We start from the raw sequence: 93,668 nt of genomic DNA on the forward strand, positions 1-93,668 counted from the left end.
TCCAAATTCTTCCCACACCCCACACCCTTTCTTGCGTCACAAAACGGCTATTTTGGCGTAACGGATAACTCACCCCACGGCTTACGTCAAGATTTGAAAAAATTGTTGCAACGAGATTTCCCTTTTAGTACTACAATGCAGCGAAAGTTAATTTTTTTCCTAGTTTACAAATCCATTTCCGAGGCTAAGAGCAGTTGGCGATCGCCAATTGTCAAAGCCCGATTGCAATCGAGTCATAAAAATGTATTTCATCAGGATTGATTGTCATGGGTAAAGAAGGGCGCGTATCGGTAGGAATTGTTGGCGCGTCAGGCTATGGCGGGGTGCAATTAGTCAGATTGTTGATGGATCATCCTGAAGTAGAACTCGTCTACTTGGGTGGCGATAGCAGTGCTGGCAAATCGTTTGCTGATATCTACCCCCACTTAGCTCATCGGGTAGCGCAGCCAATCGAATCTGTCGATCCAGAAGCGATCGCGGCAAGGTGTGAGGTAGTCTTTCTCTCACTCCCCAATGGTTTTGCTTGCGATATGGCTCCTCAGTTGGTCGATAAAGGTTGTAAAGTTCTCGATTTATCTGCCGATTATAGATTTAGCGATTTAGAAACTTATCAAATCTGGTACGGCAAACAGCGGCAAGACATAGCTGTGGCAACAAAAGCAGTTTATGGCTTACCAGAACTGTATCGCGATCGCATTGCCGAAAGCCAACTGATCGGTTGTCCTGGCTGCTATCCCACCGCTAGTTTGTTAGCACTTGCACCCCTACTAAAACAAGGCTTAATCGTTCCTGAAACTGCGATCGTCGATGCAAAATCCGGCACGTCTGGGGGTGGTAGACAGGCAAAAACTGGACTGTTGCTTGCAGAAGCAGATAACTCCTTTGCTGCTTATGGCGTTGCCCGTCACCGTCATACGCCAGAAATCGAGCAAGTTTGCAGCGATTTGGCTGGACATCAAGTGTTAGTGCAATTTACTCCTCACTTAGTCCCGATGGTACGCGGTATCCTCGCCACCGTCTACGCCACTCTACGCGATCCTGGATTAGTCAGAGAAGATTTAATTACCATCTACAGAGCTTTTTATCGCAATTGTCCTTGGGTAACAATTTGCGACAGCGGCATCTATCCCCAAACTAAGTGGGCGTGCGGCAGCAATCTCTGCTACATCGGCATCGAAACCGATCCCCGTACTGGCAGAGTCATCGTCTTGTCAGCGATCGATAACTTGATCAAAGGACAAGCCGGACAAGCAATTCAATGCCTCAACATCATGATGGGTTGGGATGAGAGTTTAGGACTACCTAAGCTAGGGTTTTATCCCTAATTTTGGTAATGGGTAATGGGTAACAGTCAGCAATTGGTAGTAATTACCAACTACCAATTACCAACTACCAATTACCAATCCCTACTTCGGTCCCATCTTCACAGTTCCAGCATAAACAGCGCGATCGCCAAGTTCGTCTTCAATGCGCAATAGGCGGTTGTATTTTGCTACCCGTTCGCTGCGACAGAGAGAACCAGTTTTAATCTGACCTGCGCGTGTTGCTACAGCTAAGTCAGCGATTGTCGTGTCTTCTGTTTCTCCCGAACGATGGCTGATAATCGAGCGAAAACCGTTACGGGTAGCTAGATCGATGGTTTCTAAAGTTTCTGTCAGCGAACCAATTTGATTCAGCTTGATCAAGATGGCATTTCCTGCTTTGGTTTCGATCCCTTTTTGCAGGCGGGTGGCATTAGTCACAAATAGATCGTCGCCTACCAGTTGAACGCGATCGCCAATTTTTTCAGTTAACAGCTGCCAGTGCTGCCAATCTTCCTCATGTAACCCATCTTCAATTGAGACAATTGGGTATTCACCGACTAGTTTAGCCAAATACTCGATAAACTCAGTGGGTGCATGAGCTGCACCGTCATAGACATACTGCCCATCTTTATAAAACTCGCTGGCGGCTACGTCCAAGGCTAATGCAACTTCCTCCCCAGGTTTATATCCAGCTTTGGCGATCGCGCTCATCAGTATTTCTAGGGCTACCTGATTTGACTCTAAATTGGGCGCAAAACCGCCTTCATCGCCCACACCAGTGAGCAATCCTTTGTCGTCCAATACCTTACTCAAAGCTGCAAAAACTTCCGCCCCCCAACGTAGCGCTTCTCGAAATGAAGGCGCACCAACGGGAACGATCATGAATTCTTGAAAATCGATATTATTTGCCGCATGAGCGCCACCATTGATCACGTTCATCAACGGTACGGGTAGCACGTTGGCTAAAGGACCCCCGAGATAGCGATATAAGGGGATTCCGAGTAACTCCGCTCCTGCCTTCGCCGCCGCCAAAGACACCGATAAAATCGCATTTGCTCCCAGCTTGGCTTTATTTGGAGAGCCATCTAGAGCGATCATGGCGCGATCGAGGGCTTCTTGGTTCAAAACATCCATTTGGGATAGTTGTGGGGCGATCGCTGAATTGACATTTTCCACCGCCTTGAGTACCCCTTTACCCCCATAACGGCTCTTGTCGTCATCTCGAAGTTCGTGCGCCTCAAAAGTGCCTGTAGAAGCCCCACTGGGAACCTGGGCGAGTCCCACCACTCCCCCAATTAAATGTACTTCCGCCTCAACAGTAGGACGACCCCGCGAATCGAGAATTTCTCTAGCAATAATGTTGTCTATAGCGCTGTCTATTGTATCGATCATGCTGCGTAGCTCCTTTTTCAGTTATCAGTTATCAGTGGCTAGTGGCTGGTGGCTAGTGGCTGGACTCAATTCTTGTCACTAGTCGCTCCTCACTGGTTCTACTTACTACTCACTACTCACTTCATTTGAGTCAGGATAGGAATTTTACAGGCTGATGGGTACGATGTTAAGGATCATTTGACACGAAATTGGTTGTCATTCGTCATTTATCATTTGTCATTAGTTGTTGGTTGACGGTTGACAGTTGATAGTTGTTGGTTGTTGGTTAACTGGTTACCGATCGCTGGTCACTGGTCACTGATAACTGCTCCCGACTCCTCATTCCCTAGAATAGAGATCGATGCTGAAATTTGGAGTCACTTAATGCGATTACTACACACAATGCTTCGCGTCGGTAACTTGGAAGCATCTCTCAAGTTTTACTGCGAACTTTTGGGCATGAAGTTGCTGCGCCAGAAAGACTATCCAGGTGGTAAGTTTACCCTGGCTTTTGTAGGTTATGGTGACGAGGCAGACCACACCGTTCTCGAACTCACCCACAATTGGGACACAGAGAAGTACAACTTAGGTGATGCTTACGGTCATATCGCGATCGGCGTTGATGACATTTACGGCACTTGTGAAGAAATTAAAGCCCGTGGCGGTAAAGTAGTACGAGAACCAGGACCAATGAAGCACGGTTCTACAGTTATCGCTTTTGTTGAAGACCCCGACGGCTATAAAGTAGAGCTGATCCAACTCAGTTCTAGAGAATCTGCTACTCCCCACAAGGAGTTAGTGTCACACTAGGCTGATTCAAAACTCAAAATTGAGACAAAGGGGACAAGGGGGACAAGGGGGAAAGTTGCAAGTCGCAATTAATTCCGAATTCCGAATTCCGAATTCCGAATTCTCACCACACCCGACTCCCGACTCCCGACTCCCAAAATAGGATAGGCTAATAGCGATCGCACCATCAGCACTAGATGGTATTTTCTTTCTAAATCTAAAATCGCCAATCTAAAATCTAAAATCGTTAAGATGCAGCCCACCGACCCTAACAAGTTCACCGAAGAAGCCTGGGAAGCGATCGTCAATTCTCAGGATTTGATGGTTCAACGTTTTCAGCAACAACAACTGGAGGTCGAACACCTCGCGATCGCACTTTTAGAACAACCAAAAGGGCTGGCTAATCGGATTCTGACTAAAGCTGGTGTCGATCCCGCAGCAATGAATCAGCAGCTTGAAGCTTTTGCCAAGCGACAGCCGAAAGTGGGTAAAAGCAGTCAGCTTTATTTAGGTCGAAATTTGGATCTGATGCTCGACCGGACAGATGCGATTAGAACGAACTGGCAAGACCAACACGTTTCAGTCGAACACCTGCTGATAGCGTTTGGGGAGGACGAACGGATCGGGCGTAGGGTATGTAAAGGCTTCAATCTCGATACGGCAAAGCTAGAAGCGGCAATTAAGGCGATTCGTGGCAATCAAAAGGTCATAGACCGAACCCCTGAAGCACGTTACGAAGCTTTAGAAAAATTTGGGCGCGACCTGACGGAACAGGCAAAGGTTGGTAAACTCGATCCCGTCATTGGTAGAGACGATGAGGTGCGGCGCGTGATTCAGGTATTATCTCGCCGCACGAAGAATAATCCTGTTTTAATTGGCGAACCTGGTGTGGGGAAAACTGCGATCGCGGAAGGGTTAGCGCAAAGAATTATCAAAGGCGATGTCCCCGAATCTCTCAAAAACAGGCAGCTCATTACTCTCGACATGGGTAGCTTGATCGCTGGGGCAAAATATCGCGGTGAATTTGAAGACCGTTTGCGGGCTGTATTACGGGAAGTTACCGAATCTAACGGACAAATTGTCCTATTTATTGACGAATTACACACTGTTGTCGGTGCGGGTGGCACGACTCAAGGCGCAATGGATGCGGGAAACTTACTCAAACCAATGCTGGCGCGGGGAGAGTTACGCTGTATTGGCGCGACGACTTTAGATGAGTACCGCAAGTATATTGAAAAAGACGCAGCCTTAGAACGCCGCTTCCAACAAGTCTTTGTCGATCAACCCTCGGTAGAAACGACAATTTCGATTCTCCGAGGCTTGAAAGAACGATACGAAGCACATCACAGCGTCAAAATTACTGATTCTGCTTTGGTTGCAGCAGCGACTCTTTCCCACCGCTACATCACCGATCGCTTTTTACCCGATAAGGCGATCGATCTCGTCGATGAAGCTGCTGCCCAACTGAAAATGGAGATCACTTCTAAGCCCACAGAACTAGAAATCATCGATCGCCGTTTAATGCAGCTAGAGATGGAAAAACTCTCGATCGCAGGTGAAGACCAACGCGCCGCCATTACCAAAGAACGCTTGGAACGGATCGAGCAAGAAATTTCTACATTAACGCAAAAACAACAGGAATTAAACTCTCAGTGGCAGGGTGAAAAACAGATCCTCGACGCGATCGGGGCTTTGAAAAAAGAAGAAGAATCTTTGCGGGTACAGATCGAACAGGCAGAACGCGCCTACGATCTCAACACGGCAGCGCGGCTGAAATACGGGCAGCTAGAAGGAGTACAGCGCGATCGCGAAGCGAAAGAAACTCTACTAATAGAAATTCAAAGCCAGGGTTCTACACTGTTGCGAGAAGAAGTCTCCGAAGCTGATATTGCTGAGATCGTTGCTAAGTGGACGGGTATTCCAATCAATCGCCTGTTAGAGTCAGAACGCCAGAAATTACTCCAACTCGAAAGCCACCTCCACGCTAGGGTAGTCGGTCAATCTGAGGCTGTATCGGCTGTAGCAGCAGCTATTCGCCGCGCTCGGGCAGGGATGAAAGATCCCGGTCGTCCCATCGGTTCTTTCTTGTTCATGGGTCCGACGGGAGTAGGTAAAACAGAATTAGCGCGAGCATTAGCACAGTTTTTATTTGATGCCGACGATGCTTTAGTCCGCTTGGACATGTCCGAATACATGGAAAAACATTCGGTTTCCCGCCTAGTGGGTGCGCCTCCTGGTTACGTTGGTTACGAAGAAGGAGGGCAACTCTCAGAAGCGATCCGTCGTCGTCCCTATTCTGTGGTGTTGCTAGATGAGGTGGAAAAAGCCCACCCAGATGTATTTAATATTCTGCTTCAAGTGTTGGATGACGGACGAATTACGGATTCTCAGGGTAGAGTCATTGACTGCCGCAACACGGTGATCGTCATGACGAGTAATATTGGTAGCGATCGCATTCTCGATTTATCTGGAGATGATACCGACTACGAACAGGTACAACGGCAAGTTTTAGAGGCACTGCGATCGCACTTCCGCCCCGAATTTCTCAACCGCGTTGATGACCTGATTATTTTCCACCCCCTCGATCGCAGTCAGTTACGGCAAATTGTCAGCATTCAGCTCAAACGAGTCCAAAGACTGCTCGACGAGCAAAAAATTGGCATCGTGCTATCGCCAGCAGCTCAAGATTACTTGGTAGATATCGGCTATGACCCTGTATATGGTGCTCGTCCGCTCAAACGAGCCATCCAACGCTACCTAGAAAATCCTCTGGCAACTAAATTATTAGAGGGGACTTTTACCGAAGGCGACACCATTCAAGTCGATTGTCAGGATGGCGCTCTTTCTTTCCAGCGTCAACGCTCAGTTGTTACCTATGCGCCAGCTCTTTCTAAGCCTGATACAAATTAAGTCATAAACAACACTGAAATTTTCTCGTTGTTTTTAGTTAGCAATTTAGTGGCGATCGCCTCAGTGAATGCTTTTTAAATCGGGTATTCACTAAAAATTTGCTAATTGAGAACGACTTTTTATTACAATCTATGTTGTTAAATATACTCCGTATCGCTTGACTTTTCACAGGAGAGATCTATACTCCTGTCCTCCTAACTTACTTCAAATAGGATAAAGAAACCACTAAAACCGGGGAAAATTTAGATGATTTTCGCTCTTTTAGTCACAAAAACATATTTCAGGGTAAATTAAGATTTGTAACTGTCAGAGAAATTAGGAGTTAGTCTATAATCTGAGGCAACACTTGGCTGGCTGGCAGATCTGTACTAACTATTTAGTATTAGTTCACATTCATACCCAGGACTGAGAAATTATGTTTTTAGAGTAGGTGTAATGAAATACAGGCGAGAGGTTGAGACGGAGTAATTTTTTATAGTTAAAGTTTGCGTAGCAGCTAGTTATTTTTGTAAAAAATGTATCATTTGAAACATCTGCTAGGAGGATTGCTGAATGACTGAATCCGTGACAATTTCTCGCCCGTTTCCCAAGTCAAGACTACAGCAAGTCCATTGGTCTCCCTATTTACTGATTGGTATATTGGCTAATGCTGCCATTTGGTGTTCGGCTTTAGCGTATTTAAAGCTTAAAGCTCCAACCTACACGAGTGGATGGGCTGTTAACGTGCCAGGAACTGCTGCTCAAGCTAGAGTATCCCTCCCAGAGATCGGACAGACTTCTTTAGATAGTTCCTCTCCCTACAGCATTAGTACTCAAGATCCCAGACAGAATTATAAATTTCTTGCGGAAAGCGATGCCGTAATTCAGATTGCTGCTACTCAAATGGATATATCTCCTCAAGAGTTTGGCAAACCTAAAGTCAAGATTGGCGACAGTACTAGCATTATCGAATTTCAAATGACAGGAGACAATCCTGAAGAGGCACGGGACAAATCTTACGCTCTTTACAGAGCAATCCAGGCAAGAGTCAACGAACTCAGAGTCCAAGAATTCATTCAACGCGATGCCAGTTTCCAATCTGCTTTAAGTTCTTCCCAGCGCAAGCTAGAAATGGCTCAAAAGCGGCTTTCCGACTACAAAGCAATCTCTGGCTTGAACTCTAGCGATCAGCTCAAAGCTCTCTCTGACAATATTGAAGCTTTACGCAAACAACGAGCTGAAATTGTCGCTCAACAACAACAATCGAGTTCTCGCTTACAACAACTGGCAGCTAATTTAAACCTCTCGGAACAGGATGCTGCTAATGCCTTCGTGTTGCAAACAGATCAAATATTTCAGCAAAACTTAAAAAACTACAGTGAAACTAGCGCCAATTTGGTGACGCTGAGCGCCAGATTTTTACCCGATCATCCTACGATTGTTGCAGAGCAAAATAAGCGCGACGCAGCAGCTAAAGCCATGCTTGTCCGTAGCGAGTCGTTACTCGGACGACCAGTCAGCCAAGATCTCATTCAACAACTCAACCTTAATACCAGTAACGGTTCGGCGCGAGAAAACCTCTTCCAAGCGCTCGTCGATGCTCAAGCAGAGAATCGCGGCTTGCAATCTCAAGCCAAAGAAACCGAACAGCAGATCGTGCAACTAGAAAATCGCCTCCGCACTTTATCGCAAAAAGAAACGACTTTAGAAGCTCTCAGGCGTGAACTACAGGTATCTGAAGCAGTGTTCTCTTCTACTCTTGCCAACTTAGATATCATTAGGTCAAACGCCTTTGGTTCTTATCCCTTACTACAAATTGTGGCAGAACCGAACTTACCAAAATCTCCGAGTTCGCCGAAAAAGATGTTTATTTTACTTGGCGCAACGGGTGGTTCTTTATTTGTCAGCGCAGGTATACTCGCGTTCTGGCTGCGACAAAGACGGATGACGATGCTAGAACTAGAACGCAAGACCCATCATCGGATTGTGGAGGGTTAAAGGGGAATTCGGAATTCGGAATTCGGAATTTGGAATTCGCAAGTTGCAATTAATATCGCTCGCTCCCTACTCCCTGCTCTCTGCTCCCTTAAGGAAAATCCCATGAGCGTTAAACCTCAAAACTTTGAGGAAAAATTGGTCTGGTATACCATAATTCTGACGTATCCCATTTATTTTTTGGGTGCGCAACTCGTTTGGATTCCAGCACTAGGATTTATCTTGGCGGGGTGTGTCTTTAAAAGATGGTGGTTCCAAACAAAAGACACACCAGAGTCAGAAAAAATTAGCATTCCGCTATCTGTATGGATATGGATTGTTGGCATGTTATTCATAGAGCTAACAATCTTTATGTCCCATATGGAATTCGATCTAGGGATACCAAAGTTTGTTTTTACCACAGTCAACAACTGGGCGCGAACTTGGGCTTTAATGGCATTATTTCCTCTAGCAGGATGCCTAAAAATTCGTCCGCAAGTCATTTATAGAGCTGCTTGTATTCTTTGCTTGCAGAGCTTAATTTTAGCGACGATCTGTTATTTCATGTATTTATTACGCATACCGAGCTTTTCTTATGTTTCTCCTCTAGTTGCATTTCGCGGTTCTGCTAGTTTTTATACTGTTAATTTATTTGATGTTGGTGGAGACTTTGGTGAAGCTCGACAATTTCGTTTGCGTTTGTTTGCTAACTTTGCGAATAATTTAGGTATTATTGGGAATATTTATTTCTTTTTATCCAGTCAAGAAGCCAATAAAAAGTGGCGCTGGATTGGCACGATTGGAGGTGCGGCAATGGTTGTAGGTTCTGGCTCTCGCTCGACAATTGTTTGTCTGGTTGCCGTGCCGATCGCCTCTTGGTTGTTGACTAATTTTGGTTGGTACATTCAACTGATCGTAGGTCTACTCAGCGTTGTGATAGGCATGATTGCGCCTCAACTGATCGAGCTAATGCAAACGGCTTGGGATCGGGTAATTAGTGGCGTTCGTCGGAGTTCTGAAGTTGTCAGAAAACGCCTAGCTGAAGTGACGATGAATCGTTGGATGGAAGCACCAATTTGGGGTCATGGAGTTGTCGAAGAGAAAGGACCAAAATATACAGAACATATGCCGATCGGGACTCACAATCATTGGCCCGATTTATTTTATTTGCATGGAGTTGTAGGTTTTCTTGCCTTTACATTTGCGATCGTCTGGGGTTTTGTCGAGTTAACTCTGAAAGCTAGGAAAAGCGCGATCGCTAAAACTGCGTTAAATATTTATTTGGTCTTACTAATTGCCACAGCTGCTGTAGATATTCAGTTGGCATCCTATCTTTATTGGCAAGGGTTAATTCTAACGGGAATAGCTTTTAAGGAAGACGTACCAATTTTTGCCGATCGCCAAACAAGAACCCTCTCATTTAAGAGTTAAAACATGCCTACAATCTCAGTTATTGTACCTGCATACAATTCCCAAAATACTATTCTGGAAACAATTGCTTCGATTCAAAAGCAAACTTTTATAGATTTTGAGTTAATAGTTATTGACGATGGGTCTAGCGATCGCACGCTCGAATTAATCCAAACCGTTCGAGACCCTCGGATTCAAGTAGCTTCCTATGAAAACGGTGGCGTATCAGTTGCCCGCAATCGTGGTATTTCTCTGTCTACTGGCGAATACATCACCTTTATCGATGCTGACGATCTGTGGACACCAGATAAATTAGAACTTCAATTAGCAGCATTACAGCAACATCCAGCCGCAGGAGTTGCCTATAGTTGGACATGCTTCATGGATCGGCAAGGCAAGTTTTTTCATGACGATCGCCCCATATATTTTGAGGGTAATGTCTATGCAGAATTATTGAAAACTAATTTTCTCTTAAGCGGATCAAATCCTTTGATTCGCCGAACTGCTTTAGCAGATGTTGGTGAATTCGATTCAACTCTAACTCATGCAGAAGAATGGGATTTGTATCTCCGTTTAGCAGCTAAGTATAATTTTGTAGTCGTTCCTAAAACTCAAATTTTTTACCGTCAAACCGCTGGTTCGGCTTCTGCCAAAATTGAGGTGATGGAGAAAGATACAATTCGAGTTATCGACCGAGCATTTCAATTGGCTCCCGCTCAGTTACAATTTTTAAAAAATCAAAGCTTGGCTCATCTTTATCGATATTTAGCCCACTTATACCTAACTAAAATTCCTGGTGCAACAGCAGCGAGAGTGGCTTGGCACAAGTTGCAAATGGCTATTCAGTTACAACCTCGAATATTATTCAATAGAAAAGTCCAAACACTACTCGTAAAATTACTGCTGATTCAACTACTATCGCCTAAACTTGCTAATTATTTACTGCTGAAAATTACTCGAATTCGCGCTAGCTACCTTCAAGATAACACCGCCGCATAATTATATATTTAAATATATTTAAATAATTATATGCTTACATAACTGCGCCGTTCAGTAACTGCGATCGCATAGTGGCGTTGTAGCAACGTAAGTATAATTTGTAAATTCCGCTTTTGTCTACAATTAAACTTCTAGCTATAGCTGAGTAATAAATTACTAGCTTTCTTTAAGATTAATGATGTTAGTGTAGGAAATAATAGCTACATCAACTATATATTGAATAGGAGACTATCCAGCGATCGCCTGCACTGAATCTCATTCGAGCTGGAATAACGAAGAACAATTTATATACTCAATGCCTATCCTATCAGCTATTCTATCTAGGCTGCCTCAAAAACTTTCCAATCGGTTCGTTCGCAATCTCAGCTGGTTAGGTTTGGCAGAAATTATTTCTCGGATTTTTCGCCTCGGATTGACAGTAATTTTAGCTCGTTTTTTAACTCCTTATGACTACGGCTTAGCGGCAATTGTTTCTACAGTCAATGAGTTTATGCGAGTTTTTATGGAGATCGGGGTAAGTGCCAAAATAATTCAATGCGATCGCCAAGAATTAGATACTATTTGTAACTCCGGTTATTGGTTAAACTGGAGTATCTTTACAGGCTTATTTTTTGCTCAATGCCTACTTGCTTTTCCTATTGCTTGGTTTTATCGCGATCGCCTGACTCGCGAAATCGATTTAATTCTACCCATTTGTATTGCTGGTATACCCTATTTAATGTGGCCTTTTGCCGCGATCCAATCTGCTTTAATCGTTCGCGAAAATCGACTTAAAGTATGCGCGATCGCTGCTGTTGTGAGAAATCTCGCTAGTTATATATTATCTGCCCTATTTGCTATTCGTGGTTGGGGAATCTGGGCGTTCGTTTTACCTTGGATTTTGGTGACTCCGCTGGAAATTATTATTTATCGTAAAAGTTACGCTTGGCATCCTACTGCTAAATTTACGACAAAAGCTTGGCGATCGATTTTAGATTTTGGTAAAAATATCTGTGGCGTGCAATTTCTCAAGGCGCTAAGAAATAACTTGGATTATTTAATAATTGGTAGGTTCTTAGGTATTAAAGAATTAGGAATTTATTTTTTTGGGTTCAATGCTGGATTGGGAATTAGCCTGAGTATAGTCACAGCAATCAATACAGCGATTTTACCACATCTATGTAAAGCTAAAGCTAGCATGTTGGAATTAAGTAAATCTTATTACAGCGCACTTAAAATTATTAGCCTAATTATTTTTCCCTTAGTTATTCTTCAATCTAGCCTAGCTTATTGGTACGTACCAATTGTTTTTGGTCGTCAGTGGATCGTTGCTATTCCCGTGCTGGTATTAATTTGCTTGTCAGCAATTCCCAGACCCTTCGCCGATGCTGCTTCGCAATTATTAGTAGCTGTAGGCAAACCCAATTTAGATTTATATTGGAATCTAGCTTTTACGACTGTGTTCGCTCTCTCTTTATTAATTGGAGTCCATTGGCAGGTTATCGGTGTTGCAGCAGCAGTTTTAATCGTTCACATGCTCTTTCTTCCCGTATTTACAATTTGGACAAACCGCCATGTATTGCGTCAATCTTAATGGTTGATAGTTGATGGCTTCCAGAAATTACCAATTACCAATTACTAATTACCAATTACCAAGCTCTGAAATATGAAATTAGTTACTGTCATCATTCCGGTTTATCAAGTCGAAAAATATATTGCAAAGACAATAAACTCTGTATTGGCACAAACATACAAAAATTTTGAATTATTAATTGTTGACGATGGTTCCACCGATCGCAGTTACGAAATTTGCCAACAGTTTACCGATCCCCGGATTAAAATTATTCGCCAGCAAAATCAAGGAGTTGCAGCAGCTCGAAACACGGGAATTCATCAGGCTAAGGGGGAATACATAGCATTTTTAGATGGAGACGATCTTTGGGTTCCTCACAAGCTGGAAAAACACGTCGAACACCTAGATAGTTCGCCAAAAGTGGGAGTCAGTTTTAGTCGTTCGGCTTTTATCGACGAAGCAGATAAACCTTTGGGGATTTATCAAATGTCTAAATTAACAGATATTACGCCTCTCGATCTGTTGTGTCGCACGCCAATTGGGAACGGTTCAGTTCCCGTGATTCGTAAAGAATTATTAGCAGCAATTCAGTTTGTCGAGCCTGAGTCAGGAGAAGTCTCTTATTTCGATCGCGATCGCAGCTTACACCCGTCAGAAGATGTAGAATGTTGGCTGCGAATGATGCTAAAAACAGATTGGCAAATTGAAGGATTAGCAGAAGCTTTAACTTTGTACCGCGTGAATCCCAAAGGATTTTCTGCCCAATTGTATAAGAAACTAAGCTCTTGGGAAACTATGTTAGAGAAAGCACGTGCCTACACCTCACCAGAGATGATGGCTGAGTGGGAAAAACCAGCTATGGCTTATCAACTCCGACATCTAGCACGTCGAGCTGTCACTTTATCCGCAGGCTCCACCGCCGTCGAATTTTCTCACAAAGCTCTGTCTATATATAGGTCAATTTTGTCTGAGGAACCACGGCGAACGGTAATGACTTTAGCAGCCGCGTATTTGCTGTGGCTATTGCCTAAGTCTACTTATCACCAGCTCCAATCTTTAGCACTTCAGATCACAGGCTCGAATCAAAAACGAAGAATTCTTCAAGAATTAAGAGAATAGTAGCTAGTAGTTCGTGGCTATTGGCTAGTGAATTAATTTTTCATGTCTAGTGACTACTCACCAGTCACTAGTCACTGATAACCGAAAGGAGTCATATGAAACAAGTTTCTGTGGTAATTGCAGTTTTCCGTTGTGAGAAATATATCAGTGCCACAGTTCAGTCAGTGTTAGACCAGACTTACAAAAATTTAGAGATCTTGATTGTTGATGACGAGTCTCCAGATCGATGTGTAGCAATTTGTCAGCAATTTACTGACCCCAGAATTCAGATTATTCGCCAACGCAACCGAGGCTTGGCGGGAGCGAGAAACACAGGTATTCGTCACGCTCAAGGAGAGTATATTGCTTTTTTAGACGGAGACGATTTATGGTTGCCTTCTAAACTAGAAAAACATGTGGAGCATTTAAACAACTCTCCTCATGTGGGAGTGAGTTTCAGTCGTTCGGCTTTAATTGATGAAATGGGAAATCGCTTGGGGACTTATCTCATGCCGCAGCTAGAAAATATTTCCCCAGAGTGCTTGCTGTGCGATAATCCTGTAGGTAATGGTTCGGCGGCGGTGTTGCGTCGAGAAACTCTCGATGCGATCGCCTTTACCGATAATCTTCACGGAACTTCAGAAAAATTCCCAGAAACATATTATTTCGACGAGCGCTTTCGCCAAGCAGAAGATGTTGAATGCTGGCTGCGGATTGCGAGCCAAACTCAGTGGCAATTTGCTGGCATTCCCGAAGCTCTCACTTTGTATCGAGTCAACTCTGGCGGACTCTCAGCCAATCTGCTCAAGCAACTAGAATACCTAGAGCAAGTTATCGAAACAACCCGCTCCTACGCACCGGAATTTATCTCTGAGTGGGAGAAACCTGCTAAGGCATATCACATGCGTTATTTGGCTCGTAGTGCCGTCCGCCTCAAAGCGGGTGCGATCGCTGTTAAGCTCATGCACCGCGCTCTAGCAACTCATTGGCGTATTCTCTTGACAGATCCCCGTCGCACGCTGATGACACTGGCTGCTGCTTATCTGCTGTGGTTGCTCCCCACCTCGATTTATCGTCAGATTGAGGCTTTGGCAGCTCAATCGATGGGAACTTGGCAAAAAAACCGCATCCACCGCGATCGCGAAATAGAAGTTGGAAGCTAATCAGTTACCAGTGTAGAGACGTTACATGTAACGTCTCTACAAAGTTATACACCACTTATCTTATGTTGTTACAAAGAACGTCACTAGAACGCATTAGATCCTCTAATTTTAAGTACTATCTAATTATTGGCTTAACTCTTGCAATCGGCATTTTCCTGCGATTTTTCCTTTTGCCAGATAAGAGTTTATGGCTGGATGAGGGTGCTAGTTTATATTATTCTGACGGCACGAGCATTCAAGATATTGTTGCCACAATTGTTACTACAGATACTGGCGATCGCTTTCAGCCGTTTTATTATTTAGTATTACATTTCTGGCGACAATTATTCGGTAGTAGCGAATTTGCCGTTCGCTCCCTTTCTGCTTTACTAGGAATTGGCACAATCGTTGTTTTGTGTACTACTGCATGGCAACTTTACGGGAGGAAACACGCTCTATGGTTAACGCTCTTTTTATCGTTTAGTGCTTACGGAGTTTATTACAGCCAGCAAACGAGAGCGTATACTTTACTCTTATTTTTAGCATCTCTACAATTATATTTTCTCAGTCAAATCTTACCGCAAAAAAATGTTAGAGGTACGGCGATCGCGCAGGTACTATTTTGTCTAACTACAGCAGTCGGTCTTTTCTGTAGCATTTTTATTGGAATTTATACTCTCGCTCTGTGTATCGCTCACCTGCTAGTTTCTAAAAATATTAAGCGGTGGTTGCAATGGTGGCTACCTGTAGCAATTGCCTGTGTACCTGCGGCAATATTTTATTTAGCTTCCCCTGTTGCTACCGATCCGACAAAAGTTCACGTCACGCCATCGAATCAATCAGTTATTCAGAATATAGCTTTTGTTTTCTACGGCTTATTAGTTGGAGAAACTTACGGTCCACCAATCGAACAGATGCGTGGTGGCGATCGCCTACAACTCGTTTTTAACTATTTGCCTATTTTATTACTATTTGTGTTAGTTGCTGGTATTATTGTTATCGGACTTGTCAGAGGCTTAAAAGCGCGATCGCCAGAATATAAACAATATCGTCCAATCGACAGATTTTTTCTAATTACCTTTTCAGCAGCTTTTATCATTGCACTTGCTTTTGCAATTGTGACGAAATTTAATTGGCTTCCTCGCCATTCTTTTTATATCTACATTCCTCTAGCATTTCTATTACCAATTGCGCTTAGATCTGGCTCCTCTAGTAAAAAAACAAACTGGCAGCATTTATATCGACTGGCGTTTATTGTGTTACTATTACTCAATTTATATGCCAACTACAACTACTATTTTGAACCCAGATATCAGCGGGAAAACTACCGGGAAATTGCCCAATATCTAAGCAAGAATAATAGCCAAGATACCAAATCCGTACTGCTGTACGGCGTGCCTTATTTACTACCTTATTATGGCGATACTTTAACAATAGATGGCTTAGGACTCGATACAACTAAGTTAGCAGCAGAAGTCAGTCGCGTTACTAAAAATGCAAACACAGCAATTATTGCAATTAGCGACCAAGCTTTTTGGGAAAAGAAAAGAAATTTTGATTTAGAAAGCTCAATGGCTAAGTCTTACAAACTAGAATCTCATCTGCAACTGACTAATTTTGATATCTATCATTACGTGAAGAAGTAGTTTTTGGTCAAAGGGAACGGAGGCGAGAGGTGAGAGGCTTTTAAATTGTGACTTGCGACTTCTCCCTTGTTCCCTTGAAAGCCACAGATGCGATCGAAATTTCAAGATATTCAAAATATTTAATCAATTTATATCAATTCTACGTGTTTTTGCATAGCTCCGATCCCCTCTAGCCCCCCTTAATAAGGGGGGTTGGGGGGATCTTCTGTGGCGTAGTCAAAAAAAACTGGTATTAATAAGAAAAAGTTCATAAAACAATAAATCGGTATTTTGCTATTCAGTAATATTTACCTTATTCAGAAATTGATGAACTTTTATAAATATCAATACATCACAAATTGGCTATTTTGTAATTTAGATATTTATGGTTATATTTTCGACTCGTTTCGTAAACCAAGCGATCGATACAACCACTATAACGAAAGGGTTGCAAGCTAAATCACCTACTTAGTATTTTCGTTTGCCAGAAATAAAACTTCGCTTTAGCTGCATAAATACTGCACAAAAAAAATTTTTTTCTTGACTCTACACCGATCGAAATGGTTTATTAATACGGTGCGTCAAGAGATAGCTTTTTGTTTTTTCGGCAATCAATAGCTCATCAACAACTGCTATCTCCTCTTGAAATTGAATCAAAAGGAAATATTTACATGCAACAAAACCTTCGGTTGCGTAACTGGAAGGACAAAGTTTTGCTGGCTTTTAGTGCCTTGATGATAGTATGTTGCCCCACAGCAGCACTAGCCGATCCTCCTGCTGGTAACTGGCAGCTCAAGTTTAGCGACGACTTCAACGGTTCTGGATTAGATACTGGTAAGTGGACTCCCTGTTTTTATTGGGCTCCCAATGGGTGTACGAATGGCGGCGCTGGCGATTTGCAATGGTTTAGCCCGAATAATGTATCAGTAGGAGGTGGAATCTTACGTTTGCGTGCAGAGCGAAAGCCGTCTAACGGTTTAAACTACACTTCTGGAATGATTGCATCTCACGATAAGTTTGCTTTTCAGTACGGTTACGTGGAGTTTCGCGCTAAAGTGCCTAAAGGCAATGGTTTCTGGCCCACACTATGGTTATTGTCACAAAACAAAAACTGGCCCCCAGAAATAGATGTTGCCGAATTTGTGGGTTCTAATACAAACAATGTCCACATGACGATCCACTATAAAAACGGTAGTGGCGCTCACGAATCATCATCTGGCTGGTGGGGTGGAATTGATTTTTCTGGCGGCTATCATACATATGGCTTGTTATGGGAAGCAGATAAACTTGTTTGGTACGTGGATGGTGTCGAACGGCGGCGTTACACCAATAGTGGCAATATTCCCGACGAAGCAATGTACGTTACAGCAACTCTTGCTCTCGGCAAAGCGTGGACGAATAGCCCTCCCGACAACTCTACGCCTTTACCAAACAATCTAGAAATCGACCATATCAAGGTTTGGCAACGTAATTAAATGGTAATTGGTAATTGGTAATTGGTAATTGATAACTGGTCACTGGTCACTGGTCACTGGTCACTGGTCACTGGTCACTGATAACTGCTCCCTGCTCCCTGATAACTGACTTCCCATTCCCACTACAATAGAAAACGCAGAGCTTTGATTTTCCTTGTGTGGACAAGCCTTCAAATTTGTTACTTAAGCTCAGTCGGCGTTTGTTTGACGATTCAACAGCACAAGAGCAATTTATTCAAGCCTTAACTCAGCCGCAATCTTTTCCTACCTGCATTATCTGGTGTCGGCAAAAGCCTGAATCTTTACCATTTGCAGTAACAACTGCAATTACATGGCAACCTGCTTTTGTAGATTGCGTATCACCTGGTGAAAAACCAGGAAAGTTTCCTTTACATGAGGACGGTTATTACTATTGCTTAGATTTTTCCTCAGTATTTGCTGCTTCAACCTTGCTAGCTATCTCTGAACCAATTTCCACTATTTTAGATATGTGTGCTGCACCAGGAGGAAAAGGAATTTTTGCCTGGAAAGCATTGCAGCCAGAGTTACTGATAAGTAATGAAGTGATTGGTAAGCGTCTGGGAATGCTAGTTTCTAACTTAAAACGTTGTCAAATTAGCCCTGCTGCTGTCACCAATATCGATCCACAGATTTGGAGTCAGCGCTTACCTCATACTTGCAATCTGGCGATCGTTGATGCTCCTTGTACCGGGCAATCTTTACTAGCTAAAGGAGATAAAGCATTAGGATGTTTTCATCCGACTTTAATTCATAAAAATGCTAGCAGACAAAAAAGAATTCTTGCTAACTCTGCTCAAGTTGTTGCTCCTCAAGGCTATCTCGCATACATGACTTGCACTTATTCAATCGAAGAAAACGAGCAAGTGTGCGAGTGGTTTTTAGCTAGATTTCCACAATTTCAACCTGTGAGTATTTCTCATTTAGAGCGCTACCAATCTCATTTAACCACTATTCCTTGTTATCGTCTATTCCCTCAAGATGGTATGGGTGCTGGGGCTTTCACTGCCTTGTTTCAAAATCAGGAAAACATGAGTCAATCAGAATTAAATAAACAACTATTAAGTTTAGAGATGCTGCAACAACAGCAGATCGTACCTAAATTTATTAGCTAAATTTTTCTGTAATGATGGTTTGCATTGATTTTCCCGCTGCTGACCAGTTAAGACGAGTTTCATATTCGTGAAATGAACTATATGCTAGTTGTTTATATTGGGCATAGTTACTAAATAAATGGGCTATGTACTCGCAATAGTCTTTAACGTCAGCGTCTAAGGCAAATAGTTTTCCATTAACATTATCTCGAATGATACTGGGGATACCACCAACGTTAGTTGTCAGGCAAGGAACTCCAAATGAATTAGCTTCGCAAAGCACATTTCCATAAGTCTCAGCTCTGGATGGTAAAATGAGAAAGTGAGACTCGGAAATTAATTGATTTAAGCGATCGCTACCTTCTGGATCGGATTTTTTGATAAACCCAACATTAACCACGTAATCTGGTAACGGTTCGTCGGTTATAGGTTGACAACCAACAACTGTTAACTCGACATCGATACCTAGTTGTTTGAGTTTTTTAGCAACTTTTAAAGCTATATCTCCTCCTTTACGATACCAACTGACTCCGAGAAACAATAACTTACATCGCTCTGCTGTTCTTGCTTCTACTAGATTTTGAATGTTGTCAATCGTGCGATCGCATTTTATGTTAGCTCCATATGGTACGATTTCAACCTTACTGCGATCGATTTGATAGCTATTCATTGCCGCTTCCGCCGCCCAAGTGGAGGGGAAAACCGCCAGTTGCACTTTACTGAGGGCAAGTCGATCGAGCGTTACGAGATTATCGATCGTTTCTTGACAAAGATTGCTAAAATCATCGTAAAAGTCAATGCAAGCTCCATAAGTATTTGTCGTCCATAAAACAATCGGTTGCTGGCATTCTACATAGGCGATCGTAGAAATATCTGGACAAACAACTAATTGAGAGTTACTGTTAGATAACTTGGTATTAATTTGTCGAGCGTAATTCTTTTGTAAATCGAGCGCAGCCCAATCGTAATACGCTTTGGTAGACAAATATTTATACAAACGTCTTTTGAATTTAGTCCTTAGAGAATGCCGTTCTGTTAACGGACCAATATATTCAAAATTAGTAAACCGCTCTTTGAGTGCTTCAGCTTTGTAATAACTCGTGCCACTAAACCCGATTGCTTTTGGATGCCACTTATTGCTGTTAAAAATATCATAATGAGTCACAAAAGCTATGTTCATATTCAGTGAAGCTCAGCAAAATCTAGCAAATTATAACAGAACTTGCTCAAAAAACTAAGCTTACTAGATTAAATCCATAATTAACTTTTTTGCTTCCTTGGCTGCCACAGTCCAGTTGAGCCGAATTTCATACTCATAAAAAGAAGAATTGGCTAATGCTTTATACCGCTCGTAATGCTCGAATAAATGAGTTATGTAAGTGCAGTACTCGGATATATCTGTGTCTAGCTCGAAGACTTTTCCATTCACATCATCTTTAACAATTGTTTTGATTCCACCTACATTTGTAGTTAAACAGGGAACGCCAAAAGAGTTAGCTTCAATTAAAACATGAGGAGCGCAATCAGCGCGGGTAGGTAGGATCAGAAAATGCGAATCAGCTAAAATTCGATCGAGTGCAGTTCGACCATCTGCTGTTGATTTGTTAATATAGCCAATAACTGTAACGTAATCCGGTAAGATTTCCGACTCAGGCGGATGACATCCTACTACAGTTAATTCTGTTGGTAAACCAGCCTCATTTAATGCTTTGGTTACTGCTAAAGCTACATCTCCACCCTTACGCAACCATTCCACAGCAAAAAATAACAGCTTGCAAGTTTTGTTATTCCTCCCTTCCACGATATTATTCACATCATTAAGGCTGCGATCGCATTCTATATTTGCACCCCAAGGAATGACTCTGACCTTTGATGGTTCGACACCGTAAGCGTCAATTGCAGTTTGAGCCGCCCAGTCAGATGTATAGATAATCATCTCACAGCGATCGAGTGCTGCTTTTTCCATTGCCGTAATATTATGAAAGTTTTCTCGACAGAGATTACTGAGATAAGGATAAAAGTTTATCAGGGAATAAAGAGTCGCATCAGACCACAAAATTATCGGCAGATGAGAGTCAAGACAGGAAATAGGCAGAGAATTTTCTGGACATAAGATGGCATCTGACTTGAATTGCGACATTTTCTGTAGGGCTTGATTGGCATAATTGCGCAAAACAGCAGGATCGGTCCAGTGATAGTATTGCTTTTTCAGCACAGAAGTATATATTCGCCGTTTTATTCTAGTCGATAGGGTATTTTTTGCCTCTAAAGGTCCCACCAAATCGAGTTTTACGTTTTGTTCTTCCAAAGTCCGTGCTAGGAAATAGCCTGCTGCACATAAACCTGATTGGTACTTCGGCCACTTTGCCTGGTTCAGGACATCATATGTAGTGAGGTAAGCTATTTTCATGACTTCAGGTATAAGTGGCTATGAGGTTTGAATTATTATGTATTGAATTTGACGATTCTTCGCGAAAAAGCTACTCTCCGAATTGTCCCATGCTAGCATTATCAGTCATTCAAACTACTTAGTGATGAAGCAGACACGATCTATTGACGGTTGTTGACTTTTTCGGTTAAAAAAAGTTCCCTTATCGTTGCTACCTCAGTTTTTATCCATAAGACCATATTATGTATTTCAATATTTGGCAATGCGAATGTTTACGCAAAATACCTCAATCTAGGTATGTCGAGAGGAAGACGATATTATGTGCTATCTGTAGCTAGCATGAGAGCGAAATATAGTTTGAGGACACTTAAGTAATATAAGACCCAGCCACGATACTTGCTGCGGAGCTTTTTTCACTGTAAGTTCAGTCCTATTCTCTGTCAGCAATCTCTACGTGAGAGCGAACACGTAACTTGTCATTCTGATACACGAAACAAACAACGCGCTCTGTTTTGACGGTAACCCTGCATTACAAATTTGTACCTGAAGTATCTCGGGTCGAGAAGGAATAAATTGTTCGTTTTGATACTTGTTTTTTGTCGGTACAACAAGAACGGCGCTGACAACTTTCACAAATACCACCAACTTACATATAAACTACTGAATTACGACATATTTCTATGAAATTGTTATCCCTTGAGGTGTTATTAAATAAACAAATATAAAGTTTTCCCAAGGGTTGACAACTAGATTGCACACCTAATAGTATACTATGGCAATTTCATGGCATGATTATCGGAATGATAGGAGAAATAAACTGGCTACTCAATATGTTTTGGATTGCAATGTCGGTAGATACAGCTATAACTAGTTGGTGTAAATGGTCAGTAGATCGTCAAGTGATAGTCTCAGTCTAAGGCTCGATTGAGGAGCTAATAAATCAATGCGCAAAGTTAACCTATTAAACTTGGATTTTGACAATTTAAGTATCAAAGAACTACTGAGGCAGCTAAAGTCAGGGGTTGTGTTTACGCCTAATGTAGATCATCTGATGAAATTACAATGCGATCGCGAGTTTTTGCGAGCTTACGAAATAGCTGACTACAAACTATGTGATAGTCAAATATTGGTCTATGCCTCGCGATTTTTGGGTACGCCAATTAAAGAAAAAATTTCTGGTTCAGATTTTTTTCCTGCCTTCTGTACCTATCACAGAAACAATGAAAAAATCAAGATTTTCTTACTAGGTGGACAAAAAGAGACTGCGGCTAAGGCACAAGAAAAGCTCAATAAAAAAATAGGTAGAAATATAGTAGTTGCTGCTCATTCTCCCTCTTTGGGGTTTGACCGTAATGAACTAGAATGCGCAGAAATAGTTGAAATGATTAATCGTTCGGGAGCTACAGTATTAGCAATCGGGGTGGGAGCGCCAAAACAAGAAAAATGGATTTATCAGTATCGAAACAAGCTACCTAAGATTGATTTTTTTTTGGCTGTAGGTGCAACAATTGATTTTGAAGCAGGAAATGTCAAGCGAGCGCCGAAATGGATGAGCGAAGTAGGCTTTGAATGGTTGTATAGACTTTTGTTAGAACCTCATAGATTGTGGAAAAGATATTTAGTAGAAGATTTACCCTTCTTCTGGTTAATTATCAAGCAAAAGTTTAACATATATACAATTCCCCATAGAGAGAAGCGGGTCTATAAGTCAGGTAATTAATAGGATGAGATAATCTGTCTGATGACTTTGGTTGAATTTGGTTGAAAGCTTTGTAGAGACACGATATTTCGCGCCTCTACGATGAGCTAGCAACCTCACTGAAGAGAGATTTTCCTACTTCTCACTCATCACTTCTGCGGTCATTTTGGAGTCAATTTGATATAGTCAAATGCTAGCTTATAACTGCTGCTTTGAGCATTTTTATCCACTACGGTAAATTTAAAAGATTTGTTACCAGAGGCATCAAAGGTAATGTTGCCTAAATCTAGCTCCACGTAATCAGAAGATGAAGCATAGAGATCTTGAGGATTACCGCAGTTAGTACCACCAATCGACAGTTGAAATTTGCCTCTATTGTGATATCGTTTGACTCCAACCCTGACATTAAAAGTTCTGGCTTCTGGTACGTTGACTGTATAAGTGACAGAATCACCTACTTTATTCGAGTCAAGCATCGTTCCCATGTGATTGCTTAACTTAGCGTCTGCTTTGGCGTTCCCTAAAAATATTACATGAGCCACGTTAGATTTAGCTGCTACTTTCAACCCTTCAGTTTCAGAAATTATCGGTGTGACTGCGCGTGTTGAGGGACTATCTTTGTGTCGCCACACCTTAATGTAATCGACGTTGGAGTAACTGGGAAACGGAGTTGTCTCATCTGGTGGGGTATTAATCCAAGCCTTACCAAGGGCAAATGTTGCCATCACATACATTGCTTCCGCAGAAATGTGTTCTGTAGCCGTGTAGCGCCGCCGTTCTATACCATCGATATACCAAATGATTTCTTTAGGATTCCATTCCACTGCATATGTGTGGTAGTCGGCAGAAAAATCAGCCCCGGTATATGCCCAAGGAGAGCTTAGGTGCTTGCTAGTCGGAGTGGAATAGTGGTAGGTCATATGCATGTTGTTGGGTTGGCTACCTAAATACTCAGCGATATCAATTTCTGGAGGCCACGCTCTACGTTGAGAAGCTAGCCAAAAGGTTGTCCAAAAACCCCGACCGTTAGGCATTTTTGCTCGCATTTCGGCATAACCATACTGAAAAGCAAACTTATCATGCGAGGAAATCATTCCAGAGGTATATTCATAGCCATTCATTTTGCGTTTTTGGGCTCTCAAACGAAGAATGCCATTGTTCACAAATACATCATCTGGTTGATACCACTGCACGTCTCCACTACCACCATTCGTACAGCCAGTGTTGCCCCACCAATAACAAGTACTCCATTTCTTTTTGTCGAGTTGCGTACCATTAAAATCATCGCTGAACACAAGCGCCCAACCATCGCCAACAGGGTCAGCTAAGACAGTAGTAGGACTGCACAGTACAGCTATGAGGCTCAATCCTTGCAGAATTTTTTTAGTATATTTAAGAAGATGAGGATATCGCTTCACAATATTTTTCCTATGAATAATTAGGGCGATGGTGGAATCTCAAGTGAATTCCTGATAGGTAAGTTATTTGCTGAAAAAAATTTGCACGAGCCAACCTATACTTCAAGCGAAATAGCTGAAGTTAGATAGTTGAAAGCTGGCATGTCAAATTTATGAAGATACTTGCGTAGCTATGGCTATTCGCTCAAGCACATAAATTAGAATAATAAATGTACAGTTAGCTATTAATAAAAGGCTGTTTATTGCCACATAATCTATCTATAAATTGATAGACCTGTTTGAATATTTTCTGTTTGTTTGAGCTAGACGTTTTAATGACTTAAACGCTATTAGCGTTAGCTGTCTATATATAAATTTAATATTTTTTTTATTATGGCTCAATCGAGATTTCACGGAAAATTGTTAATAGAGGGTTTTTACTGAGAGGTGACATGAAATTTTATTGATTCTTTAAAAAATTTTGATAAAGATGTATTTTGCAATACAAAATTTACGTAACTTCTTAAAAAAACTAGATAGCAAAAAAGATTTACTGACATACTTGTAGTAGCAAAAATAAATAACTTAATAAAAAATAAACGTTTAATAGTAACAATAGATCTGCGATCGCACCTAAAAATACGCACGACGTTCTTACTATGTAGTAATATTACTTACACAGATTAATAAATAATTAGTGAGTAGCTAACGGTTAGTAGCTCAACTGACAACTGACAAATTTGTACAGACGTTACATGTAACGTCTCTACCCTGACAACCGAACAACCAACCCTAGCCCCTCTCGCTCAATCTTCATTCCTTAACTGCCATGCTGCGCCAAACGCTGCACCTGCACCCGCAATTAAACCCGTACTCATGCCTTGTAAAGTTTTCATGACAGAATTTTGAGTCAAACAGTCGCTAGTGACATTATTAGCTTGCAAACACTGTTTGCTTTCCGCCCAACTTGACGTACCCCCCAAAATTACACCAGCTGCGCTACAGGAAACAATCAGAAGTGTAAGACGCTTTATTTTTCTATCCATAGATAGATGCTAATTTTTTCTAGTAGATGATTTTTCTCCACTATCTTACTTGCTTGGCGGCTAGATGCAACAGCGAATTTACAGAAAACTGGCAGATGGAGGAAAATGCCCAGAAAAGATTCATCCTACTGGCGATCGCCAGTAGAGCGATTTTCAATTGGGTAAACCAGATCTGTAGGGGCGCACGGCTGTGCGCCCCTACAAATGTCACGTACGCAATCGAGAATTGCTATGAGGTTAAATAACAAGTCGATTTTTCCTGAATAAGGTAATATTGAATTATTTAATGTAAAACAATTAATGGGTACAAAACACCTCGGCACACAGCAGGAGGTTCTCGCCTTAGATACGCTAGTCAGGTTAGTTCGAGCAGCAGAATCGGTATCGAATCGGATTCATCGTCATTTGCTCGATGTAGATTTGACCGTAAGTCAGTTTGGGGTGCTAGAAACACTTTATCACCTGGGACCTCTCCATCAGCGAGATTTAGCAGAGAAACTGCTCAAAAGCGGTGGTAACATGACTTTAGTGATCGATAATTTAGAAAAGCGGCAGCTGGTAAGACGGGAACGAGAAGTCGGCGATCGTCGTTGCATTAAAGTACATTTAACAGAAAAAGGCAAGCACCTAATTAGTGAAATCTTTCCGACGCACGTTGCTGCTGTCGTGGAAGAGATGAGCGTTCTCACCCCAACAGAGCAAACAGAGATGGGACGCATGTGCAAACGGCTAGGATTAGGAGCGAGAGATATTCCTGCGAGTAGGAGTATCCCCAGCCCCTAATTCCTTGTTTTGAGATTGTTGAATAGCAAACAGTCTTTCTGGGCAGAGCAGTTAGAATAGAAATAGATAGAGCATAAGTTTGCCCTAATCGACGTATAAAGTTCTTTGAACTCTCCCAAAGCTAGGTTTTGAACATTTTTTATGGAATCAAGTAGTAGTAATTCTGTCAGCCCTGGTGAGAAATCACCCCCCAGGTTGGCAGAAATTGTAGGAACGGCGATCGCGGTATTGACGCTCATCGTACCTCTACTGGCGATCGCTCACTACTCGTCAAATGACGTGCAGCTAGAGCAGCCCCTTTCCTATTCGCTACAAAGGACAGATAAATAAGAGTGGCTAGTGGCTAGTGGCTAGAGAATTTTAAATTTCTTACTACACCTCACATTTTTTATTTACTGGTCACTGGTAACAGGTCACTGGTCACTGTTCCAAGCCGTCCATATTAGCCTAAAATGCTACAGGTAAAGCGATCGCGCATCGATCGCTATTAGCTGTCATCTTGGAGAATTATTGTGGACTTATCCCGCATTCCGGCTCAACCAAAGCCAGGTTTAATTAACGTTTTGATTGAAATTGCTGCTGGCAGCAAAAATAAGTACGAATACGACAAGGATCTGCAAGCTTTTGCTTTAGACAGAGTGTTATATTCCTCAGTGCAGTATCCCTACGATTACGGTTTTGTGCCGAATACCTTGGCTGATGATGGCGATCCGTTGGATGGGATGGTATTGATGGACGAACCAACTTTTCCAGGCTGCGTCATCGCCGCCAGACCAATTGGGATGTTAGAAATGATTGATGGTGGCGATCGCGATGAAAAAATTCTCTGCGTCCCCGATAAAGACCCGCGTTACGCAAACGTCAAATCTCTCAACGATATTGCGCCTCACCGTTTAGACGAAATTGCCGAATTCTTCCGCAGCTATAAAAATTTAGAAAAGAAGGTCACGGAAATTCGCGGCTGGCAAGATGTCGATCGCGTTATGCCTTTAGTAGAACAGTGTGTCAAAGCTGGTAGCGAAAAAGGTCGCGATTCAGACTCAGAAACTGTTTAAATGCCTAAATGTAGAGACGTTCGTGTAACGTCTCTATACTTAACCCAATTCCCGCCCATGCAACGCACATTTCTCCTCGCAAAAATCCACAATTGCACCCTAACGGGGGCAAATCTTAACTACGTGGGTAGTATTAGTATCGATCGCACTTTATTAGATGCTGTTGGGATATTACCCTACGAACAAGTACAAGTCGTAAATGTGAATAATGGTGAGAGATTAATTACATATGCGATCGCCGCACCGCCAAACTCTGGAAAAATTGAGTTAAACGGTGCTGCGGCAAGATTAGGGATAAGTGGCGATCGGGTGATTATTATGACCTACGCTCAATTAACTCCAGCAGAACTAGAAACTTTCTGTCCTACAGTTGTTTTAGTAGATAGTAAAAATCGATTGTTAGAAGTACGCCGCTACGACGATCTATTATTAGCTCAAGTTTAGTTTTAGCAAAATTATTTTACTGAGCGATCGCGCTAAGTTGTGAAAAAGATACTTTGTTGCTTCGCACCTCAGTATAAAATTTCTTGATGTATACCTATTTAAAACTGCATTGATATTTTGTGATTTATGTATAAGATGACTTTCTTTCCGATCGCGCTTTAGGTAGACTCATAAAGTCAGAAGTTCTACACCAATTAGAGCGATCGCAGTTCTGGTGCAGTGAGGCGATCGCGCCAGCGCAATAGCAAGGGCATGGAATTATGAAGAGACTAATTAAAGGGCTACGGGAGTTCAAGACCAACTACTTTTCAACTCATACGGAACTATTTGAACAGCTTGCTCACGGACAGAAACCAAGGGTTTTGTTTATCAGCTGTTCCGATTCTCGCGTCGATCCTAACTTGATTACCCAAACAGACATAGGGGAATTATTTGTTATTCGCAACGCTGGGAATATTATCCCACCCTATGGGGCAGCCAATGGTGGCGAAGGCGCAGCGGTAGAATATGCAATTCATGCCTTGGGAATTGAGCAAATTGTCGTTTGCGGACACTCCCATTGTGGCGCGATGAAAGGGTTACTGCAATTGGATAAACTCCAGGAAGATATGCCCTTAGTTCACGATTGGCTGAAGCACGCTGAAGCTACTAGACGACTGATAAAGGAAAACTATAAAACTTATCAGACAGAAGAATTATTAGAAATTGCGATCGCGGAAAATGTCTTAACTCAGATCGAAAACCTCAGAACTTATCCTGTGGTTCACTCTAGAATGTATCAAGGCAAGCTGAAAATCTACGGTTGGATCTATCACATCGAAACTGGGGAAGTCTTAGCTTACGACCCTGAAAGCCACTCCTACGTCCATCCTCAATCCCAGCTTGGCGAGTACGATCCTTTAGATGGACCAGTTGCAGGTGAGTTTACAGTTAGTCACGCTCCTCCTCCTCCCATCGCCTGCGATTTTCCCCATCGCCAGCACTATGAAGTTGTTAATAGCGCCGACAATGGAGGTTTACAAGGTTCTTCATCAATATCGTGGCTACCACCGGAACAAGCAGAGCGGATTTATCGGGGATCTAATGGTAGGAAATAACGTAGAGTGGGCAATGCCCACCCTACTGCTCAAAAGAAATTTTTATAGTTGGCTGTAGGAGCGATCGCGAACTTGAATTGACTCAATTGCTTGAATAATTCGCATCAATTGTTGTGCCACTTCTCCACTGGCAAACATCGCCTCTGCTTGAGTAATTCCCGCACTAATATCTGCACAAATACCAGCACGCCATAAATAAAACCCGCCATTCCAAATCGCAGATTGCATCATTTCTGAGGGTTTCCCTTGCAAAACCGATCGCATATCTGCTACTAAATGTTCGGTCGGATCGCAAGGGACATTGTGACTGCTAAAACCATAATCGCGGGATGAAAGGTGCAGGCGATCGATCGCAATTAACCCCGATTCATCGGTTGTGTCGGGTGTAGATAAACCAATAATATTCGTCCGTTCGCGGGGTAGATCGCAACTTCCCTCTAATCCTTTGACTGTCGTAAAGTTGTTTGTACCGCGTAAAGACAAGGCAACTTGAAACATATGTTCCGTGGGAGGATGGACGTATCCCGCCACAATCTGCGCCGCTCCTGCATAGGGACACCACATCAATTCCATCGTGGCAAAAGGCGGACGCTTGCCAATTTGATCGCGGTATTCAAATATTTTTTGAGCTAAAGGAAAATGTTGGGGTAAATAGACAAATCCCAAACCTGTATTCTCAAAAACTTGCTGAGTTTGGTCTAGAGATAACTCAGTCCAATCAACTCCTAACCCTTGCCAGATCTCTACCAGTGGCACGCCGTATTTAGTCGGCATTCGATCGCTACCGTGCATAATCATCGGTTGCCCCGCAGCCGTCAGCAATAGGGCAGTGAGAGGACTTATCGGCGCAGTGCGATCGCGTCCATCGTAGGGAATGCCCAAAACCATCACCGGAGTAGAGCTACCAATAGGTTGTAGTTTTGGTCCCAGTTCGTCGTAAACATCCAACATGCCTGCTAATTCTGCCCCTGTAGGACGTTTAATCCGGTGAGCAATCAGAAACGCACCAATCTGAGCAGGGGTTGCTTCCCCCAACAAAATCATTCGGGTTGCTGCGGCTGCTTCCGTGCGAGTTAAATCCTCTTTTGTATGATTACCGCTTCCCACTTTCCGCAGTAAATCCCTAAATGCGTTGCTCATGATGTAATTGCTCGATCGAAATTCTCAAATTTCTAGTACTTTTGCATTACTAAATTCTAAGGAACGCTGCCAAGAGAGTGAGTAGTAGGTAGAAGTGGCTAGTGGCTAGTGGCTAGTGGCTAGAATTACTTGCTCTGCCGCTCTACCCCTCTGTCCCTCTGCTTCCTTGTCTCCCTTGTCTCCCTTGTCTCCCTTGTCTCCTTCGTTCCCCCACGTCTCTTCTTCTACACTCAGTTTAGGTGGTACGAGTTCTCGCACCAGTTGCCAAAAATATTGAATCGGTGGAATGTTGAGTCGATCTTGACTTGTCACCATCACGACTTGGCGCGATAAACTAGACCCTGGTGCAAGTGAACCATTGCTGTCAGTGTTAGCAATGGGACGAACGGCAAGGGTAGGATCGAGACGAGATTCTACTAGGGCAGACTGCGGCAATAAGGCGATCAGTTCTCCTTGTCGCGCCACTCCCCGAAAGGCATCGAGAGTATTCACTTCTAGCACGGCTTGAAGCGTAGCACCCAGGCGATCGAAACGCTCTTGAACTAAACGCTGCATCCCATAACCGTCTTTAAATACAACTTGAGGATAGCGGATGAGTTCCAACCAGGGAATCTGCTCGTATTGTGCCAATGGATGATTTGCTCCCACCAAAACCTCAATGGGTTCATCGTATAGCACTTCCGTCACCATTTCTGGGCTGGTAGTTAAAAAACGATTATTCATGACGATCGCCAGATCTACCAGTCCATCTTTCAGGACTTTTAAAGCGCGATCGCTCCCCAACGCTGTAACGCGCAGTTGGACATCAGGATAATTGTGACAGAATTTTTGCAGTACCGGAGGCAAATAATGGGCGCATAAAGAATGAATTGCCGCAACGCACAACTCCGGTTGTTTTCCCGCCATCAAATCTGCTAACTCCTCCGTAACGTAGCGCCATTCCTGGCAGATTTTACGGGCACGGGGCAACAGCCGCTCTCCTGCCAACGTCAGCTTAGCCTGTGCTGTCCGATGAAATAGCTGCACTTCTAAGTCGGCTTCCAAGGCTTGAATTTGTCGGCTAATTGTCGATTGGGTAACTCCGCATTTGCGTGCTGCTTGCTGAAAGCTACCTGATTCCGCGATCGCCAAAAAGGCTTGCAACTGTTCTAGCCGCATGATGATGTAGCCTGAATTACAATTTAAGGCATCAATCTAAATTAACCGATCTCGGCTCCAGGTTTAGTAGAACTTGATACAGCTCAACAGCGATCGGTGAGTGGTGGGTTCAGCTTTCTGTTTGGGCGATGCTGTTGGTTTGAGAATGGCAGTTGGTGGCTAACTGTGTGTTAGCGGGCGATCGCGCTGACTTTGATGCAGAAGTATGCCAATGTAAATATTGCATAAAGCTGCAACCAAAATAATAAGTGGTATTTCTATTCATTTTCTAAAAGCTAAAGTATCAAGTAAGATGTCTAGTTTTTATACTTTCTACCTTCACTATTAGGAGGGCAAGTTTTTTTAACTAACCTCAGTATTAATACGAAAAAATTCATTAATTTTTTTGTGAGTTCTTCTCATGACTCACTTTTTACCGATCGCTGTCAACTGTTTGCCATTTCCATCAACTGTGCTTCGCTTAGTATTGAAATTCCCAGTTTTTGTGCCTTGTCTAATTTAGAGCCAGCTTCTTCACCGACGACAAGGAAATCTGTTTTCTTACTGACTGAATCTGTAACCTTACCTCCAGCCTTTTGAATCAATTCTTTTGCCTCATCCCGCTTCAGTGTGGGTAAAGTTCCAGTAATAACGAAAGTTTTACCCCCTAGTGGTAAGGATGCATCGTTTTGTCGAGCCGTTTCTTCAACTGCTTCCCCAGCTAACTTCAAACCAGCTGCTTGCAGTCGAGCAATTAAAGACTGATTTGCTGGAATGCGGAACCAATCGTAGACCGAATGAGCAATTTCTGCGCCAATTCCGTAAACTGATTCAATATCTGTGGTTTTTGCTGCTGCTAACTGCTCGACTGTAAAAAACTTTTGGGTCAATACCTGAGCGTTGACGCTACCTACGTGACGAATACCCAAACCATATAATACCCGCGACCAAGGTTTAGTTTTAGAAGCGGCGATCGCCTGCACCAATTTTTCCGCTGACTTCTGCCCCATGCGTTCTAACTGCATTAGTTTTTCAGCATCCAGATTGTAGAGATCGGCAACAGAATGAACCACACCGCGATCGACTAATTGATGTACTAGCTTTTCCCCCATGCCATTAATATCTAAAGCATCTCGACTCACCCAGTGTTCCAAGGCTCCCTTGAGAATTGACGGACAGGAAGCATTGACGCAGCGCGTAACTGCCCCTTCTTTGATAACGGGTTGGCTACATGTCGGACAGTGGGTAGGCATTTGAAAAGGTTGGGTTCCGGCGGGGCGTAGTTCTGGCAATACCCGCACGACTTCAGGTATTATTTCCCCAGCCTTACGGACAATTGCCGTATCGCCGACGCGGATATCCAATTGAGCCACGCGATCGCTATTATGTAAAGTCGCGCGAGAAACCGTCGTTCCTGCCAACTGCACTGGACGCATAATTGCCATCGGAGTCAACGCCCCCGTTCTCCCTACATTCACCGCAATTTCTTCGACGCGGGTGGGAGCTTCCTCGGCTGCATATTTTAAGGCGATCGCCCAACGGGGAAACTTTTGCGTAAATCCCAATTGCTCTTGGAGGGGTAGAGAATTTATCTTCACCACTACCCCATCGGTCATGTATGGTAAATTTAACCGTTCGGTATCCCAATATTGGTAATATTCCGCAACTTCCTGCACTGTAGGGCATAACTTGCGATGGGGATTCACCTTAAACCCCATCTGCTGTAATAACTCTAAAGCTTCCCATTGAGTTTGGTAGACACTCGCATCATCTCTACCAGCAACGTGTAACGTATAAGCAAAAAAATCCAATCGCCGTTTATCGACAATGCGAGGATCGAGTTGGCGCAACGTCCCCGCCGCCGCATTACGAGGGTTAGCAAATGGTGGTTCGCCCTTTTGCGATCGCTCTTGATTGATTTGCTCGAATACATCTAGGGGTAAAAATGCCTCTCCTCTCACTTCTACCTTTGTAGGAGGATTTTCCACCTGCAACCGCAAAGGAATCGCACGAATTGTCTTGACATTCTGGGTAATATCTTCACCCATCACGCCATCACCCCTAGTTACCCCCCGCACGAGTAAACCATTTTCATAAGTTAAGGCGATCGCCGAGCCGTCAATTTTGAGTTCGCAGACGTATTCTTGTAGAGGTGTTGCGTGCAACGTCTCTACAGGCGCAGTGCGCCGCCACCGTTGTTCCCAAGCCTTCAATTCGTCAATGTTAAAGGCATTTTCCAGACTGTAAAGCGGGATGTTATGACGCACTGAGAAGAATTGGGTAGCGGGTTTTTCTCCCACCCGTTGTGTTGGACTATCAGGGGTGATTAAGTGCGGATATTGGGTTTCAAGTTCTTGTAATTCTCGATAAAGGCGATCGTAGACCGAATCTTCCATTATCGGGTTGTCTAGGACGTAGTAAGCATAGCTAGCGTTCTGTAATAACTGCTGCAATTCCCGTACTCGCTGTTCCACCAACATCTCCTTCTACATCGCACTTAGCATTCTTTTCTAGGTTACTGAGTTTAATCAATATCGTCGCCTCTATGGAGAACCGATCTTAGTTTTTTTGTACTATTCTACGCAATAAACTGTAGAAAATCTCACTAAATCTTGATTGTTTTTCCTGACAAGTTTAATAGCGGTTTTCAATTGGATGCAATACACGTCTGGTAGGGGCGCACAGCTGTGCGCCCCTACAAATGTCATCCATACAATCGAGAATTACTATAAATCAAGCAAATTTAATTACGTAAATTGAATTCTATAAACACATAACCTAAAGATTGACTCGATCTGTGTATTTGATATTTATAGCAATTCCAGATCGTTCGCAAACAATAAGTGGTTTGTTCAAAGGGCATTGCCCACTATACATTGATATTTCACGCATTCAATAGAACTACTATATTTCAGAATATTAATTATTGGAACTAATAAAAATGATTTTAATTTTTAGTTAAACAGGTCTTAATTATAAAACCGTATATTCACTGAGGTATAGCTAATTTAATGATTGGTTGAATTACCAACCAGTCCTCCTGAGAATTAATCGCCAATTACCAATTACCAATTACCAATTACCACTTTGTCATGAGGAGTGAAAATATGTTGCGTCTTTCTCGCTTAATCGTGCTAGCATCAGCAGTTGTAGCGCTAGTTGGTGCAGATAGAGTGGATGCGCAGCGATCGCCAGCAGATACTTTAACAGGAAAACCGCCAATTGTTATCGGACACAGAGGTGCAAGCGGCTATCGTCCAGAGCATACTTTAGCAGCATATGAGTTAGCGATCGCAATGGGTGCAGACTATATCGAGCCGGATTTGGTTTCTACTAAAGATGGGGTGCTAATTGCACGACATGAAAATGATATTACCGGAACAACAGATGTTAGCGATCGCCCTGAATTTGCCAAGCGCAAAACGACTAAAACCATTGACGGTATAGAATATACAGGATGGTTTACCGAAGATTTTACCTTAGCAGAAATTAAAACTCTTAGAGCTAAAGAACGCATACCCGAATTGCGTCCAGGTTCGGCACAATTTGACGGACTTTATGAAGTACCAACTTTGCAAGAAGTTATCGATCTAGCTAAGCGCAAAAGTATTGAAACTGGAAGAGTCATCGGAATTTATCCTGAAACAAAACATCCTACTTACTTTGATTCTATCGATTTATCTTTGGAAGAGCCTTTAGCCAAAGTATTGCGAAAAAATAATTTGAATGATGCTGACGATCCAGTATTTATTCAATCTTTTGAAACTGCCAATCTAAAGCAATTAAACAAATTGGTCGATGTTCCACTGGTACAATTATTCGATGAAGTTGATGCCAAACCCTACGATTTTGTCGTCAGCGGCGATTCGCGTACCTATGGCGATCTAACATCTCCTGAAGAATTAGAAAAGATTGCCGAATATGCAGATGGAATTGGACCTTTTAAAAGATTAATTATTCCCAGCGAACCTGTGGATGAAAATGGAGATGGCAAGCCAGATGATGTCAACGGCGACGGACAACTTAGCGAAGCTGATAGACGTTTAGCAGCAGAACCAACATCTTTAGTCGATGACGCACACGCCGCAGGTTTACTTGTCCATCCGTATACTTTCCGCAACGAATCCTTCTTTTTAGCGATCGACTACGACAATAACCCAGAAGCCGAATACGAGCAATTTTATCGCTTGGGTGTAGATGGCTTATTTAGCGACAACCCAGATACAGCTTTTATCGTCCGCAACCGTGTTGCTTGTGGAACGCAAAATCCAAAGTACAGCCAACAAAGTAGAAATCGCCGGGTTTGGAATCCTGGGGGTACGGGAAATCCTTGTTTGTAAAATGTCACGCAAAGGCGCAAAGGCGCTAAGTATGCTTAGCGTCTTCGCGTCTTTGCGCGATCTTTAAAGCGTGAAATAGAAAGTTGCACCCTCTCCCACCTTACCTTCCGCCCAAATTTGTCCTCCATGACGGTGAACGATCCGTTCGACGGTGGCTAATCCAATTCCAATACCAGGAAATTCAGCGGGTGAATGCAAGCGCCCAAACGCTACAAAGAGTTTGTCAGCATAATTTTGATTGAAGCCTGCACCGTTGTCGCGAATAAAATACACGACGCGATCGTTTTCTGGCTGTAAATTAAATTCAATCCGAGGATGGTTTTGATTTGCTGTATATTTCCAGGCATTACTGAGCAAATTCTCTAGCAGCACGCGCAACAGTCTAGTATCTCCAGTGACAATTATTTCTGAGGCGATCGCCCATGTAATTTGTCTTTCTGGTTGTGTTTCCTGAAGCTTGGCGGCGATTTCGGTGGCTAATTCACTTAAATTGACTTCCGTGCGTTGCAACTCGCTACGGTTCACCCGCGATAAAGCTAACAAGCCTTCTATGAGTTCGCCCATCTGCTGAGTGTTACCGCGAATGCGCTGGAGATAGTCTTTACCGCGATCGTCTAGCTTGTCTGTGTAACGGCTGAGTAATATCTGACTAAAGCCATCAATTTGTCTTAATGGCGCTCTCAGGTCGTGGGAGACTGAATAAGAAAATGCCTCTAACTCTTTGTTAACGGCTTCAAGTTCGGCTGTGCGATCGCTAACGCGGCGTTCTAAGCTTTGATTTAATTCTCTGATTTCTTGCTCGGCTCGTCGGCGATCGCTAATATCAGTAAAGGCAACGATAGCATAGACAATATTGCCACAATCCTCTCGAATTGGCGTAGCGCGGACTTCAAGGTGAAGAACGTTATCATCTCGATGCAGCGATAAATCGTCAACAATAACGGTTTCGCCTTTTAATGCCCGCATCATTGGTAATTCTTCAGTCGGGTAGGGGCGATCGCCGCGATAGACCTGATAAAATTTCACTAATTCCTCTGATGTCGCATCTGAGATAATGTTGCCGAGTAGATGTTGTGCTGTTTGATTGGCGTAAGAAATTTTACTACTTGAATCGTGAACGATTACGCCCACGGGTACGGCTTCTAAAAATTGATGCAATTGCCTTTCGCTAGCTGATAGCGCTACATTCAAGTCTTGCATCTCGGCAAAAGACTTTTGCAATTCTACTGCCATACTGTTGAAGGATTTAGCCAGTTCGCCAATTTCATCCGAACGTCCGAGTTCTTCTACGGTTTTATCCCATTCTCCATTGGCAATATGTTTAGCACTAGTATTTAGGCGTTGAATTGGTTTGGCAATCCATCGAGTTGTGAAAATTCCAATTATGACTGCTACGAGTAAAGCCACGACACAGAGTAGAACTGTTGTCCGAGTCGTGGCGTAGATATCTTCCATGAAATCGGCTTCTGGTATGACTGCGACTATCAGCCAGTCAATCCCCCAACTATCTTGAAAAGGATGTATATCTACAAAATATCGCTGACGATCTTGGCTAAATTCTAGCCGTTGTGGGCGATCGGTATTTATAAATTTGTGCGAGTTTGTCGTTAGATATCGTGCCGTAGATCGAACCAAGGGATTTTTACTTTCTGATGCTTTGAGGCGTTGCAATTTGCCTCCTTGCACAATTGAGAATGGCTGATAACTATCTGAAGATGCTACTAGTAAACCTGAGCGATCGAGGATAAAAATTTGTCCCGATTTACTAATTGGAATATGATGTAGGTAATTGCTAATTCTTGAGAGTTTTAAAGGAGTATCTAGGACTCCAAGTAAATTTCTGTTTTGGTCGTAAACTGGTAAGACTGCATCGATCGCCATTTCTTTCTGGTTAAACCAAATATAAACAGGACTCCAGGCAGCTTTACCCTTTTGAACTGCTTCTTGATACCAGGGGCGAGTTCTTGGATCGTAATATGGAGTGACTTGAACGAGTTTTCCTCGCTGTCCTTGACTGTTGACTGTATATGTATAATATTTGGGATTAGATGGATCGTTGACAACTTCAATATGCAGCCTGCCATCTGTGAGGCGATCGATCCCGACATACTCTCCTTTCTGATTTCCCCAAGCTGTATAGGGAACGATCTCAAACGACTGCATTTGGTTTAATAATAAGCTTTCAAATTCAGCTAAAGGTGCTGTTACTAGATTCTCTTCAATGACATTTTGATTAACTTGATTGAGGAGATGTGGTGTTTGTAAATAAGTTTTTAGTTGTAGGTAAAGGCGTTCGGCAATCTGAGTTTGCAATCGTTCGGAAAGATCGTTGACTGCCCTTTGTCCATTTTGAAACGAAAGATTTCCTACTAATCCTACTATTGCAATAACTTGCAACACAAAAGCAGTTAGAAGGAGATTTTGTAAAGAAGTCTTACCTAAGACTTGGGTAAGGAATTTATACAGAAAGCGCATAGAGTTCTAAGCTTGTTGCCCGATCGAAGCCGCGATCGCGCTGTGGCGATCGTCATTCACAATTGCATTGTTGACTTACTCTTCTTAGATTTACAATTAGTAACTAAAAGCTATTTACAGAAAATTAACTATTAATAATTATAGAAATAGAGATTTTCTTAACATATATTTTATTACACTAATTAATATTAAATTAAGCAACCGCCTCTGTTGCCAGACAATGAGTATAGTCTTCATGATGTCAAGCTTTTGCAATATTTTGTATACTAGGCAATGTCACGCAAAGACGCAGAGGCGCAAAGGACACTTAGCGTCTTTGCGTCTTGGCGCGATCGCAAATAAAAGATGTCATTTAGGGAAGAAATCGATTATCCTCTATCTAGCTACAATTTTGAGGAGATGGAGATGAGGATCTGGATAGCCTGCTTTTTCATCCTATTTGCGATCGCTCAGTTGTTCGATTGGATGAAACAGTTGTCCCTACCCTTGCCTATTTATATATTAGGCGGATTGTTTTTAGCGATCGGTTCAAATTCTAACAAAAGCATTTTTGGTAAAGTTATTGACGATCTACTAGCTGGTGCTGGCTATCCTGGCGATCGATCTGGATCGGATAGTGGCGATCGTTTTTTGGATGAAACAAAATCGTAATCAGTTGTTAGTGACTAGTGGCTGGTGACTAGATACTAAGAATTTAGCTACGCACCACACATCACTCTCTGGCTCGTTACTTGTTGTCTCTATCAGTTTAAAAAACTCATAAAAATAGAAATATTTGTCATAAATGTAACTACAGTACCAATAATGACTCCTTTCATTCTGCCCCACTGTTGCGTGCGTTTTAACCACAAAATAATAGGAATTGCATAAAATAATTGCCATATTCCTAAATAGAATCCTACTAAAATTGTATTTGCAGCTAACAGAGGATTAAACATGCTAATGAAAAATGCTGCAACTTTTAATACCGTTAAAATAGCTAGATGAATTCCTAGTAGAAAAAATAATCCAGAAAGGATTTTTTGAAATTCTTGCTGATTGAATCTTTTTTTTGTTTTCATTTTTTAATAATACTCTTTAGCTATATTTTCATCTTTACTTGTAACCAACCGCTGACAGCTTAAATTAATAAGATAAAATTCCCGACTTTGATGATAAAACACCTGTTAATTACCAAATTGCACTATTTTACCATCAATCTGAACGATCTTAAGACAAGATAGTTTTGCGATCGCGCGTTAAAAATATCACCTCAAAATTTGTTGATTGGGCAACAGACATTAACTCTCGCCATATCAGCAACAGCATTTAGCAAGAAAATCTGAAAAATCTCGTTTTCAGAATTTTGACTTTTACCTTTTAACTTTTGACTTCCTTATTTCCCCATGTTCCGTTTTAGCTTTTCCAACTCATCGTCAGTTTCCCAACGGCGAAAAGCTGCATCCAAATCGTCTGCACCGCTGGAGAAGCTGCGACTTTGATTCCAGCCAGCCGTATCAAAGCGTTGAGAAGACTGAGTAGCACGATTAGCCTGCACTTGTGCGGCTTTTGCTTGTACCTCCTGACGGCGTTGCTGCACTTTTTTGAGTAATTCTTTAGCTTGACTAATCCGTTCCTTAATTCCTTGCATTTGTCCCCAGCGTTGATTTCCTTCGCGCAATAACGCTGCTTCTCGCTGCTGTGCTGGTTCTGCTAAGTCAAGCCGATTAGCCGCTTTTGCCTTCTCAATCCGAATGTGCCATTTTTGAATTTCTTGTGCTGTAGTGAGAATTTCATCCTGCGATCGCTTTTCTTGTAACTGGAGTTCTGCAATTAACTTTAAAGTATCTTCCTCTTGTTGCCGCAACTGTTCCGATAGCGCTTCTATTTCTAAATGAGGATTGTTCCGCAAGAATTCTTCTAAACGGCTTTCTAAAAAACGGCTGAAATCGTCAAATAAACCCACTGTGAGAACTCCAATTAATAAATGTAGGGTGGGCATTGCCCACCCTACTGTCTATGCTAATACTGTCGATTCAGTAGAGGTACGACGAGAACGCACCTCCAAGTAAACCAGCAGTGCGTTGACATCCGCTGGATTTACGCCACCAATTCGCGCTGCTTGTCCGATCGTCAGCGGTTTAACTTTAGCAAGTTTTTCCCGCGCTTCTTTCGAGAGGGTGTCAATTGCCCCATAATCTAAATCTGGAGGTAAGGGGCGATTTGCTTGACGGGTGATTTGGTCGATTTGATTTTGCTGGCGTTGTAAATAGCCAGAATACTTAATTTCAATCTCCGCTGCTGTTTTTTCTACCAGACTCAGATCGCTATTGCCCAATCCGTGAGTTTCTAAATTAGTGTAATGGAAACCAGGACGACGCAACAGATCGGCTAAAGTAATCGAACCTTTAATTGCTTGTTGAGTCGCAGAGGCGATCGCAATGCCGATCTCATCGTGTTCTTTCAGCCGTGTCGTATGCAACCGTTCTTTTTCAGCGGCAATATTTGTCTGCTTGCATGTAAACAATTCCCAACGGCGATCGTCAATTAAGCCGATCTCCCTCCCTACGGGAGTCAAACGGCGATCGGCATTATCCGATCGCAACAATAACCGATATTCCGAACGACTGGTCAGCATCCGATACGGTTCGCGTAAGTCTTTGGTACACAAGTCATCAACTAACGTGCCGATATAACTCTGTTCGCGGGGAAATACGATAAATTCTTGGTGACGGACAAATCGCGCTGCATTCACCCCAGCCACAAAACCTTGGGCGGCGGCTTCTTCATAACCCGTCGTACCGTTAATCTGTCCTGCACAGAATAAGCCTTCAATTTTCTTCGTCATCAGCGTGGGATAGCACTGCGTTGCGGGTAGATAATCGTATTCCACCGCATAAGCAGGACGCAGCATAGCACAGTTTTCTAATCCAGGTAGCGATCGCAGCATTTGCAACTGAATTGCTTCTGGTAGCCCTGTGGAAAATCCTTGAATATAAAGTTCGGGAATATCTCGTCCTTCCGGTTCGATAAAAATTTGGTGGCTTTCTTTGTCGGCAAACCGGACGATCTTATCTTCAATACTAGGACAATAGCGCGGTCCCTTCGCATCCACCCAGCCGCCATACACGGGCGACATGTGTAAGTTTTCTCGAATAATTCTATGGGTTTCTGCTGTCGTGCGAGTAAGGTAGCAAGGCACTTGTTCCCGTTCCACCCACACTTGAGGATCGAAACTAAACCAGCCGACTCGATCGTCTCCTGGCTGAATTTCTAAATTACTGTAATCTACCGATCGCTTGTCTACTCTAGCGGGAGTTCCCGTCTTCAGCCGTCCGGTTTCAAAACCCAACTTATTTAAAGTATCCGTCAATCCTTCTGCGGCAAATTCTCCAGCGCGTCCGGCGGGCATGGATTTATTTCCTACCCAGATCCGTCCGCCGAGGAACGTTCCTGTTGTCAGTACAACAGCTTTGCACTCAAACGCCACGCCGAAGTAAGTTTCTACCCCGACAACTTCATCGTTTGCACCCAGGACTAAATCTGTCACCATCCCTTCGCGGATCGTCAGATTCTCTTGGTTCTCTACGATGCGCTTCATCACAGCCGCATATTCCCGCTTATCTGTCTGCGCCCGCAACGCCCACACAGCAGGTCCTCTAGAGGCGTTCAGTACCCGCTTTTGCAGATACGTGCGGTCTGCCATTTTGCCAATTTCTCCACCCAAAGCATCCACTTCATGAACGAGTTGGGATTTAGCGGGACCTCCTACTGCTGGATTGCAAGGTTGCCAAGCAATTTTATCGAGATTCAACGTCAGCAGCAAAGTTTTACAACCCAAGCGTGCCGCAGCTAGGGCAGCTTCACAACCAGAATGTCCTGCACCGACGACAACGACATCATAGGCATCGAGAAATTGAACGGAAGTAGGCGATCGCATGGTCTTGCTTGACTTGAAAGCAGTAGTTACCAATCTCGATTGTAACTGTTTCGACCGTCTCCGAAATTTTGGCGATCGCTTCACATTCTATTTGTAGACTATCCAGCAGTTTTACTGAGGAGGTTTGCCGCAAGCATACTCTAATTTAGATGTGAATAGCTCGGAATCTGAGAAAAATTCTTTTATGTCTGGTGTTTTCAGTCTTCTCTATCGCAAATGGTTGGGTAAATTAGAATACTTACTCATAGCAGTTTCTATTCTTAGCTTTATTGCTTCTTTCTCAGGCAATAATATTTTTACTATTTCAACTCCTATTTTTTTATTTCTATCTCTGCACGCTAATATATCTAAACAAAAATATCTGCATGAAAGTCGCCAGCCACAAGATCGATTTTTTCAACTAGAACAGCTTGTCCTATCTCGGGATGTCAATCTTGCTGACATTCAAGCTACATTATCTGAAATTGATAAGCTATATTTAGATTTTTCTCAAATTCAACAACGATTTGTTATTATCGAAGACTTTTTAAAACCATACAGACTTGATACTCAAAACTTAAATTTACAACAACTTTTGAACGGGTTGGAAGCAAATATTAAAAGAACAGAACGACAATACAATCAGGGTCAAATACTAGAATCACAGCTAATTTTACAAGAACAAATTACTCATATAGAAGAACAATTATTATACAATCTCGAAAACCATACGCCAGCCCCCGACAACCTTCAGACGTTGACTCAGCAAATTCAAGATTTAAGCGATCGGGTAGTAAGTTACTCAAATGTTCAAGCCGAAGATCGAGTTCAACAGTCGCAAGTTAATGAAAAAGTTCAAAAGTTAGAGCGGCAATTTAATGGTTTACCATTCATTGAATTCTTAAATCGGATAGCACAATTAGAAGAACTGAACGAACAAGTTAAAAATAGCTTGACAGAATCTAAGCGCGTCACAAAATCTCTGAAAGGAGAGGTTGAATCGGTCAGTCAAAAACTCCAATGTATAATTACGACAGCCTCAACCGCACAAACTGAAAATTGCGATCGCCAGCCATCTTCAGAACTACAAGCAAGCTACGAGCAAAATGCAGAAATGACTCAGCGTCTTGCTAAAGAAGTTAGCTCTTTACGCAAACAAACGCAAGCAATTTTGAGTAGTTTATCAGCTAGAATTACCCAGCTACGCATAGAGGTCGATAAGCAACACCATTCTGAGATATCTCCAGCTAAAATCCCAGTAAATACAGACGAACTAGCAACCTGGGCTGGAGAAATTGGCGATCGCCTTCCAAAGTAAGTATACGTTGTAGGGGCGCACAGCCGTGCGCCCCACAATCTCGTGCGCCCCACAATTTCGTGCGCCCCACAATTTGTAGTAGTGCGAGATTCCATTGTAACCAGAGATTGTAGATTGTTGACAATCTACAATTAGCAATTTATCATTCTTCCTAGTGTTAACTCTCTGAGGTACGAAGTGGTGGAACTCAGACACTCTAACCTAGCAATCGTCGCGAAAAGTTTGGACATTCAAGCAGCCGAGGCGATTCGAGAACAAATTCTTAGTGGTGGATTTCCGCCTGGTTCGCGCCTGCTAGAAATTCCGCTATCAGAACAACTCAATCTCAGTCGAGGAACGATCCGTTCTGCACTACAACAACTGACTTACGAGGGTTTGGTGGTACAAATTCCCTACAAGGGTTGTGCTGTGTTGGAACTGAGTTCTCAAGATGCTTGGGAACTGTATACGTTACGCAGTGCATTAGAAGGTTTAGCCGCCAAATTAGCCGCTGCTGCAATGACAGCCGATAAAGCTGAAATTTTAAATAGTAGTTTAAAACAACTGATCGAGGCAACAAAAAGCGATCGCCGTGGTAAAGTTGCAGATGCAGACTTTGCCTTACATCAAGCGATCGTCCAGCTATCAGAACATCAGAGATTGCAACAACAATATCAAATTGTCGGGCAACAAATTCGCTTGTATATTGCCTCTTGTAATACTCTGATTCCCGATGTCGAAGAAATTATCGAGCAACATAGGTTATTAATTGAAGCAATTTGTTCTGGAAACACAGCTATTGCCGAACGAATTGCTAAGGAACATAATGTCGATGGGGAAGAATTGATTAAACATTTAGAAAAAATAGAAATCAAAAACTTTTAAAACATAAAAATTGTGTATAGTTTTGTTCTGGCACAATGCAAAGATTAGATATGAGGAGACAACATAATGCTCGATTTAAACAACTATGAAGTCTTAACCTTTGACTGTTACGGTACGATGATTGATTGGGAAACTGGTGTTTCAACAGCGATCGCCCCTATTCTTTCTAACCATAATATCCAACTAACCAACGAACAGATCTTTGATGCTTTTGGTGAAATCGAAAATGAAATAGAAGCAGGCGAGTATATTAAATATCGGCAAGTGCTGAGAAATGTTGTCGAAAAAATGGGCGATCGCTTCGACTTTACACCAAATCCTACAGAAGTAGATGCACTAGCTAATTCTTTAACTAGTTGGCAACCCTTTTCTGATAGTGTAGAGGCGCTAAAAGTCTTAAAACAGAAATTTAAACTAGCTGTAATTTCTAACGTGGATAACGATTTTTTTGCTGAAACAGTCAAACATTTACAAGTTGATTTTGATTATGTTATTACAGCAGAACAGCTAAAAAGTTATAAGCCCTCTCATAATAATTTCTACGCAGCATTTGATAGAATTGGTTTACCTAAAGAGAAAATCTTACACGTCGCAGCTAGCGTGTATCACGATATTGTACCCGCTAAAACTTTGGGTATGACTGCGGTGTGGGTAAATCGGCGCGGAGTTAAGCAAGATTCTGGTGCAGATTTAGAAATACCTGATTTAAAAACTTTAGCCGCTCTGGTTGGTCAAAAGTAGCGATCGCTTTTCAGTTAGATGACGTAAATTTCATCTATACGGCACTATCAATGTTAGAAAAAAGTGTGGAAGATCCGACTAACTTCTGCTAACAACGAGCGCCGCAAACACATGTAGGTCAATTTTTAGCGCTTCCTTGCCAAGAAAGAACGTTTAACACTAATACTTAATAAAACCGAGATAAAAAGAGTAAATAAGCAAAAAAGGTTGTTTTAAGAGCATTTTTAAACAATTCGACATAATAAATCCCCATCACGCTCACTTGACTTAAACAACAAGTATGTTGCTAAACTAGTCAACAGCTTAAACAACAGATATGTTGCTTAAGTGAATAACAGACGCTCTGACAATTATCTGATGCACGCATTCGCTGAGCTATACACAGTTAGCCGGGTAAAGTTTTGAAACAGCGTAGCTTGTGGTTAGCACGGCACTGAGTTATTGTCAAGAGGAGCAAGATAGTCAAAGCACCAGCTTGTAGTGTGGAAAGGAGTTTTGCGATCGAGACAAAAGCGGATTGCGTTTTTGTTGAGATTCGGATTAACCGTAACGCGATCGAAGGGTTGGCAAGCTTTAAAGTAAAGCAGCCAGGGCAAGTGGAAGTGAGTAAGGCAGAAAAGGTGCTGCTGAACCTGTGAACTTACGATCCAGTTAGATATAGGAAAGATATGAATGCCATCTGGAACAACGTTAAAGAGGGTGCGATCGACTTCTGCCACAACTTTGGCTGGGCATGGTGGCTAGAAATTGACACCCAGAATCCACTCTGTACGTATTACTTCGGTCCCTTCCTTACTGCTAGAGAAGCTCAAGCTGCGAAGACTGGCTATGTAGAAGATTTAGAGCAAGAAGGAGCTACAGAAATTACGGCAATAATCAAACGCTGCAAACCAGAAAAATTGACGGTTTCAGCAGATTTGGCATAAAAGAGCGTCCCAGTAAAATCAGCATTCAGCACTCAAATGTGGCATTTCTTCGGGAGAAAACTGAGTTTTCAAAGGTTTCCATAATCATGATTCAAGTACTCAATCGCGCTGCAACAAATCAAAGTAGCGTTCTGTGCTGCTATACCAATGCTACTAACAGCCTTCAAATTGCCCGCATTACCAATATTCCTCACTGGTGGTTTGAGCGAGTTGTGTTTCCAGGGCAAAGATTATTATTTGAAGCCGTACCAGATGCCCGGTTAGAAATTCATACAGGTGCGGCAAGCGGCTCGATTCTGTCGGATAAAATTCCTTGCGATCGCCTTCGCGTCGGTGAATCGTCAGTTCATTCCGAGGACGACGAGTTCAGCTCGCGCAACTATTAGCACTTGTGCGAGTGCAACTGATGTTTAGTAGACTAAGGCAGGAAAACCAGGACTATGGAAAACATCAAACCAGATTGGAGTTAAGCATAACCTGAATTCGAGAGCATTTCATGTCTCAACTAGAGCAACAAAACTTGGAATGGTGGGCAGAAATCGTGACCGATCGCCCCCTTTGTACCTACTACTTTGGACCTTTTGCCACAGCCAAGACTGCCAAACTCGCTCAGCTAGCGCATATAGAAGATTTCGAGCAGGAAGGAAGCAAGATCGTCTTTGTAGCCGTCAGGCGATGCCAATCGCAATTACTAACAAGCTTTGAGGATGAATAAATTTACATGTATCATTTCGCTTGAATCGAGTAGCCGCAGCAGCGATCGCCGCTATTCATCCATTGGGTGCGCTCGATAATACACTCTGGCAAAACCGCCGCAAAAATTTCTAACTCATGACCGCAAACAAAGGAACATGACTTGGCAATTTTGGCGATCGCGCAGTTATGTTCGGTGAGGACAAATTTATCCTTGGAATTACTAGGATCGCCACTTACTACTAAATGCCATTCTGCCATATACCCTTCTCGTTGACGAAGTTCTACTAGTTTTGCCACTCGCTCTTGCAGCGAACCGTTTCCCAAGTATTGGCGATATTTGACAACTTTACGTTCCCACTGCTGGCGGAGAATTGCTCTTACTTGTTCTTCCCCCACCATGTCCGTTAAAGTATCTAAAAATGAAATGGCAAACTCATCGTAACTATGGGGAAAGCTAGCTCTTCCTTGACGGCTAAGCTGATAGACATGATGCGGTCGCCCCATGCCAACTGGCATCGGTTGATACTCAATCAGCTGCTCATTCTGCAAATTTTTCAGATGCCGCTGTGTTGCTTGCCGACTAATTGATAAAGCTTTCGCCAACTGCTGTGCCGTTGCTTGTCCTTGTTTCAGTAAATAAGCCAAAATCTCCTGTTTGGTAGAATAAGACTCAGTGGTCGTCATAGTTCTATCTCCTAACCTATTCAGTAATAGGTCAAGGGCAGTTGGAACTGTTTGCCAATCCTTCTCTCAATAATCTGCATTATTGAGCAAAGCAATTGTTCGGCTTTAGTAGCGCTTTTGTTGTTGAGCTAGCCTTATCAAAATTATGCAACAAAATTAGGCAACAAAGTAGTTGTTTAACTCCAGAGGGTAGCCAATTACAAGCAATCCTAGCTATGGTGGGAAAAGTCAGATTTTATATGCAGACTATATAAAGAACGATCGAATTGATACTCTTCGCGAGAGATAGCATAATACAGCACGTCTAATCCTTCTTTATTAGCGCGCTGGACAAATCTCATACCAATTCTTTCCATTACTCGCACCGAAGCAATATTTTCAACATCAGTATTAGTAATAATCTGCTGAAATTTATGTTCTGTAAATCCATATTGAATCATGGCTGTTGCAGCTTCTGTTGCTAGTCCTTGACCCCAATATTGCGGTGATAAACCATAGATTAGTTGTAATTCTGGTGGCTTTTCGTAAAAGAATCGGAAACCACAGAAGCCAATTAATTCTGAATTTTCTTTAAAAAAAATACTCCACTGACCAAAACCGTGTTGTTCAAAACACTTGGTATTGTTTTCAATTTCTGTGGCAACCCACTCTCGCGGCATAATTTTATCGTCGCATAAGTATCTTCTGACTTGAGGATCGATGAAAATGCGGTGCAGATCGTCTAAATCTGCTACTGCATAGGGACGGAATTTGAGGCGAGATGTATGAATTTCTATAAAAGGAAACATACTTTCTATTAGTCCGCGCAGGCAGACTTGGTTTGTGTAGTCGCGAATTTTATTCACCCAATACTCAATTACTTACTACACTTATGTCGAACAAACTTCGGCAATAGTTTAAGATATGTATCGCCAAACGAAAATTCAAACCTCAGTATCTTGCCTCAACCACTTTTCAACGGTTATCGGTTGATAGCTAGCTAATAAATCAAGTAAATCTTCAGATGACGACGATTCTAATACCAAAGAACGTAATTCCGATCTTAAAAAATCTTCTGTAACGGCGCGATCGAATAACTGTAATAGCGGATCGTAATAACCCTCAACATTTAATAAACCTTGGGGTTTTTGATGCAATCCCAACTGCGCCCAGGTGAGAATCTCGCAAAATTCTTCCAACGTGCCATATCCCCCAGGTAAGGCAATAAATGCGTCGGCTAATTCTGTCATTAAAGCTTTGCGATCGTGCATGGAATCGACAACATGTAGTTGTGTCAGTCCATTGTGGGCAATTTCCTTGTCAACTAAAAACTTGGGAATAACCCCAATTGCCTCACCACCTGCGGCTAAAGCGGCATCGGCTACCATACCCATCAAACCTACATTACCACCACCGTAAATTAAGCTTAATCCCCGACGCGCGATCGCCTCGCCCATTGCTTGGGCAGCTTCTTGGTAGATAGAACGATTACCCGTACTGGAACCGCAGAATATGCAAATAGATTCCATAAAAGTTCCTCAAATTCATCAAACGTAATCCAGAGGCGCGAACTTCTTCATTGCTTATTAAACCAGAGATGTTAAGATCCAGCGTTAGGGTTCTGGGGTAAATACCATGCCAGGAATTGGCAATAAAATCAAGTTTGGTACGGATGGTTGGCGCGGTATCATTGCTGATGAGTTTACATTTGAACGCTTAGCGTTAGTTGCACCGATCGCCGCTCAAGTTTTAGCACGAACGTACGGTAATACTACAGGTAGCAATACGATTATTGTGGGCTACGATCGCCGCTTCATGTCAGAGGATTTTGCCCGTGCAACAGCCCAAGCCGTCACAGATGTAGGGTTTGACGTACTTTTATCAGAAACTTATGCACCAACTCCAGCTTTTAGTCTAGCGGCAAAACAGCACAACGCTCTGGGAGCTTTAGTCATTACTGCTAGCCACAACCCAGGTAGCTATTCAGGATTGAAAGTTAAAGGCGCTTTTGGCGGTTCTGTTCCGCCGGAGGTGACAAAGAATATTGAATCTTTATTAGATTATCCACCCCCTGCCAGTGCCAATCCTGGGAAAATGACAACATTCAATCCTTGGTTTAGCTACTGCGACACTCTACGGGCAAAAGTCGATCTCGATCGCATTCGCTCGTATATTACTCAAGGTAAACTAACAGTCTTTGCTGATGTGATGCACGGTGCAGCCGCAGGAGGACTAGCACAGATATTAGAAGTCCCAGTCAACGAACTTAACAGCGATCGCGATCCGTTATTTGGTGGCGGCGCGCCAGAACCATTACCAAAATACCTTTCCCGTTTATTTGAAACCATCCGTACCCATAGTGCTGAAAAAGGCAATTTGGCTGTAGGTTTAGTATTTGATGGCGATAGCGATCGGATTGCAGCTGTAGACGGACAAGGTAATTTTCTCAGTTCCCAAGTCTTGATTCCCATTTTGATCGAACACTTAGCCGTAAATCGCGGTATGAAAGGCGAACTCGTCAAAACTGTCAGCGGTTCTGACTTAATGCCCCGCGTTGCAGCTTTACACCAAATCCCAGTTTCCGAAACTCCGGTGGGATACAAATATATTGCCGATCGCATGTTGGAAACCCAAGTTTTGCTTGGGGGTGAAGAGTCAGGCGGGATCGGTTATGGAACGCATATTCCCGAACGAGATGCTTTACTTTCTGCTCTTTATGTGCTAGAAGCCGTCGTGCAATCTGGACTAGATTTAAGCGCCCTCTACCAGCAACTCCAGTCAAAAACTAACTTTCACTCTGCCTACGATCGCATCGATCTACCCTTAGCAAGCATGGAAGTGCGATCGCGTCTCTTGGATCAGTTGCAAACTCAGCCCCTCAAAGAAATTGCTGGAAAAGCTGTAGTCAATTGTCAAACTATTGACGGCTACAAATTCCGCTTAGATGATGATAGCTGGCTGATGATTCGCTTTAGCGGCACTGAACCTGTTTTAAGACTATACTGCGAAGCATCAACAATTGAACAGGTGCATCAAACCCTCAATTGGGCAAAGGATTGGGCGGAAAGCTAGGGGACAAGGGAGACAAGGGGGACAAGGGGGATTTTAGATTGAATTTGAAATCTAAAATCCAAAATTGATTCACAGGACACTCTTGACTCTTGATTCTTCAATTTAAAATTCCTTGGCTGGTCTTCGTTACTTTTCCATGAAAGCGATCGCAGGATATCTCCGCAGTTTGTTCAAGCGAGAATTTGTCTTTCCAGGTTTGAAAACCGCTCTATTTGTAGGCACGATCTTGTTTACGATTAATCATGGTGGAGCATTGCTACGTGGAGAAATGGATCGAGAACGCTGGATATCTGGACTGCTGACTTACATAATGCCTTATTGCGTCAACGTCCACGGTCAATATATAGCTCGCCGTAGACTATAGACGGATACAAGTAAATGAACTCAAAATCCGAAATCCAAAATTTAAAATCCCTGGTTGTTGCGACTGGCAATCCAGGTAAGTTAAAGGAAATGCAAGCCTACCTGACCGATTTAGACTGGGAATTGACCCTCAAACCGCCAGAATTGGAAGTTGAAGAAACAGGCGATACTTTTGTCGCCAACGCTTGCTTAAAAGCTGCTCAGGTAGCAAAAGCAACTGGAAAATGGGCGATCGCTGACGATTCTGGTTTACAAGTCGATGCTTTAGGTGGCGCTCCTGGGATCTATTCTGCCCGTTATGCTAAAACCGATGCAGAGCGGATCGAACGGGTTTTGCAGGAACTAGGAGACGCGGCAAATAGACAGGCGCAATTTGTCTGCGCGATCGCGATCGCCCGTCCCGATGGTGCGATCGTCCTGCAAGCCGAAGGCATTTGTCGCGGTGAAATTTTGACTGCACCACGGGGCATAGGAGGCTTTGGCTACGATCCGATTTTCTACGTTCCCGATCGGCAAATGTCATTTGCCGAAATGCCACCCCAACTGAAACACGAAATTAGCCATCGCGGACGAGCCTTTCAAGCCCTGATTCCCCAGTTGCAAGTGATGCATGGATAGTGACTAGCGGCTAGACTCAATTCTTGTCACTAGCCACTAGTTACTAGTCACTGATAACTGATAACTAGCCTAAACTGCCTCCAGATTCTTTTCACCCGTCCGAATGCGGACAACTTCTTCTACAGGGCTGATAAAGATCTTGCCATCGCCAATCTCTCCAGTACGGGCGGCGGCGATGATTTTGTCTACTACCATGTCTACCTGTGCGTCTTCGATGACGATCTCTACTTTGAGTTTTTGCAGAAACTCTACCGTATACTCGGAACCGCGATAGCGTTCTGTTTGTCCTTTTTGTCGTCCAAAGCCTCGGACTTCTGAAACTGTCATGCCCACAATGCCAGCGTTGACGAGGGCAATTTTCACTTCATCGAGTTTAAAGGGTCGGATAATTGCTTCTACCTTTTTCAATTTTCTCACTCCCGTTTGTTTATCGTTTTATATTGGTGTGTTTTACTGCTGTGATTCACCAAAGGAAAATTATCTCTTAGTTTGAGTGCGATCGCACTGTTTGAATTGCTGCGTAGATTGCCTCCATCCTGTTTTTCTACACTCGATCGATCCCAAATGCAATAGCTGGAACTTATTTGTAGTATCATCCCCTAGGGTGAAGTATCGTATTAATTAATACATTTTTTAGAAGAAGGCAGTCAGTGCGATCGCTCAACGATTGGATGTTAGAGGGCGAACCAGGAGAAATCCAGTACTAAATGCTGTCACGACTACGATTGAAACTGCGATCGCCAATCCCCAGCCATTCATTCGAGTAGCGTCCGATTGGGAACGGTGATGGTGATTATCTGCTTCCACTTCTTCAACTGCTACAAATTCTGAAGCATGTCCGCCGCCAGTTTTCATTGTCACACCACCTTGGTGTCCGGCACGACCAGACAGCGGGCGCTTTGGTTTAACTCGATCCTCTCGTTCGGGGCGATCGTTTTCTATTTGGTTCGCCACAGTCGTATCAACCACTTGTTGTAGATAGGAAACGTGCTGTACGACTTTTTCAATTTCTTGGCGGAGGTGTTGATTTTGTCTGGCTAGCTGCTGATTTTGCGACTTGAGAGCGTCAATTATCTCCTGGGTAGCTTGCAACTCCAATGCCAATTCCCGATAGACCGAAAGTGGCACAGAGGGCATATAGTTAGGAGAATTTGTTGGATGATGATGAGCAGAGCTGGAGCTAGATCGCATGGTTAGCGCCGTCAAAAGAAATATTCGCCACCAGTTTAGCCAGATTTTGCTACTTTCACAGCTAATTTGTAATATTTATCAGTTATTAGGAGTCAGGAGCTAGAAGTCAGGAGGGGAAAGAAATGCCCTACTGGTCCTTGTCCCTTGCCAATGTTGAGGGCGTGTTTCAAGGCTGCGGTAACGTATTCTTTTGCTTGTCGTACAGCTATCAATGGCTCTTTCCCCAAAGCGAGATTGGCTGCGATCGCGGCGGCTAGGGTACAACCCGTACCGTGAGTGTTCTTTGTATCGACTTGGATTGTCGTTATTATCTCCAAGCGATCGCCATCAAACCAAACATCAACGCCGCGCGCCTCTCCTAACATTCCTCCACCCTTGACTAACACAGCCTTTGCTCCCGTCCGGCGAAAAATGTCCTCAGCCGCAGCTTTCATGTCATCTAAGCTATGAATTTCTTTCCCACTTAAGATCTGCGCTTCGTAGCGGTTAGGGGTGACTATAGTTGCTAGAGGGATGAGCTGCGATCGCAAGCTTGTTACTGCTGCATCGTCAATTAACTGCGCTCCCGTGCGCGACACCATCACGGGATCGACAACCAATTTATCTATACTTAAGCTCTCAACTTGCTGGGATACGGCTGTAATAATTTCCCGGTTGAGCAACATCCCAGTTTTTACACCTTGAACCCCGATATCCTCAACCACCGCTTGAATTTGAGCAACAACAGCAGCAGCAGGTAAAGCATCAACTCGCGTAACACCCAAAGTATTTTGAGCCGTGATACAAGTAATCGCACTCGTACCGTGTACGCAATGGAAGGCGAAAGTTTTCAGATCTGCTTGAATTCCAGCCCCGCCGCCGCTATCCGATCCCGCAATTGTCATTGCGACTGGTACTGTCGCTGGTAGCGAGTTATGAGTATTGTGTAATTGGTCACTGGTCACTGGTCACTGATAACTGATTCTTCTCTTTTCATCCTATAGACTTCTGGTAATTTCCACCAAGGAACTTGGGGATATTCGTGATGTTCTTCGTGATATCCAAAGTGGTAGCAAGCAAGAAACGACCAGAAAGACACTATATGAGTTGATTGGGCGCGATGAATATTTTCGTAGCCTGCTCTTGGTTCTCTGTGAGTTAAGAACGTACCAAAGTAAAACAACTGTACCGAACTGAGAATTGCTGGTAACGCCCAAAATAGAATGAGGTGGGCTCTAGATATATTTAATAATACATTTGCGCTATGAAAAAGGAGTGTTAATCCAATGATTTGTCGCCAACTCCAATAGTTTCCAATAAAATATAAGTACCAGGCAAAAAAGTTTTTCTGCTTGCCGTTGTGAAAATCGGGATCGAGTTGACTGGCTGGATGTCGGTGATGCGCCCAGTGCTTTTGCAGCAATCGATTGTAAGGAAATAAAGCATATAAACTTACAGCGACTCTACCAAACCAGCGATTTATTTGGAGATGATTTGGAGCGACTAGTCCATGCATGGCATCATGGGCTGTAATAAATAAGCCTGTATACAAAAATGTTTGCCAAACTATTGCTAATAGAATTCCCCATATTCCCAGTTTTTCTAGTTGACTTGAGAGGAGAAAGCATAAACTAGCTATCCAAGTCACAATAATCGTTAAGGCAATTATAATCCCCTTATATGTATATGAATAACCAATATTCAACCGCGTTTCACTTTGGTTTAAAGCACTTTGTTGTAAAGGGTTCGGAATCGATGCAACCATGTCAGAGTAGAATCCTTAGCAAACGTAGAAGTAGACAAGCCAAACTTGAAGGCATTTGATGCAAGCCTTCCTTATCATATACGAATTTGTTAATTTTTGTTAATCTACTAAAGATAGATATGTTTTTAGTAGATATAAAATAGCTCTAGAGTTAGATTTGAAATAGTTATTCATGCAGCAAGATTTGTCTGAGATTAGCTTTAATTCAGACAACAAAAGGCTTTTACTATTGCAATTTAAATAAGAAGGGGAAAAATTCTCATCTAACTCGCGACAGATTGCTTGTTGGTAAAAAGCTTTACGATCGAAGACTTAGGGAGTAGAGAGCAGAGCCAAACAAATTTACGAAAAACTTTATTTGTTGTCGGAGTGAAACTTTAAAGATATTTGTTGCGATCGCGTCGAGAAAAATAAAATTAGTTGATTAATTATTAACTTTATTTCTAGTTATAAATATTTTCTATAGTAGGGAGCGTTACTAACGCCCCCCTACGTTGTTCTAACTTGCTATCAATCCCACCGGACAGGCTACATTCGTACCCCCTAAACCACAATACCCGCCAGGATTCTTTGCCAGATATTGCTGATGATATTCCTCTGCCCAATAAAATTCGGGAGCATCAATAATTTCAGTGATTATCTTGCCATATCCTGCCTGAGTCAAGGCTTGCTGATAGGTATCTCGCGTTGCTATTGCTAATTGTTTCTGTTCTTCAGAGTAGACGTAGATTCCCGAACGGTATTGGGTTCCGACATCGTTTCCTTGCCGCATACCCTGAGTTGGGTCGTGGTTTTCCCAGAAAACTTTCAGCAATTGTTCGTAACTAATGACTTTGGGATCGTAGACGACAAACACAACTTCATTGTGACCCGTCATCCCCGAACAAACTTCTTTATAAGTGGGGTTGGGCGTAAAACCAGCCGCGTAGCCAACAGCAGTGATAAAAACGCCATCTAACTGCCAAAACTTGCGTTCTGCACCCCAGAAACAGCCCATACCAAACATAGCTGTCTCCATATCGGTAGGATATGGCGGCTTGAGAGGATTTCCATTTGTGTAGTGAGTCTGAGGTACGGGCATTGCTTGCGATCGTCCGGGTAAAGCCTCCTGGGGAGAAGGCATAGCGATTTTTTTACCAAATCCGAATATCATTATTGTTTTCCTAACTCTCAATCTCTAAACAACAGCTTTACCTTACTTAACATTGTAGAGATTTTAGTGAGTAACAACACGATCGCCGAGAAAAGCAAACAGCAAAAAAGCAAGAAGAATGAAACAACAAAGTGGTTTAGGTAAATCGACTTTGTTGCAATAGTCTTGATAAGATCGTTCCAATCCGGTTGGTCGAAAACAATCACAGGTAATGCAGCAAGAACAAAGCGATCGCGTATTAACAGCCTTGCAAGAGTTTTTCACTACACCTCTAGCAACGAAACTAAGCAAGCATCAACAAGTTTCTCCTCAAGCTGCTGCCTTAGAGTTATTTCGCGATGTGGCTGCAACTGTACCAGCATACAAAACTTTTTTGACGGCACGGGGAATCGAGCCAACAGCAATTCAAACTGTGGCAGACTTTCAACAACTGCCGCTACTGACAAAAGACAACTACCTACGTTGTCATTCCCTGCCAAATTTTTGTCGGCACGGACAACTAGAAAGATGCGATATGGTAGCAGCATCATCGGGTTCTACGGGGAAACCAACGTATTGGTTGCGCTACCTGACCGACGAACTGCAAATTGCCACCCGCTTTGAACAAATATTTCACGATAGCTTTTCTGCTGACACCCGCCCCACTCTAGCAGTTGTCTGTTTTACGTTGGGAACTTGGGTAGGTGGAATGTTTACAACTGATTGCTGTCGCCACTTGGCAAGTAAGGGTTATCCCATCACTGTTGTAACTCCAGGGAATAACAAAACAGAAATCTGCCGTGTCGTGCAAGAACTGGGTAGTTTATTCGAGCAAGTAGTATTGCTGGGATATCCGCCCTTTCTCAAAGATGTCATTGACACTGGTAGAGCTAACGGCATAGAGTGGCAGCGCTACCAAATCAAATTAGTCCTAGCAGGAGAAGTCTTCAGCGAAGAGTGGCGGAGTTTAGTAGGGGAACGAGTGGGAGCAAACAATCCCTACTATGATTCTGCCTCACTCTACGGTACGGCTGATGCTGGCGTGTTAGGCAATGAAACACCTTTGAGTATCTGCATCCGACGTTTTTTAGCAGAGAATCCAGAAGTAGCCCGTAGCTTATTTGGGGAATCGCGCTTACCCACCTTAGTACAATACGATCCGCTCAGCCGCTTTTTTGAGGTGCAAGACGGCACGCTACTATTTTCGGGCGATAATGGCATTCCCCTCGTGCGATATCACATTGCCGATACAGGTGGAATCATTGCTTACGATGCCATGCTGGAAGTTTTGCGATCGCACGGATTCGACCCGATCGCCACTTTACAGCAACAAGGAACGAGAGGCATCCATGCTCTACCTTTCGTCTACGTGTTTGGGCGTGCTAACTTTATTCTTTCTTACTTTGGCGCAAATATCTATCCCGAAAATGTCATCGTTGGCTTAGAACAACCGCAGATTCGAGAATGGGTGACGGGTAAATTTGTAATGGAAGTTAAGGAAGATGCCGATCGAAACCGTTTCTTCTCTATAGTGGTAGAGTTAGCACCAGGGGTAGAGGGAAATGAAGCAAAAAGAAATGCGATCGCCACCTCAATTCACGCGCAATTGCTCCGACTCAATAGCGAATTTGCCAATTACGTCCCCCCCGAATATCAAATTCCTCACGTATCCCTCGCCCCCACCGGAGATCCAGAGTACTTCCCCGTAGGAGTCAAGCATCGATATACAAGATGAAGTCGCAAGTAGAGACGTTACATGTAACGTCTCTACATTGATAACTGACAACTGACAACTGACCTTACAATGAGTGTAGAGAGAAAACCCTCATATATGCCTAACAACCGTTCAGGAGTCTTTATCGGCGGTTTTTTTTTAGGTGCTGCCGTCGGCACTTTAACTGGAATGTTAATCGCCCCACGTAGCGGACGAGAAGCGCGACAGTTGTTGAAAAAATCTGCTAATGCTATCCCAGAACTAGCAGAAGATTTATCGACTAGCGTGCAACTCCAGGCAGACCGTCTTTCAGGATCGGCATTACGTAGTTGGGATGATACATTAGAACGATTGCGAGAGGCGATCGCGGCTGGGGTTGAAGCCAGTCAGCAAGAGCGTCAAGCCATCAAACGGCAAAATAATGAGATTACTTCCGATTCCCGTACTGCTTATACAGATCGCCCGTAGTGCCACTGCGATCGATCCGCTGTTTTGGCTCGGACTGTCACTACTGCTAGTTGCTATTAGCCTCACAGCAGTTTTAGTGGCAGCCGTGCCAGCTTTTCACGAATTAGCACGGGCATCTCGCAGTGCCGAAAAACTCTTCGATACGCTCAAACGAGATTTGCCTCCAACGTTAGAAGCAATTCGCTTGACAGGGTTAGAAATTAGCGATTTGACCGATGATGTGAGCGATGGGGTAAAAAGTGCGGCACAAATTGCCAAACAAGTCGATCGCAGTTTAGATCGAGCCAAGGAACAAGCAAGAAGCGTCGAGGTGAATACTCGCAGCGTCTTCACAGGTGTAAAAGCAGCCTGGAAAACTTTCACCCGTAGCACCCCTAACCGCCATAGTCGCGATCGCCTTCCAGCAGAATCAAGGCAACCCTTACCCACATACTTCAATAAAAATTCAGATAGTGACTTCGACAAGGATACAGTCATCCCAGAAGAAAATCGTCTCAAATCGCCTCCTTTCTACTTTGATGACGAAGAGGAATGATTTGTCATTTGTCATTTGTCATTTGTCATTTGGATTTTCACGACTCACGACTCACTCTCAAGAGGGTAATAATGTATCTGGAGAGTTTGTGAATTGAAGCAAAATAATTAACTATGGCGAAAGCAATTTGGAATGGAGCTGTCTTAGCTGAAAGCTCCAAAACAGAGATCGTTGAGGGCAACCACTACTTCCCTCCCGATGCGATCGACAAGCAGTATTTTCAAGAATCTTCCACTCATACGACTTGCCCTTGGAAAGGAACTGCCAGCTACTACAATGTTGTCGTTGATGGACAAGTCAACAAAGATGCTGCTTGGTACTATCCCACAGCCAAAGAGAAGGCAAAAAATATTGAGGGTTACATTGCCTTCTGGCGTGGAGTAAAAGTCGAATCATAGTCAGTCATTGGTCACTGGACATCAGAGGTGAAAGGTGAGAGGTGAGAGGTGAGAAAAATTAGTTATCAATTACTAAGTTCTTTTACTCTTACCTTCTGTCTCCTATCTGCGGACGATCGCCGATCCTATCAGGATTTCTCGATCGTCCAGTAGCACCAGTTCTCTATCAGTACAAATGACCAATGACGTAGGGCGTAGACACCCGAAGGGTGGCTTCTCGAAGAATAGCCCTTCCCGAAGGGTATGACAAATGACTACCTAGCCCGAGCTTTTTTTGCCTGCTTAACCAGTACGGGTCTGGGTTTTTTCTTTTTGTATTTCGGGTCTTCCAGCATACGAGACATGGGAGGACGGCAAGTTTCACAATACAGAGGTCTAGGACCATAACTCTCCCGTTCCGTGGGTTGACTGCATTGCTGGCAGATGAATTTATATAACCGAGTATGGATTGTACGTTCGTGGGCGCGGACTGTGTACTCTCGAACAAAAACCTTTTTGGATGGCATGACAAACAAAACCTAGCTATGGTGTATCCAATATGCTAACTAGAAAGGAGTTTAATACTGAAAAAAATGCCTCTTCATAGACAACTTCAACACTTAATCGAAAACTTAATTGCTCTGAAAGAGCTTTACCACACCCAGCTCGTAGAGTCTGAGAAACAGGTAGCTCGCTTCAAAGAGCAATTGTCGCATGTCAACGGGTTACTAGTAGCACAGTTGGTAGAAAATCAACAGTTTGTACAAAGCCTAGTCGATATGCGATCGCAATGTCATGCTCAACTAGAAGCGAACCAACGCCAAGCAGCCCATGCTAGAGAACAAATAACTCACGTTAATGCTCTCCTCGCAGACCAAGTGAGCTTACCTCCAATGCAACATGCATTTGAGCTGCCAACGACTGCTTTTGAAGAACAGCCACGGCAAACCCTATCTGGTATAACTGCACCCGAACCCGAATCATTCTCTCAGCCTCTATCCGACCTTACCCAACCACAGCTCCAAGCAGAAGCTGAACTTACCCAACCACAGCCCCAAGCAGAAGCTGAACTTACCCAACCACAACTCCAAGCAGAAGCTGAACTTACCCAACCACAGCCCCAAACAGAAGCTGAACTTACCCAACCACAGCCCCAAACAGAAGCTGAACTTACCCAACCACAACTCCAAACAGAAGTTGCCGAAACACCTCTGGAGGTAGGAGAGACGAGCGGGGACACTGCCAGATCTCCTTCGGCTATTAAAACTCCAATGAAGGCAGAATATCAGAATCTGACGAAAATTCAAGCAGTGGAAAAGCTATTGCAGGAAAACCAGGGCAAGATTTTAACTGTGGAGTATATCATCTGGTCATTGTATGGTGACATGGATGCAGAAGCGGTCAAAGCAGAAAAACCCAGGATCTATGATACCCTCGGACAAGGTACGGATAAAGGGATTTGGGAAAAAGTCCCAGATCAACCAGCTTGCTATACTTACAAGTTGAGCCTAGTGGAACCTACAGCAGATTCGGAATCTGCCACGGCTAACATCTCCCGCTTACCCGTAAGTTCTCGTCGGCGACCGTCGCGGCGTGGTAAAAGCGATGATATGCTGCCTCGCTACAATCATCTCAGTCTGACTGCGGCTGTGGAAGTGGTGGTGAACGAGCATCCTGGTGAAGTGATTACCACTGAGAAAGTTGCCAAAGTGCTATACGGCGATGACATTGACGGACGCGCCTTAGTCAAAGCTAAAGACCGGATTGGAAAAACCCTCTGGGGAGGAGCAACCCAAGGACGATGGCAGCGCATTCCAGGTAGACTGGGCTGTTATACGCTGAATTTGAAAACTTTGAAAAAGGGTTAGTTGTTGATTGACGGTTAATAGTTGATGGCTATTGGTTGCTATTCTCCCTTGTCCCCCTTCCTGGCTCTTGTAGGGGCGCACTGCTGTGCGCCCCTACCGACTCTCGAAAAATTCTGGGTTAAGATGTATTGTCCATCTGCGATCGCCTAGCAATTGACTCTATCCTCACCTATGAAAACTCAACTCATCGTCATCACTACTGTTTTGACTGCTTTGCACTTCGCACCTCCAGCTCGTGCGGGAGATCTGGAACATACTAGACAACTTCTGGCAACAAAACAGTGCGAAGGATGCGATCTTAGTGGTGAGGGTCTGGTCTTAGCTAATTTAAGTCAGGCGAATCTGCGGGGGGCGAATTTAAGTGGTGCTAATTTGAGTCGGGCGAATTTGAGCGAGGCTGACTTAAGCGGTGCAAACCTTAGTGGTGCTTCTCTGTATGGCGCAAATCTGAGTGGTGCTAAATTGGAGCAAACAGATTTGAGTGGAGCCGATCTGCGCGATGCCTATTTAGCTAATGTAGACTTGAAGACAGCTAATCTTAGCGGTACTAGTTTGCAGGGGGCGATCGCCATTCCTACCCAAGCAGCAAAGCCTGAAGAATTTTATCGTTGGGGCATTGCTCAAGGACAAAAAGGCGACCCTAAAGGCGCAATTGGCTATTTCAATCAAGCTCTTAGCTTAAACGACAAATACGCCCCAGCTTACATGGCGCGAGGTATTGCCCGCTACCAACTGCTAGACCGACCGGGAGCGATACAGGATGCTCAACGCGCCAAATGGTTATTTTTACGGCAGAGAAATAATGAAGGCTATGACACTGCCCAAGCCTTTGTAAACCAACTGCAAGCACCGCAAACAGAAACACCTAAGAGCAAACCCAATTTCTTTAACTTCCTTGGTGGCGTAACTTCAGTTTTATTAAGGTTTTTGTTGTAACCTAACTAGTGACCAGTGACCAGTGACCATCACCGCTGACTTACGACTTACTTATATGTCTCTATCCAGCGAATTATGGCAAACTAACCAAGATTTAGCTCAAGCTTGTCTAAATCATCCATTTGTTCGGGGTATAGCCGATGGAACCTTGGAGCGAGAGAAGTTTGCTTACTATGTCGGGCAAGATGCATTTTTCCTTGAAGCCTTTGCCCGTGCCTACAGTATTGCCGCTGCTAAAGCACCTGATTGGGAAGGATTTAATTTGTTTCATGGCTTAGCTGGGGGCGTACTGCAAGAACTTCAGCTTCATGCCGGGTATGCAGCCACATGGGGAGTCAATATTAGTTCTGTCGAACCAGGTACAGCCACTCGTCGCTATATCGATTTTTTGTCGGCTACTGCTTGGAGTCAAGATGTGGGTTTAACTGCTGTGGCAATGTCACCTTGTATGAGACTTTATGCTTATTTGGGACAGAAGTTGGCAACTAAGGGTATTCTCACACATCAGTACAGCGATTGGATTCGTACCTACAACAGCCCAGAATTCGAGCAGCTAGCGCAACAACTCGAAAAATTGAGCGATCGCTACACTAGCAACTCCGATACCGTACAAAAAACTTATCGCTATGCTATGTTGTGCGAACGAGATTTCTTTCAAGCGGCTTGGGAATCGGGCGATCGACCATAACAATCGTTTGTTGGGTTTTCTTGCCACTGCTAGAGTGATATGCTGTGCGATGAAGTTCTTACTTTGACTGAATGAGTAAGTTCAACCTGCGTCCGTGGCATAGTATTCGAGCTGTTATCCAATGGCAACGCAGATGTAGGAAAGCAGGAAAACAGAGTGCGGCAAAGATTTTTATTTTGTCAGCACTAGCTTTAATAGTAGTGTTGGGTACTGTATTCAGCTTCATACTAGGTGAACCAAACGCTCAAGGCAACCCCACACGAGCAGAGCAATCGCCCAGTCTTGCAATTGCCGATGCGACTAGCACAAAATTAGTGAGAGAACCAGCACGATCGCAAGTGTTGTATCGCGATATTTATCTACGCCAGCAACCCAACCGAATTATTTTCGGTAATGACAAGCTCAAACTAGAATTCGATCGCGCCACTGGACAATGGCTGATCTTGGCTGCCGATGGAATCGTAGGTAATCTGATTGCGGCAGCAGACATTGCTCAGAACATTGATTTTCAGATCGAAGGCAATTGGGCGATCGCGCAACATGGTGCTAAGTTACTGCATTATGAGACGGCGATCGATCGCTTCAGAAAGGGCGTGACGCTGAATTTATCTTTTGGTGTTGTGCCGCGTCCGCATCAAACAGATTCTCCTTATGAATTTGAATTAACTGCTGCTTACACGCTTTTTCCTGACCGAGGAAGTTTAGCGCGATCGGCAACACTACGCCGAAATTTTAGCAGCGATCGCGCTTTGGCAAAACAGGTCAGAAAGCTAGAAGGTTTTCGCTTTGGACTCCCTGGAGTAGGAATTGAAAATCCCGATCTCTGTGTCGTGGATGTTCCCGGTCCCTTTTTGCCTCAAACTTATGTCGCACCCCAAACTCCATACAAAAATCTAGTTAACCAATCCATTCAGTTTCATCGCGCCCCTGATGCTGGACTGGGAATTCTGACGATGACCAACAAACAAAGACAGATGACCTTAGCAAGTTGGATGGAGACATCGGGCGAAGTGGCGTATAACTCAACTATTCGCAGCGACGGACGCAAATTGAGTTTCTGGCATGAAAACTTACGTGCCTATCGCTTACCAGAACAGTATACTGTCACATCTGACATTCACCATGTCGAATTAACGACTCAAGCGTTACCTGCGGCACTAACTCAATATCGACAAATGCTTGCCCGCACGCTACCGTTAGCTACCAATACTCCACAATGGGCGCGGGAAATGGTGCTGTTAGAAGTCTATCCTCCCTACTTTCCAGAGGGTTTCAAAGGCATTACTAAAAAATTATCCTTTTATCGTAATATCGGCTTTAACACCATCTACCTCATGCCGCACTGGGTTGGCGGCTACGCACCAATCGATCTTTACCAAGTCGAGCCGTCTTATGGCACATCAGACGATCTGCGGGAGTTGGTACGCACGGCTCATTCTCTTGGCATGAAAGTACTATTTGACATGGTAATTCACGGCTTCGATCCAAAATCGTCAGTACCGCAGGATCGTCCAGATCTGTTCGTGCGTGACGAGCAAGGAAACCTGGCGCGCCATCGCGAGTGGGGAAGTATTTCAACGGATTGGGCAAGTCCTGCATACCAGCAATATATGGTCGATTTAGCGCTACACGATCTCAAAACTTATAACATTGATGGTTATCGGGTCGATGCCGCAGGCTATAAAGGAGCGAGCTGGGATGCAAAAATTCCTTATCCAGCTTATCGCAGTGGTTCGGCTTCGCCGGAGTTAATGCAGCGAATGTTGTCTGCTATGCAGGCAGTTAAGCCCGAAACAGTCTTGTTGAGCGAAATATTTGGTCCAGTCTTTTATTCTGTCTCTAACTTAGTTCACGACAATCAAACTGAAGCCGGACAATTTTTGCTCGATCGCATGGCAGCAGGCAAGGTTAATGCTCAACATTACAAGGCACATATCGCCAATGTATTGAGCGCTTTGCCAGCAGGAGCCAACCGCGTTTATTTCACGCGCAATCACGATACTTCCTGGTTCTATCACTTCAATGGCTACACGCCACGGTTGATGGCAATGGAAGCTGTTCATGCTTTGTTTGGGATTCCCGAAGTATTTGCTGGCGATCCCAAACATAGTCCTAATCCAGACGATAATCCAGATGTTTACGATTTTTATCGACGGCTGTTTTTAGCCCGACAGCAGTTTCCCGGGCTGGTGCATGGTGATGTATTATTGCGTGAGGTAGAGTGCGATAATCCTTGGGTATTTACTGGTTTGCGGCGTAGCAACGGTCAGTTGACCCTAGTGGCAATCTCGTTTAGTGGCGATCGCGAAGCTGCAAACTTAACGCTTAGTATTAATACATCTACTACTCAGGCACGGCAAAAGATCCAACTCATCGATCCAATCCAGGGAGACAATATCGAATTTGCTAGAACCGGAGATGCCATGAATAGCGTTAGCATCAAACTAAAGCCATTTCAAATATTAGTGGGACGACTATGAAATTAGACAACTATAAATAGGCGTTCATGACTTCCGAATTTTGTAGCTTGCTGCTCCAAAGGGATATGCCGAATTCCGAAACCTAATCCAAGTTTGCCATCCAATCGCCGAGAGTGACATCAATTGTCTGAGTTGTTGTAGTTGTATTTGCAGTGGTTCGCCACTCTGCCTCAAGCGATAAATACTGTCTTGTCCGCAATAAATTATTTCTGGTGCGTCGCGCAGTACGGTACGAGTGCAACGCTCGATCGCAATTAGTGTATCAGCCGTCCGTGCTAATTTGCGGCGAATTTGCCAAATTCGTCGCGCTACATAGCAAAGCAGCACAGATAAAATTAAATTTATGGCAACAACAATCGTAACCATGAGGCTCAAAGCTGTATGGGTTGATGACAAAATAAGTTTATGTTTTGCAAAATAATTTATTTTGATTTTTGATTATTTGCATGTTCTACGTAGTGGGAAAAAATATTAACAATTGCGATAACTTCGTTAAGCTTTGCTACCGCGGTTGGCTACACTTTTAATTTGTTTTTATAGCTTTTTTTACATTCATTGAGCAAAGGCAATTTCTTAAAAGTGGCATTTGAGAGTTAACAGTCGATCTCAATAACTTTGTATTTGATAATACTAGCAGCGATCTCAGCCAAGGGAGAGAAGTTTTTTCGCCAAGGCATTGATATTTTGTTTTTACCAATGCTAATGCATAAATTACCTTTAAGTAAAGATTTTTTACAGTAAGTTATGCATGAGTAAAATTACTCATTAAGCTATCATTTTGTTTGCCATCATGAAAGAAACAAACGTTGAAGCCAAGTACAACCAGAAAGACCGCGATCGTGCAGCAAACTCAGCGATCGCCAATGGAGAAGATTTTAACTTTGACTTGTGGGCAAGAGCCGTCAGACAACAAATGCTAGCTGTGTTGCGCGAAAGAGAATAGCATATAGTCAGACGTATAATTTCAATAAAATTTGATGCAAGTTTCTTTCTCAGTCACCTCCGACGCGATCGCATCTGGTTTTCATGCCTTATCTGAGCCGTTACGCATTCGGATACTAGAACTTTTACGCTCCTCAGAGCTTTGCGTGTGCGAATTGTCGGAGGAACTGGGAATTGCTCAATCTAAGCTATCTTTTCACCTCAAAACCTTAAAGGAAGCTAATTTAGTGCGATCGCGTCAGGAAGGACGCTGGATTTACTACAGCTTGAATTTATCGCAGTTCGTTGCATTAGAACAATATTTATCGGAATATCGCCGCTTCAGTCAATTGCTGCCCGCCCGTCCCTGCGAGGATACGCCCTCATCCTGAGCCAAATATCCCCTCTTGACAAATCAATTTTTTTTGAAATGATAGAAAGGTAGATTCCCCGATCGCAAATTGATTTCAAGTGTAGGGGTGAGGCATATGAAAACGATAGCCAGTATTTCTATTTTCCTGGCGGGATTTGGTGTTGCGATCGCAACTGCTATGGCAATGCCAAACGCAGTTAGTCCAACCAAGCAACCGTTAAGGTTCGCTCAAGCGAATAATTCAGAACCCGCAGCTACAGTTAAGACGGACGGTTCTAGCACAGTTTACCCCATCACCAAAGCAATAGCAGAAGAGTTTCAAACCACAGCGTCGGGCAAGAACGCACAGTTGCTCGTGAATTTTTCTGGTACGAGTGCTGGGTTTAAAAAGTTTTGTGCCGGAGAAACAGACATTAGCGATGCTTCCAGACCGATCCGCACTGACGAGATGGAAGCTTGCAACAACAACAAAATTAGATATATCGAACTACCCGTTGCCTACGACGCGCTGACAATCGCCGTTAATCCTCAAAATACCTGGGCTAAAGATATTACTGTAGCCGAACTGAAAAAGATGTGGGAGCCAGCGGCAGAGGGAAAAATTACGAATTGGCAGCAAATCAGGTCTGCGTGGAGCGATCGCCCCTTAAAATTATACGGTGCTGGTAAAGATTCGGGTACGTTTGATTATTTTACTGAAGCAGTAGTCGGTAAAGCCAGAGCTAGCCGCCAGGACTACACGGCAAGCGAAGATGATGATGAATTGGTAGAGGGAGTGAGCAAAGACCTGAATGCGTTGGGGTATTTTGGCTTTGCTTATTACGAGGCAAATCAAAACAAGCTGAAGGCTCTAGCAGTAGATAGCGGTAGAGGTGCGGTTTTGCCATCGCGACAGACAGTAGAAAAAGCGCAGTACGAGCCTCTGTCTCGACCATTATTTATCTACGTTAATGCCAGATCGGTTCAGCTCAAACCTGCCGTGCGAAGATTTGTCGATTTTTATATTCAGCGTGCGCCAACTCTCGTGAGTTCAGTAGGTTACATTCCCTTACCAGCGGAAGGCTATCGCCTGAGTTATATCTACTTCAATCGAGGCAAAGTGGGAACCGTCTTTGAAGGCAAATCCCAAATTGGTCTGACAATTGGGCAGTTATTACGCAGACAAGCAAAATTTTAACTACAACCAGGTAAAGTAATGGGAATTCGAGTTGGTATCAACGGTTTTGGTAGGATCGGACGATTAGCATTAAGGGCTGCCTGGGGATGGTCGGAACTAGACTTCGTACATATCAACGAAATTAAAGGTGGTGCAGTCGCCGCCGCCCATTTACTCAAATTTGATTCCGTCCACGGTCGCTGGACACCAGAAGTAGCAGCAGAGGGCGATCGCATTTCCATTGACGGCAAGTATTTGAGTTTCAGCGAGTATCCTACACCAGGAGAAGTTCCGTGGGATGAGTTGGGAGTCGATCTCGTATTGGAGTGTTCTGGTAAATTCCGTACCCCAACTTTACTCGAACCCTATTTTAAGCGGGGAGTGCAAAAAGTCATTGTGGCTGCACCCGTTAAGGAAGAGGCGTTAAATATCGTTATGGGAGTCAACGATCGCCTCTACGAACATGACAAGCACCACTTACTCACAGCGGCTTCCTGTACCACAAACTGTCTGGCTCCAGTTGTAAAAGTTATCCATGAAGGATTGGGAATTCGACATGGAGTCATTACCACAGTCCACGACCACACCAACACGCAGACAATCGTAGACGCGCCGCATAAAGACTTGCGACGGGCGCGAGCGACGGGTTTATCTTTAATTCCAACGACAACGGGTTCCGCTACAGCAATCGGGTTAATTTATCCCGAACTGCAAGGTAAGCTCAACGGTTTGGCAGTGCGAGTGCCGTTATTAAATGCTTCCCTCACCGATTGCGTGTTTGAAGTCGTGCGTCCTACCACAGTAGAGGAAATTAATGGTTTGCTCAAAACTGCGGCAGAAGGAGAACTCAAAGGCATTCTCGGTTACGAAGAACGTCCCTTAGTTTCTGTAGACTACAAAGACGATCCGCGATCGGCTGTTGTAGATGCACTATCAACAATGGTCATCGATGAAACACAAGTCAAAGTTTTAGCCTGGTATGACAACGAATGGGGCTATGCAAATCGCATGGTTGAACTTGCCCGCAAGATTGCCCGTTGTTACTAATCTCCTTCTTGCAAACTTTAGATCCCCCAACCCCCTTTTTAAGGGGGCTACGTACTCCCCCCTTGTCAAGGGGGGCAGGGGGGATCGAGATCTCTGACATAAATGCTTAATTTCTGTCTCGCCCCACCCAACAACCATGACTTCCACTGCTGGAAATAAAGCCAATTTGCGTAACTATGCCCTCGTTACTGCTGCCTACTGGGGCTTCACAATTACCGATGGAGCGTTGCGGATGTTGGTGCTACTGCACTTTCACCTGCTGGGCTACACTCCTTTGCAAATCGCCATGTTGTTTCTGTTTTACGAAATTTTTGGCGTTGTCACCAATTTTCTTGGAGGTTGGATCGGCTCTCAATTTGGTCTAAAGCTGACTCTTTATGGTGGCATCGGACTACAAGTTTTTGCTTTAGCTATGCTGGCGTTGCTCAATCCAGAATGGGCTGTGTGGTTGCAAGTCACCTACGTGATGGTCGCGCAAGCCTTTTCTGGGATTGCCAAAGACTTGACCAAGATGAGTTCTAAGAGTGCGATTCGCTTGGTCGTACCCCAGTCAGCGCAGTCGTCACTGTTTAAATGGGTAGCTATATTAACTGGCTCCAAAAATGCTCTGAAGGGAGTTGGCTTTTTTGTGGGTAGCGTTTTGCTAGCTCAATTTGGCTTTGTGAATGCCCTGCTAATTATGGCAGCAGGACTGTGCTTAATCTTGGGTACGGGAGTACTGCTACCGTCAGGTATGGGCAAAATTAAGGCGAAAGTTAAATTTACCCAACTCTTTTCTAAAAGTAGGGAGATTAATATTCTCTCTGCGGCTCGTTTCTTTCTCTTCGGTGCGAGAGATGTTTGGTTTGTAGTTGCCCTCCCCGTGTTTCTCTACAGCACGCTTGGCTGGACGTTCGAGCAGGTCGGGGGATTCATGGCTTGCTGGGTGATTGGCTACGGGACAGTACAATTTTTAGCGCCCAATCTGCTGCGCTGGTTGGGTTCGGGAGCGTCTCCCCAAGGGAGAACGATTCAAATTTGGACGTTTGTGCTGAGTGCAATTCCCGCCGCGATCGCTCTTTCGCTCCAACTTAGGGTGTCTCCAGCTTTAACAATTGTGGCAGGATTAGCAATTTTTGGGATTATTTTTGCCTTTAATTCAGCAATTCATTCCTATCTCGTCCTTGCCTACACCGATGATGACAAGGTGGCATTAAATGTTGGCTTCTACTATATGGCTAACTCTGGTGGACGCTTAGCGGGTACAGTGCTATCTGGTTTGATCTTTCAGCTATTTGGCTTAGTGGGTTGTTTGTGGGTGTCGATGGTATTCGTACTTGCGGCGGCTGCAATTTCTTTGAAATTACCCGATCCGCAACCCCAAAAAGCGATCGCCTGGAAAGCTGGAGATGAATAATTATTGGTAGTTGGTAATGGGTAATGGGTAATGGGTACGATCGCACACCGTAGGGGCGGGTTCACCAACAAACTTTACTTCCATACCAAGATCTCAATAAACCCGCCCTTACAGGAATTTCGGTTTTTCCCCAAGAAGCAGTGATTTTGTTAAAGCAACAATGAGTATTAACAGTTCTGCATCAAAGCCAATTGTCAACCGTCTGAGTTTTTTTGAGAAATACCTGACTGTCTGGGTTTTCTTGTGTATTGTTGCTGGAATTTTATTAGGTAGGTTGTTTCCGGGCATAGCAGTGGCTCTTGATGCCATGAGCATTTATCAGGTGTCAATTCCGATCGCTATTTGCCTCTTTTTCATGATGTATCCAATTATGGTGAAGATCGACTTCACTCAGGCAACAAACGCAATTCGATCGCCCAAACCTGTCATTCTCACCTTAGTTGTGAATTGGTTAATTAAGCCGTTCACGATGGTTGTATTCGCTCAATTTTTTCTGGGATGGTTATTTCGTCCTTTGCTATCTGGTACGGAAATTATCCGAGGTAGCGAAATTGTGTTGGCGAATTCGTATATTGCTGGGGCAATTTTACTAGGTATAGCCCCTTGTACGGCAATGGTGTTGATGTGGGGTTATCTCTCCTACGGCAACCAAGGACATACGCTGGTGATGGTAGCAGTAAATTCTCTAGCCATGCTGTTTTTATATGCGCCGTTGGGAAGATGGTTGTTAGCAGCAAACGATCTCAGCGTACCTTGGGAAACTATCGTCCTATCAGTGCTGATTTATGTTGGCTTGCCCTTAGCTGCGGGAATGTACAGTCGTTACTGGATACTGAAACATAAGGGTAGAGAGTGGTTTGAACGGCGATTTTTAAAATATCTCAGTCCTGTTGCGATCGCTGCACTTTTATTGACTCTCGTGCTTTTATTTGCTTTCAAAGGTGAGCTAATTGTCAACAATCCTATACATATCGTTTTAATTGCTGTACCGCTGTTTATTCAGACGAATTTTATTTTTCTAATTTCCTACGTAGCAGCATTAAAACTCAAACTTGCTTATGAAGATGCTGCACCTGCGGCATTGATTGGAGCCAGCAATCATTTTGAAGTGGCGATCGCGACTGCGGTGATGTTATTCGGTTTAAATTCTGGCGCTGCTTTGGCTACTGTGGTGGGAGTCTTAATCGAAGTCCCAGTCATGCTGATGCTAGTAGAAATTTGCAAGCGTACAGCAGCTTGGTTTCCTCGCGAACCAGAAAAAGCTTCCCTGCGCGATCCGCGTTGTGTCAGTGCTTTTAAGTGAAATAAATCCGAGCGAGTCTCTCCGAATTGACTTATTTTTTTTGACTTTTAACTTTTAACTTTTGACTTATGAAAAGAGTCATGTTTGTCTGTAAAAACAACTCTCGTCGTTCCCAGATGGCAGAGGGTTTTGCGCGACAACTGAGCGCGGGAAAAATTCAGCCAAATTAGCTTTCTATCTAAGTAGACAAATTTTCCCAAGCCAAAATCTCAAATCATAGATTGTCTCAGATTTAACTGATTTTATGGTAGTAGCTAAAAGCGGTATCTGTGCTAAAACTTACTTTTTTGACTTTTGACTTTTGACTTTCAACTTTTACCTTTCTTCGCTGGTGACGCAATTTCTCTAAGCGAATGCGCAGTGCTGAGATTGCTTCCTGAATTGGCACAAGTTGCCAGCGCTGCCTCCAGAATCCCTCTGTTTGCTGACGCTGTTCTACCTTTTCCCAAAGTAAACCGAATGTCTGAGGTTGAGCTAACTCTGACATTAACCACAACCAGTTCACACCTAAAGCATTTGCTAATAAAGCGATCGCATTATGAGTTGGCTGATAGTCACAAAGATAACTCCACCACAAAACTCTTAACTGATGTCGCCACTCAAATCGAGCTTCGACTTCAGCCGCCGACTCTACCAGAAATTGTTGCTGCGATCGCCCCATTTCCACCCATTTGCTCAGTTGGTTTGCCAATCCTACATCTGTGCGTCCTGTAGTCCGAGCTGACGTGAAGACGCGCACGCGGGTACTATGACGAAAACGGGCATTGACTCGCAATAGTGCTTGGTAGAACGCTACATCTTCAGGAGTGCGGACTGGTTGCATTCCTCCTGCTTGAGCGTACATCTCAACTGTGACAGCAAGGCTCGCCCCGTAGTGTTGAAAATGGCGGGGGATGAGATCGGTTGGATCGGAGTCTAGATAAGCTTCTAACTCGGCAATCAGAAAGCGATAACCGACTTCGCGCAGATGGCAGGCTCTTGTATAAGGATCTAAAGCCGTGCGACCCTCACGATCTGTAATAATTCGTCCGCCTACAGCATCAGCACCGTTGGCAATTTCGTCTAAGATAGCAGCGATCCAAGTCGGCGTAACTCGCGAATCCCCATCTGTAGAGGCAATGACTCGTCTTTTACCACCAATAGAACTCAGACGACGATAAGCTTCATCCATCAAGACTTGACGCACTCGACCGATGTAAGCCTCAGCCGCAGGGAAGGTTTTTTCATCTACGTGTAGAACCAGATCTGGATGAGTAGTCGCAAAATTACGGGCGATCGCAGCTGATTCATCACTGCAATTATTTGCTAGCAGCACGATCTCATAGCGATTGCGATCGAGCGACTTTCCAGTTAAATCGAGCTGATTGTACAAAGCCAAGAGCGTACTCTCTAAATTCTCGGCTTCATTACGCACGGGAACGATAACGCAAACTTCGCACTGAGGTAGTGGCGGAGTTGTAACTAAAGGCTGATGAAATCGCTCGAACAACCAACTTTGATAGGATGATGCTTCGCGATCGAGCCAATTCTTTTTGCCATGCTGAAAAACACGCCTCGGCGTGTCAGTCCAATTCATCACGATTTGTAAAACTTTGTTACTTGTTAATTTTGCTACTTGAATCAGGAAAATGAAATCTGTCCAGTGGTTGATTATCGCTATTAAAGTAACTCCTAAAATGGATATGACTTTAAAGTCACATAGGCTATTCAGTCGAAATCTGCTTGAAAAATGACGTAAAAGGAGATGGAGACAAAAGAGCTCGAATATAAGAGTTTCAAGTCTATGTGACCTTCAATACATAACTTAGTCTATCCAACTGAGGATAGGTAGCATGTTTTTCGTACTGATAAATTGAATTGCTAGATAAATATTTAAAGTGAATTAGGGCGTATCAATGGCATTATTGAGGAAAGAGTTACCACCCGACCGGAAGACCTCTGAAGAAGAACGTTTTCAAGATGACTATTATTCTTACTTTGAGGCTCCTGAAAATGCTACGCGGTATGCCCCTTCAGTTTGGTTTCTCAATGAAGCTTTTCAGCAACAGTCATTTTCCGTACTAGATTTAGGATGTGGCAATGCAGCTTTGAGTAAATATTTACCAGAGCGTTGTGAATATGTTGGAGTCGATCATAGTGAAGCAGCGATCGAACAATGTTTAAGCCTATATCCTAACAAGCAATTCATTGCCAAAGATTTATCAATATTACTACCGGAACTTGCTTCAGAAAATAAGAAGTTTGATGCAGTAGTACTAGCTGGGCTACTATTCCACAATGTTGATAAAGAAACTTTGGAGAAAAAAGACGATCGAGAACTGATTCAATTTTGTTTGAGTCAGTTGACAAGCGAAAAGGGATATTTGGTTATTATTGTGCCTTTTGCCTATGGCAATCATCCATCGCACAATCTGTTTGTTCGAGCCGAATGGTTGCAAAAGTTAGTAGAAGATATGCTGAATGCGGCAAAGGCAAAAATTGTCTACGAAAATATCTCTCTCCAAATCGGGTTGGATGAACGAGTTCGGCAGCAGAAGCAAATCCCTGACTGGTTTGTGCCAGATAGCAATGCAGATTATGCCAACAATTATGCTGGAACGTATATGGCGGCTTGGACGTTTATTGCTTCAGCTAATGGGTAATGGGTAATGGGTAATTGGTTATTTCAATACTCTATGTACGGGCGCACAGATGTGCGCCCCTACTCATTAAATAACCAATGGTAGATGTATCGTGCAGTAACGATGACTGAAGATTATTAGTAGTTATCTCAAGGATAAAGCAGATAAATGCACAGCGACATCGTAACCTCAAGCGCTGAGCCAAAGATTACGCCAACGCTAACAGCCACTCAATACTATGAACAGGCACAGCAGTTTATTCAACTGCTAGAAATGGAAGATCTAGATCGAAAGCTAACTGCACAGCCTCAAATTGCGACTGAGTTTGAAAAAGCGATCGCCACGGCAATTGAGGCGGCTTATTCGCAAGGATCTAGCGATGATGCAGCACATCTGTTTCTCCAGCGCGTACTTTATCGCATCAATCGGCTAAAACTATTTTGGTACGACGATTTGCGGCGCTATACTAACGAGCGATCGCCTTACTTGAGTCAGATCCGCGATCGAATTGAGGAAGTTTGGCAGCAGTGGGAACTGAGACAATTCGATCTCGCTGCGTTTCAAGGCATAGATATCAGACAAGCACTGCTCGATCGCGTTGCTGTCGATCTCGAACCACCATTGTCTGACGATGCTCGGTACTTTCGCGATCGCGTCGGTGAAGCAGGCTACCGTCGTCTGTTGGCGATCGCTTCTCTAGATGGATTAGTAGAAGCAAGCCAGCTATCCCGCACTCTGGGAGGCGTTGCGAATGAGGTACATTCTGTATTGACAAGATTGCTCGTAGAAGAATACGGTGGTGGTCGCTTGGCACGCAAGCACTCTTCCCACTTTACGACAATGCTTGAGGCACTGGGAATGCAAACTCAACCAGAGGCATATTTCGATCTCGTACCTTGGGAGATATTAGCAATTATCAATCATAGTTTCTTGCTTACCGAACGCAAGCGCTATTTTCTGCGTTACATCGGCGGATTGCTTTACGGAGAGCTTTCCGTACCAGCAGGATTTCGCAGCTATCGCGCTGCTGGCAAACGATTGGGACTATCAGCAAACGCCATGAGCTATTGGGATTTGCATATCAAGGTAGATGAATTGCACGGACGCTGGATGTTAGATGATGTTGCCTTACCACTCATATCTCAGTATCCTGATGATGCATGGGAAATGGTATTAGGCTACGACCAGCAAAAGTTTTTGAGCGATCGCGCAGGTGCAGCTGTAGCGCGATCGGTGCGGGAAGCAGAGCAAATGGGATGATAAAAAAGCCCCCCTTTTTAAGGGGGGTTGGGGGGATCTCCGAGATATCTTGACAATTACAAACAAGTTATCAACTGAGAAAATTCTGTAGATAAATCGACTTTGCAACTACGTTTTTTGGTAAATAAAACACCTGCTAAAAGATAGATATTTTCCGAACAAAACGCTCTGTTATCCTTTTGTAGCTCTTGAATTCTGTTTTTAACTTTTTGCTCGGAGCTATAATAGCCAAACTTTAGAGGCGAAATCATGAAATTGCTAACAGAGTATCCTTGGGCGATCGCATAGTTAATTAATCCAATAGGATTAGAATAACTAGAAATCATAACCAAGACGTTTTCGTAATTTAACGTCAACAGCTTTTGAGTAATTGTAATTCCTTCTAACCCGCCATGTAATAAAGGCTGCAAAAGTTTGTTATCCAGTGCTGGTAAATAAGGTGGGTTTGAAATCAAATATTTAGCCTGTGGTTTCGCGGCATCAAAAAAGCAGCGATTATCTATTTTATACTTGTCGCTGAGTTCGTATGCTTCAACCTTTGAATTTGCCTCTTGACAAGCTAAATTGTTTAACTCAAATCCATGTACAATTCCGTTGAAATTTGTTCTTAGTAGTGACTGAATTACAGGGCTACCATCGCCAGAACCAAATTCTATTATCGATTCTGAATTAGAACAATTATTTAAAACCAAAGTTTCTACACAATGTGAATAAAAATTAGACTCTTCTGGACAAAAGAAAATATGATTGAGGGCTTGGGGTGAGGTAAGCATGTAACTCTATACGACGATGACTATAAAAACAGTAATCTACGAACATTTTTATCAACATCCGTCTCAAGAGTCATAGCCCAGACTACTAATTTATTTTTAGATTGATTTTTTTAAGTATTATTTATCACAATTTTCTAAATCTAGAGGAATAAAATAAAGGGTGAATATCCCTGGGATCGCTAGCAAGCAGACCAAAATAAAAAACATGGGATAGCCTAAAACTTGTTGAAGATAGCCGCTGATGAATCCAGGTAACATCATTCCTAAAGCCATAATGCCTGTAGAAATAGCAAAATGAGAGGTTTTGTATTCTTCCTTGGCAATATAAATTAAATAAACGCTATAGGCTGCCATTCCCAATCCATAACCAAATTGTTCTATAGCTACTAATACATAAACTAATGTAATTGCAGGCTGAGTGTAAGCCATATAAACATAAAATAAGTTAGGTAAATTGAGAGCGATCGCCATCCACCAAATTATTTTTTTAAGCTCGAATTCAGCGATTAATATGCCACCAATTACCCCACCTAACACCAAAGCAAAAGTTCCGATAGTTCCGTAAGCTAATCCGACATCTGAAGTAGAAAGCCCTAGTCCTCCAACTGCGGTTTCATCCAACAAAAAAGGAGCAGATATTTTTACTAACATTCCCTCTCCAAATCTGTAAAAGAGAATAAAAGCCAGAACTGCCAGAATTTTTGATTGATTAAAGTAAGACCGAACAGTTTGAGTGTAAAAGCTAAAAATTGTCTTAACTGAGACTTTTTGCTCTATATCATTAGTAGGGATAGGTAAAAGAAACCAGTGAAAAATAACGAGCGCAGCAAAAATGACAGACGATAGCGCGATCGCGATCGTCCAACTTAAAGCAATATCTTCCAATTCCAGCTCTAATTGTCCTGCCAAAAAGACAACGATTCCAGCAGCAAAAATTGTGGCAAATCTGTAAAATGTCGAGCGAATACCAACAAAAAATGCTTGTGCATCTCGTTCGAGAGCTAACATATAAAAACCGTCAGCAGCAATATCATGTGTGGCTGAAATGAATGCTCCAATTCCTAAAATTAGTAGAGAAACTAAAAAGAAGTTGGAAACTTGAAACGAGTAAGCTAAACTTAATAAACAGATAGTCATACCCAATTGAGTGTAGATCGTCCACTTTCTTTTAGTGGCGTAACCATCTACAATTGGTCCCCAAAACATCTTTAATACCCAAGGCAAATATAAAAAACTCGTCCAAAAAGCAATCTGGGTATTATCTACACCTAATTGCTTGTAGAAAATTACAGAAACATTATTAATGATGACGTAAGGAACACCCTCGGCAAAATATAGTGTCGGGACAAATAGCCAAGGGGAAGACACTCGACTATGAAAACGGGAGTCGGGAGTCGGGAGTCGGGAGTTGGGGGAAGAAATTTTCATCCCTATAAGCAAGTCACAAGTTAAAAGTTATAAAGTCAAATCCTACAATTTCAATATTCCCACCAAATCTAAATCGGGACGACGCAATTCATCTGGCGCAGGCATTCGATCCAAGCGCATCAATTCTACAATTGCAGCAGCCTCCGTATCCCTTTGACTTGCCGCAGCAGCTAAAACGCGATCGCCCTGGACGTAAAATGCCAGAAACTCCCGTTGCTGTAAGTCACCCTGAAAGATAATTTCATCCCATTGTTCCGCGTGTCCGACATATCGTAAGGGAAACTGAAATTGCATCGTCCAAAAAATCGGTACGCCACGATACTTCACCTGCTGTCCTGCCATATTGTAAGCAGCAATGCGCCCGTGTTGTGCCGCAACCCGCCAATGTTCGATCCGCGTGGGTTCTCCCGTCCGCCAATCTGGATATCTGGCAATGTCACCCGCAGCATAAACGCCATCAGCAGCTTGCAAATACTCGTTGACTTGGACGCTTCCATCCTTCGGGTGTAACTCCAACCCTTGCAAAAATTCAGTTGCAGGTTGAACCCCAATTCCTACTACAACGAGATCGGCATCCAAGCGATCGCCATTATCTAACACTACGGCTTCAACTTTGCCATCGCCCTCAATCTGAGTCGCTTTTCTCCCCAGATGGAACTGTACGCCGTTTTCCTCATGAACTTGTTGAAATAGCTTGCCAATTTCCGCCCCTAGAATCTTCTCAAAAGGCAACGTAGAGGGGGATACTACCGTCACGTCTAAACCCCGCTGAGTTAATCCAGAAGCGGCTTCCATGCCAATAAAACTAGACCCGATAACGACAGCCCGTTTTGCATTACCTGCTGCCGCTAAAATGCGATCGGTATCGGCAAAGCTGCGGACGGTAAAGATATTTTGCAAGTCGCTACCAGGAACGTTAAGTTGGCGTGGCTTACCACCTGTGGCTAACAGTAAGGCATCATATTGCAGCGACTCGCCATCGGCAAATGAGATCGATTTACTACTAACATCAACTTGCACTACCTGTTTATTCAGCCAAACTTCAATGTGGCAATCTTGGTAAAATTGAGCCGATCGCAGTGGCATATCATCTTGAGTCACTTTACCCGTCAAGTAATCCTTACTCAACCAAGTGCGATCGTATGGTAATCGGTCATCCTGCGTCACCATCACGATTCGTCCCTGATAACCCGCCACTCTTAATGTCTCGGCGGCGTGCGCCCCTGCTGCCCCTGCACCTAAAATGACAAACGTGCGTTTATCTTCAGGGTTATACTCAGCCAGATTCGGCTGCCTGCGCCCAGCAGCATTTTCTGGAATACTAACAATAATGCGATCGCCTTCTATTTTGACTTCATATTTTTGTAGAGAATCTAAGCCTGGAGGTTCTTGCTGTTCGCCTGTCGTCAAATCGAAGTATGCATTGTGCCAGGGACAAACAACATGGTTGTCGCACAATACCCCTTCTGCTAGCGGTGCTTGGTAGTGGGTACAATATGCCCCCAGAGCGTAATACTTATCTGCTAGACGTACCAACAATACATCAGTCTCACCCACAGAGACTTGTCGCATTTCCCCATTTTGCAAATCGTTGATATTCGCAACGATGGCTTCCAACTGCGGCATGGTTACACAGAAATAGATGGAAATTACAGGAGCGATCGCATCCCTACCGTAGGTTATCGAGCGATTGACCTGCCTTCACACCCCCTAGAGAAGGAAATCATGTAGAGACGTTACATGTAACGTCTCTACACGTTTAATTCCTTTTTTGTGCTTTCCAAGTGCCACCATAGCGGTAAAAAGGGTTATCTTGACTCACGATAGCCCAACAACTCTCGCAAACGAAAACCCAAGTTGCCGACTCGTCGTATTGTATCCGAAACAAAATCGGTGCGGGTTGCCCACACCGATCGCAGAATTTTATCCGAAGCTTGCGCCCCATATTCCCCGTTTTACTTCCTGTAACCATTAAGCATAAGCTGATGCTTGTGGTTTGGCGAAGATCATTCTTCCCGCCGAGGTTTGTAAAGCACTCGTGACAACAACGCGCAATTCGCCACCAATATAGCTACTACCATCCTCGACAACTACCATCGTCCCGTCCTCTAGGTAGCCTATACCTTGACTTGGTTCTTTGCCTTCCTTGAGAATCTTTAAGTCGATGTTGTCTCCTGGCAAATAACTCGGACGCAGGGATTGTACTAAATCATTGAGATTTAACACGGGTATTTTCTGTAAACTCGCTACCTGAGACAAGTTGTAGTCGTTGGTCAAAAGAGTACCGTTGATCTCCTGCACGAACCGTACTAACTTAGCATCTACTGTAGGCACATCTTCGTAGTCAGTCGAATGGATGGCAATGCGTTCTGGATAACTTGCTTGGATGCGGTTGAGAATCTCTAACCCCCTCCTACCCCGCAATCGTTTGAGGTCTTTTGCCCCATCTGCTAGTTGTTGTAATTCTTGAATGACGAACTGTGGAACGAGAATTTGCCCTTCTAAAAATCCGGTAGCTAACAGCGTTTCGATTCGACCGTCGATAATACAACTCGTATCCAAAACCTTAGTTGCCGCAGGTTTTAGCGTTCCCTCTGCGACTAACATCGTCTCAACTGAATTGGGATTGATCAACCGTAAGAACGTCCGTCCGTGGATGTCAGCCAGATTAATCCCTGTAAAAGCGAAAAGGACGCTACCCAAAACCGCTACTAGGGGCTTGATAAAGCTAAAATCTTGGGGAATCGGTAGTAGAAAGAGGGGGGCTAGCATTAAGTTGGCGATTAATAGCCCCAGCACCATGCCAATTGCGCGTGTTAATAAAACGTCAACTGGCATCTCTCGAACTTTGGTTTCGAGACGGCGATAGGTTGTTTGAAAACTCAGTCCGACTCCACCACCAATCATCGCCGCAAAAACAGCGATGACTAATCGTAGCGCATCGAGATTGGTAACTTGCCGCTGCACGGTTTCTGGCAACAGCTCTATGCTGTAGAAGCCGATTCCGGCTCCTGCTATGATGAATGTAATAATTATGATTGCGTCCAGCATTGGTTAAGTCCAATTGAATTGGGGTTAAACTCCATTGCTTGGATTCCCCTGTCTGGGTTGGTATGAGAATCAGCAATTTATCGATACTGGCTCTATGATATAACCTTGAGGTTATGAGGTGCTGTCCGATCGCGACGGTTAATACTACTCTTAACAAGAAGATTGTTAAAAAATAGTTTGTTTAGCAGGAGACAGGAGACAAGGAAGACAGGAGACAGAATGGAGCGAAAATGTAGTTCGAGTCTATTTTTTTCTGTGTCAATATCTGTGGTTCTCTTCCTTTTGGCAGAATTTTTTTTAGATTACCGAGCTTTAAATCTATAACTATAGTTTTTAAATTCATTCTTCATATCTCCCTTCTCTCCGATTTTCTATTCTCTTTTGTAAACATTTATTGACAAATTTCAAGTTATCGATTCCTACTGGCAGTCTCAAGCGTAAACTTACCGATATTTTAGGTCAATCTGAGTAACAGAAACAGGAATTCTTAGATATCCCTAAAGACAAGATTCTAGCTGCGATTCGAGTTCTTTTACCCTAAAAACTATAGAGATTTAGTATATGGAGCTACCCATTTTTGGTATGATTCTTACTAGCGAAGTCAACTAGTAAAGCAAAAAGACACTATCAAAATCAAAAGAATTTATTCATTTCTGTTGTTTTGCGATCGCAACTTTTTACCGTGACTACCAGATTAAATCTGACTCCACGAAACTTAACTTTAGAATTAGCGCATTCAGGTATTCCCAGTGCAGCCTACATACATATCCCATTCTGTCGGCGGCGCTGCTACTATTGCGATTTTCCAATTTCCGTTGTGGGGGATCGCTTGCGGGGTGAGACATCTGGTACGATTTCTCATTACGTGCAGATTTTGTCTGAGGAGATTGCAGCGACACCAGCTTTAGGAAAATCTTTAGAAACAATTTTTTTTGGTGGTGGTACGCCTTCATTATTATCAAGCAGTCAGCTAGGGCAAATTTTAGCAAGGCTCGAACGTCAATTTGGGATCTCTCCTCAAGCAGAAATTTCAATGGAGATCGATCCAGGTACGTTTACCCTCGCCCAACTCCAAGCATACTTATCGGCTGGGGTAAATCGCTTCAGTCTGGGCGTACAAGCATTTCAGTCAGAATTGTTGCAAGCTTGCGGGCGATCGCACGATGTAAATGATATTTGGCAAGCTATAGAATTATTTCGTCAAGCTCAAGTACAAAATTTCAGCCTCGATTTGATTTCTGGATTGCCGCGTCAAACTCTAGCACAGTGGCAAGAATCGTTAGAAAAAGCAGTAGCGATCGCACCCAATCATATTTCAATTTACGACTTGACCATTGAGCCGGGAACAGTTTTCGGACGCTACTATCAATCGGGGGCAAGTCCATTGCCTTCAGACGAACTGACAGTGCAAATGTATTGTCTTGCCCAGCAAACTCTGACAAAGGCTGGATACGAACACTACGAAATTTCTAACTACGCCCAGCCGAATTATCAATGTCGTCACAATCGAACTTATTGGGAAAACCGCCCCTACTACGGTTTTGGTATGGGTGCAGCCAGCTACACCAACAATCAAAGATTTACCCGTCCTCGTAAAACTAAAGAATACTCTGACTGGGTAAAAGATTTTATTGCCGCTGGAGGAGTGTTAGATTGTCCTCAAACTCCACCGGAGGAAGTTTTACTAGATATTCTAATGTTGGGCTTAAGGTTGAAAGAGGGAGTCAGTTTATCTGCATTATCTCAATTTGGAGATGACAAGATACAACAAATTTGGACTTGCTTGCAACCGTATCAACAACAAGGCTGGATAGCAATGACAGGGGCGATCGCCCAACCTTTTTATGCCAAAGGCTGGAACAAAGTCATTGGCAACATGTTTTACGGCGAGAACCTCGTAGGCGATTGGCGGTTACGGTTAACCGATCCGCAAGGATTTCTATTTTCCAACGTTGTTTTAGCAGATTTATTTGAGAAGTTGGAATGAGTTAATGGTTGTTGGTTGTTGGTAACTGGTCACTGGTCACTGGTCGCTGATTTACCAGTCACTCCTTTGCGGCGCGGGACGACGACTGGGTTTTTTTTCTGGTAAGACAACACTCACATCTCTAGCCGGACAGCCAACCGCTACAGCTAAGTTGATTTTTTGATTGGCAGCTTCGTTATCTACAAAAATATATGCCAAGTCAACATTCGCGCCGTTGACTCTCACCTCCCAGAAATCTTGACTGCCTGTCGTTGCAGCTGCTAAATCTTGGATCGCGATTTGGTTGGGAATGCGATCGCCACAAGGTTCGCATAACTGATATATAGTTTGACCGACTTGCAATCTAGAAACTGCTGCTAAAGCTTGTTCTTTACTAACGTAAGCGCATTGATCTGCCCATGCTTCGGTAGCAAATCCCAAACAAACGCACAAAGATACAAAAATTGGATGCGATCGCCACTTTTTTCTCACTGTCTTGCTCTAAATAGAGGTAGCTTATTTTAACTATTGCGGGGAATTTTTAGAGCGAATTAGGTGTGAAATTACGATTTCCTCTCTACCCACAATTGCTGTGAGGTAGACATACAGATGATCCCGTGGATAGATGGCTCTACACGTTAGTAAGACTTAAATTAGAATCCTAGACTTGTAGTGAACTTTACCAAAAAAACAAGCCCAGTTTGGTTGTTCGCATTCCGTTTTTCATGGTATGTAAAAATTAACCATGCTAAGTACTAATACTTGCGCTGGCTGGAAAATTCATCATTTCATACCACTTTTTTCTATCTTACTACTCAGCGATCGCAATTAACTATGAAAATTGCTCAAGTTGCGCCTTTGTGGGAGAGAGTACCACCGCTTACCTACGGGGGTACAGAATTAGTTGTGAGTCAGTTGACTGACGAATTAGTACGTCGCGGTCATGAGGTAACATTATTTGCTTCTGGCGACTCTCAAACTTTGGCTTGCTTAGAAGCAGTATGTCCTCGTGCTATCCGTTTAGATCCAGAAATCAAAGACTATACAGTCTATGAGATGTTGGAAATCAGTCAAGTTTATGAAAGAGCGGCAGAATTCGATCTGATCCACTCTCACATAGGCTTGGCAGTGTTGGCAATTGCTTCCCGAGTCAAAACACCAACTATCCACACGCTACACGGTAACTTTACGCCAGAAAATAGCAAACTCTTTCAGCTATATCACAAACAACCATATATCAGTATTAGCAATGCCCAAAGGCAATTAGATCTCAATTATTTGCGAACTGTATATAACGGGATTGATGTCGAAAAGTATTCTTTCTTTGCCCAACCCCAAGAACCATCTTATCTTGCTTTTCTAGGGCGACTGTCACCAGAAAAAGGACCGCACCACGCGATCGCAGTTGCTAAGCAGACAGGTTTACCGCTGAAGATTGCAGGCAAAATTGATGCTAGCGATCGCTCCTTTTTTGAACGAGAAATTGCGCCACAAATTGATGGTAAGCATATTGAATATATTGGAGAAGTTAATCGCGCTCAAAAAATCGAATTACTTGGCAATGCATCTGTAACTCTATTTCCGATTACCTGGGACGAACCATTTGGCTTAGTTATGGTAGAGTCGATGGCAACAGGCACGCCAGTCATTGGTTTGAATAGAGGTTCTGTACCAGAGGTGATTGCTCCTGGGAAGTCTGGATTTATTTGTAACACTATTGAAGAAATGGTTGCTGCCATACCTCAAGCTTTAGAACTCAACCGCCAGACTTGCCGAGAATATGTAGAGCAGCACTTTGGGATCGCCCAAATGGTAGATGGTTACGAAGCAGCTTATCAAGAATTACTCACTAACCGCATTGCTCAAAATGGGCGCATTCTCTCTCAGAATCTTGCTCTTTCATAAATATTTTTCTTTTTGATCCGGAGATAACCAAGTATGAATAGGAAAACTCAAGCTTGTCCGTGTTGCGATAATACTTTACTACGGCACATCCGATATGGAAAAGTTTACTGGTTTTGCACTCACTGTCGGCAAGAAATCCCCATTTTGGGGGTCGAACGAACTCCCGTAGAAACTAATATTTCTGAGAAGGTAGAAGTGATGAGTTAGAGTCAGAAGACGAGGCGGACAAGGAAGCAGGGGAGTAGAGGGGCAACTACCAACTACCAATTACCAATTACCCACTCCCGACTCCCGTACGGGCGGGTTTCCAAACCCGCCCCTACCGATTCCCGACTCTTTGATACAATCAACCGCAGAAGTTACAAACAAGAAAAAATGCTAGCTGCGGTGCTATATGGTCGAGAAGACTTGCGTTTAGAACAAGTCGCCGAACCTAACCCAGAAACGGGAGAGGTCATATTAGAAGTCACAGCAGCAACAACCTGCGGGACAGACCTCAAGGTATGGCGACGGGGCGGACATGCCAAAATGCTCAAACCACCAACTTTGTTCGGACATGAGGCAGCTGGACGAATTGTCGAGGTAGGTGCAGAGGTCAAGAATTGGCAAGTGGGCGATCGCGTTGTTACGAATAATTCCGCCCCATGCATGAAATGCTTTTTCTGTCAACGACAAGAATATTCCCTGTGTCTCAACTTAACTTGGAATAACGGTACATTTGCGCAATACCTGAAAATTCCCGCCCCAATTGTCCAACACAATCTTCTAGCAATTCCTCCTACCTTACCGGATGAATTAGCGGCGCTGACAGAACCTTTGGCTTGCGTGCTGCACGGAATTGCTAGGTCGAACGTAAAAACAGGCGATCGCGTCGTCGTGTTGGGTGATGGAGCGATTGGGTTAATGTTTGTTGCAGTCTTAGCCCAGCAATCGGTACAGGTAATGTTGTTTGGCGGACGCGATCGCCGATTGCAAATCGGGGAAAAATTCGGTGCAGCCCAAACTTACAACTACCGTCAACTAGCAGATGTTCCCGCCGTAGTCAAAGCACAAACAGATGGATGGGGCGCAGATGTCGTTATAGAAGCTACCGGAATCCCCAGCGTTTGGGAAACTGCGATCGCCTGCGCGAGACCTGGGGCGACAGTCAATCTTTTCGGGGGTTGTCCCAGAGATACCACAATTACCGTAGATACGGAACAACTGCACTACAGCGAACTTACACTTAAAGGCGTATTTCACAACACACCAAAATACGTCCGCGCCGCCTTAGCCCTACTCGCCAGTCGAGAAATTCCCTTCGAGTTACTCATTAGCGATCGCCGTCCGCTACAAGACCTAGAACAAGTATTTCACGATATGCAGCAACGGCAAGTTATCAAAGTTGCAATTTATCCTAAGTGAGTCGTGAGCGGCTAGTGGCTGATGGAACCAGTGGCTTGACTCCTTTCTAGCCACCAGCCACGAGTCACTAGTCACTGATAACTAACAACTGATTTTGGGCATCCTAAGAAATAGGAATCAAGTTCTTGCGATCGCCTAAAATGTCACTCCCACTGCTTTTCGCTCAAGCATCAGTTAAGCCAAAATCTATAAAAACTCAAGCTATATCACCTCCACCTGCTGAGTTTCCCGTTCTTTGGGCATCTGCTTCTGGCGGACTTTTCATCTTACTAGTCGGTTTAGCTATTTATGGCAAGCTGAAATTCCAGCAGCTAGAAAAAAAAGTGAGAATGGAACAATTCCGCACTCAAGAGACACAAAAACAATTAAAGCTAGCTCTAGAAACTATTCGGAGAATTGAGGAAAACCCAGATTTAATTAATTCTCGCGAACTCAATCTCGATTATTTACGAATGCGGATGGCGGAAGAGGTGTTCCATTTTGCCATCATCAGTCAAATTAAAGCCAAGATCAAAGATAAAATCTCTCAAGCCCTGCGTCCCGCTAATAACAATGCAGGAGTTGTAGGAATTGCTGGTAGTAGTGGGGGAAAGCAAGTCGATGAGATTGTCGAAGTGGAATATGAAACTGGAGCCACAATTCAAAAAAATAAATGCGTTTTATTTCGCGTGCAAATTCGCTTAGCAAAATTACCAATTCAAACAACTTCTGCCACAGTTAAAGATATTATTGATTGTATTGAAACTTATCTCAGCCCTGCTGAAGACCACGACAACTGGCAACCGACCATTCAAGGAAGATTGGTATATATCCACTGGGATCAAAAAGCAAAACCTACGCCTTTACTATTAATGGAGCAATCTAACGAAGGAGTTAACGTAAGTTTTCGCACCCAGCGATCGACCAAGAGTAAAGATTTATTCACCCATCGAATCTAAAAACTGTAGGGCGGGCAACGCCCACCTTATTTGTATTGCCACGAATTCAATTCGCCCTAACACAAAAGGCAACAGAGTCTATCTGTTGCCTTTTTTACTCACAAACTATAGCTAAATCCAACTAACGCATAGCAGGAACTTTATCTAATTCCGACTTCTTACCATCTGCTTGCAGTGCTTCACCTTCAATGAAGGAACGTAGCATCCAAGCCATTTCTTCGTGACCTTCCATCAAACCAGTCAAGAAGTCAGCCGTACCTTCGTCATGAAACTCTTCAGAACATTTGTCGATATGTTCGCGCAGATTACGAATGATTAGCTCATGATCGTCTACCAACTGAGCTACCATTTCAGTTGCTAGGGGTACATTATCAGCTTGCTCTTGGATAGAAGCATACTCTACAAAGCCTTTTGCTGTACCTACAGGAAAGCCACCTAAGGCACGAACTCGTTCAGCCACAGAATCAATGGTTTCGGTTAAGGTTTGATATTGTTCTTCCCATAATTCATGCAGAGAACGGAACTGTGGACCAACAACATCCCAATGGAATTTTTTAGTTTTGATCAGTAGCAAATAGGAATTCGCTAGATCTTTGTTCAACAATTCGATTACGCCTGTGCGTTGTTCTTCAGATAAACCGATGTTTAGCTTACGCATAATGTATTATTGTCTGCTCTCTTACTCCTCTTCTAGTGCAACAAATTAACCCCAGTCTGGGCATCAGCCATAGGGGAGATTATGTAATCGTCCTTCTGATAAGGCTTTGAGCTACTTAGGAACAGTTATCAGTTATCAGTTGTCAGTAAGAGCGTGAAGAAAGGGTGTAGTAAGTGGCTAGTGACTAGTGGCTAGTGGCTATAGTTTCTCCCTTGTCTCCCTTGTCTCCCTTGTCTCCCTTGTCCCCCTTGTCCCCCTTGTCTCCCTTGTCTCCCTTGTCTCCCTTGTCTCCCTTGTCCCCCTTGCCCCTCACTCACTCCTTACATTGGGTTGACCTTGGCTCGATAGAGCAGCTTTTCACCTTGGCGATAGCCCGTGTAACGCACGATGACTGTTTCACCTGACTGGGCGCTACCTGATAGTAGTTGATGTAGTTGGGGATCGTATTTTACTTCAGCCCCAACAGGCGCGATCGCTTCTACATCCCATTGTTGCAATAATTGCTCGATTGGTTTTACCAATGGTAACAGTTTGACTGCTGCTAAATCTGGGTTTTCCTTAGCTTTTTGAGCGGCTGTGGGCCATTGCAACAACCAAGATTCGATCGCCTGTAAACTGGCTAATTGAAATTCTTTTCTAAGTTCCTGTTTTTGTTTGGCTAGTTCTGCTTGCAAGCGATCGTATTCTCTTTTTAATTCGGCAATTGGTGGTGAATTCTCATTGGGTGCTACTTTAACATTAGGCGCGATCGCCGAGAAAGTAGCAATTAGCTCCCACAATGATACCCCTAACGCTTGACTGAGCTTGAGTAAAACATCTACCCGCATTTGCTCGATCTCTCCCCGCCGCAGCTTGCGAATTTGTTTTTCAGATACCCTTGCTTGTTGGGAAAGTGTCTTATAACTGGAAACACCCATCCGCTGCATCATTTGCTGCAACGCATGGGTGTAATCTTGACTTGACGAGAGTTGATGTTGAATCAATTTTGAGCAATGGGTAAGCGATCGGCTATATGCGATTATGCCACTCATGGCTCCCGTACGGGCGGATTTAATTGCAGAATTATTGACTCTAGTACAGGGGTCTCCAAAAAAACCCGCCCCTACAAATTATTTAACGGCAACTGGCTGTTTCATGGCAGCTCCATCTTGTTCTGTCAACCGTCCAGTTGGTTGCAAATGTGCTTCTAGGAACCACAACCGCATATCGATAGTACGGGAGACTTCTACGTACATATCGTTGGTGTCTGCGTCGTTGACTTCCCCAGTTTTATCGATCGCTTCTCGTAGGTGCTTGCCATAGATTGCTAAGCGGTCTGCTAAAGCTGCAACGTGATCTTCTCCACTGTTGATCTCGTAAGGATACTCTGGCAATATCGAAAACTGGGCAGCAGCGCGAGTTGTTCCTACTGCATAGCCACCAAGAGCTGTAATCCTTTCGGCAAACAGGTCGATATATCCTTCAACCTCAGTAGCAATCTCATCAAATAATTCGTGCAGTTGAAAGAAATCTGTCCCCTTCACGTTCCAGTGTGCCTGCTTCAACTGAGTTTTCAAATCGGTGGTAGCAGCCAGGGTTTGATTAAGTAGCTCTACCACTTGCAAGCGAGTGTCGGTCGGAAGATCGATGCGAGTGGGGTATAAGCGACGTTGATGTTGTTGATAATTGGTACTCATATGCCTCTACTCAGTGGTTTACTCGATTTTCTTAGCTTAGAGCGATATTGCTCTAGGAAGGTACTTCACAATTCAATTTTTAATTTCTCGTTCAGCATTTAGCGATCGGGAGTATTTCACTAACTACTCTTCACTGCTCTCTGCTCCCTACTCCCTGCTCCCTTACTAAGCCATGTGCATCTTCAGAACTGCACGGGGAGCCTTGCGCACTCTGGCAAGGATTGTTTCTTTCCCCAAACGCTGACAAGCTTCGTAGCGATGGCAGCCAGAGAAACCGTAGTATTGTCCTTCCACTTCCAGTACGTCAATTGGCTCTTGCTGTCCGATCTCTTGAATTGACTCCATCAGTGCTTTAACCTTCTGCTGGTCGTTCTCCCGTGGCAAAGGTCGCCGAATCTGATTCAAGGGAATCTCTTGTACTTTTGTCATGTCTATCGCTTTGCATCACCTCTTCCTAAATCATACTCGTTATGACTTTATTATGCAACATATATTTGCACTTCTGCTGCAACTTAACTAAAGAGAGATAAATTTGATGGAGAAACTAGGTTAGCCTTATCAGACATCGCACCTACACGTTTATACCAATGGAAAGAAATATTTTTAAGTCAAAAGTTAAAAGTCAAAGGTCAAAAGTCAAAGGTCAAAAGTTGAAAGTTAAAAGAATATATTCAAGTTCTCCCTCAGCTCCCTCAGCTCTCTTCTACGGCGTACTGACGATCGCCTGCTGGCTGGGATTGGCTACTGCAACTTTGGCAGCGCGGGGTGAGGAGACACAACTCAAAGTTGGCGTGGTGCAGCGCTTTGGAGATGAACTGACAGATGAATTGACGCTGCAAGCAACACCAGGCGATCGCCTCCAGCTCAAATTTAGCAGCCGAACTCAAACTCAAAATAAAACAGTGCGACCGCAGGAAACTCAGCTCAGCACCAACAATGTCAAATTAGTAGTGCAGATGCAAACTTTAGTAACACCCGTATTGCAAGAGCGGGTAGTTCTTAGCACTCATCGTAGCTTTGAGACTGCGGAAGATGCGGCAAAGCAATGGCGTGCCTTAGGGATTGAGACAGAAATTGCTCAGCCGGAACAATGGCAAGTGTGGGCAAAACGCCAAGTTTACAACACACCGTTTCTGCGTCGCATGTTGCTCAGTAGCGTTCAACTTCAAGGTAAGAAAACTGCACATTTAGACAGCCGCATTTTGCAGCAAGTGCCGATTGTAAGTTGGGAAGTCAACGGTAATCGTTATAGTAGCGATCGCCTGGAAGTGAGTGCGAATAAAAATTTAATCCAAGTTCGCCAAGGCAAAGAAGACAAATATGGAATTCCCTTTGCCGGAAAATTGCAACTGCAACCGAATGCCTACGGGACTTATACCTTAGTCAACGACGTGCCTCTTGAAACCTATTTACGGGGAGTCGTACCCCACGAAATTGGCAGAAATGTACCTTACGCCGCGATCGAAGCGCAAACCATTATTGCTCGAACGTATGCCTTACGGAATTTGCGCCGTTTTGCGATCGACGGGTACGAACTGAGCGCCGATACTCATTGTCAAGTTTATGTGGGCTTAAAAGATACCGATCGTAATGCAGACAGAGCAATTTTAGCAACTAGAAATAAGGTGCTAACTTATAACAACGAGTTAGTTGACGCACTCTATTCTTCTACAACAGGTGGAGTAACGGCTGTTTTTAGCGATGTTTGGAATGGCTCAGATAAACCTTATCTAAAATCTTTGGTAGATTCCGCGTACAGCGTTTGGAATTTATCGCGTCAGAGCCTTGCCGATGAAAACAACTTTCAACGTTTTATCAACATGCAGCGAGGATTCAACGAAGCGGGAACGCGGCTGTTTCGCTGGCGCAGAGAAAGCAGTATCGAGCAACTTACCCAAGACTTGCAGAAATTTTTAACCAAGAATCGCAGTCCGCTGGCTAACTTCAGCAGCATTCAGCAAATACAAGTGGCGCAGCGATCGCCTGGAGGTAGAATTATCAAACTCGCCGTCCAAACCGATCGCGGTAATATTTTTCTAGAAAAAGATGAAATTCGCAGTGCTTTTTCTGCACCGAGAAGCACTCTATTTTATTTAGAACCCTTACACGACCAAACCAAAGGAGAAAATGCCCTCCAAGGCTATGCTTTTGTCGGTGGTGGCTTAGGACATGGAGTTGGTCTTAGCCAAACAGGTGCAAGTGGTTTGGCTAAACAGGGGTGGAAGAGCGATCGCATCCTCAACTTTTACTATCCTGGGACACAAATTAGGGAGTGGAGAATAGAGTAAGGGCAAGGCATTGCCTTGCCCTTACAAACTTAGTAAAGTTCTTCTTCTTTGTGTGTTTCAATCGTACAGTCAGAAGTAGGATACGCTACGCAGGTTAGTACGTAGCCGCCTTCGATCTGATCGTCATCCAAGAAAGATTGGTCGGACTGGTCTACAGTTCCAGAGACCATTTTGCCCGCACAGGTAGAGCAAGCACCAGCACGACAGGAATATGGTAAATCTAACCCAGCTTCTTCAGCTGCGTCCAGAATATAGGTATCGTCATCCACATCAATCGTGGTATTTAGCCCTTCTGCCTCGTTGATTAATGTGACTTTGTAAGTTGCCATTTAGTTGTCCTCTTTATAGACGGCAGGATAAAATAAGGTATCCCTGTCCTCTCAACGAGTCGCCCTCCAAATTGGCGATCGCGGGAGGAAGATCGCAGCTCTTTAGTCTGAGCGTGGGCGGACAGAAAGTCGAGACGAAACGTCTCCTTCTATCACTTTTCAGCAACCATGCGTTGGTCGCTCCCATGCCCTAAGAGATCGCGTTCGCGACCTGAAATTTGGCACGACCGCACCTGCTCCTCACCAAGGCAAGGAACTCGTTGAATATCCCAAAATCTAGCTTTGGGATGCGTCAAACAGTACGGGTTGCTGCTAAACAGCTTTGCCGCGTTTATTCGATCACATCTCTGATACTACGAGAAAAATTCTCGCTTGTAACGCCGATCCAAGCCTGATTAGTAAAGGAATTTAGTTGTTGCAAACTAATAAGTAATGCTTATAAATAAAGACGACTCATTCCTAAATATATAAAGCACTCTTATAGTTAATATTTTTTTAATAATCAATTCTGTATCAGTTAACAGGGAGTAGGGAGTAGGGAGTAGGGAGTAGAGGAAAGAGAGCAGAGGGGCTTTAGGTGTATAGGGACAGAGGAGAAATTACTAATAACTGGTCGCCGATCGCTGACTCACCACTCACTACTGACTAATAAGTGTCAGAAAACGTGTATGTTGATGTTAGGTGAAGTAAAGAAATCGTAATGATAGTTCATGGGTAGCATTTGGGAGATAGATTTCTACTCCCGTCCAATCTTGGATGAGAACCAAAAGAAAGTTTGGGAGGTTGTGGTGTGCGAGAGTCCTTTGGATACGCGCACCAATCCCACTCGCCTGTTTCGGTATGCCCAGTATTGTCCCAGCACCCAAGTGAATTCTGCTTGGTTGCGGACGGCATTACAAGAGGCAATGGCAAAAGCTGGAACTGCACCTACGAAGTTTCGCTTTTTCCGTCGCCAGATGAATAATATGATTACCAAAGCTTGTAAAGATTTGGGCATTCCAGCCCAACCAAGTCGCCGCACTCTGGCGCTACTACAATTGCTAAAAGAACGGATGGATGAAGTTTATCCGCAAGAGCCGGGATATCAACCTACACCAAATCCATCTGTCAAGATGGAATCATCTCCACCACAGCGCTTACCAGATGCGCTAACCGGACAGCAGTGGGCGTTTGTGAATCTGGAAGCAACGGCTTTGGCTGATATGGATGAGTGGGAAATTGCTTTTGGAGAGGCATTTCCTTTACAGATGGTGGGTTTATCACCAGAAACAACAATTCCAGGGCTGTTGATTTTCTCAGAAAGAGCCTTACCGCTAGCGGGATGGATGTCTGGACTCGAATTAGCTTTTATCAGGGTGGAAACTAGTCCAGTAGCACGATTGCTGCTAGAAACTGGTGCTAGCGAGAGTTGGATCTTGGCTAATCTTAAGAATCCGCAAACTGTAGCAGAAGCTCAAGCTTTTGTCAGCGCTAAGCAACAAGCTAATGGCGTACATTTTATTGCCGTGCAGTCTAACCCACAAACCGAGTCGTTCGCCGGTTTTTGGCTGTTACAAGAAGTCTCTATACCGTAATTGAGGGGACAAGGGAGACAAGGGAGACAAGGGAGACAAGGGAGACAAGGGAGACAAGGGAGACAAGGGAGAGAATACCACCAACTCCACACCCTACACCCTACACCCCACACCCCTTCCAGAGCGCACCACTCACCACGTACCACTCTCTTTCCCGACTCCCGACTCCCGACTCCCGACTCCCTAGAATTATGAATTACGAATTACAAAAAGATAACTTAGCAGAACGACTGTTGGAGCTAGCTGCTAAATGTGGGGCAGAGGCAGCGGAAGTGTATCAGGCGCGATCTCAATCTCGACCTGTCTTTTTTGAAGCTAACCGCCTCAAGCAACTAGAAAGCGCCCAGACAGAGGGGACAGCTTTGCGCTTGTGGCGCGATGGTCGTCCAGGGCTAGCAGTTGCTTACGGTTCTGTATCACCTGAGGCGCTAGTCGGTTCAGCCCTTGCTCTGAGCGAACTCAACGAACCCGAACCGATCGAACTTGGTAGTCACTCCCAGACGATCTATCCCAATGTAGGGCAACCGATCGCAGTCGAACAGCTGATCGATTGGGGAAAAGAGGCGATCGCCCAAATCCGCGATGCTTTTCCTGAAGTCATGGTGAGTGCTGAGTGGGATTGTGAAATGGAGACAACCCGCTTGGTCAATTCCCTGGGGCTAGATTGCCACTACACCGATACGACACTCAGTTGTTACTTATCAGCAGAGTGGGTACGAGGTGACGATTTTTTAAGCGTATCTGACGGACAAACTCAGCGCGATCGCCTCCAACCAGAGGAAGTAGTCCGACAAATCTTACAACGGCTGGCTTGGGCAAAGGCAAATGTTGCGCCCTCCACAGGGCGTATTCCAGTTTTATTTACCTCCAAGGCGGCTGATATGTTATGGGGAACGATACAAGCGGCTTTGAATGGTAAGCGAGTCCTAGAAACAGCTTCCCCTTGGGCAGAACGCCTTGGTCAGTCCGTGATGGCTAAAGCTTTGACGATATATCAAGACCCAGAAGCAGGACCATTTAGCTGTCCGTTTGACGATGAAGGGACTCCTACCCAACACCGCGTATTCGTTCAAAATGGAGTTCTACAAAATTTTTATTGCGATCGCACCACAGGTAGACAGTTAGGCACTACTACCACCGGAAACGGTTTTCGCCCAGGCTTAGGTAGCTATCCGACACCTGGATTATTTAATTTATTAATAGAACCTGGTACGAAACCTTTGTCAGATTTGATTAACTTATTAGACGACGGACTGATTGTAGATCAAATGTTAGGTGGTGGCGGTAGTATTTCGGGTGATTTTTCAATCAATATCGATCTCGGCTATCGAGTCAAAAACGGTCAAATTATCGGTCGCGTCAAAGACACGATGGTTGCAGGTAACATCTACAGCGCCGTCAAACAGCTAGTTGCCCTCGGTAGCGATGCCGATTGGAACGGTTCGTGTTACACTCCATCCCTGATTTTAGAAGGGTTGTCAGTGACGGGAAGGGGTTGACAGTGACCAGTGACCAGATCGGCTAATATTCACAAATGACAAATGACAAATGACCGCTTATGCGTATC

94 protein-coding genes and 2 pseudogenes are annotated in these 93,668 nt (G+C 43.7%); 58 read left to right on the forward strand and 38 right to left on the reverse strand.

Features of this window, described 5'->3' with window-relative positions; translation table 11 throughout:
* A partial coding sequence (locus tag C7Y66_RS30790) for a hypothetical protein (protein WP_158265838.1) occupies nt 1–261 on the forward strand: 261 nt, incomplete at its 5' end.
* Nucleotides 262–266: 5 nt separating this feature from the next.
* Nucleotides 267–1,325: an N-acetyl-gamma-glutamyl-phosphate reductase gene (gene argC / locus C7Y66_RS00965; protein ID WP_015154801.1), complete on the forward strand. Its 1,059-nt coding sequence runs from the start codon at nt 267–269 to the stop codon at nt 1,323–1,325.
* Between the two features lie 81 nt (nt 1,326–1,406).
* Here the strand turns inward: argC and eno are convergent, their stop codons facing one another.
* Nucleotides 1,407–2,696, reverse strand: coding sequence for a phosphopyruvate hydratase (eno, locus tag C7Y66_RS00970; RefSeq protein WP_106544137.1), 1,290 nt, complete (start codon nt 2,694–2,696; stop codon nt 1,407–1,409).
* A 363-nt stretch (nt 2,697–3,059) separates the two neighbouring features.
* Between eno and gloA the strand changes: the two genes are divergently transcribed.
* Nucleotides 3,060–3,485 (forward strand): lactoylglutathione lyase, encoded by a 426-nt coding sequence (gene gloA, locus C7Y66_RS00975; RefSeq protein ID WP_106544138.1) that lies wholly within the window; start codon nt 3,060–3,062, stop codon nt 3,483–3,485.
* Nucleotides 3,486–3,553: 68 nt separating this feature from the next.
* Here the strand turns inward: gloA and C7Y66_RS30795 are convergent, their stop codons facing one another.
* The gene (locus C7Y66_RS30795; RefSeq protein ID WP_158265839.1) at nt 3,554–3,694 is read right to left on the reverse strand and encodes a hypothetical protein; all 141 of its coding nucleotides are present in this window, start codon (nt 3,692–3,694) and stop codon (nt 3,554–3,556) included.
* A gap of 22 nt (nt 3,695–3,716) precedes the next feature.
* On the opposite strand from C7Y66_RS30795, the gene clpB reads away from it, so the two are divergent.
* The 10 genes from clpB to C7Y66_RS01025 all read left to right on the forward strand — a co-directional run bounded on the left by clpB (nt 3,717) and on the right by C7Y66_RS01025 (nt 18,761).
* Nucleotides 3,717–6,374: an ATP-dependent chaperone ClpB gene (clpB, locus tag C7Y66_RS00980; protein ID WP_015154804.1), complete on the forward strand. Its 2,658-nt coding sequence runs from the start codon at nt 3,717–3,719 to the stop codon at nt 6,372–6,374.
* Nucleotides 6,375–6,926: 552 nt separating this feature from the next.
* Nucleotides 6,927–8,351, forward strand: coding sequence for a hypothetical protein (locus C7Y66_RS00985; protein WP_106544139.1), 1,425 nt, complete (start codon nt 6,927–6,929; stop codon nt 8,349–8,351).
* Nucleotides 8,352–8,453: 102 nt separating this feature from the next.
* On the forward strand, nt 8,454–9,758 hold the full coding sequence (locus tag C7Y66_RS00990) for an O-antigen ligase (RefSeq protein ID WP_106544140.1): 1,305 nt from the start codon (nt 8,454–8,456) through the stop codon (nt 9,756–9,758).
* A gap of 3 nt (nt 9,759–9,761) precedes the next feature.
* Nucleotides 9,762–10,736 (forward strand): glycosyltransferase, encoded by a 975-nt coding sequence (locus C7Y66_RS00995; protein ID WP_106544141.1) that lies wholly within the window; start codon nt 9,762–9,764, stop codon nt 10,734–10,736.
* Nucleotides 10,737–11,031: 295 nt separating this feature from the next.
* A complete protein-coding gene (locus C7Y66_RS01000; protein ID WP_106544142.1) occupies nt 11,032–12,309 on the forward strand; it encodes a lipopolysaccharide biosynthesis protein in 1,278 nt (425 codons plus the stop codon).
* Between the two features lie 72 nt (nt 12,310–12,381).
* Entirely contained in the window at nt 12,382–13,407 is a 1,026-nt protein-coding gene (locus C7Y66_RS01005; RefSeq protein ID WP_106544143.1) for a glycosyltransferase family A protein, read from the forward strand.
* 95 nt (nt 13,408–13,502) lie between these two features.
* Nucleotides 13,503–14,549 (forward strand): glycosyltransferase family 2 protein, encoded by a 1,047-nt coding sequence (locus tag C7Y66_RS01010; protein ID WP_106544144.1) that lies wholly within the window; start codon nt 13,503–13,505, stop codon nt 14,547–14,549.
* Nucleotides 14,550–14,611: 62 nt separating this feature from the next.
* Nucleotides 14,612–16,174, forward strand: coding sequence for a glycosyltransferase family 39 protein (locus C7Y66_RS01015; RefSeq protein WP_106544145.1), 1,563 nt, complete (start codon nt 14,612–14,614; stop codon nt 16,172–16,174).
* A 650-nt stretch (nt 16,175–16,824) separates the two neighbouring features.
* Nucleotides 16,825–17,628, forward strand: coding sequence for a family 16 glycosylhydrolase (locus C7Y66_RS01020; RefSeq protein ID WP_015154812.1), 804 nt, complete (start codon nt 16,825–16,827; stop codon nt 17,626–17,628).
* 158 nt (nt 17,629–17,786) lie between these two features.
* Nucleotides 17,787–18,761: an RsmB/NOP family class I SAM-dependent RNA methyltransferase gene (locus tag C7Y66_RS01025; RefSeq protein WP_106544146.1), complete on the forward strand. Its 975-nt coding sequence runs from the start codon at nt 17,787–17,789 to the stop codon at nt 18,759–18,761.
* On the opposite strand, the gene C7Y66_RS01030 is transcribed toward C7Y66_RS01025, so the two are convergent.
* On the reverse strand, nt 18,754–19,920 hold the full coding sequence (locus C7Y66_RS01030) for a glycosyltransferase family 4 protein (protein WP_106544147.1): 1,167 nt from the start codon (nt 19,918–19,920) through the stop codon (nt 18,754–18,756). The two genes, C7Y66_RS01025 and C7Y66_RS01030, sit on opposite strands and share 8 nt — an antisense overlap.
* Nucleotides 19,921–19,983: 63 nt before the next feature.
* Nucleotides 19,984–21,150 carry a glycosyltransferase family 4 protein gene (locus C7Y66_RS01035; RefSeq protein ID WP_106544148.1) on the reverse strand — a complete coding sequence of 389 codons (1,167 nt, stop codon included), beginning with the start codon at nt 21,148–21,150 and terminating at the stop codon, nt 19,984–19,986.
* Nucleotides 21,151–22,072: 922 nt separating this feature from the next.
* On the opposite strand from C7Y66_RS01035, the gene C7Y66_RS01040 reads away from it, so the two are divergent.
* Nucleotides 22,073–22,849 (forward strand): WecB/TagA/CpsF family glycosyltransferase, encoded by a 777-nt coding sequence (locus tag C7Y66_RS01040; protein WP_106544149.1) that lies wholly within the window; start codon nt 22,073–22,075, stop codon nt 22,847–22,849.
* A 140-nt stretch (nt 22,850–22,989) separates the two neighbouring features.
* On the opposite strand, the gene C7Y66_RS01045 is transcribed toward C7Y66_RS01040, so the two are convergent.
* The 3 genes from C7Y66_RS01045 to C7Y66_RS30800 form a co-directional block, all read right to left on the reverse strand.
* The gene (locus C7Y66_RS01045; RefSeq protein ID WP_158265840.1) at nt 22,990–24,246 is read right to left on the reverse strand and encodes a glycoside hydrolase family 16 protein; all 1,257 of its coding nucleotides are present in this window, start codon (nt 24,244–24,246) and stop codon (nt 22,990–22,992) included.
* A 785-nt stretch (nt 24,247–25,031) separates the two neighbouring features.
* The gene (locus C7Y66_RS01050) at nt 25,032–25,271 is read right to left on the reverse strand and encodes a hypothetical protein (RefSeq protein ID WP_106544151.1); all 240 of its coding nucleotides are present in this window, start codon (nt 25,269–25,271) and stop codon (nt 25,032–25,034) included.
* A 40-nt stretch (nt 25,272–25,311) separates the two neighbouring features.
* Entirely contained in the window at nt 25,312–25,482 is a 171-nt protein-coding gene (locus tag C7Y66_RS30800; RefSeq protein ID WP_158265841.1) for a hypothetical protein, read from the reverse strand.
* Nucleotides 25,483–25,571: 89 nt separating this feature from the next.
* Here C7Y66_RS30800 and C7Y66_RS01060 point away from each other — a divergent pair, with 89 nt between their 5' ends.
* The 5 genes from C7Y66_RS01060 (at nt 25,572) to C7Y66_RS01080 (ending at nt 28,650) form a co-directional block, all read left to right on the forward strand.
* Nucleotides 25,572–26,054, forward strand: coding sequence for a MarR family winged helix-turn-helix transcriptional regulator (locus C7Y66_RS01060; RefSeq protein WP_106544153.1), 483 nt, complete (start codon nt 25,572–25,574; stop codon nt 26,052–26,054).
* 141 nt (nt 26,055–26,195) lie between these two features.
* The gene (locus tag C7Y66_RS01065) at nt 26,196–26,384 is read left to right on the forward strand and encodes a hypothetical protein (RefSeq protein ID WP_106544154.1); all 189 of its coding nucleotides are present in this window, start codon (nt 26,196–26,198) and stop codon (nt 26,382–26,384) included.
* 182 nt (nt 26,385–26,566) lie between these two features.
* Nucleotides 26,567–27,109, forward strand: coding sequence for an inorganic diphosphatase (locus tag C7Y66_RS01070; RefSeq protein WP_015154821.1), 543 nt, complete (start codon nt 26,567–26,569; stop codon nt 27,107–27,109).
* A 57-nt stretch (nt 27,110–27,166) separates the two neighbouring features.
* Nucleotides 27,167–27,553, forward strand: coding sequence for an aspartate 1-decarboxylase (gene panD, locus C7Y66_RS01075; RefSeq protein WP_106544155.1), 387 nt, complete (start codon nt 27,167–27,169; stop codon nt 27,551–27,553).
* A 260-nt stretch (nt 27,554–27,813) separates the two neighbouring features.
* Nucleotides 27,814–28,650 carry a carbonic anhydrase gene (locus tag C7Y66_RS01080; RefSeq protein WP_106544156.1) on the forward strand — a complete coding sequence of 279 codons (837 nt, stop codon included), beginning with the start codon at nt 27,814–27,816 and terminating at the stop codon, nt 28,648–28,650.
* A 42-nt stretch (nt 28,651–28,692) separates the two neighbouring features.
* Here C7Y66_RS01080 and C7Y66_RS01085 read toward each other — a convergent pair whose 3' ends face one another.
* From C7Y66_RS01085 to ligA, 4 genes are all read right to left on the reverse strand, one after another.
* The gene (locus tag C7Y66_RS01085) at nt 28,693–29,790 is read right to left on the reverse strand and encodes an anthranilate phosphoribosyltransferase family protein (RefSeq protein WP_106544157.1); all 1,098 of its coding nucleotides are present in this window, start codon (nt 29,788–29,790) and stop codon (nt 28,693–28,695) included.
* A gap of 105 nt (nt 29,791–29,895) precedes the next feature.
* Nucleotides 29,896–30,948 (reverse strand): LysR family transcriptional regulator, encoded by a 1,053-nt coding sequence (locus tag C7Y66_RS01090; protein ID WP_106544158.1) that lies wholly within the window; start codon nt 30,946–30,948, stop codon nt 29,896–29,898.
* Between the two features lie 109 nt (nt 30,949–31,057).
* Nucleotides 31,058–31,213, reverse strand: a complete 156-nt coding sequence (locus tag C7Y66_RS30805; RefSeq protein ID WP_158265842.1) for a hypothetical protein — start codon at nt 31,211–31,213, stop codon at nt 31,058–31,060.
* 160 nt (nt 31,214–31,373) lie between these two features.
* The gene (ligA, locus tag C7Y66_RS01095; protein ID WP_233222473.1) at nt 31,374–33,401 is read right to left on the reverse strand and encodes an NAD-dependent DNA ligase LigA; all 2,028 of its coding nucleotides are present in this window, start codon (nt 33,399–33,401) and stop codon (nt 31,374–31,376) included.
* 633 nt (nt 33,402–34,034) lie between these two features.
* Here ligA and C7Y66_RS01100 point away from each other — a divergent pair.
* Complete coding sequence (locus tag C7Y66_RS01100; protein ID WP_106544160.1) at nt 34,035–35,267, forward strand: glycerophosphodiester phosphodiesterase; 1,233 nt, start codon at nt 34,035–34,037, stop codon at nt 35,265–35,267.
* Nucleotides 35,268–35,330: 63 nt separating this feature from the next.
* Here C7Y66_RS01100 and C7Y66_RS01105 read toward each other — a convergent pair whose 3' ends face one another.
* Nucleotides 35,331–37,742 (reverse strand): ATP-binding protein, encoded by a 2,412-nt coding sequence (locus C7Y66_RS01105; RefSeq protein ID WP_106544161.1) that lies wholly within the window; start codon nt 37,740–37,742, stop codon nt 35,331–35,333.
* Between the two features lie 12 nt (nt 37,743–37,754).
* Between C7Y66_RS01105 and C7Y66_RS32765 the strand changes: the two genes are divergently transcribed.
* Nucleotides 37,755–37,877, forward strand: a complete 123-nt coding sequence (locus C7Y66_RS32765; RefSeq protein ID WP_255409915.1) for a hypothetical protein — start codon at nt 37,755–37,757, stop codon at nt 37,875–37,877.
* Between the two features lie 270 nt (nt 37,878–38,147).
* Complete coding sequence (locus C7Y66_RS01110) at nt 38,148–38,393, forward strand: hypothetical protein (protein WP_146149722.1); 246 nt, start codon at nt 38,148–38,150, stop codon at nt 38,391–38,393.
* A gap of 92 nt (nt 38,394–38,485) precedes the next feature.
* Here C7Y66_RS01110 and C7Y66_RS01115 read toward each other — a convergent pair whose 3' ends face one another.
* The 3 genes from C7Y66_RS01115 to mnmG form a co-directional block, all read right to left on the reverse strand.
* Nucleotides 38,486–38,803, reverse strand: a complete 318-nt coding sequence (locus C7Y66_RS01115; RefSeq protein ID WP_015154831.1) for a hypothetical protein — start codon at nt 38,801–38,803, stop codon at nt 38,486–38,488.
* A 314-nt stretch (nt 38,804–39,117) separates the two neighbouring features.
* Complete coding sequence (locus C7Y66_RS01120; protein WP_106544163.1) at nt 39,118–39,723, reverse strand: TIGR04376 family protein; 606 nt, start codon at nt 39,721–39,723, stop codon at nt 39,118–39,120.
* A 15-nt stretch (nt 39,724–39,738) separates the two neighbouring features.
* Nucleotides 39,739–41,661 (reverse strand): tRNA uridine-5-carboxymethylaminomethyl(34) synthesis enzyme MnmG, encoded by a 1,923-nt coding sequence (gene mnmG, locus C7Y66_RS01125; RefSeq protein WP_106544164.1) that lies wholly within the window; start codon nt 41,659–41,661, stop codon nt 39,739–39,741.
* A 124-nt stretch (nt 41,662–41,785) separates the two neighbouring features.
* Between mnmG and C7Y66_RS01130 the strand changes: the two genes are divergently transcribed.
* The 7 genes and pseudogenes from C7Y66_RS01130 (at nt 41,786) to C7Y66_RS01155 (ending at nt 46,204) form a co-directional block, all read left to right on the forward strand.
* Nucleotides 41,786–42,958 carry a hypothetical protein gene (locus C7Y66_RS01130; RefSeq protein WP_146149723.1) on the forward strand — a complete coding sequence of 391 codons (1,173 nt, stop codon included), beginning with the start codon at nt 41,786–41,788 and terminating at the stop codon, nt 42,956–42,958.
* A gap of 180 nt (nt 42,959–43,138) precedes the next feature.
* A complete protein-coding gene (locus C7Y66_RS01135) occupies nt 43,139–43,822 on the forward strand; it encodes a GntR family transcriptional regulator (protein WP_233222475.1) in 684 nt (227 codons plus the stop codon).
* 66 nt (nt 43,823–43,888) lie between these two features.
* Nucleotides 43,889–44,563 (forward strand): haloacid dehalogenase type II, encoded by a 675-nt coding sequence (locus C7Y66_RS01140; protein WP_106544167.1) that lies wholly within the window; start codon nt 43,889–43,891, stop codon nt 44,561–44,563.
* Between the two features lie 482 nt (nt 44,564–45,045).
* On the forward strand, nt 45,046–45,201 hold the full coding sequence (locus tag C7Y66_RS30810; RefSeq protein ID WP_158265844.1) for a hypothetical protein: 156 nt from the start codon (nt 45,046–45,048) through the stop codon (nt 45,199–45,201).
* A 30-nt stretch (nt 45,202–45,231) separates the two neighbouring features.
* The gene (locus tag C7Y66_RS01145) at nt 45,232–45,489 is read left to right on the forward strand and encodes a DUF1816 domain-containing protein (protein ID WP_106544168.1); all 258 of its coding nucleotides are present in this window, start codon (nt 45,232–45,234) and stop codon (nt 45,487–45,489) included.
* An 86-nt stretch (nt 45,490–45,575) separates the two neighbouring features.
* Nucleotides 45,576–45,821 (forward strand): annotated as a pseudogene (locus C7Y66_RS01150) (DUF1830 domain-containing protein); the annotation flags it as partial.
* Between the two features lie 164 nt (nt 45,822–45,985).
* Nucleotides 45,986–46,204, forward strand: a complete 219-nt coding sequence (locus C7Y66_RS01155) for a DUF1816 domain-containing protein (protein WP_015154839.1) — start codon at nt 45,986–45,988, stop codon at nt 46,202–46,204.
* 11 nt (nt 46,205–46,215) lie between these two features.
* Here the strand turns inward: C7Y66_RS01155 and sufR are convergent, their stop codons facing one another.
* From sufR to C7Y66_RS01170, 3 genes are all read right to left on the reverse strand, one after another.
* Nucleotides 46,216–46,869, reverse strand: coding sequence for an iron-sulfur cluster biosynthesis transcriptional regulator SufR (gene sufR / locus C7Y66_RS01160; RefSeq protein WP_106544170.1), 654 nt, complete (start codon nt 46,867–46,869; stop codon nt 46,216–46,218).
* 209 nt (nt 46,870–47,078) lie between these two features.
* Complete coding sequence (locus C7Y66_RS01165; RefSeq protein WP_106544171.1) at nt 47,079–47,714, reverse strand: GNAT family N-acetyltransferase; 636 nt, start codon at nt 47,712–47,714, stop codon at nt 47,079–47,081.
* Between the two features lie 78 nt (nt 47,715–47,792).
* On the reverse strand, nt 47,793–48,377 hold the full coding sequence (locus tag C7Y66_RS01170) for a TIGR00730 family Rossman fold protein (protein ID WP_106544172.1): 585 nt from the start codon (nt 48,375–48,377) through the stop codon (nt 47,793–47,795).
* Nucleotides 48,378–48,483: 106 nt separating this feature from the next.
* Between C7Y66_RS01170 and C7Y66_RS01175 the strand changes: the two genes are divergently transcribed.
* The 3 genes from C7Y66_RS01175 (at nt 48,484) to rdgB (ending at nt 50,901) form a co-directional block, all read left to right on the forward strand.
* Complete coding sequence (locus C7Y66_RS01175) at nt 48,484–49,920, forward strand: phosphoglucomutase/phosphomannomutase family protein (RefSeq protein ID WP_106544173.1); 1,437 nt, start codon at nt 48,484–48,486, stop codon at nt 49,918–49,920.
* A gap of 136 nt (nt 49,921–50,056) precedes the next feature.
* Nucleotides 50,057–50,284 carry a nitrate/nitrite transporter NrtS gene (nrtS, locus tag C7Y66_RS01180; RefSeq protein WP_106544174.1) on the forward strand — a complete coding sequence of 76 codons (228 nt, stop codon included), beginning with the start codon at nt 50,057–50,059 and terminating at the stop codon, nt 50,282–50,284.
* Between the two features lie 14 nt (nt 50,285–50,298).
* Nucleotides 50,299–50,901, forward strand: coding sequence for an RdgB/HAM1 family non-canonical purine NTP pyrophosphatase (rdgB, locus tag C7Y66_RS01185; RefSeq protein ID WP_106544175.1), 603 nt, complete (start codon nt 50,299–50,301; stop codon nt 50,899–50,901).
* 69 nt (nt 50,902–50,970) lie between these two features.
* Here rdgB and C7Y66_RS01190 read toward each other — a convergent pair whose 3' ends face one another.
* The 5 genes from C7Y66_RS01190 to msrA form a co-directional block, all read right to left on the reverse strand.
* Nucleotides 50,971–51,309: a P-II family nitrogen regulator gene (locus tag C7Y66_RS01190; protein ID WP_039717719.1), complete on the reverse strand. Its 339-nt coding sequence runs from the start codon at nt 51,307–51,309 to the stop codon at nt 50,971–50,973.
* A 252-nt stretch (nt 51,310–51,561) separates the two neighbouring features.
* Nucleotides 51,562–52,092, reverse strand: a complete 531-nt coding sequence (locus tag C7Y66_RS01195) for a DUF3450 domain-containing protein (protein WP_146149724.1) — start codon at nt 52,090–52,092, stop codon at nt 51,562–51,564.
* A gap of 92 nt (nt 52,093–52,184) precedes the next feature.
* Complete coding sequence (thiD, locus tag C7Y66_RS01200) at nt 52,185–52,976, reverse strand: bifunctional hydroxymethylpyrimidine kinase/phosphomethylpyrimidine kinase (protein ID WP_106544177.1); 792 nt, start codon at nt 52,974–52,976, stop codon at nt 52,185–52,187.
* A gap of 56 nt (nt 52,977–53,032) precedes the next feature.
* Nucleotides 53,033–53,836 (reverse strand): beta-carotene ketolase CrtW, encoded by an 804-nt coding sequence (gene crtW, locus C7Y66_RS01205; protein ID WP_015154849.1) that lies wholly within the window; start codon nt 53,834–53,836, stop codon nt 53,033–53,035.
* A gap of 499 nt (nt 53,837–54,335) precedes the next feature.
* Nucleotides 54,336–54,992: a peptide-methionine (S)-S-oxide reductase MsrA gene (msrA, locus tag C7Y66_RS01210; protein WP_106544200.1), complete on the reverse strand. Its 657-nt coding sequence runs from the start codon at nt 54,990–54,992 to the stop codon at nt 54,336–54,338.
* 208 nt (nt 54,993–55,200) lie between these two features.
* On the opposite strand from msrA, the gene C7Y66_RS01215 reads away from it, so the two are divergent.
* From C7Y66_RS01215 to C7Y66_RS01230, 4 genes are all read left to right on the forward strand, one after another.
* On the forward strand, nt 55,201–56,703 hold the full coding sequence (locus tag C7Y66_RS01215; protein WP_106544178.1) for a phenylacetate--CoA ligase family protein: 1,503 nt from the start codon (nt 55,201–55,203) through the stop codon (nt 56,701–56,703).
* A gap of 96 nt (nt 56,704–56,799) precedes the next feature.
* Entirely contained in the window at nt 56,800–57,150 is a 351-nt protein-coding gene (locus C7Y66_RS01220) for a YtxH domain-containing protein (protein ID WP_106544179.1), read from the forward strand.
* Nucleotides 57,104–57,685 carry a chemotaxis protein gene (locus C7Y66_RS01225; RefSeq protein WP_106544180.1) on the forward strand — a complete coding sequence of 194 codons (582 nt, stop codon included), beginning with the start codon at nt 57,104–57,106 and terminating at the stop codon, nt 57,683–57,685. Before C7Y66_RS01220 ends, C7Y66_RS01225 begins: the two co-directional genes overlap by 47 nt.
* A 113-nt stretch (nt 57,686–57,798) precedes the next feature.
* The gene (locus C7Y66_RS01230) at nt 57,799–58,083 is read left to right on the forward strand and encodes a DUF427 domain-containing protein (RefSeq protein ID WP_015154854.1); all 285 of its coding nucleotides are present in this window, start codon (nt 57,799–57,801) and stop codon (nt 58,081–58,083) included.
* Nucleotides 58,084–58,337: 254 nt separating this feature from the next.
* On the opposite strand, the gene C7Y66_RS01235 is transcribed toward C7Y66_RS01230, so the two are convergent.
* Nucleotides 58,338–58,589 carry a hypothetical protein gene (locus C7Y66_RS01235; RefSeq protein WP_106544181.1) on the reverse strand — a complete coding sequence of 84 codons (252 nt, stop codon included), beginning with the start codon at nt 58,587–58,589 and terminating at the stop codon, nt 58,338–58,340.
* A gap of 66 nt (nt 58,590–58,655) precedes the next feature.
* Between C7Y66_RS01235 and C7Y66_RS01240 the strand changes: the two genes are divergently transcribed.
* The 4 genes from C7Y66_RS01240 (at nt 58,656) to C7Y66_RS01255 (ending at nt 64,034) form a co-directional block, all read left to right on the forward strand.
* Complete coding sequence (locus C7Y66_RS01240) at nt 58,656–59,930, forward strand: hypothetical protein (RefSeq protein WP_106544182.1); 1,275 nt, start codon at nt 58,656–58,658, stop codon at nt 59,928–59,930.
* Between the two features lie 171 nt (nt 59,931–60,101).
* Nucleotides 60,102–60,866, forward strand: coding sequence for a pentapeptide repeat-containing protein (locus tag C7Y66_RS33205; RefSeq protein ID WP_106544183.1), 765 nt, complete (start codon nt 60,102–60,104; stop codon nt 60,864–60,866).
* A 55-nt stretch (nt 60,867–60,921) separates the two neighbouring features.
* Nucleotides 60,922–61,554 carry a TenA family protein gene (locus C7Y66_RS01250; RefSeq protein ID WP_015154858.1) on the forward strand — a complete coding sequence of 211 codons (633 nt, stop codon included), beginning with the start codon at nt 60,922–60,924 and terminating at the stop codon, nt 61,552–61,554.
* A 71-nt stretch (nt 61,555–61,625) separates the two neighbouring features.
* Complete coding sequence (locus C7Y66_RS01255) at nt 61,626–64,034, forward strand: alpha-amylase family glycosyl hydrolase (RefSeq protein WP_106544184.1); 2,409 nt, start codon at nt 61,626–61,628, stop codon at nt 64,032–64,034.
* A 24-nt stretch (nt 64,035–64,058) separates the two neighbouring features.
* Here C7Y66_RS01255 and C7Y66_RS01260 read toward each other — a convergent pair whose 3' ends face one another.
* Nucleotides 64,059–64,430, reverse strand: coding sequence for a hypothetical protein (locus C7Y66_RS01260; protein ID WP_233222477.1), 372 nt, complete (start codon nt 64,428–64,430; stop codon nt 64,059–64,061).
* 394 nt (nt 64,431–64,824) lie between these two features.
* On the opposite strand from C7Y66_RS01260, the gene C7Y66_RS30820 reads away from it, so the two are divergent.
* From C7Y66_RS30820 to C7Y66_RS01290, 7 genes and pseudogenes are all read left to right on the forward strand, one after another.
* A complete protein-coding gene (locus C7Y66_RS30820; protein ID WP_015154860.1) occupies nt 64,825–64,977 on the forward strand; it encodes a hypothetical protein in 153 nt (50 codons plus the stop codon).
* 34 nt (nt 64,978–65,011) lie between these two features.
* Nucleotides 65,012–65,347, forward strand: coding sequence for a helix-turn-helix transcriptional regulator (locus C7Y66_RS01265; RefSeq protein WP_015154861.1), 336 nt, complete (start codon nt 65,012–65,014; stop codon nt 65,345–65,347).
* Between the two features lie 96 nt (nt 65,348–65,443).
* Complete coding sequence (locus C7Y66_RS01270; RefSeq protein WP_015154862.1) at nt 65,444–66,505, forward strand: PstS family phosphate ABC transporter substrate-binding protein; 1,062 nt, start codon at nt 65,444–65,446, stop codon at nt 66,503–66,505.
* Nucleotides 66,506–66,523: 18 nt separating this feature from the next.
* Nucleotides 66,524–67,531, forward strand: coding sequence for an ArsJ-associated glyceraldehyde-3-phosphate dehydrogenase (locus tag C7Y66_RS01275; protein ID WP_106544185.1), 1,008 nt, complete (start codon nt 66,524–66,526; stop codon nt 67,529–67,531).
* Between the two features lie 136 nt (nt 67,532–67,667).
* Nucleotides 67,668–68,927 carry an organoarsenical effux MFS transporter ArsJ gene (gene arsJ / locus C7Y66_RS01280; protein WP_106544186.1) on the forward strand — a complete coding sequence of 420 codons (1,260 nt, stop codon included), beginning with the start codon at nt 67,668–67,670 and terminating at the stop codon, nt 68,925–68,927.
* A 160-nt stretch (nt 68,928–69,087) separates the two neighbouring features.
* Entirely contained in the window at nt 69,088–70,230 is a 1,143-nt protein-coding gene (arsB, locus tag C7Y66_RS01285; RefSeq protein ID WP_015154866.1) for an ACR3 family arsenite efflux transporter, read from the forward strand.
* A gap of 68 nt (nt 70,231–70,298) precedes the next feature.
* Nucleotides 70,299–70,388, forward strand: a pseudogene (locus C7Y66_RS01290) (ArsC family transcriptional regulator); the annotation flags it as partial.
* Nucleotides 70,389–70,462: 74 nt separating this feature from the next.
* Here C7Y66_RS01290 and C7Y66_RS01295 read toward each other — a convergent pair.
* Complete coding sequence (locus tag C7Y66_RS01295; protein ID WP_106544187.1) at nt 70,463–71,806, reverse strand: glycosyltransferase family 2 protein; 1,344 nt, start codon at nt 71,804–71,806, stop codon at nt 70,463–70,465.
* Nucleotides 71,807–72,125: 319 nt separating this feature from the next.
* Here C7Y66_RS01295 and C7Y66_RS01300 point away from each other — a divergent pair, with 319 nt between their 5' ends.
* Both C7Y66_RS01300 and C7Y66_RS01305 read left to right on the forward strand, forming a co-directional pair.
* Nucleotides 72,126–72,872, forward strand: coding sequence for a trans-aconitate 2-methyltransferase (locus C7Y66_RS01300; RefSeq protein WP_015154871.1), 747 nt, complete (start codon nt 72,126–72,128; stop codon nt 72,870–72,872).
* A gap of 147 nt (nt 72,873–73,019) precedes the next feature.
* On the forward strand, nt 73,020–74,111 hold the full coding sequence (locus C7Y66_RS01305) for an iron-containing redox enzyme family protein (RefSeq protein ID WP_106544188.1): 1,092 nt from the start codon (nt 73,020–73,022) through the stop codon (nt 74,109–74,111).
* Between the two features lie 56 nt (nt 74,112–74,167).
* Here the strand turns inward: C7Y66_RS01305 and C7Y66_RS01310 are convergent, their stop codons facing one another.
* From C7Y66_RS01310 to C7Y66_RS01330, 4 genes are all read right to left on the reverse strand, one after another.
* Nucleotides 74,168–74,884, reverse strand: a complete 717-nt coding sequence (locus tag C7Y66_RS01310) for an SAM-dependent methyltransferase (protein ID WP_106544189.1) — start codon at nt 74,882–74,884, stop codon at nt 74,168–74,170.
* A gap of 117 nt (nt 74,885–75,001) precedes the next feature.
* Entirely contained in the window at nt 75,002–76,312 is a 1,311-nt protein-coding gene (locus C7Y66_RS01315; protein ID WP_106544190.1) for an MFS transporter, read from the reverse strand.
* Nucleotides 76,313–76,354: 42 nt separating this feature from the next.
* Nucleotides 76,355–77,938, reverse strand: coding sequence for an apoptosis inducing factor family protein (locus C7Y66_RS01320; protein WP_106544191.1), 1,584 nt, complete (start codon nt 77,936–77,938; stop codon nt 76,355–76,357).
* 345 nt (nt 77,939–78,283) lie between these two features.
* Nucleotides 78,284–79,363 carry a PIN/TRAM domain-containing protein gene (locus tag C7Y66_RS01330; RefSeq protein WP_015154876.1) on the reverse strand — a complete coding sequence of 360 codons (1,080 nt, stop codon included), beginning with the start codon at nt 79,361–79,363 and terminating at the stop codon, nt 78,284–78,286.
* A 682-nt stretch (nt 79,364–80,045) separates the two neighbouring features.
* On the opposite strand from C7Y66_RS01330, the gene hemW reads away from it, so the two are divergent.
* A complete protein-coding gene (gene hemW / locus C7Y66_RS01335; protein ID WP_106544192.1) occupies nt 80,046–81,350 on the forward strand; it encodes a radical SAM family heme chaperone HemW in 1,305 nt (434 codons plus the stop codon).
* Nucleotides 81,351–81,401: 51 nt separating this feature from the next.
* On the opposite strand, the gene C7Y66_RS01340 is transcribed toward hemW, so the two are convergent.
* On the reverse strand, nt 81,402–81,821 hold the full coding sequence (locus tag C7Y66_RS01340; protein ID WP_199197183.1) for a hypothetical protein: 420 nt from the start codon (nt 81,819–81,821) through the stop codon (nt 81,402–81,404).
* A gap of 342 nt (nt 81,822–82,163) precedes the next feature.
* Between C7Y66_RS01340 and C7Y66_RS01345 the strand changes: the two genes are divergently transcribed.
* From C7Y66_RS01345 to C7Y66_RS01355, 4 genes are all read left to right on the forward strand, one after another.
* Complete coding sequence (locus C7Y66_RS01345) at nt 82,164–83,234, forward strand: glycosyltransferase family 4 protein (RefSeq protein ID WP_106544193.1); 1,071 nt, start codon at nt 82,164–82,166, stop codon at nt 83,232–83,234.
* Nucleotides 83,235–83,267: 33 nt separating this feature from the next.
* A complete protein-coding gene (locus tag C7Y66_RS31540; RefSeq protein ID WP_199197184.1) occupies nt 83,268–83,441 on the forward strand; it encodes a hypothetical protein in 174 nt (57 codons plus the stop codon).
* Between the two features lie 168 nt (nt 83,442–83,609).
* Nucleotides 83,610–84,638 carry a zinc-binding dehydrogenase gene (locus C7Y66_RS01350; protein WP_106544194.1) on the forward strand — a complete coding sequence of 343 codons (1,029 nt, stop codon included), beginning with the start codon at nt 83,610–83,612 and terminating at the stop codon, nt 84,636–84,638.
* A gap of 140 nt (nt 84,639–84,778) precedes the next feature.
* Nucleotides 84,779–85,576: a hypothetical protein gene (locus tag C7Y66_RS01355; protein ID WP_106544195.1), complete on the forward strand. Its 798-nt coding sequence runs from the start codon at nt 84,779–84,781 to the stop codon at nt 85,574–85,576.
* A gap of 121 nt (nt 85,577–85,697) precedes the next feature.
* Here C7Y66_RS01355 and C7Y66_RS01360 read toward each other — a convergent pair whose 3' ends face one another.
* The 5 genes from C7Y66_RS01360 to C7Y66_RS01380 form a co-directional block, all read right to left on the reverse strand.
* Nucleotides 85,698–86,234: a Dps family protein gene (locus tag C7Y66_RS01360; protein ID WP_015154884.1), complete on the reverse strand. Its 537-nt coding sequence runs from the start codon at nt 86,232–86,234 to the stop codon at nt 85,698–85,700.
* A 184-nt stretch (nt 86,235–86,418) separates the two neighbouring features.
* On the reverse strand, nt 86,419–86,547 hold the full coding sequence (locus C7Y66_RS32775) for a hypothetical protein (protein WP_106544196.1): 129 nt from the start codon (nt 86,545–86,547) through the stop codon (nt 86,419–86,421).
* 7 nt (nt 86,548–86,554) lie between these two features.
* The gene (locus C7Y66_RS01370; protein WP_199197185.1) at nt 86,555–87,265 is read right to left on the reverse strand and encodes a helix-turn-helix domain-containing protein; all 711 of its coding nucleotides are present in this window, start codon (nt 87,263–87,265) and stop codon (nt 86,555–86,557) included.
* A gap of 78 nt (nt 87,266–87,343) precedes the next feature.
* Entirely contained in the window at nt 87,344–87,910 is a 567-nt protein-coding gene (gene dps, locus C7Y66_RS01375; RefSeq protein WP_015154886.1) for a DNA starvation/stationary phase protection protein Dps, read from the reverse strand.
* Nucleotides 87,911–88,075: 165 nt separating this feature from the next.
* Complete coding sequence (locus C7Y66_RS01380; RefSeq protein WP_015154887.1) at nt 88,076–88,339, reverse strand: ParB N-terminal domain-containing protein; 264 nt, start codon at nt 88,337–88,339, stop codon at nt 88,076–88,078.
* A 158-nt stretch (nt 88,340–88,497) separates the two neighbouring features.
* On the opposite strand from C7Y66_RS01380, the gene C7Y66_RS01385 reads away from it, so the two are divergent.
* On the forward strand, nt 88,498–90,198 hold the full coding sequence (locus C7Y66_RS01385) for a SpoIID/LytB domain-containing protein (RefSeq protein WP_106544198.1): 1,701 nt from the start codon (nt 88,498–88,500) through the stop codon (nt 90,196–90,198).
* A 29-nt stretch (nt 90,199–90,227) separates the two neighbouring features.
* Here the strand turns inward: C7Y66_RS01385 and C7Y66_RS01390 are convergent, their stop codons facing one another.
* A complete protein-coding gene (locus C7Y66_RS01390) occupies nt 90,228–90,527 on the reverse strand; it encodes a ferredoxin (RefSeq protein ID WP_015154889.1) in 300 nt (99 codons plus the stop codon).
* A 152-nt stretch (nt 90,528–90,679) separates the two neighbouring features.
* Complete coding sequence (locus tag C7Y66_RS30830; protein ID WP_158265845.1) at nt 90,680–90,823, reverse strand: hypothetical protein; 144 nt, start codon at nt 90,821–90,823, stop codon at nt 90,680–90,682.
* Nucleotides 90,824–91,237: 414 nt separating this feature from the next.
* Here C7Y66_RS30830 and C7Y66_RS01395 point away from each other — a divergent pair, with 414 nt between their 5' ends.
* Genes C7Y66_RS01395 through C7Y66_RS01400 form a run of 3 tightly spaced genes read left to right on the forward strand, consistent with a single transcriptional unit; the run spans nt 91,238 to nt 93,600 of the window.
* Complete coding sequence (locus C7Y66_RS01395) at nt 91,238–92,101, forward strand: Tab2/Atab2 family RNA-binding protein (protein WP_106544199.1); 864 nt, start codon at nt 91,238–91,240, stop codon at nt 92,099–92,101.
* Entirely contained in the window at nt 92,102–92,296 is a 195-nt protein-coding gene (locus tag C7Y66_RS31545) for a hypothetical protein (protein ID WP_181246458.1), read from the forward strand.
* On the forward strand, nt 92,293–93,600 hold the full coding sequence (locus C7Y66_RS01400) for a TldD/PmbA family protein (protein WP_199197186.1): 1,308 nt from the start codon (nt 92,293–92,295) through the stop codon (nt 93,598–93,600). The genes C7Y66_RS31545 and C7Y66_RS01400 overlap by 4 nt, the downstream gene beginning before the upstream one ends.
* The last annotated feature ends 68 nt before the right edge of the window (nt 93,601–93,668 follow it).

It is taken from the genome of Chroococcidiopsis sp. CCALA 051 (assembly GCF_003015105.1).
In the GTDB taxonomy this organism is placed as follows: Bacteria; Cyanobacteriota; Cyanobacteriia; order Cyanobacteriales; family Chroococcidiopsidaceae; genus Chroococcidiopsis; species Chroococcidiopsis thermalis.

Bases quoted from the DNA above. Each gene is read 5' to 3' on its own strand.
- C7Y66_RS01320 (WP_106544191.1), bottom strand. From the start codon at position 77,938: ATGCCGCAGTTGGAAGCCATCGTTGCGAATATCAACGATTTGCAAAAT.
- C7Y66_RS01350 (WP_106544194.1), top strand. From the start codon at position 83,610: ATGCTAGCTGCGGTGCTATATGGTCGAGAAGACTTGCGTTTAGAACAA.
- C7Y66_RS33205 (WP_106544183.1), top strand. From the start codon at position 60,102: ATGAAAACTCAACTCATCGTCATCACTACTGTTTTGACTGCTTTGCAC.
- crtW (WP_015154849.1), bottom strand. From the start codon at position 53,836: ATGGTTGCATCGATTCCGAACCCTTTACAACAAAGTGCTTTAAACCAA.
- C7Y66_RS01385 (WP_106544198.1), top strand. From the start codon at position 88,498: ATGGAAAGAAATATTTTTAAGTCAAAAGTTAAAAGTCAAAGGTCAAAA.
- C7Y66_RS30820 (WP_015154860.1), top strand. From the start codon at position 64,825: ATGAAAGAAACAAACGTTGAAGCCAAGTACAACCAGAAAGACCGCGAT.
- C7Y66_RS01360 (WP_015154884.1), bottom strand. From the start codon at position 86,234: ATGCGTAAGCTAAACATCGGTTTATCTGAAGAACAACGCACAGGCGTA.
- C7Y66_RS01020 (WP_015154812.1), top strand. From the start codon at position 16,825: ATGCAACAAAACCTTCGGTTGCGTAACTGGAAGGACAAAGTTTTGCTG.
- C7Y66_RS01215 (WP_106544178.1), top strand. From the start codon at position 55,201: ATGCAGCAAGAACAAAGCGATCGCGTATTAACAGCCTTGCAAGAGTTT.
- argC (WP_015154801.1), top strand. From the start codon at position 267: ATGGGTAAAGAAGGGCGCGTATCGGTAGGAATTGTTGGCGCGTCAGGC.
- C7Y66_RS01080 (WP_106544156.1), top strand. From the start codon at position 27,814: ATGAAGAGACTAATTAAAGGGCTACGGGAGTTCAAGACCAACTACTTT.
- C7Y66_RS01220 (WP_106544179.1), top strand. From the start codon at position 56,800: ATGCCTAACAACCGTTCAGGAGTCTTTATCGGCGGTTTTTTTTTAGGT.
- arsJ (WP_106544186.1), top strand. From the start codon at position 67,668: ATGACTTCCACTGCTGGAAATAAAGCCAATTTGCGTAACTATGCCCTC.
- mnmG (WP_106544164.1), bottom strand. From the start codon at position 41,661: ATGCGATCGCCTACTTCCGTTCAATTTCTCGATGCCTATGATGTCGTT.
- C7Y66_RS01060 (WP_106544153.1), top strand. From the start codon at position 25,572: ATGGGTACAAAACACCTCGGCACACAGCAGGAGGTTCTCGCCTTAGAT.
- C7Y66_RS01175 (WP_106544173.1), top strand. From the start codon at position 48,484: ATGCCAGGAATTGGCAATAAAATCAAGTTTGGTACGGATGGTTGGCGC.
- sufR (WP_106544170.1), bottom strand. From the start codon at position 46,869: ATGACGACCACTGAGTCTTATTCTACCAAACAGGAGATTTTGGCTTAT.
- C7Y66_RS01330 (WP_015154876.1), bottom strand. From the start codon at position 79,363: ATGCTGGACGCAATCATAATTATTACATTCATCATAGCAGGAGCCGGA.
- C7Y66_RS01370 (WP_199197185.1), bottom strand. From the start codon at position 87,265: ATGAGTGGCATAATCGCATATAGCCGATCGCTTACCCATTGCTCAAAA.
- C7Y66_RS01400 (WP_199197186.1), top strand. From the start codon at position 92,293: ATGAATTACGAATTACAAAAAGATAACTTAGCAGAACGACTGTTGGAG.
- clpB (WP_015154804.1), top strand. From the start codon at position 3,717: ATGCAGCCCACCGACCCTAACAAGTTCACCGAAGAAGCCTGGGAAGCG.
- C7Y66_RS01295 (WP_106544187.1), bottom strand. From the start codon at position 71,806: ATGAATTGGACTGACACGCCGAGGCGTGTTTTTCAGCATGGCAAAAAG.
- C7Y66_RS00985 (WP_106544139.1), top strand. From the start codon at position 6,927: ATGACTGAATCCGTGACAATTTCTCGCCCGTTTCCCAAGTCAAGACTA.
- C7Y66_RS01140 (WP_106544167.1), top strand. From the start codon at position 43,889: ATGCTCGATTTAAACAACTATGAAGTCTTAACCTTTGACTGTTACGGT.
- C7Y66_RS01040 (WP_106544149.1), top strand. From the start codon at position 22,073: ATGCGCAAAGTTAACCTATTAAACTTGGATTTTGACAATTTAAGTATC.
- panD (WP_106544155.1), top strand. From the start codon at position 27,167: ATGCAACGCACATTTCTCCTCGCAAAAATCCACAATTGCACCCTAACG.
- C7Y66_RS01345 (WP_106544193.1), top strand. From the start codon at position 82,164: ATGAAAATTGCTCAAGTTGCGCCTTTGTGGGAGAGAGTACCACCGCTT.
- C7Y66_RS01005 (WP_106544143.1), top strand. From the start codon at position 12,382: ATGAAATTAGTTACTGTCATCATTCCGGTTTATCAAGTCGAAAAATAT.
- C7Y66_RS01310 (WP_106544189.1), bottom strand. From the start codon at position 74,884: ATGCTTACCTCACCCCAAGCCCTCAATCATATTTTCTTTTGTCCAGAA.
- arsB (WP_015154866.1), top strand. From the start codon at position 69,088: ATGAGTATTAACAGTTCTGCATCAAAGCCAATTGTCAACCGTCTGAGT.
- C7Y66_RS01355 (WP_106544195.1), top strand. From the start codon at position 84,779: ATGTCACTCCCACTGCTTTTCGCTCAAGCATCAGTTAAGCCAAAATCT.
- C7Y66_RS01300 (WP_015154871.1), top strand. From the start codon at position 72,126: ATGGCATTATTGAGGAAAGAGTTACCACCCGACCGGAAGACCTCTGAA.
- C7Y66_RS01225 (WP_106544180.1), top strand. From the start codon at position 57,104: ATGAGATTACTTCCGATTCCCGTACTGCTTATACAGATCGCCCGTAGT.
- C7Y66_RS00995 (WP_106544141.1), top strand. From the start codon at position 9,762: ATGCCTACAATCTCAGTTATTGTACCTGCATACAATTCCCAAAATACT.
- C7Y66_RS01250 (WP_015154858.1), top strand. From the start codon at position 60,922: ATGTCTCTATCCAGCGAATTATGGCAAACTAACCAAGATTTAGCTCAA.
- C7Y66_RS01035 (WP_106544148.1), bottom strand. From the start codon at position 21,150: ATGAAAATAGCTTACCTCACTACATATGATGTCCTGAACCAGGCAAAG.
- C7Y66_RS01030 (WP_106544147.1), bottom strand. From the start codon at position 19,920: ATGAACATAGCTTTTGTGACTCATTATGATATTTTTAACAGCAATAAG.
- C7Y66_RS01240 (WP_106544182.1), top strand. From the start codon at position 58,656: ATGCCTCTTCATAGACAACTTCAACACTTAATCGAAAACTTAATTGCT.
- C7Y66_RS01155 (WP_015154839.1), top strand. From the start codon at position 45,986: ATGTCTCAACTAGAGCAACAAAACTTGGAATGGTGGGCAGAAATCGTG.
- C7Y66_RS01265 (WP_015154861.1), top strand. From the start codon at position 65,012: ATGCAAGTTTCTTTCTCAGTCACCTCCGACGCGATCGCATCTGGTTTT.
- C7Y66_RS01105 (WP_106544161.1), bottom strand. From the start codon at position 37,742: ATGCGCTTTCTGTATAAATTCCTTACCCAAGTCTTAGGTAAGACTTCT.
- C7Y66_RS01270 (WP_015154862.1), top strand. From the start codon at position 65,444: ATGAAAACGATAGCCAGTATTTCTATTTTCCTGGCGGGATTTGGTGTT.
- C7Y66_RS01315 (WP_106544190.1), bottom strand. From the start codon at position 76,312: ATGAAAATTTCTTCCCCCAACTCCCGACTCCCGACTCCCGACTCCCGT.
- C7Y66_RS31540 (WP_199197184.1), top strand. From the start codon at position 83,268: ATGAATAGGAAAACTCAAGCTTGTCCGTGTTGCGATAATACTTTACTA.
- C7Y66_RS01235 (WP_106544181.1), bottom strand. From the start codon at position 58,589: ATGCCATCCAAAAAGGTTTTTGTTCGAGAGTACACAGTCCGCGCCCAC.
- eno (WP_106544137.1), bottom strand. From the start codon at position 2,696: ATGATCGATACAATAGACAGCGCTATAGACAACATTATTGCTAGAGAA.
- C7Y66_RS01380 (WP_015154887.1), bottom strand. From the start codon at position 88,339: ATGACAAAAGTACAAGAGATTCCCTTGAATCAGATTCGGCGACCTTTG.
- C7Y66_RS01050 (WP_106544151.1), bottom strand. From the start codon at position 25,271: ATGGATAGAAAAATAAAGCGTCTTACACTTCTGATTGTTTCCTGTAGC.
- C7Y66_RS01170 (WP_106544172.1), bottom strand. From the start codon at position 48,377: ATGGAATCTATTTGCATATTCTGCGGTTCCAGTACGGGTAATCGTTCT.
- C7Y66_RS30805 (WP_158265842.1), bottom strand. From the start codon at position 31,213: ATGAATAGAAATACCACTTATTATTTTGGTTGCAGCTTTATGCAATAT.
- C7Y66_RS01395 (WP_106544199.1), top strand. From the start codon at position 91,238: ATGGGTAGCATTTGGGAGATAGATTTCTACTCCCGTCCAATCTTGGAT.
- rdgB (WP_106544175.1), top strand. From the start codon at position 50,299: ATGAACTCAAAATCCGAAATCCAAAATTTAAAATCCCTGGTTGTTGCG.
- C7Y66_RS01145 (WP_106544168.1), top strand. From the start codon at position 45,232: ATGAATGCCATCTGGAACAACGTTAAAGAGGGTGCGATCGACTTCTGC.
- C7Y66_RS01085 (WP_106544157.1), bottom strand. From the start codon at position 29,790: ATGAGCAACGCATTTAGGGATTTACTGCGGAAAGTGGGAAGCGGTAAT.
- C7Y66_RS01115 (WP_015154831.1), bottom strand. From the start codon at position 38,803: ATGAAAACAAAAAAAAGATTCAATCAGCAAGAATTTCAAAAAATCCTT.
- C7Y66_RS01015 (WP_106544145.1), top strand. From the start codon at position 14,612: ATGTTGTTACAAAGAACGTCACTAGAACGCATTAGATCCTCTAATTTT.
- C7Y66_RS01010 (WP_106544144.1), top strand. From the start codon at position 13,503: ATGAAACAAGTTTCTGTGGTAATTGCAGTTTTCCGTTGTGAGAAATAT.
- C7Y66_RS00990 (WP_106544140.1), top strand. From the start codon at position 8,454: ATGAGCGTTAAACCTCAAAACTTTGAGGAAAAATTGGTCTGGTATACC.
- nrtS (WP_106544174.1), top strand. From the start codon at position 50,057: ATGAAAGCGATCGCAGGATATCTCCGCAGTTTGTTCAAGCGAGAATTT.
- C7Y66_RS01305 (WP_106544188.1), top strand. From the start codon at position 73,020: ATGCACAGCGACATCGTAACCTCAAGCGCTGAGCCAAAGATTACGCCA.
- C7Y66_RS01390 (WP_015154889.1), bottom strand. From the start codon at position 90,527: ATGGCAACTTACAAAGTCACATTAATCAACGAGGCAGAAGGGCTAAAT.
- C7Y66_RS01065 (WP_106544154.1), top strand. From the start codon at position 26,196: ATGGAATCAAGTAGTAGTAATTCTGTCAGCCCTGGTGAGAAATCACCC.
- dps (WP_015154886.1), bottom strand. From the start codon at position 87,910: ATGAGTACCAATTATCAACAACATCAACGTCGCTTATACCCCACTCGC.
- C7Y66_RS01100 (WP_106544160.1), top strand. From the start codon at position 34,035: ATGTTGCGTCTTTCTCGCTTAATCGTGCTAGCATCAGCAGTTGTAGCG.
- gloA (WP_106544138.1), top strand. From the start codon at position 3,060: ATGCGATTACTACACACAATGCTTCGCGTCGGTAACTTGGAAGCATCT.
- thiD (WP_106544177.1), bottom strand. From the start codon at position 52,976: ATGACAATTGCGGGATCGGATAGCGGCGGCGGGGCTGGAATTCAAGCA.
- C7Y66_RS01110 (WP_146149722.1), top strand. From the start codon at position 38,148: ATGAGGATCTGGATAGCCTGCTTTTTCATCCTATTTGCGATCGCTCAG.
- C7Y66_RS01230 (WP_015154854.1), top strand. From the start codon at position 57,799: ATGGCGAAAGCAATTTGGAATGGAGCTGTCTTAGCTGAAAGCTCCAAA.
- C7Y66_RS01255 (WP_106544184.1), top strand. From the start codon at position 61,626: ATGAGTAAGTTCAACCTGCGTCCGTGGCATAGTATTCGAGCTGTTATC.
- C7Y66_RS01195 (WP_146149724.1), bottom strand. From the start codon at position 52,092: ATGCGATCTAGCTCCAGCTCTGCTCATCATCATCCAACAAATTCTCCT.
- C7Y66_RS01275 (WP_106544185.1), top strand. From the start codon at position 66,524: ATGGGAATTCGAGTTGGTATCAACGGTTTTGGTAGGATCGGACGATTA.
- C7Y66_RS01120 (WP_106544163.1), bottom strand. From the start codon at position 39,723: ATGCCCACCCTACATTTATTAATTGGAGTTCTCACAGTGGGTTTATTT.
- C7Y66_RS01090 (WP_106544158.1), bottom strand. From the start codon at position 30,948: ATGCGGCTAGAACAGTTGCAAGCCTTTTTGGCGATCGCGGAATCAGGT.
- C7Y66_RS01000 (WP_106544142.1), top strand. From the start codon at position 11,032: ATGCCTATCCTATCAGCTATTCTATCTAGGCTGCCTCAAAAACTTTCC.